Origin of the sequence: Bacillus sp. ISL-39 (assembly GCF_018613295.1) — a bacterium.
In the GTDB taxonomy this organism is placed as follows: Bacteria; Bacillota; Bacilli; order Bacillales; family Cytobacillaceae; genus Mesobacillus.
Genome location: NZ_JAGGQM010000005.1, coordinates 1 through 115,343 on the forward strand (window position 1 = coordinate 1; position 115,343 = coordinate 115,343).

The window sequence follows — 115,343 nt, forward strand, 5'->3', positions numbered from 1 at the left end:
CATAAGCCAGGATCAAACTCTCCAAAAAAGAGTTATGAGTTAGCTCATAAGTTAAAACGTTGGCTCATGTTCTTATAGAAGAAACATGATCATTTATTGTTTGTTGACGCTTGTTTGTTTAGTTTTCAAAGAGCAAGTTAGTTAGCATATCGCCTAGAAGCGACTTTACTAATATAACATCCGGCGTTTGTTCTGTCAATAACTTTTTAAAAAGAAATGTTATCGACCGAAAAGCACTTTAAGTTTTCAACCGTCTGCCGCGAAAATGTTTTTGCTGTGTTCCGCAGCGACGGTTATTAATATACCAAGTATTTTTTAAATGGTCAATAGGTTTTTTATTTTTTTAGGATAATTTTTCTGTAGATTGATAATATCTGTGGAAAATGCCTTGGCCTTTTGTTTCGACTTTGACTACATCAAGGATTTTCTTTTCTATTAAATATTCCACAAGAATACCAAGGTCTACAGAGTAGGGTGCCAACTCAGGATGTGACATCAATTCATTGAATGACCAATGTTCATTACTCTCCATCACCTCAAGCAAATGCTGGCACCCGACCTTCGTTCTTTTATGAATCAGGAATTCACTGGCCAGGAATAATAGCTCCAGCCGCTTTTCGATGGACTCCTCACTGCAAATCAACTCTTCATATAATTTGTATATTTCCGGTTCAATCTGTTTGACCTGATGCCACACAGTGACTTCTGGATGGAACCCGTTTTCGATGACCGCTAACCTTGCCAGGTGATGCAGCGAATGGACCACATGATTATAAGCATCCAGATAGTTGAAGTTGTCAAAGAGTACTTTCCCATCAGAATACCTTCTGATTAATTTCGCAAACTCGATCCCCATCTTAATCTTTCGGCCAAAGAAAGGAAACTCCCTGAGTTCGTGTTTTAGACTGGCAATCCGTTCATTCCGGTCAAAAACGATCTTCCCGTTGTACAGCCAATCAAATATTTTTTTGTTATTTCCTATTAACAGCCAATCATTGATTTGCTTTTCTGTCACTATATGCATCGCTGCTTTTTTATCTTCATAAGAATAATGTTTTACAAAGACGGGATCATTATTTTCTTTTACTATAATAAGCAGGATAACATCAAAAGTATCAGTGGCGGCGAGGGCTTTTTGCCTCTTCTCGACCACCACTACTCCTACAGTATTAGGATGGCTTGCACGTTCTTGATAAATCGAACGAAGGATATCCTCCATAATAAACTCCTCCATTTGTTTGTTAGCATATATGTTCGACAATTATATAAGATCTCCTGCATTTTCTCTAGACAATTTTCGACATGAGTTTAGACTTTTTTATGATTACCTTGGCGTATAAGATATGATATAGTTAGATTTTAGGGAGGGAAAATTCCATGGCTAAGTATTCTAATAAAATAAATAAAATCCGCACCTTTGCGCTGAGCCTGATTTTCATTGGCTTCATCGTAATGTACGCAGGCATTTTCTTTCGGAACTCCCCATTGGTCATGACCATTTTCATGATCCTTGGATTGCTTTTCATCATTGCTAGCACTGTTGTTTATTTTTGGATTGGAATGTTATCGACTAAAACAGTCCAAGTAGTCTGCCCTAACTGTGGCAAACAGACCAAAATGCTCGGCCGTGTAGATATATGCATGTACTGCAATGAACCGTTAACTCTAGACCCATCTCTTGAGGGCAAAGAGTTTGATGAACAATACAACCGAAAGCAAAAAAAATAGAACTCGGCGGAAGCCGAGTTCTATTTATATGGCTCTTTTCGCAACTTTGTTGCTTTCTCAATCAATAAATGCAATCTTTATTCAGAAATCCTTCGAAAAGAACCCTAGCCGGCCTGCTCAATGATCTAAAAAAAGAAACTGATAGCTTTTGCCATCAGTGTTAGTTTAATGAGCTTCCTTCGCGGAGCAATCCGGACAAGTGCCGTAAATCTCCATTCTATGGTTACCGACTTTAAAACCCGTTACATGGGAAGCCAGGTGTTCAACCTCGTCAAGTCCTGGGTAATGGAAGTCGACGATCTTCCCGCATTTGTCACAAATAACGTGATAATGATGGGAAGTCACAAAGTCAAAACGACTTGAAGCATCTCCATATGTCAGTTCCTTTACCAATCCAACTTCACGGAATACTCTCAAATTGTTATAAACTGTCGCTACGCTCATGTTCGGGAATTTTCCTTCAAGCGCTTTATATATCTCATCAGCTGTAGGGTGCGACATTGAGTTTATTAAAAATTCGAGTATCGCATGACGTTGCGGAGTAATACGGACTCCTGTATCCTTCAAGGTATCCAGGGCTTCTTTTAACTGACTCTGTACCACCGCCATGCACCTCACTTTACTTTAGATTATAATTCTTATTTTATAATATTTATAAATAGTGTACTAATTTCATTCCACTTTTGTCAATATTGCTACTTCACAAACATACACAAATGCTGCAGTTGTTTAATCCTGGTGCAAAGTTTGTTCCTTTGACCCCAGATGCATGTTCACATATCTCGCTGCAACAAACAGGAAGTCAGAGAGTCGATTTAAATAGGAGAGGACAAGCGGGTTAACCTCTTCGCCCAGTTCAACAGCCTGTCGTTCTGCCCTTCTTGCTACAGTCCTTGCTACATGCAAAGCCGCTCCGGCCTGATGTCCTCCAGGGAGAATAAAGTTCGACAATTGCGGAAGAGCTGCATCCCAGGCATCAATCTTCGCCTCTAGCTCTTTGATGTCTTTTTCCTCAAGAGTCCACTTTACATTTTTCCCTGAAGGTGTAGCAAGTTCAGCACCGACATGGAACAATGCTGTCTGGATTTTATGGAATATTTCCTGCATATCTTCTTTGCCGCTGAAATATTCACCGTTCAAATAACTTAAAGCCAGCCCAATCATTGAATTCGTTTCATCACATGTACCATAAGCTTCTACACGTTTATCATTCTTAGCTACCCTTGTTCCATAAATAAGGGACGTTGTTCCCTTGTCCCCAGTCTTCGTATAAATCTTCATCCCCTAGTACCCCCTGTCCATGTCAATTACATTGAAATAATCCGATCCATTTTTAATATATGTATGCAGATTATGTTTAAAAATTTCAAAAGAGCGTGGCAGATAATTTTTCGTAAGACTTGAAATATGCGGCGTTACCGTTACATTATCCATCGTCCAGAATGGGTGGCTTTCTTCCAGCGGTTCTTCATAAAATACATCCAAGTACGCGTGTGCTATCTTATTTTCCTGAAGCGAAGCAATTAAAACCTCATCCGTGACCAAATCACCGCGGCCAATATTGATGAACACCGCTGTTTCCTTCATCATGTCAAAATCGCTGAGATCCAGAAAATGCTTTGTTTCGCTTGTGCTTGGCAATACTGAGACAATGAAATCTGCTTGAGGCAAGGCCCCTCGATAGTTTTCCATCGTGAATATTTCGTCAGCCCATTCGGCTTCACGCCCACTCCGATTCACACCAATTGTTTTCATATTAAAAGCTTTCGCCAGTCTCGCCACTTCTCCGCCAATAGCACCTATACCTAGAATGAGCAATGTCTTGCCGTATAATTCTCCCATCGGCAATTTCCGCTCCCATGTCCTGGTCTGTTCATTTGCCAAAAGGGATTTCATTTGCTTTACATGCTGCAGCATCATGCCAATTGTAAATTCAGCCATCGGGATTTTATGGATCCCCCTGACATTAGTAACCAAAATCCCGCGCTTTTTGCAGGCCGCGAATGGCATCCGATCCAGTCCGGCTGACATGACCATGATCCATTTCAATTTGTCTGCCTTGTATATAAGTTCTTCAGTTAAATCCTCACCGTATGTAAGACAGATTTCAGCTTCCAAAAATAGATCTTCCTTTATCCCTTTCTGAAACTCAAAGCTGACTTGCGGAAATTCCTTTTTCACATCATCCTGCAAAGCCTCAGCAGGCAGAATAGAGGAGTAAATTTTCATATAGACCAAACCCTTCGTTCTATTGTCATATAAATAATTGTATAAATTTTCACTCTATTAAACAACTTACAAGCATTTAGTTACAATAAAAAAAAGGCGGGCTATTGTAGCCCGCTAAATCGTTTGAGGAGGTATGCCCTAATACAATGATATTCAGTTAGAGCTAAAATGAATGGACAGAAGCCTGTATTGATAAAAATAGGCGGTTAATTTTATCATTTCAGACCATAAAACTCTGCAATGGCCTCCCGGTAGGCATCCAGCGATTGTTCATCCTTGAAGTTTGATAACATCCCCTGGATCACTGGAATACGCGGCGATTCCCTTTCCACTTCACTTTCAAGCACTTCCAGTGAAACATTCAAATCTTCGGTATTTTCCAGATTGGAGATCGTATGTTTCATTTTTTTGAGGATCGTTTTAATACCCTGGGCATCCGCCAGGAAGAACGCCTTTGTTTTATTTATAAGTTCCTGGACTTTTTCTTCGGAGGCTACCGGTTCCTCTCCTTCCAGGCCATCCACTAATGAATCGACTCTTCTTAGTAAATATTCCACTAATTCATCAATCCTGAAGCCCTCAGGATTAAAAATCAGCAGCTTCACATATGAGTTAAAGAACCCTTCTAGCATGAGAGCCAAATCCCAAAGATGCGGTTCAGCTTTGGGTCCATATATAGCACGAAGGCTTCTTTGATAATACATTTGGGCTTCATAATACTTGCGGATCATCAAGTCCTTTACCTCTTCATTCAGCGGAATTGCCTGTTCCCTAGATTGCATGATGATGAACTCTTTATGCTCAAGCATTGTATTGAATAACGCAGCCAGCTGTAATGAAAACTTTTCCCTAGGAGGCAGCTGCTTTTGCTCATACGCTTCAAGCTTCCTTTGTATATAATCAAAATAATATTCAAGAATCGCGATCAACAAAGCATCCTTTGATTTAAAGTATAAATAGAATGCTCCCTTGGAGATCCCGCTTTCCGAAACAATTTCCTGGATCGAAGTGGATGCAAATCCTTTAGTCGCATAAAGCTTGATCGCTGCTTCGATGATTGCTTTTTCCTTTTCCTTCACTCTTAAAGCCTCCCCAACTTAAAAAAATAAGAATGACTGACTGGTCATAGTTTTTTATTATCATACCCTATTATAGCTTATAGATTTAGCCAAATCAGCAAAAAGACAGCCTTTCTCCCGGCTGTCCTTTGATTAAAGATTTTCTTTTATATATTCAAGGGCCTCCTCAACATGGCCTTTCACTTTTACTTTTCTCCATTCCTTTACGAGATTGCCATTCTTATCAATGATGAAGGTTGAACGCTCAATTCCCATGTATTCCTTGCCAAAGTTCTTCTTCAGCTTCCAAACTCCATAATCCTCGGCAGTTTTGTGGTCTTCATCAGCCAAAAGCAAGAATGGCAGACCGTGCTTTTCGATGAATTTTTCATGGCGGTTGATTGGGTCGGGACTCACTCCAAGAATAACTGCGTCCACTCCTTCAAAACTCTCATGGTGATCCCTGAAATCACATGCTTCCGTTGTGCAGCCAGGAGTCATATCCTTTGGGTAAAAATAAAGGACCACATTTTTTCCTGCATAATCAGATAGCTTGACGGTTTCCCCATTGCTGGCCGGCAGTTCAAATGCCGGTGCTTTTCCTCCAAGTTCTAGTGTCATAATGTATCCCTCCAAAATTAGTTCTATTTTTATTAGCGTAACTAATTTGAGCCCGGAATACAAATAAGACAGAATTTGATGACCCTTAAGATCTTTTCTGGTCAAACACCGCCCTTGTGACAAAGGCGGCTGGAATCGTGTAGCCAATGAGTGCTTCCAAAACAGCGATTCCCCTCCCTATTCCAACCGGTGCTATATCGCCATAGCCCACGGAAAATAACGTAATAGCACTGAAGTACATACTCGTTGACATCCTTTCATATGAAGAGGTGCTCGGGCGCATGCTCACATCGGACAGCACCCAAATCCCTTTCAGGTCCAGTAAATAATACAATAGCCCAAATGCCCCCATTACCGTAGCGTAAATCAGGGCAAGTGTAACGAAATTCTCGAACGAGACCTGTTTACCTTTTATCTTGTGAGGAATAAATAATGTTCTCAGACTCAAAAATATCGCTAAAATGATTAAAATGACCGAAATGTAAAATTGCATGCGCAAGCCTCATTTCCTGCTTCTCTCCCTTCACTATACGCTGGTGAAATATCGAGTATGCAAGCAAGTCCTTCAATAATGCCGAGGGATTGTTTGATCCAGCCTCGATCAAGCTTATGGATAGTGCTATTCCTTCGCGTGGCTCTTTTTCGTGTCTCCATCAAGCCTGTGGATAGCGCTTTTTCTACTGATTCCCTCTTTTCCTGTCTCCATCGGGCCCATGGATAACGTTTTTTCCTTCGAGTGGCCCCAAATGTGTCTCCATCAAGCCCATGGATAGCGCTTTCCCCACTACAAGCCCGTTTCACGTATCCATCAGCTAATAAATTCGGGTACTACCCACAAAACAAAAAACCACGGCCTACACTCGGCCGCAGCTTGATATCAAACTATTCAATTCCCGGCTCCCCGGTATCTTTTCACGCCTTCATTCCAGATGAAAACAGACAGGCTGAAAAACACAAGCCCGATCACTGGTGTCAAAAATGAGTAACCGTACCACTCATCGCGGCCCAGGAAGTAAGCTGCCGGATAGACGCCGACGAAAGCGAATGGCAAAATCCAGGTCAATACAAACCGGATTGCCTTGTTATAGATATCTACCGGGTAGCGTCCATAGTTGCCAATATTGTACATCATCGGCATGATCGAGGTCCGAGCATCTGCCCAGAAGCTGATGCAGGCAATCATCACGAATATGCCGGCGTATACAAGAACCCCGCCCAGGACGAATAAAATGAACAGGAAAGGATCTGACCAGCTCATCTCAAGACCAAGCCGGCTACCGGCATAAAACATGACAGCCAGTCCGGTTACGGCCCCGAACAATGACTCCAGCTCCATCCTTTCGAGAATGATCTGGAACAAGCTATGAATCGGTCTTGTCAGAATCCTGTCCAGCTCACCTTTTACAATATACCGTTCATTGAAATCCCAAATATTGAAAAAAGCGGAGAACAGGGCATAAGGCACAAGGAAAAAACCGTAAATAAAGATGATTTCATCCCTGCTCCAGCCGTTCAGGAATTCGGTATGATCGAATACCACCAGGATAAAAATCAGGTTGACAGCCTGGAACAATAAATCTGAAAAGATCTCAACAATCAAATCTGCCCGGTATTCGAGCCTAGTCTTCATATACTGGGCGACATATTGAAAAAACATGCTGATGTAAAACATTCGTCACCCTCCCTGTATGATCAGTTGTTTTTTAGCAACGGACCATAGAATCTGGATCGGGAGCACCAGTATTAAAACCCATGCAGTCTGGAGCAGAAGCCCTTCAACTGCCTGGCTTCCAGTAAATCCATTGGTAAAAATCATGCTTGGAATATAACTGATGCCCTGGAACGGAAGGAAGCGCATGATATCCTGTGCCCATCCAGGAAAAAAACTGATCGGCAGGAGCAATCCTGAAAACAAGTCAATCAGTACACGCTTGGCTCGGATCAGGCCTGTATTATTATATAGAAAGAAAGTGGTAATTCCCGTCAGCAGGTTCAATTGTGTGTTGATGAGAAAGCTGAGCACAATCGAAATCATGAAAAATCCCCAGGTCGCCGCATCTGCTGAAAACTCCATAGGGAAAATCAAGGAAACAATGACCATGCCTGGCACCGAGAAGAAGAACAGTCTGAATATGCCTTCGCCCAGTCCCTGCATCGTTTTCATTCCGAGATAGTTATATGGCCTGATCAACTCGACGGCAACCTTGCCTTCCTTGATTTCGGTCGCCATTTCCCGGTCGATATTGTTAAAATAAAACGCCCTTGCCATCCAGGCAACCGCCACATATGTCGTCATTTGGACCGCACTCAAGCCTTCGATTTCACTTTTCCCGCCGTAAATCGCATTCCAAAGAAAGTAGTAAGCTCCGATATTGATGCTGTAAATCAAGATCCCTGTATAATAATTGGTCCTGTACGCCAACATCATCAAAAATCGGATGCGAATCATTTCGATATATTTATCCATGCTTTGTCATCCCTTTATCATAGATATTGCGGATGATTTCTTCTGTGGAAGGCTCATTGATTTTTACATCCCTAACCTTATAGGCGGCAACTGTACGTGCGATTACCTGCGATACCGTTTCCTCATCGTCCCCTGTCACCGCAGTGAAAATCTGTTTTCTTTCATCCAGCTCCCACTTGATATCAAGGTCACCTGTCAAAGTCTCCAGACGGCTGACGTCGGCTTTTTCAAGGAACTCAAAGCTGATTTCCTTCCCTTCGCCCCACGTTTCCTTCAGGTTTTTCAACGCGCCATCATAGATGATGTTTCCTTCATCAAGCATGACGACCCGCTCACATAATGCTTCGATATCGGTAAGGTCATGAGTCGTGAGAAGGATCGTCGTATTGTACTTTTCATTGATTTCCTTCAAAAACTCTCTGATTTTTAATTTCACAAGCACATCCAAACCAATTGTCGGTTCATCAAGGAAAAGGAGCGGAGGGTTATGGATCAGCGCGGCAGCAAGCTCACAGCGCATTCTCTGGCCAAGCGACAGCTTTCTTACAGGCTTATCTAGCAACGGCTCCAGATCAAGTGTCTTGATTACATGATCCATATGCTCATTATATTGAGCGTCTGAGACTTTATAGACCTTCTTCAACAAACGGAACGATTCCTGGACAGCGATGTCCCACCAGAGCTGAGAACGCTGGCCGAATACGACCCCAATCGTCTGGACGAATCTTTCCCTTTCCTTGTGAGGATTCATGCCATTGACGATGACACTCCCTGAAGTCGGGGTCAGAATCCCGGTCAACATTTTGATGGTTGTCGATTTCCCGGCTCCATTTTCGCCGATGTAACCGACCATTTCTCCCTGTTTGACGTTAAAATTGATATCGTTCACTGCAGGAACGATTTTATAATTACGTGTAAAAAGATCACGGAAGGCTCCCGATAATCCGGAACGGCTTGAATAAGCCTTGAATTCCTTCCGCAACCCGTTCACTTCAATCGCGTTCATGAATATTTCCTCCTTTGGTCACTCAAACAGTTTAGCCAATCCTTCTGGCTAAAACAAATGCTATGCCTGATTACTCCTGGCTGTTGAAGGGTATTTTAACCACAAAAAGGAGGAGTATCAAATGGAAAAGGAATTGCTGGTCCAGAGCCACCGCCCCTATCCTTTGCCGGATATGAAATGGGTCATGACACAGGAATGGCATCACACCTTATTTGTTCACTGGCCAGTGCCTGCCGCTTCATTAAGGGAGCATGTTCCTCAAGAGCTTGAGATTGACACTTTTGACGGCAGCGCATGGATTGGAATTGTCCCTTTCCAGGTTAAGAATACCCGTGGAAGGTTTACTCCATCCATTCCGGGCGTTAGTTCTTACCTAGAGGTAAATGTGAGGACATATGTAAAATACGGCGGCAGGACTGGTGTCTATTTCTTTTTGCTGGATGCCAATCACTTACTTGCAGTTCTTGGAGCAAAGGCAGTTTTCGGCCTAAACTATAAACAAGCAAACATCAGCTTTCAGGAAAAGAACCAATTTGAGATGATTTCCAGACGTGTACAGGCTGATGGCGGAAACGCAAAAATGGAGCTGCGATATATACCAGAAACTCAGGTATTTTCCGCAAAACCAGGGACGTTGGAACATTGGCTAACAGAAAGATATTGTCTGTGGACAAAACGCAGCAGCAAACTGGTTCGTGGGGATATCCACCATACAAAATGGGAGCTTCAGCAGGCAAGTGCAGAGATCACCCAAGAGCTGCTCATTCCTTTTATCAATCAAGACCTGCTGGAACAACAACCGCTCGTTCACTATAACAAATACAAAAAGGCCTTTTTCTGGCCGCCTAAGCTCGAAAAGTAGTTCACTGCTTTCGGGCTTCTTTTTTCGCTGAAAATGAACGAAAAGTGAAACAATCTGTAAAAACGAGAAATAATGATAAAATAGAAAAGCAGTTATATAGTAGGAGGTTTTACGATGCAAAGAACGAATTCCGAGCGGATACATAGTGAAGCTCTTGAACTTATCGTAGGCGGTGTCAATAGCCCATCCCGTTCGTACAAGGCGGTGGGCGGCGGAGCCCCTATCGTGATGGAGCGTGCCCAGGGAGCTTACTTCTGGGATGTGGATGGCAATCAATATATCGATTATTTAGCGGCATATGGCCCGATCATTACCGGACATGCTCACCCGCATATTACAGAAGCGATCAAAAGGGCCGCAGAAACAGGTGTCCTATACGGCACGCCGACCCCACATGAAGTCAAATTCGCCAAAATGCTTAAGGAAGCTATGCCAGCGCTTGATAAAGTCCGCTTTGTCAACTCCGGTACAGAGGCGGTTATGACAACCATCCGTGTTGCTCGAGCATATACGGGCAGGGATAAAATCATCAAATTTGCAGGCTGTTACCATGGACACTCTGACCTGGTTCTGGTTGCTGCAGGCTCCGGACCATCCACTCTTGGGACTCCAGACTCGGCGGGAGTTCCAAAGAGCATTGCCCAGGAAGTCATCACGGTGCCATTCAATGATATTGGACCTTTCAAGGAAGCTCTTGAAAAATGGGGCGACCAGATTGCAGCGGTACTTGTGGAGCCGATTGTCGGCAACTTCGGAATTGTTGAGCCTAAACCTGGCTTTTTAGAAGAAGTGAAGGAGCTTACCCATCAGGCTGGCTCGCTGATCATTTTCGATGAGGTCATCACTGCTTTCCGTTTCATGTATGGCGGAGCACAGGACTTGCTGGGTATTACGCCAGACTTGACGGCTATGGGCAAAATCATTGGCGGCGGCCTGCCAATCGGCGCTTATGGAGGACGTGCAGAAATCATGGAACAGGTGGCACCGCTTGGTCCTGCTTATCAGGCTGGTACAATGGCTGGAAATCCGGCTTCCATCCTCTCAGGCATCGCATGCCTGGAAGTATTGAAACAGGACGGTGTCTATGAGTATCTGGACCAGCTCGGTACGATGCTCGAAGAAGGAATCACTGCTTCAGCAAGCAAGCATGGCATTCCTATCACGATTAACCGTCTGAAGGGTGCATTGACCATCTACTTTACAACTGAAAAAATCGAGAATTATGAGCAGGCAGAGAACACTGATGGCGAAATGTTTGCGCGCTTCTTCAACCTGATGCTTGAACAAGGAATCAACATTGCTCCTTCCAAATATGAGGCATGGTTCGTGACAATTGCCCATTCAAGGGAAGACATCGAGGCAACCCTTCATGCTGTTGACCAGACATTTTATTCAATGGCCAATGAATAAATATACAGTTTTTTATACATAACAGGCATCAGTTTGATGTCTGTTATTTTTATCATTCGAAATGAAAACGTTTACATTTAAAGGAGTGTTTTATTCCCATCTCCCCATTCGCGAGAATCCTTCATCCAAACTAATGTATAATTAATTGATTTCTGAAAATTCTTATGATATGATTGCTATTAATATTTTAAGATTGCCATTCAAGTGGCCGCTTTAAATCCCTGCTTTAAATTCCCGTCTAAGGTTATACCCTCATGTACCAAGCTATCAAACGACAAGTTATAGATTATTTTTTCAGGAGGTGAACCGGCTTAAAGGAACCCTTTATAAGCCGATTTTTATGACAACACAATGGAACCCTTCCCAATTTAAAGACTTTTCAAGATTCGAACATGATGCATGCGGAATCGTTGCCAGCATTGAAAAGAAGAAAACCCCTACGCGCGAGAATATTTTCCACTGTATCAACGGCCTGGTCACGATGAACCACCGTGCTGGTTTTATCAATGGCGAAGGTGATGGCGTTGGCGTGCACATTGACATTCCACGCACTCTCTGGAAGGAAAAGCTTGCAGCAGCAGGTGCAGAAGCTAATGCCGTCGACAAAGAAAACTTTGTGGTCGGACATGTTTTTATCACAAGGACGGAGCAGGCAAAGGCAATTCAGGATGAGCTTGAGGCAAAGCTAGCAGAACAGAATATGGAGCTGATTTTTTCATCAGTCGAAGTCACTGATTCTGGTGCGCTCGGACCGATTGCGATTCAGGAAAACCCTGTATTCTGGCAGTTCGCTTGCCTTGCAGACCAAGCAGGTCAGGAGCTTTCCGGCAAATTGTTTGATATGATCGTAGATTTTGAAAAAAACGATCAGGTTCATGTGGCCTCCCTTAGCCAATACCATGCTGTTTATAAGGTAATGGGCGCAGGAGACATTCTTCCTAAATACTATCATGACCTGGCCAGCCCGCTGGTGGCATCCACCATGACACTTGGACACAATCGCTATTCAACTAATACTCTATCAAGCTTTTTCCGTGTCCAGCCGTTCAGCGTCCTTGGCCATAACGGTGAAATCAATACAATCGCTAGACTTCGCGATGAAGCGCGCATGGTCAATGTGCCGCTTGTAAAAGACGGAAGTGACTCACAGGATCTCAGCCGGACAATTGAAACGTTTATTTGTCGTGATGGTTATTCTTTATTTGAGGCAATGGACATGATGTTCCCGCCAATCATCAATGAAATCAAAGCTTATCCGGAACATTTGCAAGATTTATATACTTATATACGCGAAGCATGGGGCCATTTCGCCCAGGGACCTGCTGGCATCATTTCACGCTTTGCTGATGAAGCGGTATTCAGTGTAGACGCACTGGGCCTCCGCCCGCTTTGGATGGTAGACACAGAAAGCTCATACCTATTTTCATCAGAGCCGGGAATCATCCCGTCAACCGAGTATACAGGTGAACCAAAACCTCTTGCACCAGGCGAGAAGGTCGGCCTGAAATGGAATGGTGACACAATTGAAGTATTTGAAATGGAACAATTCCAGGGTGAAGTATTCAAGCGTTTTTCAGAGCGCCTTGCTTTCCAGGAAGCCCGCCATCGCCTAGGGGGCCCACAGCTTGGCAAGACGGTTACAATGACATATCCGGATAAAATCCATAACGGACAATATAAAGCATTTGGCTGGGAGCGTGACCATGTTCAGCTTGTCGAACAGATGGCTGAAAAGGGCGCAGAGCCAATCCGCTCGCTCGGACACGACGCGCCGCTTGCTGCGATGAATCCAGAACGAAAGAATATCGCAGATTTCATCAAAGAAAGTGTTGCTGTCGTAACGAATCCCGCTATAGACCGCGACCGTGAAGCTGAACATTTCTCAACACGGACTGTTCTCGGCAAGCGTCCTACCCTTTTCGGCAAATCGGAGACAGGTAAAGTCGTAGAATTGATCACGCCTCTTTTGGTAGAAGGAAAGGCGGGCTACGAGGTTTCATTGGAAACTGGCCAGCCAAGCATGGACCAGGTCATTCAGTGCTACCAGGATGATAAACTTGCAGCGTATCTCGAAACGGTCTTCCACAATGATGAAACCGTTAAAGAAGCCCTTGAAAGGCTTGCTGTTGAGGCAATTGCTGCTGTTAGGGATGGCAAAACACTGCTTGTGCTTGACGACGCAATGTCCCATCAGGAAAATGCACTGTGGCTAGATCCGCACCTTGTCGTTTCGGCGATTGATCAGGCTCTTGTAAAAGAAGGGTTGCGCCGCGACTGCTCACTCCTGCTGCGTTCTGCTTCGTTAAGATCGCTGCATGATATCATTGTTGCCCTTGGCCTTGGTGCCGATGCAGTCAGCCCGTACTATATGTTCATGACAGTGCTTGATGAGTCCGTTAAGCCGCTCGTTAACCTATATAGTGCCTTGACAAAGGGTCTTGAGAAAGTAATTTCTACTATTGGTATCCATGAATTGCGGGGATACGGACGTTTGTTCTCGGCGATTGGCCTGAATGATGAAGTAGCAGATTATTTGGTGATCGTGAACTTCTTTGGTTCCAATGAACTTGCATACAGTTTCGAAGCAATGAAAGAAGATGCATTAAAAAGAGCAGAAGATTTCCAGAATGAAAAAGAACGAATCGGCAAAACCTTCCACCTCTTCCCTCGTATCTGGAAGGCGATTGGCGAGGTTGCTTCCACAGGAGATTACAGCGTTTACCGCGAGAAAATTTCCGAGCAGGAAGACAGCAACCCGACAACCATCCGTCATTTGACTGGATTGAAGAAGGGTGATTCAGGAGTTTCACCGGAGGAAGTTGAAATTGGTGTTGGCGACCACAGCCTGCCGTTCGTCATCGCATCGATGTCATTCGGTTCACAAAATGAAATTGCTTTCCGCGCTTATGCTGAAGGTGCCGACCGTCTTAACATGGTCAGCATGAACGGCGAGGGCGGCGAAATAAAGGATATGCTTGGCAAGTACCCGCGCACTCGCGGCCAACAGGTGGCTTCAGGACGTTTCGGTGTGAATGCTGAATTACTGAACTCCTCCAACCTTCTGGAAATCAAGATTGGCCAGGGCGCAAAGCCTGGTGAAGGCGGACACCTTCCTGGTTCGAAGGTTACGGCTAAAATCGCGGAAGCAAGGAATGCCACGATTGGGTCAGATTTGATTTCACCATCAAACAACCATGATATCTATTCAATCGAAGACCTTGCGCAAATGATCCATGAGTTGAAAACAGCCAATGACCAGGCACGCGTTGCCGTTAAGGTCCCTGTTGTTCCGAATATCGGTACGATCGCAGTCGGTATCGCAAAAGCTGGTGCGGATATCATCACATTGAGCGGCTTCGATGGCGGTACTGGTGCCGCCCGTATTCACGCCCTTCAATATGTTGGGCTACCGGCAGAAATCGGCATCAAAGCCGCACACAACGCCCTGCTTGAAGCCGGATTGCGCGACAATGTCGAGCTCTGGGCTGATGGTGGTGTGAAGAGTGCTCAGGATGTCATTAAATATATGCTTCTAGGTGCAAACCGCGTCGGCTTCGGTACGCTGTCAATGCTTGCCATCGGCTGTACAACTTGCCGCGGCTGCCATCTAGATACTTGCCATGTAGGAATCGCGACACAGATCGATTCCGAGGCACAGGCGAAGGAACATGGACTGCGCCGATTTGTACCGCGCCAGTTCGACCTTGCCGTCCAGGGCATCATGAACTTGTTCACTGCTTTTGGAAATGAGCTTAAGGCCCTCGCTGCATCTGCAGGAATCAAGAATTTGCAGGAAGCAGTCGGCCGTTCAGACTTGCTTGAACAAATTAAAGGTAAAGATCTGCTTGATTTAACATATTTACTGAAGCCGCTTGAAATTGGCCAAATCACGCATCAAAAAGAAGCTGCCGCCTCCCTTGCTTCTGCACAGCTTCAAGTTGCAGCAGGCGCTGAATACCTTGATGCTGTCGATGAGGAGCTTCATCAGTCACGTGAATTCCAGGCTGTTACTGCCGAGCAGCGAGTGCTTGCAAGCAGGGTTTCCTGTCACAGGGTCCGCGGACGTCTTGACGGCTCCTACAGAAAGCTGCAGCCAGTCTCACTCCGTTACAAAGGCTCCATCCTCGGTAATGGACTTGGCGCTTACAACACAGACGGCATCAGTATAGAAATTGATGGCGGCGGCCAGGACGGAGTAGGCAAAACGTCATTCGGAGGCGCAATTTTGATCGCAAAATCTCCTGGCAAGGACGGAGGTTTCTACAACGGTTCCGTCGGAAAAGGATTTGGGTACGGGGCGCAGAAAGGCTTGCTCGTAGCACAGGGCAATGCAGATGCTCGTGCAGGAATCCGTTTATCGGGAGCCGATATGATCATCGGCGGTCAGGTGAAAAAGCCTATTCCTAAAAAAGAATTCGGGAATCTTGGAACAAACGCCAATATCAAAGGCTTTGCTTTTGAATATATGACGAACGGACGCGGACTCGTTCTCGGAGATCCGGGACCATGGATTTGTGCAGGCATGACAGGCGGTGTCGTTTATCTGAGGCACCAGCCGGAGATGGGATTGACAAAAGAAGCCATCGCCCGCCGAATCGCCAAAGGCGCGAAGGTTTCCATTGAGACCCTCTCACCAAAAGGCATCAGCGATGTGAAAGAATTGCTGGTGAACTACATCGAAATGGTCAAAAACCATGGCCAGGAAAACGAAGCTGCTGACCTCGCCCTTCTGCTGGAACATCCGGAAGATCACTTTATCCAGGTCGTTCCTGTCAAAGAGCAGGCAGACCCAGCAGTATCAACTGAATGATTGATGAAAATGGCTCCGTCACTTGGACGGAGCCATTTATTTTGGTCAGGATTAGAATAATTCTGATTCAGGAATATACGATGAACTTTCAAGAATATCCTCTTGATTTTCAGGAATATAATTCGTTTTTAAGGAATATATCTACTTGTTAAAGAATATCCTTCACTATTTCAGGAATATCCCCTCATTATTGAGTATTATTTCAGGAAATTGTGATTTTGGGAAATCCTCTCTAATCGACTTGTAACCACTTACATTAAAAAAAGGCTTATTTTTCGTAAAATTGTCGCTTGAACTTCTTGGTAATCCGTTGTATAGTACATAATTGTTTAGTTTTGAACAAAATGGTTTAAAGTATAAATTAATGAATGAGATTTTCTGTCTCTGAATGAAAGGAATCCACTTCCCATGAAACTTGGTGCCCGCATACTGAAAACGGGAATTGCCATCACACTTGCATTATTTTTATCGCATATTTTCGATCTTCCATCTCCGGTGTTTGCCGGCATTGCGGCGATCTTTGCCCTGCAGCCAACTGTATACCGCTCTTATCAATCGATTATTGAACATATCCAGGGCAATCTGATTGGGGCCGCTACCGCCGTGTTATTCGTTATGGCATTTGGCAACAGTATCTTCATTATCGGACTTGCCGCAGTACTCGTGATCACATTAAACCTTAAGCTGAGACTGGAAAATACCATTTCGCTTTCCCTTGTTACTTTGATAGCGATCATGGAGACCCCTGGTGATGATTTTATCCAGTTCGCACTGATCCGATTCTCGACAATTATGCTTGGGGTTGTATCGGCATTCATTGTGAACCTTGTGTTCCTCCCGCCAAAATATGAGAATAAGCTGTATTACAAGAGTTCTATTTTATCAGAGGAAATTACGAAGTGGATCAGGCTGAGCACGCGTCACGCCTCCGAGCATCAGCTTTTGAAGGCAGATATTGAAAAACTCCGAGAGGGTATCATCAAGCTAGATCAGCTGTATATGATGTATAAGGAAGAACGGGATTATTTTAAAAATAACCCTCTTGCTAAATCACGCAAGCTTGTCATTTACAGACAGATGATCACCACGGTTAAAAAATCGCTTGAGACGCTAAAAAGGCTTCACCGCTATGAGAATGAATTCAACCAGCTTCCTGTTGAATTCCAGGAAGTCATCCAGCATCAGCTGGATTGCCTGATCAACCATCATGAGCAGGTGATGCTAAAGTACGTCGGCAAAGTAAGACCTGAAGCATCCTATATCGAGGGTGAGGTTTGCCTGAACAAAAAGCAGCTGTTTGAATTATTTTTAGCGCAGAGAAATGAACTGGCTCAAACGAACAGCCAGATGCTGTATCATGTCATGCAGCTCGTGTCGATCATCATGGAATATGGCGAGCAGGTGGAGCATCTGGATACTCTCGTCACCAGCTTCCAGTCCTACCATAAAGATGACAGCAATGTAACGATGGATCAAAATACAGAAATTTAAAAGCAGCTGGTTCATCAGCTGCTTTTTCCTGTTGCATATCATTGCACTAACTCTTCATTCTAGGATCCAATGCATCCCTGAGTCCGTCGCCCATCAGGTTAAATCCCAATACTGTCAGCATGATTGCCAGACCTGGGAAAATCATGGTCCATGGGGCTTGAATCATATAGTCTTTCGCATCTGCCAGCATCTTTCCCCATTCCGGATTTGGCGCGTCCGCACCCAATCCGAGGAATCCAAGCGCAGCCGCCTCAATGATTGCCGTGGCAATCGCCAGCGTGCCCTGGACGATGATTGGCGCCATACTGTTCGGAAGGATATGCTGGAACAAAATCCTGCTGTCCTTCATACCTACCGCCTTGGCTGCCATGATGTATTCCTCCTCTTTTACGCTGAGTACCCTGGAACGGATCAGCCTGCCGAAGTTTGGAATATTGATAATCGCAATCGCAATCAGCGCATTCCGCAGCGAAGGTCCAAGAACCGCTACAATTGCTATAGCCAATAAGATACTTGGGAATGCCAGCATAATATCAAATGTTCTTGAAATGATTGTATCGACCCATCTGCCGTAGTATCCTGCAAGGATTCCCAGCAAACAGCCTATAACAATGGATCCCATTACGGCAAATGTTCCTACCCATAAAGAAATCCTCGCTCCATAAATAACTCTTGATAAAATGTCTCGGCCAAAATCATCCGTACCAAACCAGTGATCTGCTGAAGGAGCCTGGAGACGAACCTCCATTTTTTGCTCATTGATTCCTTCTGGTGCTATTAAAGGAGCGAAGATCGCCAGCAAAATAAAAAACAATACGATTACTGTACCTACTAGAGCCAGCTTATTTTTTTTGAAGCTATACCATGCTTCTGCCCAGGGAGACGCCACTTTTTCCTCTACCTGCACGGTTGGCGGCTGTATTTGTTTTTGAGTTGAAATCTCCATCTGCTCTCTCCCCTTCCATCAACGGTATTTGATCCGAGGATCAATTGCTGCGTACAATAAGTCAACTACCAGGTTGATCATTACAAAAATCAAGGCAATGACAAGTATTCCAGACTGGATAACCGGATAATCACGATAATTGATCGCCTCGTAGATATAGCGGCCAATTCCCGGCCAGCTGAAGATAGTTTCTGTCAGGATAGCCCCTCCAAGCAGGAGGCCTGTCTGCAAACCAATGACAGTCAATACAGGGATGACAGCATTCTTCAATGAGTGTTTATAGACAACCCAGAACATGCTCAACCCCTTAGCCCTTGCCGTTCTGATGAAATCTGACCTCATCACCTCTAGCATCGTGGAACGAGTAATTCTCGCAATGATGGCCATTGGGATGGTTGCCAGCGCCATCGCAGGCAGCACTAGATGCTTCAGGACATCGACAAACTGGTCGGTACGCCCCTGGATCAGAGTATCAATGATATAAAAGTTGGTGATTGCATCGACCGGATTCCGCACTTCTTCACGCCCGGAAGTCGGCAGGATATCAAGATTGATGGCGAACAGCCACTGTTCCATTAAACCCAGCCAGAATATCGGCATCGATACACCGATAAGCGCAAAGATCATCGCCCCGTAATCAAACCAGGAATTTTGGAACCACGCACTGATGATTCCGGCATTTACTCCAATGACAATCGCAATTAACATTGCAACAAAAGACAATTCCATCGTTGCCGCCAGATAAGGTAAGATTTCACTGCTGATCGCTGATTTCGTCCTTAAAGACTCTCCTAAATCACCCGTCAGCAGCCCTCCAAGATAAGTCAAATACTGTACATACCATGGCTGGTCAAGCCCTAGCTCTCTTGTTAAATCTGCAATTGCTTCTTTAGTGGCCAGCTGCCCGAGAATGACTTGGGCGGGATCGCCAGGTATCGCTCTGATCATAAAAAATACAATAAGTGAAAGACCCAATAGTACAGGAATCAGTGAAAAAATCCTTCTGACAGAATAGGCAAACACCTTCCCACCTCTTTTCTTGTTGCATTATAAAATATACTTTTCTTATCAAGAGAAAAGGGAGAATGCATATGTTCTCCCTTTTCCTGATGCATTATTTTTTGAATTCAACCGTTGCAAGCAGGTCAGAACCTGTTGGATGTGCCTTGAAGCCAGTAACGTCTGCTCTTCCTGCAAGTGCAGGTTCAGAGTGGACAAGCGGAATCCAAGGAGCATCTTCCTTAATTAACAATTGAGCTTCTTTATACAGTTTTTCACGTTCAGCCTGGTCATTTGTAGACTGAGCCTTAATGAATAGGTCATGTACTTCCTGGTTAGCGTATCGTGCGTAGTTATTGCTGTCGATATTATCCTGGTCTAAAAGGACATACAGGAAGTTATCAGCATCACCATTATCACCAGTCCAGCCAAGCAAGAATGTATCTGCTTCACCCATACGTGCTTTTTCTAGATATGTTGCCCACTCATAAGAAACGATTTTTGCTTTTACGCCAACCTCAGCAAAATCTTTCTGAAGTGCTTCAGCAACTTTCTTTCCGTCTGGCATATAAGGTCTTGCAACTGGCATTGCCCATAGTTCCATTTCAAAACCATCTTCATATCCAGCTTCCTTAAGAAGTTCCTTTGCCTTCTCTGGGTCGTATTCATAAGCTTCTACATCATCGTTGTAGCCAGCTACCGATTTCGGCATTGGGTTTTTCGCAGGCTCAGCAGCACCAGCATAGAAAGCATCGATGAGCGCTTGCTTATTGACCGCATAGTTCAATGCCTGGCGAACCTTTTTGTCTTTCATAGGCCCGCGTTCGTTATTCAATCCCAGGTAAGCAACGTTCAGAGAAGGACGGTAGAAGGTTTGCAGGTCTGCATTTCCTTCAATCGCTTCGACATCACTGAAGTTCACTCCATCGATAATGTCCACTTCACCAGTATTCAATGCATTCAAACGTGCAGAGTTTTCAGGAATCACACGGAAGATAACTTCATCAAGCTTTGGAAGGCCCTCTTCCCAATATTCTTCGTTTTTCACAAGTGTTACTCTGTCATTTCGTTTCCACTCTTTAAACTTGAATGGTCCAGTTCCTACTGGATTTTCAATGAACTTATCACCATGCTTCTCGATTGCAGCAGGGCTTGCAATCCCGAATGGAGACATTGCAAGGTTTTTGTAGAATGGAGCAAGAATACGGTTCAATGTGAATTCAACTGTATGCTCATCCACTGCCTTAACTTCCTTGATTACGTCACCAAATTGTGAGTTATAGTAGTAGAATTGTTCTTTATTGCCGGCCTTCCAGCGCTCGAAGTTGAAGACTACAGCTTCAGCGTTGAAGTCAGTGCCGTCATGGAATTTAACACCTTTACGAAGTTTAAGTGTATGTTTCAAACCATCTTCAGACTCTTCCCAGCTTTCTGCAAGACCCGGGTGGATCTCTGTATCCTGCTCACCGAACTCGATGAGAGTTTCGTAGATGTTCTTTGTTACTTTGAAAGCTTCACCTTCAGTTGTTACAGCCGGATCAAGCGATGTGGAATCGCCGCCGCGGCCAAATACAAGAGTTCCACCGGATGATGATCCACCATCAGAACCAGACTCACCGCCAGTTTTCTTCCCGCCGGATTCATTATTACAGCCGGCAAGCCCTAAGCTAAGGATAAGGATAAAAGCAAAAAACATTAATCCAAAACGCCTTTTCATATTCTTCCCCCTTGTTTTTTCGGACTGGTTTTATATATCCAGTCCATAATATCTATCATCTATGCTGTTTTCCCTGCAGACATTCCTGTCTGGAATGAAAATCGATTCCAGATTTCCTGGAATGAAATAATTCCTGATTATCAGGAATATAGATGGCAGGCAGCAAAATGACCAGGTTCAATTTCCTTCAATACAGGTCTATCAGTCTTGCAGATTTCCATGCATTCCTTGCATCTTGTATGGAATGCACATCCTTGCGGTGGATTCGCCGGGCTGGGGAGATCCCCTGTCAGCAGCTCCTGTTCCCTTTTTACATCAGGATCCGGGATCGGTACCGCTGAAAGCAGGGCTCTCGTGTACGGATGGAGCGGCTTTTCGTACAGCTTCTCGGCTTCCGTGATCTCTACGAGTCTTCCTAAATACATGACCCCTACCCTGTCACTAATATGCCTTACCACTCCAAGGTCGTGGGCTATGAAAATATAAGTCAACTGGAATTCCTTTTGCAGGTCCTCCAGCAGATTCAGTACTTGTGATTGAATCGAAACATCGAGTGCGGACACAGGTTCATCGGCTATGATTAGCTTCGGCCTTGTCATCAGGGCCCTGGCAATCCCGATCCGCTGGCGCTGTCCGCCGCTGAACTGGTGTGGATACCTTTTGGCATGGTAGCTGCTGAGACCTACTACTTCAAGCATTTCCTTGACCATCTGCTTGCGTTCCTTCTTGGTTCCGATTCCATGGACAATCAAAGGTTCCTCGAGGATTTTCTCAACTGTATGCCTTGGATTCAGTGAGGCAAATGGATCCTGGAAGACCATCTGCATATCTTTGCGGGCCTTGCGCATATCGTTGTCCGAAAGGGTCACAAGATCTTTTCCTTCAAAAACGACCTGCCCTTCTGTCGGATCGATCAGACGCATCAACATTCTGCCAGTAGTTGATTTCCCGCAGCCTGACTCACCAACAAGACCAAGTGTTTCACCTTTATTCACCCAAAAGCTGATATCATCAACAGCTTTGACGCTTCCAGTCTGCTTGCCAAGGATTCCCCCGTTAATAGGGAAATATTTTTTTAATCCATCAACTTTTAACAGTACTTCGGCCATTGGCTACTCCCTCCTTCTCATGCAGCAGGCAACGAACAGTATGGCCTGGCCTGCCAGTTTCATAGAGTTCAGGATCTTCGCCCAGGCATCTTTCCATGACAAATTCGCATCTAGCCGCAAACCTGCAACCGACCTTAATTGACCCTGGCTTCGGAACGTTACCAGGAATGGAGTATAATCTTTCCTGCTTATCCCTGATATCCGGGATCGATTTTAGGAGGCCGAGCGTATAAGGATGCTTCGGATTTTTAAAAATATCCTGGACCAATCCTTCCTCCACGATTTTCCCGGCATACATGACAACGACACGCTGGCAAACCTCTGCGACAACACCGAGATCATGGGTGATCATGATAATCGCTGTATCGAGCTTTTCGTTCAGATCCTTCATCAGCGCCAGAATTTGCGCCTGGATGGTCACATCAAGCGCCGTTGTCGGTTCATCCGCAATGAGCAGCCGCGGGTGGCAGCTCAGTGCCATTGCAATCATGACCCTCTGTCTCATTCCTCCTGACAGCTGATGAGGATATTCCTTAATGATTTGTTCTGCCCTTGGCAGCCCGACAAGTTTAAGCATCTCCACAGCCTGCTGATAAGCAGCCTTTTTGCCGAGCTTTTTATGTATTTTGAGAGCCTCAACGAGCTGTTCACCAATTGTGAATAATGGATTCAGCGAAGTCATCGGTTCCTGGAAAATCATCGCGACCTCATTTCCGCGGATTTCACGCATTCTCCTTTCAGAAGCGTGAACAAGGTCTTCCCCATTCAGAAGGATTTCTCCTCCAGCAATTTTTCCTGGAGGCTGGGGAATCAGCTTCATGATTGATAAGGAAGTAACACTCTTTCCACTGCCCGATTCTCCGACTATGCCAAGGATTTCTCCTTTGTTAACTGAAAAGCTTACATCATCGACTGCAGGAATCTCTCCATCTTTAGTGATGAATGATGTCCTTAAGTTTTTTACATCTAAAACCGGAGCATGTACCACTTTTCTACTCCTTTCTATTACCGAAATATTATTGTTGAATAAAAATGACTTATGTCTGTGTTAAACATTTTATATTAAATGCACCAGGATAGTCTACTGATTTTTCTTAATTATTTAAATATAATAATAATTTAGAATAATTTTAGGCATTTGGTACTATTTGTATGTCAAAAGCTGATAAATTACGACACTATAGAAATGCGGAGGAAGTAATATTTTTTCCAGTGAATCTCTCTTAGAAGAACAAAAAGCGCAAGCGCCTCGTTGAGCCCCGACAAGCGCTGCCCGCCTATGACGCCACGTCCTCCCAAAAGCTACCGCTTTCGGTCGTGCGTTGATTCGCTTCGAAGCTTTCCTTATCCTGTGGCTGGCGGATCTAGCAGCCTGGGAGGGCCTGACATTGAAGTCGTTCTTTGACTTCATTGGCAGGACCGAACTCGAAAAGTATAGCCGACTGCTTAGAAACGCAGAAACTGGAGACTCCGACAAAGAAGCGCTTTTTGCTTCTGCCGGCGGAGTTGAAGTTTCGGAGTTTCTAGGAGGCGACACTAGACAAGCATCTCGAGGGGCTAAGCGCTGGAGTTGGATTAAGACACCCACATGTAGTTATTCACACAAAAATGCTTTTAAAATTTCCTATACAATAAAAAATTCCCCGAACAATGTCGGGGAATAGATGTAGTATAATAAGCAAAATAAAAACCGAAGCGAAAAGCTTCGGTTTTTGGTGGATAATTTAACTTTCAAGCTGTTGGACCTGGAAGAGTCTATGGTAGCCGCCCTGCTTTGCGATCAATTGATCATGGCTGCCGTCTTCGACGATTTCCCCGTGCTCGATCAGGACAATCCTGTCGGCATGTGTAATCGTGGACAAACGGTGGGCTACAACGAATGTTGTCCTGTCTTTTGCCAGCTTCTCGATTGCTTCCTGAATAAGATGTTCACTCTCAAGGTCAAGCGCTGATGTTGCTTCGTCAAGAATCAAGATTGGCGGGTTCTTCAGGAATACGCGCGCAATCGCGACTCGCTGCTTTTGGCCTCCGGAAAGTTTGACGCCCCTTTCCCCGACTTTCGTATCATAGCCTTCTGGCAGATTCATAATAAAATCGTGGGCATTTGCAGCTTTTGCAGCTTGAATTACTTCCTCGTCACTAGCTCCCGGCCTTCCTAAAAGGATATTCGATTTGACGGATTCACTGAATAAAATATTATCCTGCGCAACCATGCCAATTTTATCGCGCAGGGAACGGACCTTGAACGAACGGATGTCCTTACCATCGAGGAGAATCTCACCCTCGGTAACATCAAAGAATCTTGGAATCAGGCTGACAAACGAGGATTTTCCGCCGCCGCTCATGCCGACCAATGCAATTGTTTCTCCCTTCTTAACCTCTATATTCAATTTCTTTAGAACCGTCTCCCCGTTTTCCTCATAAGAGAAGCTTACATTTCTAAAAGAAATATCCCCATGCACTTGTTTCAGTTCAATGGCATCAGGAGAATCCTTGATATCATATTTTTCATCCATGAACTCAAAAACCCGGTCCATTGATGCGATCGCCTGTGTCAATGTAGTTGATGAATTCACAAGCCTGCGCAGAGGGTTATACAGTCTGTCGATATACGCGATGAAAGCCGCCATTTCCCCTATGGTCAGATTCTCTTGAAGGACCTGGTAACCGGAAAACCCAATAACCAGCAGTGGCGCTATATCTGTAATCGTATTGACTACCGCAAATGCTTTTGCGTTCCATCTCGTGTGGTCAAGCGCTTTTGTTAGAAAGTTTTTATTCTGCTGGTCAAACTGTGTCTGTTCATAATCCTCAATCGCAAAGCTTTTGATGACCGAGATACCAGCCACTCTTTCATGCAAATAGCTTTGTACCCCCGCGAGTGCCTGTGACCGTTCTCTCGTAAGCTTCCGAAGGTTCCCGAAAAAGAATTTTACCGAAAAAGCGTAAAAAGGGAACAGGATCAATGAAACAAATGTAAGCTGGACATCCATCGAGAACATGATAGCAGCTGCTATTAATATCGTAGCAACGTCAAGCCACAGATTCATCAGCCCAGTAACCACGAAGGTCTTTGTCTGCTCGACATCATTGATCATCCTTGAGATGACCTCTCCTGCTCTCGTATTGGAGTAATATTTGTAGCTGAGTCTCTGCATATGGGTAAACAGTCTGTCTCTTATATCATAAAGGATTTTGCTCGCTGTCCACTGGGCAAAATATTGACGATAGTACTCAATAGGCGGCCTGAGCACGACAAAAACAACGATCATGATGCCCATTATCCAAAGCAGTTTGTCTATTTTTTCATCCTTGGCCAGTGTTTCATTTCCGATCACATCATCAAGGACAAATTTAATTAAAAGCGGAATCAACAGCGGAATCGCGAATTTAAGGATGCCGATTATGATTGTTCCAATGATTTGCAGCCGATATGGTTTGACGAATTTTAAGTATCTGCGGATGCTGCCCATTTAAAAAGTTCCCCCTTATGGAGCCTTGCCTTGCTGTCTGCACGAAACAAAACCTGTTGAATCAATCAACAGGCTGATGCTTGTCTACCCTGTATGGTTAACGACGATAGGTTAAATACCGTTCATAATAAATGTCGATGAAATCTGGCGCAAAGGGACCCTTTCTTTGCCTGATCCAGCGTTTTAGCTTTTCAACATTATATTTTAATATCTTGTCGATTACCTCAGGGTATTGCATTTCTTTACGATGGCGCTCATATTCATCTTCATCGAGCAGGTTAAACGTCATATCAGGAAAAACTTTAATATCGAGATCATAGTCAATATATTTCAGCGCTTCTCCATCAAAAATAAATGGAGAACTGATATTGCAGTAATAATACACGCCGTCTTCCCGAATCATGCCTATAACGTTGAACCACAGCTGAGAGTGGAAGTAACAGATTGCAGGCTCTCTCGTAATCCAAGTTCTGCCGTCTGACTCAGTCACGACTGTCCGATCATTTCCGCCTATCACAAGATTTTGCGTTCCTTTTAAGACGGTAGTTTCTTCCCAGACTCGATGGATGTGCCCATTATGCTTATAACTATGGATTTGGATCGGTTCACCTTCTGTGGGTACGCCCATGTTCTTCTCCCCTACTTTCCTTTCCCGGAAACTTTGCAACCTATTAATGTATATGTATCTATTTCCTTCAAAACGACAAAAGGCAACAAAGAACGATTCCTATTTTTTATTATTATAACGGTTAACGAGAGAATTTAAAACAAAAGAGCCACCGATTTCCTCGATCGCCCAATAAACTTGCTTGAATTTTTATAAAAGTCCACTATTTTTTATTCCAATCAAATAAACAGAGAAGTCTTAACGAAAGGTAACGGCAAGCTCCTGATAAGTATGGATTACTTCCTCCGTCTGCTTTTCAAACATTTGGTGTATCTCCTTAAGATCCTGCTTTTTTCGGTCAATTTCCATCCGAAGATCCTCTAGTTCAGCGCTTTGCTTAAGGGTATCCAGCTGCTTTTCAATCTCCTGGCATCTTTCCAATTCAGACTGCAGATATAGAAGTTTTTCCATCGTTTGCATTTGTGTAGAAACCAAATCGTTAAATTTATCCATGCTTTTCCACCGCCTGTAAAATTTATCTTTTAAAAGTATTCTTGGGTGGCGATGAAAATCCTTTGACTAGTTATGTAGAGGAATTGGAACCTTTGTCGAATGGAGGATATTTGATTAATTGCGAATCTGTGGCAGTTAAACCATCCTTCTCATCTGTTTCGGATCCAGCAACAATAGAAAAAGGCACTCTGCGAATGAGAGTGCCTTTCATTAAGGTGATTAGCGCTGTTGGCCAGAGTTTTGGCCTTTGCGAGCTTCAGCTTGCTGGTTTTGCTGGCGTACTTCTTGAGCATTAGTTTCGCTCGCGAATTCAGTGCCGAATTGGCCCTGGCGACCAGCAGATTGAGCGTTTTGCTGGCGTACTTCTTGAATGTTAGTTCCAGCTTGAGATTGGTTAGGTTGTTTTGCCATTGTTTATCACCTCCACGAATAATAGATTAACCATCCGTTGAAGGTGCTATCCGACTTTTTTATACCAAATTCATCCAACAGCATTCTTCTTACACCAATAAAGAGATACCGCCATCGACGATGATTGTCTGCCCCCGGATCATGCTCGATTCATCCTTAAGCAGGAACATGATGGCATTGATCATATCTTCGATTTCGACCATCCTTCCGGCAGGTGTTTTCTCTTTAGCCTCGGCAAGGAGTTCCTCTCTATTCGGGAAGTGCGTCAGTGCTTCGGTATCCACCGCCCCGCCTGAAACAGCGTTGACAACGATATTTTTACGCGCCAGCTCTACGGCCAGATAGCGTGTCAATGCTTCCAGAGCCGCCTTTGAAACCCCCACTGTCGTATAATTTTCAAGGTATCGAATCGAGCCAAGAGAACTGATGCTGACAATTTTACCTCCGCCATTCCTCTCCATCAGCTTCGCCGCTTCCTGTGAACAGAACAACAAAGCCTTACTATTGATGTTCATCGTCCAGTCCCAATGTGATTCCTCAAGCTCCATTGCCGGCCGCAACACACCTGAAGCTGCATTGTTAACAAAGACATCGAGCCTTCCAAATTCCGCCTCAATTTGTTCGAACATTGCTTTTATCTTGCTGACATCCCCGACATTCGCCTTAACGACAAGGACTTTTCTGCCAAGTGCTTCGATCTCTTCTGCTGTTTCCTGGGCTGCCTTCTTGCTGCGGGCATAATTAACGACGATGTCATATCCCTCTTTTGCGAGTTTGAGGGCCGCCGCTTTTCCGATTCCCCGGCTGCTTCCGGTAATAAGTGCAACTTTTTGTGTCATTTAAAAAATCCCTTTCTATCCAGCTCCTGCAAAGAATAGCAGAATCTTAATTTTGTTTCATTTTAGCCTTTTCAGGTATATAAGACAATAAGGATTTATTTCTTGTCAATGAAACCTTTGATAAAGGCTCTTTTCTCAAACTTTGTTGCTATTGACTACAAAATAGGCTTGAATGACTCATGTTTCTTCATAAAATTAAAGCAAAATATGAGAAAAGAGCTTGCACACTTAATTCCGAACTACAAAATGGCTTTTTATCACGTTAAAATCGGCTTTAAGATTTTAACAATATTCTTTACGAAAACAGTCTTGATAAAAAACCACCGTACTGAAAACACTAATCTTTAGGTTAATAATCTTAGGAAAGGATGATTCCCGAATGTATGTAGGACGTGATATGACCGAATTATCGATGATTCCCAAAACCGATTGGAAGGATAGCGAGCTTGCTTTTTTCCATCACTCTCTCCAGCAAATGGTTCCTTACCTGAATGCTGAAGGCCAGACGATCCACAGGGAAATCGTTGAAGAAATTGAAAACCGGGGTGGTTTGAACCGCGGCGAAGCTGATTACACTCATGGAACGAAAGTGAGCTACGATTAAGATCGAAAAGCGCTTTGAGTATAAAATTCTTTCAAATAAATAAGGCTGCTAACCCGTTGGTTAGTCAGCCTTATTATATTCCAGATAGCGCTTCAGCATTTTTTGGTATGGTACTGGAAATGCAAATTCTTGGATTTCCTTCTCGGTAACCAATTTAAGCTGTGACGTCTCGTAGATTTCGCCCGTAAATTGTCCGCTGAATACCTGTATGTTCCATATCAAATGCGAAAACACGTGGTCGATTTCCCCTATGGATTCATGCATCTTTGGCGTTAACCCATAAGCCTCTTCAAAATGCTCTGACAACTGGTCTCTTTGTCTCTGGAAGTCGAGGCTCAGCTCAACAGTCGGGAACTCCCACAGGTTTGCCAGCAAGCCGGTTCCAGGTCTTTTTCTGATGAGGATTCTTCCTTCCTCGTCCTTAAAAATTCCGGCAGCAAGCTGAACATTTTTCTGCTTTTTCTTTTTAGTTTTAACGGGCAATTCACTCTGCACGCCTTCGTGAAAAGCTTCGCAGTGTTCCCTGACCGGGCAAAGCAGGCAGGAAGGGGAGGTCGGAGTGCAAATAAGGGCCCCAAGCTCCATCAGCGCCTGATTGAAATAGGAGGGATTTTCGTGGGAGATCAGCTCCCTTACTGCCGTTTCAAAAATTTTACGGGATGCAGGCCTGGCAATATCCTCCCAAATCAATAAGATACGTGATAATACCCTCATGACATTACCATCCACCGCTGGCTCAGGTTTTCCATAGGCGATACTGAGGATTGCTCCGGCAGTGTAGGGCCCTACACCTTTTAATGCAGAGATTTCTGCTGGTGAATCTGGAACTTTGCCGCCGTACCTTTCATTAACTTCTTTTACAGCGGATTGTAAATTACGGACACGGGAATAATAACCGAGACCTTCCCATGCTTTAAGGACTCTTTCTTCATCAGCGGCTGCAAGCGCCTCTATTGTTGGAAAATTTTCCAAAAATCGATTAAAATAAGGGATGACAGTATCTACTCTTGTTTGTTGGAGCATGATTTCTGATACCCACACTTTGTAAGGATCCTGGTCCTTTCTCCATGGCAGTTCTCGCTGCTCACTTACAAACCATCCTATCAAGTCATCCTGAAAGGCTTTTATATCCATTTTATCTATACATTTCTTGATGTCAGTTGCCACTTTTGTTCCTCCAGGTGTTAAACTTTCCGGTAATTTGGGAATATAATATTAACGCTTCTGCTTTATCGCCATGAAGCCTATTCGTTCCAATCCGCCAGGAACAAAGTCCTCAAGGATTCCGAAAACGGAATGGTTCCGGGATAGCCGCATTTTTTTCAACGCATGGTAATGGGCTTCAGTCGGGACATAGAATGATTCGATGAACATATTACGCTCATCCGACTGGCTGCATGAAAACATATCAGCTTCAAAATCAGGCAGCATGGTTGAGATCTTATCGATTATTTCACGGTATTGGCTAAGCAGATTTTGTTTTACTTCATATTGAACAATCATCTGGATCAATTTATTCAGCTCCTTTATGTGTTTCTTGAAGGGACTGATTGATACAGCCCTTTAAAAGTAAACTATTATTCATATTGTGACAAGGAATTTTACCTTCCAAGCGCTGGTTTTGCATAAAATAAATTTTATAAAAAGGAGGCTGTTCCCATGGATACTGGAACCCATGTTGTGATGGGATTCGCTCTAGGCGGGTTAGCTACGCTTGATCCTGCTGTTAGCGGAAGCACCGCCACTGCCTCAAGTGTTCTGATTGCTACACTTGTGGGATCGCAAATCCCTGATATCGATACTGTATTGAAATTGAGGAATAATGCTGTCTATATCCGGAACCACCGCGGCATTACCCATTCGATTCCAGCAGTCCTCCTGTGGCCGCTGCTTATTTCTGGGACAATCTACTTTTTCAACCCAGAAGCAAATTTGCTGCATTTATGGATTTGGACATTTATTGCCGTTTTCCTTCATGTTTTTGTCGACATTTTCAATGCCTATGGGACACAGGCTTTGCGTCCTTTCTCGTCGAAATGGGTCGCTCTGGGGGTAATCAATACATTCGACCCGATTATTTTTGCGCTTCATGTCGTCGGATTGTTCCTCTGGGCATTTGGATATCATCCTGGATATACCTTTTTAACGATCTATGCCATCCTGGTGTTCTACTATATTTACCGCTTTATCATGAAGTTTCGCATCAGAAGGGCAGTTGAAAATATTGTTCCAGATGCAACTGAGATCATCATCGCCCCGACCATGAGGTTTAATCATTGGCGGGTCGCAGTAATGAACAAGCACCAGTTCTTTGTCGGCCGCGGACACAAGCATCATGTGAGGATTCTCGATCAATTCAATCGTGTGCCTGTCCCGGAAACCGAGGTATTGGAAGCAGCAAAAAAAGACAAGAACCTGTCAGCGTTCCTGTCCTTCTCTCCAGTCTACCGCTGGGAATGCGATGAATATGATGACTATTACGAGGTCAGGTTCATTGACCTGCGCTATCGCAGTAACGGGCATTATCCATTCGTCGCTGTCGTGAATCTAAGCAAGGACCTGGAAATTCTCAGCTCCTACACAGGGTGGATCTATAGTGAGGAAAAACTAAGAAAGAAATTGGAATTCCTTCCTGGAGAAGGCTAAGACCGGGCGTATATTGCCCGGTTTTTTTGTGTGGATCTTCCGCAGAGAATATGGAGAGGGTTGGTATCTTTAAAAAGAATAGTTTATGTTACCGGTTTTCTGGGTTCCCCTTATAACCGGGCACATATCCACTGTTTTTGTTACCGGTTTTCTTGGATCTTCCTCTAACCGGGCACATATCCACTGTTTTTGTTGCCGGTTTTCTGGTTTCTTCCTCTAACCGGGCACATATCCACTGTTTTTGTTACCGGTTTTCTTGGTTCTCCCTCTAACCGGGCACATATCCACTGTTTTTGTTGCCGGTTTTCTTGGTTCTCCCTCTAACCGGGCACATATCCACTGTTTTTGTTGCCGGTTTTCTTGGTTCTCCCTCTAACTAGGCGCATTTCGGCTTTTTTATCCTCACCTTGGCAAAACAAAAATCCCCGTGAAAATGGGGATTCTCATTTACTCAGCATTCAATAAATGCTTATACTTCGGGTTCCTGGCGACAAATTCATGTAGCTGCCCCCCGTAATTTTCGATCCATTGACGGACCACTTTTTCAGTCATTTCGCTGCCCATATATTTATGTCCAGCTTTTGCGTAGGTTGACTCAAAGTCTCCCCATAAAAGCTCCACCCATGTCAATGCCTGCTCATAAGTGATCCCATTATTTTTTTCATGCAGCAGGCTTGCCAGCTTCTCAAGAGTTTCCTGCAATTGTGAACACCTCTTTGCCAATTTTTAATGTAGTTATGAATGATTGGTTTTATCCAATACTATAAATGCGTGCAGCTGTTTTGGCATACACGTAATTTTACCCGTCACGGAGGGCAATATGCGAAATAAAGTAACCAACTTCCCAAACCAGAACAACAATAAGCTTGAGGGCGAACCCCGGGCAAAAGCTGAATATGCTTCAAGAAGAGCTGATGGTACAATCAATACTCATCCGCAAGAGCGCATGTACGCCTCATCTCACCGTGAAGATGACACTTCAGCGGTTATAAAAGACCATTAAAAGCTCACGCTGAACAGCAGGATGCTATATAATCAGCAAAAACCCAAACCCAGGTGCAAAACCAGATACTTAATTCTGGTTTTGCTCCAATTTCAATAATAAGGAAATCGGCAGTGCTTCTTCTTTTCCATCTCCATTAACACGAGCACCCCAGGCAAAAATGCCATTCATATAATCAATTTTGAAATAGGAGCCCGGGTCCCCATCAATCCCATAGATTTCACCCGATTTAAAATCATCCGGGTTTAACATGTAAGATTTGGCCATAGCAATTTTACGTTCGTAAACGGCAAGCTCACTTACCATCCCCATCTGCTCTGCCTTTCTAGCTTTATCACGCAGACTGGCAATTTCCTGGTTCAATTCGTATGCAGATAACTCACTGTAACGCTTTTCCCTGCTCATTTATAATCACTCCTGGATTGTTCTCGCTTTTAACATTCAAGCATTTAAGATATAACTAAATTATAGCATGTTATATTAAGGAGGCTATCATGAAAGCAATCATTGTGACTGGTGCCGGTACAGGCCTAGGAAAAGAGCTGTCCTTGCTTTTGGCCAAACAAGGTTACCATTTGATCTTAACAGGAAGAACTGGAGAAAAGCTAAATGTAGTCAAAGAGCAAATCGAGAAGTCAGGAGGAAGTGCCACGGCAATCCAACTTGACCTTCGAAACCTTGAGGATATCAAGGAAAAAGCTCTGTTGATCAGTAAAAAGCATGAAATTTTCGGTCTCGTGAATAATGCAGGTCTTGGTTACTTCGGCCCGTTCTCCGAAGTCTCAGATACTGAAATCGAGGAGATGTTCCAGACGAATGTATTTGGCACCATTAATCTGACGAAGGCCATCCTCCCTTATCTGGAACAGAATCATGAAGGGCTGGTCTTAAACATTGTTTCTACTGCCGGGCTGCGCGGGAAAAAGAATGAAGCTGTTTATTGCTCCAGTAAATTCGCTGTCAGGGGTTTCACTGAAAGCCTGCAGAAGGAGTATGAAGGAACCGGAATCCGATTCGTTGCTGCTTATATGGGGGGAATGAATACTCCATTCTGGGATGATAGTGAACATGTGGCTGACCCAGCAAGACTTCGGTCAGCTGCCGAGGTAGCCGAAATCATAATCGAAAATCTGAACAAAGACGAAATTGTTATAGAATCTAAAAAATCATGACACATGTCATGATTTTTTTATTCCTCATTCTCTTTTTCAGAAATGAAATCATCAATCATTTCCATTGGGAACCCTTTGCGGTACAACGCCATCTTCAGCTTCTGTCTATATTCCCGTTCCGGCAGTTTACTGTATTTGTTGTGCAGCTTCTCCCCCTGGACCCTTAATGCATCCATTTCATCGTCTTCTTCCTTCACCACATTTGTTTCTTGCAGTGCAGCCCTGATAATCGTGAAGGAATACCCTTTACGCTGAAGCATCTGCTCTATTTTCTGTTTCAGGATTTTGGATGAATCCTTCTTATTTTTCTGTGCATATTTATCACTAAGCTTAATCGCTTTTTCTAATTGTTCATCAAATGAAACTTCTTCAATGATCTTTGAAATGAGATCACGTGATATTCCTTTATTCTTCAATTCCTGCTTAATCACCTCTGCTCCCTTGTCAGTCGTATTCAGCTGAGTACGGACAAAGGCATTGGCAAATTCCTCGTCATTCAGGAATTTGAATTCATATAATTTATGGATTGCTTCTTTTATAACTGGTTCAGCCATTTCTTTTTTTAACAGGTAATCACGTACTTCAGTTTCAGACCTCATGCGATGGGCTAAATAATTGATGGCTGCATTATAAGCTTTCCGGATGTCATCCTGGAAAAGCATCTCTGTTACTGAAAAATCATCGAGCTCCATCCCTTTTTTCAGGTTATGCTTAATCAACACATCTTCATCAACGCTGAAGGAATACTCTTCCCCTCTGCCGCTGTCGGTAAAAATGCTGTATCTTTCCTTATTATGTTTTTGAACAGAAATCTTTGTGATCACTGGCATGTGATTTTCACCTCTAATGAAACTTTAACACATTCAAAGGAGGATTATCATTTTAAAAGAAGTACTATATTAACAAGAGGCTTTATTGAGGAGGGGTTTGATGAAAGTAGCGATAACCGGAGGAACTGGACTTGTTGGCAAAGCTCTGAGCAGTTATTTGATACAAGAAGGCCATCAAGTCTATATATTAACTCGGAATCCAGAATCACAAAGCAGCAACCCTAAGTTTGTCCAATGGCTCAATCCTGGAGACGAACCTGAAAAGGAACTGGAAGGCATTGATACTATTGTCAATCTTGCTGGGGCCACAATCAATAGTAAATGGACGGATGAGTATAAACATAAAATTATTGCCAGCCGGCTGAAGGCAACTGATGAAGTCAAAAGGATTATTGAAATGATGCCGAAAAAACCTTCTGTTTTAATCAACGCAAGTGCTGTAGGCTATTATGGCACATCTGTAAACAAAGAATTTACGGAACAATCACATAAAGGCAGTGACTTCCTTGCCGAAACGGTCGATCAATGGGAAGCTTCAGCAGCCAAGGTTAATGTTATGGGTGTCCGGTCCGTTTTTTGCCGTTTTGGAGTCATCCTTGATAAAACTGCCGGAGCCCTGCCGCGAATGGTCCTCCCATATAAATTTTTTGCTGGAGGAAAAATCGGATCCGGAAAGCAATGGCTTTCATGGATTCATATAGAGGATGTGGTACGAGGTGTTATTTTCGCAATCGAAAATAATAAAGTAAGCGGCCCTGTTAATTTCACAGCCCCCTGCCCGGTAAAGATGGAGCAATTCGGTGAAACCTTATCCAGAGTCATAAAACGCCCCCACTGGATGCCTGTGCCTTCATTTGCTTTAAAAGTACTGCTGGGAGAAATGAGCATCCTTGTATTGGAAGGACAGCGTGCAATTCCTGAAAAACTCCTAAAAGAAGGATTTACATTCAGGTATCCCGAACTCCAAGATGCACTTATAGAAATTTTCGGCAAATAATGCTGTTTAATCCCTTTCAACAAGGAAATACTGGTAAAGTAAAACAATTTGAAAGGGTGGGTAACCAATGGATAAGAAAAAACGAGACAAGACTAAAAGCACTTTATCAAGCATGCAGGAAGTTACATACAACCATGAATTCAAGAAAGCCGACAGAGCTGGCGGCTATACAAATGGAAAGAGATAATAAGCATTAAGCACCCCTTTATTGCGGAATATAAAAGTACGGAAATGATCCTATTTCCGTACTTTTATCGTGAAAGGGGTTTTTTCGAATGGGTCGTGCTCATGGACATAAAACACGTGACCGAAACAAAGCTTCTCTTCCTCAGGTGCCTAAAAATATGAAATCTGATGGACTTGACGTAGAATTTGACAGGGACCTTGCCGATCATGAGGACCTTGAGGCAATGGCTCGATCTAAGGCTGCTGACGAACGCGCAAAAAAACACCGGAAATAACCCATAAAAAAAGAAAGCAGAATCCATCAAGGGTTCTGCTTTCTCTTTTAAGGGGAAGGGGAATATCAACAGTTAGCATGGGGATATATATTGTGAATGTTTTCACTAACTTTTGATATCTTCACTATACGCTCTCTCTCCAACTTATACAATGACTTTCACCAATTGTTCAAAAATAATATGATCCAGTTATTAACACAACTGTGGACAATGTTAATAACTCTTCCGACCGCTTACTATTATTAGATTTTTAATACGCTAACTTTTTTACATCATTTTTGTGGATAATGTGCATAAGTCTGTGGAGTACTCGAAAAATAGTGATTTTACCTGTTGATAAGTATGGTGATAAATAATCGCTATTAATATTACCCTTACTTCTAAAGCCGCAAACCATATTCATTAACGAAGGCGTAAATAATTTACATGAACAAATCAAATACTATTCCTAATTGGAGTGATATTTAACAACACGGAGGGATTCCTAATGGCAAGGAGGAATAAAATACTAGTACCTGAAGCTAGAAAGGCATTGGATGACTTGAAGGCTCAAGTAGCCGGAACAATGAAACCGGAGGATGCCAAATATGAGACGGCCAGGGAGATTGGAGTTCCCTTGAACAAGGGATATAACGGAAATCTTCCGACCCGGGAAGCAGGCAGGGTTGGCGGCAGACTGGGAGGAAATATGGTTCGCGAGCTCGTTAAAATGGCACAGGAAAACCTGCGTAAGAAGTAAGGATTTCAAAACTGTTCGCAAAAATGATTGACATCTGCTGGAAAATGAAATATACTAGTAAAGCTTCGCCAAAAAGAAGTAACTTGAATCACAATAAATTATTATGTAAACAATTAATGGCGTTCTGCTTTTATTTTTTCGGTAACAACTTATTCACACTGGATCGGCTTCGGAGCCGTAAGGATGCAAGAGAGGTAGGGCTTGTGTCGTTTAGGTTAAAAAATGGATCAAGTGGAATTATGTACCGCGGCAAAAGTTTATAATGGATGATTTTTTATACATCTTGTGGAGTAGCAAGTTACTTGAAAGCGAACCGGGTTCCGGTTCGCTTTTTCTATTGTGAAAAGCTAGATTTAGATTGCGTTATTCACCTTGTCATGTTCAGTGTTATCAGATGGTTCCTGCTTGTAGGTCGGCAGGATAATGGTAACCTCTGTCCCAACTCCTTTTTCACTCTTGAATGAAATCGTACCGCCCATAGCCTCAATGATTTTTATTGAAACGGAGGTTCCGAGCCCCGTACCTTTATCTTTAGTTGTATAAAATAATGTACCTAGTCTGGCAAGTTGGGCACTATCCATTCCTTTTCCCGTATCCGAAACTACTATATATGTTTCATTAACGCCCGACACCTGGCTGATGTTGACTTCCCCTCCATCATCCGTAGCTTCAATTGCGTTCTTTATAATATTCACTAGAGCTTGTTTCAGCTGGTTCCTGTCCGTCTTTACATATATCGCCCATTCAAACTGGACATTCACCTGCACACCTTCCTTTGCAGCAAATGCCTCTAAAAGCAATGTGACTTCAGCAATGATTTCTGCCAGTTCGGCATCTTCAAGTTTTTCAAATTGTGGCTTGGCGAAATTCAGATAGTCATTAATGATGGACTCCGCCCTGCCTAATTCTGTTAGGACGAGACTCAAATAATAATGATTATTTCCTTTTTCTTGTTTGTGCATCATTTGCAGGAATCCTTTTACAACTGTTAAAGGATTCCTGATTTCATGCGCAATTGATGCAGCTAATTCACCCAGTGTATTCAGTTTTTCAGCGCGAAGGATTTCTTTTCTCATTAAATCCTTCTCGATCAAGGACTCATGCAGAATCGCCGCAATCCATACCGCAAAAACCTGTATGGCACCGAAAATGGCTACATTCATCATAATTTGGTTCGTGTCTTCCGCTATGGCACCATTAATGATAATGCTGACCGCAAGAATCATCAGCATGGAAAACGAAGGCCATAAACCAACAAGGACCACTGTCCTTATTCTTTTCTTTGCTTCGAACGTCCAAAACTTTTTCATGAATATGAATGGAATCAGCGCTGCCAGAAAACCGCTCGCGTATCCGAGCAGAAGATCACCGCCCATTATTGTCCTTGTTCCAAGGTAGGTAACCCAAACCATAGCACCTGCAATAGGACCGCCATATAAAAAGGCCAGTACCATTGGGACGTAACGAAGATCCCAGAACAATCCGCCTTCCTCATACGAAAAAGCAAGGGAGAGAAACACAGCAGCACTTTGAAGCACTCCGCACAAATAAGGAGATTTCCCGATGCTTTTATTATCAAAAAGAACACTATGAATGAAGATTGGCAGCAGAATAATAAGGACGTTTAAAAGAAGTTTCTCAGCAAGCATTTCATCTTCTCCATTCGAAGTGGGTTGGTTACATAAGCCGGACGGACGGATGCTGTCATGCTAATTGAAGTCTCATATTAGGAATACGACAAACTTTTTACGAATCCTCTATTGCCCGGGAAATTTGTCATATTTTACAGGCGGATTTCCTCCATAAACCGATTCACTTTTTGTAGAAAAAAAGGAAGCCTAGTGGCTTCCTAATAGTTCATTAACATTTTCTTTTCCAGCTGACTCGTGTACAGACTATGGTAAAAACCTTTTTGAACAAGCAATTCGTCATGGCTGCCTTTTTCAATGATCTGCCCATCTTCTATGACGATAATCTGGTCAGCGCTTTTAATTGTATTCAAACGATGGGCGATGATGAAGCTTGTTCTGCCTTTCAGCAGATGCTGGAGTGCTTCCTGGATTTTAAGCTCTGTGATCGTATCAATACTGCTCGTTGCTTCATCAAGAATCAAAATCGATGGATCAGCGAGGATTGCTCTCGCTATGGACAGCAGCTGTTTTTGCCCCTGACTGATGCCGGCATCATCCTGGCTTAACGCAGTATCGTATCCTTCTGGAAGCCGCTGGATAAAGGAATGGGCATTTGCTGCCTTCGCAGCCTGCTCTACTTCCTTATCTGTTGCATCCAGTCTGCCGTAGCGGATATTTTCCCTAATGCTGCCCTGGAAAAGGAATGAATCCTGGAGGACAAATCCCATTTGTGTCCGCAAGCTTTCACGGATGATTTTTTTGCTGTCATATCCGTCAATTAAAATGAGTCCCTCATTTGGCTCATAAAAACGTGAAATCAAGTTGATGATTGTGGACTTACCAGCGCCTGTAGGTCCAACGAGGGCAATACTTTCGCCGGGTTCAGCTTTAAAGTTCAAATCAGATACTGTATCCCCGCCTTTTTCATATGAAAAAGATACATCCTTGAACTCGACCTTACCCTTGATGTGAAGTGAGGAAGCTTCTTTCTCATCGACTGCCTCTTCTTCGGTATCAATGATATCAAAAACCCTGTCAGCCCCTGCAACTGCAGAAAGTAAAGTATTGAACTGGTTCGACAGGTCATTCAGCGGTCTTGTGAACTGCCTGGAGTACTCCGTGAAAATAACGATTGTCCCAATCGATACGAAGCCTCTAAGCGCGAAGTAGCCGCCAACAGCCGCCACGATGGTGAAGCTCAGGTTATTGAGCATATTCATTAATTTCGGAATGAAGCCGGTAAAGGTCTGGGCCCAATACCCGGACTCCTTCAACTGTTTATTCTTAATACGGAACTCTTCAATAACTTTTGGTTCTTGGGAGAAGGATTTAATGATTTTCTGGCCAGAGATGGTTTCTTCAATATATCCATTCATTTCACCAAGCCGGCGCTGCTGTTCTTTATACAGCCTCCCTGTCCTGCTCGTAATCCACTTCATCCCCATGAACATCAGCGGCACAATGATCATCGTAACAAGAGTTAACAGCGGGCTAAGCCAAATCATGACGGCGAGAGTTCCCACAAGGGTAAGTACACTAGAAAAAATCTGGATGACAGAAGAATTCAGCGTTGCACTGACATTTTCAATATCATTGGTTACCCTGCTCATCAATTCACCATGCTGGCGCTTGTTGAAGAAATCAATCGAAAGTTTATGGAAGTGAGTAAATAACTGTTCCCTCATTGTATAGACTGTCTTCTGGGCAATCCCGATCATCCAATAGCTTTGGAGCCATAAGGATAAGGAGTGCAGCCCATACACAATGCCAAGACCGGCTAACAGCAAGATGAATCCGTCAGTGGACTCTGTCGCAAAATACTCATCAATTCCCCTTCCAATAAGGAATGGTCCCAATAAACCAAGTGCAGAACTTGCCACAACCATTAATAGAACCAGGATCAGCAGGCTCCTCTGTTCTGCGAGGTATGACCAAATCCTTTTAACCGTCGGCCCAATTCCCCTTACCGAATTACTGTTTTGCTCAGTCTTGCTCTGCCTTTTTAACATCCTGCCTTCACCTCCCCAAATTGGGATTCGTAAATAGCCTGATATAGAGCAGAATGGTTGAGGAGGTATTCATGGTCTCCATATCCAATTAAGGTGCCATCTTCAAGCAGCAGGATCTTATCCGCTTCCTTTGCGGTGCTTATCTTTTGGGTAATGATGACTGTTGTGCAATGGTATTTGGTGATTGAATCCAAAAGCTTTGCTTCGGTTTTTAAATCAAGCGCACTTGTGCTGTCATCGAGCAAAAGGATTCTTGGATTTTTAATCAGAGCCCGTGCAATTGACAGGCGCTGTTTTTGCCCGCCCGACAGATTGACTCCTTTTTGTCCCAGAAGTGTATTATATTGATCAGGAAGTTTTTCAATTGTTTCATGGATCTGGGCATCAGAAGCAGCCTTAACCATTTCCTCATCGGTGGCATTCTTTTTGCCCCATGCAAGATTTTCCTTGATAGATCCAGTGAACAGCAAAGCCTCCTGGGGAACGTAGCCAATTCCCTCTCTAAGACTTTTCAGTTTAAAGTCCTTGATTCTCCTGCCATCTATCCGGATTTCCCCACTCGTTACATCATATAACCGGGGTATAAGCTGGAACATCGATGTCTTCCCGGCACCAGTAGCACCCAGTACAGCCACGGTTTCACCAGGGTCAATCGAAAAGGATAGATTTTGAAGGATTGGAATATTGGTGTTCGGAAACTGGAATGAAACCTTGTCAAATTCAATTTTCCCTTTAGTAATCCCGTACTCCTTACTGCTTTCGATTGTATCTTCCAGGTCGATTTCCTCATTCAGCACATCTGTCACACGCTCAGCGGACGCTCTGGCACGGGAAAGGACCATGATAATCCACGAAAACATCGAAAAAGCATTGGTGATCCTAGCTGCATAATTGACAATTGCAACAACTTCACCCACTGAAACGTTACCAGTCTGTACTTGTATTTTTCCGAACCAAAGAACAGCAATGACACTCAGATTTATGAAAAGCAGCAGGACAGGGATCGTTACCTCTGTAACCCTTAGAGCAAATATGGTTTTATCCTTAAGATTATTGTTCGCATTTTCAAATCTTGTTCCTTCGTAACCACCTCTGGCAAATGCCTTGATCAGCCTCATTCCCACAAGGTTTTCCCTCATGACACCGTTCACTTTGTCCAGGCGCTTTTGAACACTCTTGAATAAACCTGCAGCCTTGGTCATGATCCATATCAGGAATATCAACAGAGGCGGGATAATGATGACAAATGCAAGCGACAGTTTCACATTGACGAGCATGGCCATAATGATTCCGCCGATGACCAACAGAGGAGCGCGCAATGCTATCCTCAAGCTCATAAAGAATGTATTTTGCAGCTGTGTCACATCATTAGTGATCCTTGTGATTAAAGATGATGATGGAAAGTTACTGAAGTTAGTAAAAGAAAAAGCCTGGACCTTGGCAAACAGCTTTTCCCGCAAATCATAGCCAAAGCTTTGGCCTGCATGGGCAGCTATAAACGAATTTGTGATACCGGATGCAAAAGCAAGGAATGAAATCCCGAGCATCACTGCACCTAATTTGATGACAGTATCCAGGTCCCTTGCGACAATTCCCTCATCGATGATCTTAGCCATCAGCAGCGGCTGCACAAGTTCAACCGCCAGTTCGACGAGCATCAAGCTTAACGCAGCCGCAATCGGGATTCGATATGGTTTTACAAATGAAAATATACTCATGAAGATAAGACCCCCGTTGAAACGATCTTGATTATTTCGGCTTACGAATTTTTATATCTCTATAATACCTCTTTTGATGAATTTTTTGAATTGAAAGAGAATAATTTATTTTGCTTTTAGGTGCTGAAATTTTTTATAGGCTTAATTATTTTATTTTACAACTAAAAAACAGCACCGTTTATTAAGACGTTGCTGCTTTTAATGTATTTCATATAATTTTTAAGAGCTCTGTACCAGATGATCTTTCAACTGGTCTCTTAGTGCGCGTTTCAGGAATTTGCCGACCGAGGTCTTTGGGATCTCCTCCATGAATACAACATCATCCGGCAGCCACCACTTGGCGAACTGCGGGGCGATGAATTCGAGAATCTCCTGCTTATCGACCTTGCCTCTATATTGTTCCTTCAGTACGACGCATGCAACCGGCCGTTCCTGCCATTGCTGGTGAGGAACGGCAACGACACTCGCTTCGAATACAGCCTCGTGAGCCATCAGGGCATTCTCAAGGTCGACCGATGAAATCCATTCGCCGCCGCTCTTGATCAGATCCTTCGTGCGGTCGACTAGCTTGATGACACCCTCTTCATCAACAGTGGCCACATCCCCGGTGTACAGCCAGCCATCGCGGAAGGCATCTGCCGAACGCTCATCCTTATAATATTCATCGGCAATCCATGGTCCACGCAGCAATAGTTCTCCCATTTCTTCTCCATCCCACTTCACTTCGCCATTTCCGCCGATGACTTTCATTTCAAGCCCAGGCACAAGGAGTCCTTGCTTTGAGCGGATATCTAAAATTTCATCTTCGTCCAAGCCGACCTGGTAGCTCTTCAGGCGTGATACTGTTGCCAGCGGAGTGGTCTCTGTCATACCGTATGCGTGCAGGAATGGAATTTTATATTTTGTTTCAAACGCTTTTATCATGCCACGCGGCGCTGCAGAACCGCCACAGACAATTGATCTGAGCGAAGAGGTATCATAGCTTCCATTTTCAAGCTCATTCAGCAGGCCGAGCCAAATCGTCGGCACTCCTGCGGTGAAGGTGACTTTTTCCTGTTCAATAAGATCAGCAAGCAGCTTAGGCGTGAACAATGGACCAGGCAGCACCTGAGTCGATCCGAACCAAGTCGCAGCGAATGGCATACCCCAGGCATTAGCATGGAACATCGGGACTACCGGCAATACGACATCAGTTTCAGAAAGTGCTGCCGTATCCGCCAACCCGAAAGCGTAACTATGGAGGACGATGCCTCTGTGGGAATAAACAACGCCTTTTGGATTGCCCGTTGTTGCAGAAGTGTAGCACATCCCTGCCGGATCATTTTCATCAATATCTTTCACGAATTCAAATTCAGGACTGGCATCGCGAAGAAGCTTCTCATAGGAATAGACTGGCTCCAAAGTTGTGTCGGGCAGTTCGTCTTTGTCGGTCATGATGATGTATGCCTCTACTGTTTTAAATTGGTCCTTGCTCCGCTCAATCAGCGGCACCAAATCCTCATCGACAAGCAGCACCTTGTCTTCTGCATGATTGATAATGTAAGAGACATGTTCTGGTGACAGGCGGATGTTGATGGTATGAAGAACTGCCCCCATACCCGGAGCGGCGAAGTAGACTTCAAGATGGCGATGGTGATTCCAGGCAAAAGTGCCAACTCTGTCGCCTTTTTCCACACCGAGCTTTTCAAGCGCACTGGCGAGTCTGCGTGTCCTCTTGCCAATCTCCTTGTAAGTGAACCGGTGAATACCTGATTGTGTACGAGATACCACCTGCTTTTTCGGGAAAAATTTTTCTGCTCTTTCCAATAGCGATCCTACTGTCAATGGAACATTCATCATAACCGACATTCCCCTTCCACTTATTAAATTAGATATTTCCCTCTATTAATTGCTGCTTTTTATACTGAGCCATTCTCTTAAAACCTCGTCTGTCTGTTCTCCTTTTTTCGGTGGAGCTGCATCCTCTTGTGCTGGCAAATCTCCATGTATTTTAACTTGGCCTTCTGGCATTACAAATTTCTTCTCATTCCAATATGGATACTGAGTAAGTTCTCCCGCCTCAAGTACAGGTGTAAGGCAACAGTCGACCTTCATGCCAAAATCCGCCCATTCAGAGAGCGACTTGCTTTTAAACAAATCAACAAGCTCAAGATAAACAGGATTTGTGTTTTCCGGGCTGGAATAATGGGCGGACAGCCAATCCTCCCGGCCGACAGCTCGACAAAAGTTGTACCAGAACTTTGGTTCCAGTGCGCCAAGGCTGACATAGCGGGAACCTTTTGTTTCGTACAGCCCATACCCAATGACAGTACCATTCAGCACAGAAACGCCATTTTGATAGCCAGTTTCTTTTTCAATCAGGACATGGTTTGCCATCAAGGCTGCCATGCTGTCAGCAATAGAAATGCAGTGATAGCTGCCTTCGCCAGTTTTCCCCCTGGCAACCAGTGCAGCAAGGATTCTCTCACTGGCCGCCATTCCCCCGATATAATCAGAAAAAGTATGGGTTGGATGAACCGGTCTTCCTTTATCGTTCTTCATCTGGGCCAAAGCGCCGCTCAAGCTCATATAATTCAGGTCATGGCTGCCCAGGCTGCTCATTTCCCCGTTCCTGCCGTAACCCGTCACCGAGCAATAGACGATTCCTGAGTTAACCTTTTTCACCGCTTCATACCCGAGTCCAAGCTTATCCATCACTCCAGGCCTGAAGCTCTCAACAACAACATCCGCCCTGGCGAGTAAGTCAAGGGCCAGCAGCTTTCCTTCTGCCTGCTTCAGGTTGATGACGATACTCTTCTTGCCGCGATTATGGGCGTTAAATACATAGCCTTCTCCTGTATTCCTTGCCGGGTCTCCCTCCGGTGCTTCGATTTTGACAACCTCAGCCCCAAGTTCAGCCAGTCTCAGCGTCGCAAAAGGTCCGGGGATATAATTGGTGAAGTCTACTATTTTAATTCCTTCCAACATAATAAAAAATCCTTTCCATTACGTCGGCTGCCCTTTTGAAAACAATTCTTCCATTTGCTTTCTGAGCATGAACTTCTGGATCTTTCCGCTCGCATTCCTAGGTAGTGCATCCACAAAGAAGTATTTCCGCGGACGTTTGTAATTTGCCAGGCTGTCACTGTTCTTGCACCACTCATCTAAATCTCCTTCGGTGACCTCGTGATCTTTTTTCACGACAAAAGCAGTTACTGATTCGCCCCAACGGTCATCCGGCTGGCCGACGATCGCAACGTCAAGCACACCTTCATGGGCATGGAGAACGTCTTCTACCTCACGCGGATAAATATTTTCTCCGCCGCTGATAATCATGTCATCCACCCTGTCCTTGACCCAGAGATATCCCTCTTCATCCAGGTAGCCGATATCCCCTGAATGATACCAACCCTTATGCATCGCTTTTTCGGAAGCCTCTGCACGGTTGAAGTAGCCTGACATCATGCATGGGCCCTGGACAATGATTTCACCGCTTTCTCCTGGCTGAAGGACATCTTCAGGGTCAGATGGGCCATCCTCGTTCGGCCGGACGATCCTGATCTCATGGTTAAGGCAAGCCTGGCCAGCAGCACCTGCTTTTGTCAGCTGGTCATCCTCAGATAAGAAGGTGATCGCAGGACCCATCTCCGTCATACCATACGCCTGGACCAGCTTGATGCCCAGCTTGTCATGGCAGGCATGGACAAGCGAAGGCGCCATAGGGGCTGCTCCATACAGACCCAGCTCCAGACTTTCGATATTATAGTCTTCCAGGTTCTCCTGCAAAAGCATATTCCACATTGTTGGCGCCGCGAAGAACTTCGTGATTTTTTCAGAATCAATCAGTTCAAGAACCTTCTTTGGGGCGAATTGATGGAGGATGACATTGCTGCCGCCCACATGGATTCTAGGCAGGAATGCGCAATGGAGCTCAGCACAGTGAAACATTGGCGCAGTCACCAACCCTTTATCTTTTGCACCTAGTTTGGTTGCACCTACAACGATGATACTCTGCTCGACCATGTTGCGGTGCTTGTGCATAACGCCTTTTGGCCTGCCGGTGGTCCCGCTTGTATACATGATCGCGTACAGATCGTTTTCATCTACCTCAATATCAACAGGCTTTGTTTCCGCTGCTTTCACTTTTTCATGATAGCTTTGGGCATACTCTGGTGTATCTTTGTCGATGTACCAGAAAGCGATATGCGGGAATCGCCTTTCAATAGCGGCGATGACTGGCTCAACCGCCTTTTCAAAAAGGATGACCTTTGGCTCTGCGTCACCCAGGATAAAGGCGACCTCTTCTCCCATCAGCCGGAAATTGATAGGATTGAAGACTGCGCCAATTTTCGCACAGGCGAAAAACGCAGTACCCAATTCCTCGGTATTAAATGTGAACGCAGAAACCCGGTCGCCTTTCTTCACTCCTTCAGCAAGGAGCGCATTGGCAAGCCTGTTCACTTCCTCATTCCATTCACTATAAGTAAAGCGGACATTTTTGCGGACATCATAGAGGGCTTCCTTGTTCGGGAATTTCATTACCGTCAGGTCAAAGATTTTGCCGACCGTTGTGCTCATTTGCATTCCTCCTAATAAAATGTCGATTTTATGCTTTACAGAGTAGCAGTTTATAGTAGTCTCATTGGTGACCTGTTTTTCTCACTTTTGCTGTTTTCAGGCGCCAATAAATGTTGGCATTCTTTTAATCCAGACGTTCAATAATGGTGGCGTTTGCCATGCCGTGCCCTTCGCACATTGTCTGAAGGCCGTAGCGTCCGCCGGTCCTTTCAAGTTCGGACATCATCGAAATCATCAGGCGGGCGCCGCTCGCTCCAAGAGGGTGGCCAAGCGCGATTGCTCCTCCATTCGGATTGAGTTTTGCAGGGTCCGCTCCCGTTTCCTTCAGCCATGCCATCGGTACAGGAGCGAATGCTTCGTTCACCTCGAAGACATCGATATCCTCCAGCTTCAGGCCGGCTTTTTTGAGGACTTTTTCCGTTGCCGGAATTGGTCCTGTCAGCATCAATGTCGGATCTGAACCTACCACAACCCTGGTGTGAACCTTGAACCGCGGCTTCAAGCCTAACTCTTCAGCTTTTTCACGGTCCATCAAAAGCAGGACACCTGCACCGTCACTGATCTGGCTCGAGTTCCCGGCATGGATGACACCATCCTCTTTAAAGACCGTTTTCAACCCGGCCATAACTTCAGGAGTCGTTCCTTCGCGAGGCCCTGAATCTTCCGTCACCAAAGTTGTTTCACCATTTTCGAGTGTGATCTCGAGGGGCATGATTTCTTTTTTAAAATACCCCTCTGCCTGCGCCTTCAAAGCCCGGCGATGGCTTTCTGCAGAGAACTCATCAAGTTCCCGCCGGGTAAAACCATATTTCTCCGCAATCCGTTCTGCGGATAATCCCTGATGGATCATCTCGTATTGTTCTCTTAATTTAGGGCTGAAAGGGTTGGCTTCCTGATAATTAGACCCCATTGGAACACGTGTCATATTCTCCACGCCGCCGGCAATGACGACATCCATGTCCCCTGCAAGGATCGCCTGGGCCGCAAAATGGACTGCCTGCTGACTCGATCCGCATTGGCGGTCAATCGTTGTTCCTGGTACTTCAATCGGGAAACCGGCTGTCAAAGCCGCTACCCTGGCAATATCTCCAGCCTGTTCGCCTGACTGTGTTACACAGCCGAGGATGACATCCTCTACAAGTCCTGCATTGATTCCGGCCCGCTTTACAACCTCTTTTAAAACTCCTGCAGCCAGCTCATCCGGCCTGATATCCTTCAATAAACCCTTCCTTCTGCCGACAGGCGTCCTTACGGCTTCAACGATTACAACCTCACGCATGTTTTCATCTTCCTTTCTGAAAATCTGATTTTCTACAAACCCAGATTTTTAGCAATGATGGTTTTCATGATTTCGTTCGTTCCTGCATAGATGCTGGCAACCGGGATATCACGAAACCTTCTCGCAATCTCGTATTCTTCCATGTATCCATATCCACCGTGGAGCTGCATGCATTCTGCGGCAATTTTCCTCGCGCTGTCTGTCAGCTTCCACTTTGCCATCGATACCTTTGTGACAACATCCTTGCCTTCGATATGCTCGGCAATCAGCTGGTCAAGGAAAGCTCTGCCCATTTCGATTTCTGTCGCCATCTCGACTATCTTGAATTGCGTATTCTGGAACTTGCTGACCGGCTTGCCAAATGCTTCCCGGCTTTTGACATACTCGATCGTCTGCTTCAGCATGACCTCAGATGCGGTCTGGGCTGCAATCGCAACAAGCAGTCGTTCCTGCTGGAGCTTTTCCATTAGATAAAGGAAGCCTTTCCCTTCCTCACCCAGCAGGTTTTCCTTTGGAACACGGCACTCTTCGAAGATAAGCTCTGACGTATCCTGACAGTGCAGTCCCACTTTATTCAGCTTCCTCCCTCGGGTAAAACCAGGTGTATCCCGCTCAACGACCAGCAAGCTGACACCTTTATGCTTGGGGTTCGCTTTTGGATCGGTTTTGCAGGCTACGACAATTAAATCAGACTGGATTCCATTGGTGATGAAAGTCTTTTGCCCATTTAAAATATAGTGGTCGCCATCAAGGATTGCTGTTGTCTGTATGTTCGCCAGATCCGACCCTGTCCCTGGCTCTGTCATTGCAATCGCGGTAATGGTTTTACCTGAGGTACAATTTGGCAGCCAGCGTTTTTTCTGCTCCTCTGTTCCATAGGAAGTGATATACGGAACTACAATGTCATTATGCAGCCCTACGCCAACCAGGCCTGAGCCCACCCGCTCAAGCTCTTCATTGATGACAACTGCGAATCCCCAGTCGACTTCACTGCCGCCGTATTCTTCATCGATATCAGGGCAAAGATAGCCCTGCTCGCCCATTTTCTCCCAGAAGGACCGCGGTATCAGTCGCTCTTCCTCCCACTGTTCGTAAAATGGATATGCCTCCTTCTCTAAAAATTTCCTCAGTGACCTGCGAAAAATTTCATGGTCATCCGTTAAATAAGGATGTTTCATAATTGACTCCCCTCTCACTCAAACTATTAAAGCTTCACTTCATTCAGTTTCTGGCGAAGCTGGTATTTTAGTATTTTTCCAGAAGCATTCCTTGGCAACGCCTCTTCGATGAAGATCTTTCTTGGAACTTTATAGCCTGCAAGTTTTTGGCGGCAAAAGCTCTTAAGCTCCTGCTCATCAACTATTGCATCCTGCTTTGGCACAATGACTGCGCAGACGGCTTCTCCCCAAACTTCATCCGGCAGACCGATGATTGCTGCCTCAAGAACAGCAGGATGTTCATAAAGGACTTCCTCTACTTCAATTGAATACACATTTTCCCCGCCGGAAATGATCATGTCTTTTTTCCGGTCAACGAGAGTGATATATCCGTTTTCATCGACCGTCGCCAGGTCCCCGGTATAAAGCCAGCCGTTTTTGATTGTCTTTGCCGTTTCTTCCGGCTTCTTATAATATTCCTTCATAATGGATTCACCTTTGATGATGAATTCACCGACTGCACCAGGCTTTATATCTTTCCCTTCTTCATTCACCACTTTAGCTTCAGTCAGGAATGCGGCTTTTCCTCCCTTGCCAAAATGGTGCTTATGCCCTTCCGGATCCAGCAATATGCCTCCAGGGCCAGCTTCAGTCAGACCGCATAGATTATAAAACTGGTCTGTCCTGAAAAGCTCCATGCTTTTGCGGACAAGTTCCGGAGCCATTGGTGCAGCACCATAGCCGCATCTTTTAATCGAAGATAGGTCATAATCAGAAGCATTCGGCACCTGCAGCATAAAGTTGTACATCGCCGGGACTCCAAAAAAGTGGGTGATTTTATGTTGCTGGATTGCTTCAAGCGTTGTAACCGGATGAAAATCCCGATGAATGATATGGGTTGCCCCAAGAACGACGCCTGATATCAGGAAAAGATTAAGCTGTGCCGAGTGGAACAGCGGAGCGATATGGAGGATTCTTTCCTCCTGGTTGATTCCCATGCTGATCATCATCGTCAGGCCGACATTGAAGACTCGTTTATGGTCAAACAAAGCACCCTTGGGCCTGCCGGTTGTCCCGGACGTATACAAGATTTCAAGGTCATCATCATTGCTGATTTCAATTTGTGGATCATCGGCATTTTCGGAAAGGACTTTATCGAATGAATAATGTCCAACTGTTCTAGGGGTGCCAGTCGAAATGACATGAGCTGTATTTGTCCCTTCACGTGCAGAAGTGATGATATCCTCGAACTCATCATCGCAAATAACCAGCACAGCGCCAGACTGTTCCAGTATGTAATGGACCTCGGATGCTGTCAGTCGGAAATTCACCGGCACGTTTACCGCACCAATTTTAGCTCCAGCAAAAAAAGCAAATACAAACTGATCAGAGTTTCTCATCATTAAAGCAATCCTGTCGCCTTTGTTAACCCCCAGGCTGAGCAGTCCGTGGGCAAACTTGTTCACTTCTTCATTAAACCGCTTGTATGTATAGCTCCTGCCTTCACATTGAATCGCGAGCTTCTCCGGTGTTTTCCTTGCATTTTGCGCTAAATATGATCCGATATCCATACCGAACTTCCCCCCTGGTTAAATTTGAAAACGCCTTCATCATTTTATATGCAATAATTATGCCAATTTTCCAAAAATGAAGATGACAGCAACAACCAAGCAGGAATTTGGATGTTTGTCCTGCAAAGTGTCCGAAAAATGGACACTGTGTTTGGACATTTAAATAGATGGTGGTTACTGAACGGGAAAAATCTCATCTTATTGCTCGTTTCAGCAGTTTACTGGGTAGTTCTTGTACTTAATTGATGATATTACTGGAGGCATTATAGATTTATTGGCGGTTTTCACACTTTTATTGGCGAAGTTCACAACTTTATTGGCGATATTATGATTTTATTGGCGAAGTTCACAACTTTATTGGCGATTTCCAAGATTTGTTGGCGAACTGGAAAAAACACGTGTTTTTTCCAGTTCGCTAAACATATGTGTAAATCTACTAGGCTAATCTTCATTTTTTCGACCGCGCTTACTCCAACCATAATATACCGCCCAGAAAATCAGGGGGACCAAAAATATAAATGGCCTTTTTTCCACAGGTAATAAGATGAGTAGCAGTATTCCAATTAATAAGAAAGGCGGCATCAATAGCCAGTATTTTTTAGAATACATAGAGCCTCCTATACGCTCAGCTGGTATTTCTTTATTTTTTCATAAAGGCCTGAGCGGCTGATGCCTAAGAGTCTTGCTGCCTTTGCTTTGTTTCCATTTGCCTGGGAGAGCGCTTTTCTGATGGCTCCGAGCTCGGCATCTTCTGCAAGGCTGATTTGTTCTCCGAGCGGGCTGGATAGTTGCGAGATTAGATAGTCCGGCAGGTCCTCAGCCTGAATTTTCCCATGCTCGGCAAAGGTCATCGCACGTTCAAGGACATTGCGCAGTTCCCTTACATTTCCCGGCCATTCATAGCGAAGCAGTGCGGTCTTTGCCGGGGAAGAGATACCGGTGATGCTCGTGCCCAGCATCGAATTCAATTCTTTCATTAAACCGCTGATCAAATACTCGACATCATGAACACGTTCCCTTAACGGAGGAATAGTCAACGATATGACGTTCAGGCGATAATAAAGGTCCTCCCTGAACTCCCCCTGCCTCACCATTTCTTCCAGGTTACGGTTAGTCGCCGCGATAATACGGACATCGACCTTCACCCTTATATTTCCGCCTACTCTGTAAAACTCCCGCTCCTGCAGGACCCTTAATAGTTTTGCCTGGAGGGAGAGTGACATATCGCCGATTTCATCGAGAAAAAGCGTCCCGCCATTCGCAAGGTCAAACTTCCCGATTTTACCGCGCTGCTTTGCCCCCGTAAAGGCCCCTTCTTCATATCCGAAAAACTCTGATTCGAGCAGGTCCTCCGGGATAGCGGCACAATTGACAACAACAAACTTACCTTCACTCCGGGCACTGCTGTTATGGATAGCATGCGCGAACAACTCTTTCCCTGTTCCGCTTTCACCCCTGACCAATACTGTGGATCGGCCTTTCGCTGCTTTGGCGGCACTTTTCTTTAATTTTTCCATATAAGGATCTTCGCTGAAAATATGATCCCAGGTGAATCTGGCCGACTCTGATTTCTGCAGCTGCTGATGGTAAAAGCTAGCCTTGTTCTCCGCTTTCTGAAGTCTCTTGAACAGCTCGCTGACTTCATTCAATTGGCGGAACATCACTTTGCCAATCGCGCCGATTACCTTGCCATCCTTCTTGATTGGGATTCGATGGACTATGTATCTGATTCCGTTCATCTCGTTAAAATCGCTGACCTCTGCCATTTCTGATCTGAATACACTCTCAAGTTTGAGTTGCGGAAGCACTTGCTCAACTGGTTTGTGTAAAACTTCTGTTTTTTCCAGGCTGAACAATTCGAGCAGCGGCGGGCTGACCATCGTGATCATGTTCTTTTCATCGGTCATCAAGATTCCATCATACGCATTCTCTAGCGTCGTCTCGATTGTCAGCTTCAGCTTTTTGACGGTCTCCAGCTCTTCTGCCATTTTTTCAAATTCGGAAATATCCTGGAATAACAGGATTTTCCCTTCTTCATGATTCACTGTTTCATAGGAAGAGATGTGAAGAATCGATTTGAATTTTTCGTAATGATGAGGTGAATTGTATTCATTCAACAAGCCGGGAAAAATCTCGCCGATTTCGCTGGACATGATCGAATCAACGGACCGGCCGCTGATTTTGGCGAAAGCTTCATTTGCATACACTACCTTCATCCGGCCGTCAGTCATGAGAACCCCGATATTGGAATGCTGCAGGATTGTTTCCAGCTGGTCCTTAAGTGTATTCGCAGATTTTAACAGAGCGACCACCATATCGGTCTTGGTCAGTAAACCGATGACCTTGTCCTGCTCATCAAGCACGACCCCGGTCCCAACCTTGCTTGTTTTAACAATTCTCTCGATTTCACGGTAAGGGGTGTCAATACGGATGGACCTTGCTTGCTTCTTTATGTATGGCTGGATTGGTGCCTCCAGCGGACTGCCATCCAGGATCATTTGATAAAGTCCGCTTCGGGTAAAAACACCCTGCAAATTCCGTTCGGCGTCTGTGACGGGCAGAAGATTCCATTTCATCTCTTTGAAAATTCCGAGTGCCTCTCTTAATGTTGTTTTTTCCGTGACCTTGCAGTCGACAGGTGTAACAATATCCTTGAATTCAATCATTCATTTCCCTCCTTATATGAGAGGTTTCTGAATATTATAACTTCAATTATATAGCACTGCTGCGGAAAGGTACACTTATTGACTGTAAAAAACCTGCTCCCCGAACAGGTGCAGGCTTTAAAAATGTATAACTTTAATCCTTATAAATGCGTTGCAATGATATTATTTAGGCTGCATGCGGATGGCACCGTCCAGGCGGATTGTTTCGCCATTCAGCATTGGATTTGTCAGGATGCTTTCAGCAAGCATCGCATATTCCTCGGGATAACCTAGACGCTGCGGAAATGGCACCATTTTTCCTAGAGAATCCCTTGCTTCCGCTGGGAGCGAATCGAACATCGGGGTATGGAAAAGCCCAGGGGCAATTGTCATCACCCTGATTCCATAGGCAGCAAGCTCCCTGGCAATTGGCAGCGTCATCCCGACAACGCCGCCTTTTGAAGCACTGTAGGCAGCCTGCCCGATCTGGCCATCAAACGCGGCAACTGATGCTGTATTAATGATGACACCCCGCTCACCATGTTCATTCGGCTCATTTTTAGACATCTGTTCTGAAGCAAGTCTGATGACATTAAAGGTTCCTATTAAGTTGATGGAGATTACTTTTGAGAACATGTCCAGAGGATGGACACCTTTCCGTGATAACAGCTTGCCTGCAACTCCAATTCCTGCACAGTTAACAACCGTGTTGATCGACTCCAATGATTTAATTGCTTTGTTGATGGCATTCATTACTTCTTCATCACTTGTTACATCCGTTTTAATGAATATTGCCTGTTCCCCAAGTTCTTTAACGAGAGCATCTCCGCGTTCCACTGACAAGTCAAGGATTGCCGCCTTTCCCCCTTTCTCTACAATTCTCCTGACAGTTGCTTCTCCCAAACCAGAAGCTCCGCCTGTAACTATCGCCCTTGTATCACTAATTTCCATTTTGTCTGACCTCCACTTTTACCAATTTGTTAGTTTTATATAAAGCAAGAATCGTGCCAAGTTCTTTATATGATAAATAAAGAGATCATTAGAGATAGGTGTGCAAAATCAGGACAGTTTTCTGGATAAATGGACACTTTGAGATATTGAATACAGCTTCCTGTAACTTGAGCTATTTTTTAATGATTGAATGCTTTATTCCTGTTGAATCTGATTTAAAATATGTCTGCTCCCTGTTGGTACATAAAATGGCTCTTAATACCAGTTGGGTTCAATTTAATTCCAGTTGAAGATGTTTTAACTCCAGTTGGGTTCAATTTAATTCCAGTGGCGGCAGTTTGAATATTAGTTGAGTTTCCTTTTTGCCAAAATAAAAATGCAGAGCCGAAGCCCTGCATTTAATTTCAATATTAAGCTGCGTTCCGTTTTATCCGGTTTCTCAGCAACAATTCCTCAAGTGCCCCTGATCCGAATATGACACCGGAAACGATGAAAATTAATCCCAGCAGGTGAGAAGAGGTAATATACTCCCCGAGGAAAATCGCTGCGAACATAATTGACAGGAATGTATTCAAGTTCAGGAAAATGGATGCTTCCGCTGGTCCGGCTTTGCCAATTGCGTAATTGTAGAGCATGTGCCCTACTGCAGTCGCGAAGATGGCTGAAGCAAAAAACACACTCCACACCCCAAGGGAACCACTGCCTAAGCTTGCTAATCCACTTGGCTCCTTCCATAGTCCGATAAAAAACATCAGGATTGAGCCAAAAATCAGCATATATCCCGTCAGCAGACGGGGATCCAGGGTTTTTGCGGCTTTTGAAATAATGATGAAGCTGATTGCCTGAGACAATATGGAGAGAAATACATAAAAATCACCAATCGACATGCCTGATAGTCCTCTACTCCCTGCCATCACTGTCAAAGAGACCCCGATTCCCCCAAAAATAAAACCGAGGATCCGTATAAATGTCAGCCGTTTACCAAGGAATAAAATCGCCATCAAAGCAGTCAGCAATGGGCCCATGCCGAGGATTAGTCCTCCGTTGACTGCCGAAGTCACTTTTAATCCAATGCCAAGAAATAAATGATGCCCAGTGACATTCAGGATTGCGCCGCCGAATATATATATCCACTCCTGCCTGGATGGCAGCCGGACTTTTTTTAAGAAAAATAGAATGATAAACACCGAGACCCCAGCCGTGAAGACGCGGAGCGAGGTGATGGTGATTGGCGGAAAATTCCCTACTATAATCTTTAGGGCCGTTACATTCAATCCCCACAAAAACATGACACCAGTAAGAATCAAATAGATTTTAAGGTTTTTCATGATGTTTCCTTCTTTCATTTAAACGATTAAAGCATAACTAACATTCTACTCCTTTTTTATAAAAGGGCAAGAATAATCCCATTAATTTTCCATCCCAATTAATAAGTGCCAATAAGAAAGGTAAATTGTATCAGGTCTTTATGCATCTTTTTGAATAACCTGGTAGGTTAAAAGAATGGTTTATTATAAAATCCTTCAAAAACCGACAAAAAGAGGTTTGAAAACCAGAATGCTATTTCGGAAAGTTAGAATACCTTTATGAAAGGAGGTGAAAAAGAATGCACTTCCGACAACTGATTATTACTGGCTTTATTGCGGGTGCAGCTATGTTGGTACCTGACATCGCTTTTGCTGAAAAAGGGCCAAATGCCGGAAAACTTCAAAAGCCTGTGGCGGCTGAACAAGTTACTCTGCCAGATAAGGCTGAGAATGCACAATCTCCTGAAAAAACTCCAGCCAAACCTGATGTCAAAAACCAGCCGGTGGAGAAGCCAGGCGTTCAAAAACAAGACCAGGCAATACCGAAAGAGAATTTTGCTGATGCAGTGAAATCCAATAGGAAAGCTCAATCATTCAAGAAAAATGAGAAAGCGGCCCTGCCTCAAAAGGCTAAGGCCTTGATCAACGAGAAGTTAAAACAGGAAAAACATAAAACAAAGCATAGCAATAAACAAAGCAATAAACATAGCAATAAAGATGCTTTAAAATCCATACATAATAAGGGTAATTACGCAAAAGAAACACAGCGCAGATCACCTGGGTTAAAGGAAAAGGTTGAGCCATCCAAGGAGTCAGCAGCGACCCCGTCAGTAGTTAAAGCTACAGCAAAGACGGCAAGCAAAGAAATGCCTTTAGTTAAAGATGATGAAAAGGATTCATCCAAAAACGAGAGGTATCCTAAGGGTGACAACATTCCAAACCCTCCTTCACGCACAAAGGCTTCAGGGGGGCCGTCAAGTGACAGGACAAGTTATGGAAACGCGAGCACTTTCATTAACGATAAGTGGTTTGTTTGGGATGAATCATATAATTTAAATCTCCTGCAGCCATATACATCGCGAGTTGCTGTTTTTCAAAGCCAGTGGGTCAATGCCCCGCCATCACCGCCACCGCTCAAAGCTCCTGCTTTTTTACCGTATACCGACGGAATAGCCACGGATAACGTTAATTAAAAGGGAGCGAATTATTAAAATGAATAACTATATGAATGGGACCAAAGTCGTGAAGTCTTTTATGTTAGCTGGAGTATTGTCAATCGGGGTACTGACTGGAGGGCAATTCACTCAAGCTGCAGGACCTGAAAAAGTTAAGGTTGAACAATCTCACGAAGTGAAACCAGCAAAGGTACAGTCTGCTAAAAAAGCGGAAAAAGCAAAGCCTGCTGTTTCAGCAAAGCCTGCTGCCAAACCTCAAGTAAAAGCACCAAAAGCGGAAGCTAAGGAAAAAGCAGCGAAGTCTCAGGCTAGCACTCATGCAAGTGAAACGGCTAAAAAGCATGCAGCACCAAACGCAGCAGTTCATTCAACTGTTCAGCAAGCACCTGCTGAGGAAGTTCCAACTGAAGAAGTTGTTACTCAGGAGCCAGTCGTTGAAGAGGTTGTTGAAGAAGTTGTTGAAGAAGTTGTTGAAGAAGTTGTTGAAGCAGACCCAGTTGTGACTGATGACACTGAAAAAGATGCTGAATCAGAAGAAACTGCTGAGCTTGAAGAAAATACAGCAACAAAACAAGAAGAAGATGAAGCTGAGCTTGACGCTGACACTGAAATGAAAAAGGAAGATGAAGAAGAATCTGATGAGGATTCTGAAGACATTGACCTTGATTCAGAAGCAACTGTAAAAACTGAAGAAGACGAAGAAAATGACTCTGATTCTGAAGACATCGATCTTGATACAGATGCAACAGTGAAAACTGAAGAAGAAGACGAAGACGAAGAGGAAGAGGATACAGAAGATAAGGAATCTCCTTCTATCGCTAACAAAATGAAGTCTAGTGCTTTCAATGCGAGCGATGTTGCTAAAGAGAAAGCTAACGAAAATTCTGCTGTTGCTTTGTCTGTTGAAGTCAGTGAAGAAGAAGTTGCTGAAGAAGACGTTACTGAAGAAGATGTCACTGAAGAAGACGTTACTGAAGAAGATGTCACTGAAGAAGATGTCACTGAAGAAGACGTCACTAAAGAAGACGTTACTGAAGAAGACGTCACTGAAGAAGATGTGACCGAAGAAGATGTCACTGAAGAAGACGTTACTGAAGAAGACGTCACTGAAGAAGATGTCACTGAAGAAGAAACAGTAGTATCTCCTTCTATCGCTAACAAAATGAAGTCTAGTGCTTTCAATGCAAGCGATGTTGCTAAAGAGAAAGCTAACGAAAACTCTGCTGTTGCTTTGTCTGTTGAAGTCAGTGAAGAAGAAGTTGCTGAAGAAGACGTCACTGAAGAAGACGTCACTGAAGAAGACGTTACTGAAGAAGATGTTACTGAAGAAGATGTTACTGAAGAAGATGTCACTGATGAAGACGTCACTGAAGAAGACGTCACTGAAGAAGATGTCACTGAAGAAGATGTCACTGAAGAAGACGTTACTGAAGAAGATGTAACCGAAGAAGATGTCACTGAAGAAGATGTCACTGAAGAAGTCGTTACTGAAGAAGACGTTACTGAAGAAGATGTCACTGAAGAAGAAACAGTAGTATCTCATTCTATCGCTAACAAAATGAAGTCTAGTGCTTTCAATGCAAGCGATGTTGCTAAAGAGAAAGCTAACGAAAACTCCGCTGTTGCTTTGTCTGTTGAAGTTACTGAAGAAGTTGTTGCTGACGAAACTGCTGCTGAAGAAGTGACTGAAGAAGTCGTCACTGATGAAATTGCTTCTGAAGAAGTAACTGAAGAAGTTGTTGTTGATGAAACTGCTGCTGAAGAAGTGACTGAAGAAGACGTCACTGATGAAATTGCTTCTGAAGAAGTAACTGAAGAAGTTGTTGCTGATGAAATTGCTGCTGAAGAAGTGACTGAAGAAGCTAAAGTTAACCCTTCTGCTGCTAATAAAGCTGCGTCTAAAGCGAGTGAATATGCAAGTGAAATGGCGAAGAAATTTGCTGCATTGATCTCTGCTGTCTTTGCAGTATTTGAAAAAGCACCTGAAGAAACTACTGAAGAAGTTATCGTCGAAGCAGAAAAAAAATAATAGGATATAGTATCCTGGAAAGGACTTCCGCACTTGCTGGAAGTCCTTTTTTATTCCTAATGAACCAGATTCCTTGTCGTCTGCGGACTGTCTATCAGCCAGTTATTTTCTTCGTTGGCAAAGATTTTGAGTGCTTCATCAATATCATCGCAATTCAGGATGACCATTGCTTGCTCGTTATTTTTAAACGGGCCGCCAACCATCAGTTTCCCTTCCTGGTTTAAATTCCTGAGGTGTTCAATATGCCTTGTCAACAGGCTTGGTTCCAGTTTGCCTTTCCTTTTATCTTTTAGGAACACGACAAATTTTTTCATAAACGGTACTCCAATCAAATATTTTCCATTTAATTATATCATTTCCAATTATCCCCGGCATGTATGGGCGAATTCCTTAATAAAAAAATGGACTTTTAAACAAAAAAAAGGGAAGTAATTGTACGCATTCGCGCTTTACCTCCCCTCCTCACGTATCGCTTCTTCAAGCAACCTGGCAAACCTTTCTTCTCGATAGGACTCCTTTAGGAAACTCTCGTCTGCTATGGTTCTCAGAAGCTTCCTTCTTACTGTTTCATCTTTGACAGCCGCCTTGATTTCTTTACGGCTGGATGCCAGGAACTCCAGGTAGCTCTCATATTGTTCATCAAACATCTGCTCCAGCTGGCGGCAAATCTTTTTTGCCAGTACCGGACTTGCTCCCGATGTAGAGACGGCAATGGTCAATTTGCCTCTTTTCATGACGGATGGGACCTGGAAGTCCGATTCTTCAGGATGATCTGCAAGATTAACCAATTGATATGGTGCTGCATCCCTTTTAACTGCCAGATTCGTCTCTCGGTCATTAGTGGCGGCAACGATGAGCAAAGCTCCTTCAAGATTTTCCTTTGCATAGGGCTCAGGCCGCCAGGAAATTTCGCCTGTTTCGGATAGCCGCAGCAATTCGCTTGTTAATTCCGGGCTCACCACCTTCACTTTCGCTCCAGCATCCAGTAATCCATAGACTTTACGTTGAGCGACTCTGCCCCCGCCAATCACAACGACATTCCGATCCCGTATCCGTACATTTATAGGGTATATCATGCTTTCACTCTCCATTTATTGACGTTGTTGCCTGCGAATTATATTTTATTAGCGGAGTTCACAACTTTATTGGCGAAAATATAATTTTATTGGCGGTTTTCACAACTTTATTGGCGAAAATAATAATTTATTTGTGATGTTCACAAATTTATTGGCGATGTTCACAATTCTATTGGCCAAAACCGTATTTCTAAGTTTACCTTACGCTTGCTTCATCAACTCTTTGCAGAAGCAGTTCACCCAGACGTTCATCAAAGCCTACTGGTTCGCACAGGACAATCTCTTTTTCCGAATATTGAACCAACACATTGTTTACTGTTTCCTCTATTTTAGCGGTAAAACCGCCTGTATACAGCAAAAATGGCAAAATATAAATCTTTGATGACGAGTCGCTTCCCAAGAGCTTTTCTCCATAAAATGGCTGTGATGTTATATAGCCAGTATCTACTCTGGCCGAGACTTTCTCCTGCACCCTGCCTGCCAGCTTCTCGAATTCCACCGCAGCCAGGGGATCCCTGCTGCCATGTCCGACGAGCAGGACGGTCTCTGAGTTCATACCTGAAAACCCTTGTTTATTTAAACGGTCCAGAACGATTTCCAGTAATGTTTCATTTACTCCAAGCGGCTCGCCATAGAATATCTTTATTTCTGGATACTGTTGTTTTACCCTATCCAATTCAGCCGGAATGTCTACATTTGCATGGATTCCCGGAAGCAGCAATACCGGAACGACGATTATTGATGATGCTCCCTTTAAAATACATGCTTCGACCGCTTCGAAAATGGTTGGCCGGGCATTTTCAAGGAATCCATAGGCTGTATTCGTACTCTTCCCTGTGGATATTACCTTCTCGATGAATGAAACAAACACCTTGTTTCCTTGCTCACTTCTGCTGCCATGGCTGATGTATACTGTTGCTTCCATATCTTTCTCTCCTTTAAAACAAATCCATTACACGAATGCCAGCTCAGATTCTTTATTGGCCAAACAATCGACCACAGCGGTTTTATCCGGCGCCTCCAACACATTACCAGCTGCAATGCCATATTCCCCTGCAGTCACTGCCGTCTTAACTCCCATGCAAACAATGTTTGCTGTTTTCAACAGCTGCTGCGGAATGAGCTCCTTGAGGACCCCTTCTTCAATCATTGTTTTGACAGACCTGCTGCTTGGCAAAATAACTGTGTTGACAGAAGCTTCATCAAACACTCTTTTAAAAATTGGCGTGAATTGCTCGTCAATGACCTTTTTGGATGTTACGAACCTTTCAGCATGAGGATACTTGTAGGCTGTATCACTGTCACCTACGATTAACAGCTTTCCATATTGAGACATCTTCACATCCACTTCTGCCAAAAAGCCCTTTTCATTCAATGCCTTGACAGACTTTGTTGAACAGCCGTAAAAGTCTGCTTTCACCCTTCTGATATCGATGCCTTCTGAAAATAAGATTTCGAAGAATTCTCCGACACTTTCAGGAGAGGTAAAAAGGATTTTTTCGTATTCTGGAATTCTGTCGATCACCGCCTGATCCGCTGGCAGTGAAATCTTTTTCCATTTCGGGAATTCAATCACATCTGCTCCCTGCTCCATCAATTCCTTCGCCAGTTCACTCTCATCCGTTCCTGTTCGGGCAAGTAATATTTGTTTACCAAACAAAGGTTTCTTTTCAAACCAGTTCAACTTCTTTCGAAGCGATACAATGTCACCAACAAGAGTGATGGCAGGGTTGGTAAAATTCACTTCCTTCGCTTTGGAGGCAATATTGGACAGAGTTCCCTCCAAAGTCTGCTGCCGGGAGAAGGTTCCCCATTGGATGAGGATCACCGGGGTGTCCTCCGCTTTTCCATGCTTGATCAAATTTTCACTGATATACGGAAGATTTGAAATCCCCATGTAAAAGGCAATGGTGTCAATGCCGGTTGCAAGCCCTTTCCAATCCAGTTTCGGCTGGCCATTTTCAGATTTATCATGGGCAGTCACCACCGCGAAGGATTCGCCAAATTCACGGTGTGTGACGGGAATTCCTGCATATAGCGGTGCAGATATTCCTGAAGTGATTCCCGGTACAATGTCAAAGGAAAGGCCATTTTCGGCCAAAGCAGCTGCTTCCTCGCCTACGCGCCCAAATACGCCAGGATCGCCGCCCTTGAGACGGACAACGATTTTTCCTTCAAGCACTTTTTCAACCAGAAGGTCGTTGATCATTTCCTGGCGAAGGACGTGCCGGTCCGGAAGCTTGCCGCAGTAAATCAGCTCGCAATCTGCAGGAGCATAATCCAGCAGTTTCGGATTGGCAAGGCGGTCATATAGAATGACCTGAGCCTTTTTGATGGCTTCCATCCCCTTAACTGTGATCAGCTGTACGTCTCCCGGCCCGGCTCCGACTAAAAATGCTCTTCCTTTTTCCATTGTGTTCCCGCCCTTTCAATGCTGTATAAAGTATAAACTTTTCACAATTAGATTAGTGTCCAGCTCCAGCGCCTAGCCCCTCAGGCGCTTCTGCCTTTCATTGAGAGGGAAGGTTCCCCCCTTTTAGGTCATACTGTTATATACACTTCATTTTCGATTACTACAACATGATACGTTTTTACTTCGCCTGTATCCGGAGCCTGAACTTTTCCGTCTTCCAGGGAAATCTTCAGGTCGTAGACTGGACAGTAGATATACTTCCCGCTTACGAGTGCATCGGCAAGGGTCCCGCCTTTTCTGTGGGGACTGCGGTTCTCAACCGCTTTGACATCTCCATTGGATATCCTGAACAAGACGATGTTCTCGCCATTTACTGTAACCGCCTGCCCTGCGCCTACAGGAAGGGAATCATAATCCGCCAGCTTGATTCTCAACATTGTTTCCTGCATCATCATCCATCCTCCTATTCAACCGTTACGTTGCGTACTTGATAGTACTTTTCTTTTATACCATTATCAGCGATGGCTTCTTGCCATGGCTCGTTATATCGCTCCAATGTCTTATCCAGTCTTTCATTCAACTGCTTTCTCATGTTCTCAACGGCGAGGACTTCCTTGATATGTTCAAATCCCATCCTTTCAAGCCAAGGTGCTGTCCTTTCAAGATATGCAGCTGTTTCACGGTAGTATTGGAGATATGCTCCTGTTGTTTTCAATGCCTCTTCTTTTGTCTTAACGGTATCAAGCAGATCCGCAGCACGAAGGTCTGTTCCGCCATTTCCGCCGATATATATTTCCCAGCCGCCATCGACTCCGACAAAGCCAATATCCTTGATTCCGGATTCCGCACAGTTCCTTGGGCAAGCTGAAACTCCCATCTTGACCTTATGCGGTGTATCAAGGCGCTCAAACTTTTTCTCGAGCTCAATTCCAAGTCCCATTGAATCCTGAGTTCCAAAACGGCAGAACTTTTCGCCAACACAGGTTTTTACGGTACGCAATGTTTTTCCGTACGCATAGCCTGATGGCATCCCCAGGTCTTCCCACATTGCAGGAAGATCCTCTTTGTTGACACCGAATAGGCCAATCCTCTGTCCGCCCGTCAGTTTTACCAAAGGTACGTCGTACTTCTCGGCAACTTCTGCAATTTTCTTCAGGTCTGCAGCAGTCGTCACACCGCCATACATTCTTGGAACAACTGAATATGTCCCATCCTTCTGGATGTTGGCATGCATTTTCTCATTAACCAGCCTTGAATCCCGTTCATCCTTATAGCCGTCAAAATTGACCATACCAAGGTAATAGTTGATCGCCGGACGGCATTTCGAACATCCTTCTTCCTGGGACCAGCCCAGAACATTCATGACTTCCCTGACATTCGTCAGGCCTTTTGCCCTGATTTCGGCGACTATTTCGTCTTTGCTTAAAGTTGTGCACCCGCAAATCCCTGCTTTTTTCACCGAAGTATCATATTGGTCGCCAAGCGTGTATGCGAGGATGTCAGATATGAGCGATTTACATCTTCCGCATGAACGGCCTGCATTTGTGCAGCCGCCCACTTCTTCAACAGTAGTCAACTCATTAGTACGGATTGCGTCGACAATCGTTCCTTTTGTGACACCATTACAGCCGCAGACAAGCTCGTCATCAGCCATCGCCGCTGCATCGCCTGCTTCTCCACCGCCACAGCAGCCGTTTGCTTCTAGAATTGAAACACTAGTCATTCCGCTGATGTCTTCTCTTTTCGTCAGCATCCTGAACAGTCGGTTGCTGTCCTTTGTGTCCCCATAAAGTACAATCCCGGCAATCCGGTTATCCCGAATGACAATTTTCTTATAGATTCCATCAAACTCATTGTGGACCTTGATTGATTTAGTTCCTTCGTCATCACCGATTTCACCTGCTGAGAACAAATCACAGCCAGATACCTTCAGCTGGGTGCCGCAAATCGTTCCTTCATAAGGGTTAGCCGGAATCCCCGCAAGGTTAGCTGCAAGTACTTTTCCCTGTTCATACAGCGGTGCCACAAGGCCATAAACGATTTCTCTATGTTCAGCACATTCCCCGACGGCATATATATTCGGCACATCTGTCTCCATATAATCATTGACGACAATCCCTCTGTTAACATAAATGCCGCTGTCTTTGGCCAGCTGGACATTAGGGCGGATGCCGACAGCCATGACGACAAGATCCGCCTGTATTTCGGAACCATCAGAGAATCTGAGTCCGGCTACTCTCTCGTCTCCTAGAATTTCCGCGGTCTGCTTTTCAAGCATGAAATTCATGCCCTGGTTTTCAAGTTCTTTTTTCAGCATTCCAGAAGCTGTTTCATCAAGCTGTCTTTCCATCAGATGCGGCATCAAATGGACAACATCGACTTCCATGCCCAAATTCAGCAACCCTCTAGCCGCTTCCAGGCCTAGCAGCCCGCCGCCAATTACAGCAGCCTTTTTATACTGTTTGGAATCTTTGATCATCATTTCACAATCATGGATGTCACGAAACCCGACTACTCCCTTTTTTTCAGATCCGGGCACAGGAAGAATAAACGAGCTGGAGCCTGTAGCGATGATCAACTCATCATAATCTACCAGGCGTCCCTGATCAGATAGGACCTGCTTCTTCCGCTTGTCTATCCCGACTACTGCTTCCCCTGTATGAAGCTGGATGCTGTTACTCTTGTACCAATTCCAGTCATTCATGATGATGTCCTCGATTGACTTATCTCCCTGAAGGACAGTGGACAACATAATTCTATTGTAGTTAGGATGTGGCTCATTCCCAAAGATAGTGATCTCATATCCATCTGGCTGAAGTTTAAGCAATTCTTCAATCGTCCTTACTCCTGCCATTCCGTTTCCTATCATGACTAGTTTCTTTTTCATCTCGTTTGTCCTCCCATAGTTAAAGCTTCTGTTCCGGAGTTTTCATTAATGATATTTCCTCTATGTATACATTGTATTGTGATTTGAGGTTCCTGTTTGTGAAGTTCGTCACACTTCAGATAATGCATGTTCACTATTTCACAAATACTTCAAAATTAACAATTTTAGGCTGTATGTAAAAATCAGTTATTCTTCGGCTGAAATAGGGTAATCAATATGTAAATGATATTTATTCGCAAGCTGGAAAGGAGGCTTATTTATGATCATTGTATATATAAGTATCGCTGTCATCGTGGCTGCCCTCGGTTACCTGGGATATGTTGCATATAAAACATTTAAAGACGCCAAGCCAACGATTGATAGTCTTCAGGAGACAGCCACACGGGTCCAAAATAAAACGAATGCAATCAAAGAAGAAACTGATTCACTAAAGTTTAAACAGCAAAAGCTGATGACTGATTTTGAAAAGAAAAAGAAAGCTGTCAAAACCGTTGTTTTTTCAGTAAAACAGACACCGGTAGAATTCAAGAACGCACTTGTTGCAAAACCTGTCGCTGAACTTGAACAGAAGTATAAAGCAAGACAGTGGAACCGCAAGCGTCGCAACCGAACAATGCAGCCACAATAAAACAGGGCAACTCGCCCTGTTTTTTATTTGTCTCTGCCTGGTGACTATCTTCCTACATCTCCCTTTCGATTTATTTCCCAATATCGCTGGACCCAAGGAGTATCAACATTTATATTCCCGAGAATAAAAATTAGGAAATTCGTACGATTGCCGAAATAATAATTAATATTTAATATGTATAAATATACAAAAAAACTACATTCGGAGGATACATAAATGAAGAATAAAAAAATTATTTCTGGTGTGGTAGCTGCAAGTTTGCTAGCATCCTCACCATGGACGCCGGCGCTTGCTGAGTCTTTAAGCTGGAGTTATGTAAATGCATACGAAGAAAAGGACGGCAGCCTATTCAACAGCGAAAACTATGATTTTATGAAATTCTCGGAAATCGGCGATAAGCTTGCCCAAATCGAGAAGCAATCCAACCGAGTGAAAGTCGAAGTAAAAGGTCAGTCATCAACAGGACAGCCTCTTTATGTCGTGACCATCGCTTCCCCGGACTCACAGGGCAAGTTCGGCAAGATCCAGGCTTTAAGAAAACAAATGTTCAAAAACCCTCAAAAAGCTCAGGACTGGATTGACAATAACCCAGACTTCAAAGTGCCCATCATGATCAATGGCTCCATCCATGGTACCGAGTTTATCGGCAGTGATGCGGTCATGCAGCTGATCGAGCGCTTTGCACTTGAGAATGACGACACCACGAAAGAAATCCTGGAAAATAACATCTTGATTTTCAATGTTGTCCAGAATCCTGATGGACGGATTGATGCTACACGTTTCAACGGAGAAGGTATCGATTTGAACCGTGACTTCATCACCCAGTCACAGCCGGAAACCCAGGAAACTGTAGCCCTGATCAAGGAATGGAATCCAATGGTCTTCCTAGATACTCACGGTTATGTTAAAAATTATGCACCGAACAAGCAGGGTCTTATTGAACCATGTACTGTTCCGCATAATCCTAATTATGAATATGATCTATATCAAAAATGGGCTATGGGTCTGGCTGAAGCAATGGAAACTGAAATCATGTCCGACAAGGAAAGCTTCTCAGGCAGTCTCTATCAGTCAATGGAAGGAACCTACATTCCTCAGCGTGACGACGCGGAAGGCTGGGATGATTATCCGCCAATCTTCACTCCGATGTACGCAATGTACCATGGTGCTTACGGCCACACACTTGAAGCGCCAACAAATGATGAAGATGGCGTTCGCTGGATGTATGACGCCATCATGGGTGCCCTGAAAAATGCTACGGATAACAAGCAGGAAATGATCAAGGACCAAATCGAAATGTTCGAGCGAGGCATCAACTTTGACCACCCATTCCATGAAGAAGGCTTCTTTCCGACAGCCTATGTACTCCCAGTTGATTCCGAAGATCCAACTGTAACTCAAAAAGCAGTCAATCACCTGTTGAAAAATGACATTGAAGTTGTCCAGGCGTCCAAAGCTTTTACAGCGGACGGACAGCTTTACCCAAAAGGGACATATATCGTTAAAATGGATCAGGCAAAAGCCGGCCTTGCCAATACGATGCTATGGGATGGCGAGGACATCACTGAAGATGTGGATGCCATGTACGATATTTCAGCATGGAGCCTGCCAGAGCTCTGGGGCTTCGACGCAATTGCGGTCCAAAGCGATTTTGATCTAACAGCGGCTAATGTGAACCATTTACAAGAACAGGGTTCTGTCAGCGGCAAAGGGCCATTCTTGATCCCGAACAGTTCAGTAAAAGCTGTTAACCTGGTGAATACGCTTCTTCAGCAAGGCGTTTCTGTAAAACGCGATTCTGAAGGCAATTTTTACACAGAAGCAGCGGCGAATGTGATTTCAACAGCCGTAAAAGAATCTGGTTTACACATTGAATCAGCAAAGGTTCCGGCTGATGTGGTTGAGGTCAACGACATGAAGGTTGCGATCTTGAAGGATGGCGGCATGAACAAGGCCCAGTCTCATTCGGGTACAAAACTCGCTCTGAAACGTCTTGGCTTCGCTGTTACTGAAGTAGCCCCTGCAGACGTTGCAGAAAAAGGTCTTTCCGGCTTTGATGTATTTGTTTACAGCGGGACTGAAGGTTTGATTGCCAAAACTCAATCACGACCAGGCAATAAAGAGTTCGGGTTCAAAAATCCAGCTCAGTTTGATAGTTTCAAAGCTAATGTAGAAGAATTTTTAAATAATGGCGGAAAATATATCGCTGTTGGGGCTGGTGCCTCCCTCGCGACAAAGACATTGGGACTTACTGATGATGATATTGTCGTGGCTGGCTACAGCAGCAATGGTATCGCAAAGGTTGATTACAGCGGCGAAGGTGTGAGTGGAGGATATGGCGAGGATGATCTCGGTTTTGTTTACCGTCCTGTCTGGTATGAAAACACCGATAATGATGAAGTATCCGCAACATTCGATGACAACGCCGACTTCTTTGTAGCTGGCCACTGGAAAAACAACAGTGAAGCACAGGGCAAGGCAGTCATCGTGAAAGAACAGGATAAGGATGTTACGATGATTGGCCTTGAAGCTGGTTTTCGTGACCATACCGATTATCTGTTCCGGCTTCTTTCCAACAGCATTTTTGAAAAATAAGCGATAAAGCATCGGGCCCTTGCCCGATGCTTTTGTTAGTTATTAGAATAGTATTTTTCCAGCAGCAGATAATCCTTCGTTTTTTGGATCTCAACATTCTTCGCTAAAGCAAATTCTTCAAGCTCAGCTTTCAGTTGTTCGCTGTTAAAATAGGCAACACTGAAGTTGAATCCTCCCCTTACCTTCACCACCGCATTCTTCATCGACCAGCCAATCCGGCAGAATTTTATTTTATTGATTTTCTCTGGCGTCAGAATCCTACGGTAAATCGTGAATTTAAAGAGTTTGATTTTATATTCAAGTTGCTCTGAGGTAATCGTTAATTGGACTTGATGCAAAGTAACTACTAGCCAGGCAAGAGTGATTGAAAACCGGAACATCCAGCTTAAATTGGGAAGGATGAACACGCTTATTAAAATGATTCCCCATAAAATATTTTTTGATATATTTCCTGAATAAGTCAACTAATCCACCCCTAACCTTTTTATTTTACCAGATACATCCAAATACTTGTATAGAAAAAGACCACCTTTTCAGGTGATCTGCTTTTTCATAGATAAAGTCCTGCAAGGAAGATTCCCAGGGCTTCTTCATATATCTCATCGAATTGGGACAGCGGCAGCGGATTTATGCCGAAACCAAGTTCCACAGTAAAACCTGGCCGGCGCCAATCCTGGATGAACCAGTCTTTATAGCCGGCATAACTCTCAATCGTTTTTACCGGCTGATAGCCGCTCACCCGGGCAAATTCATTGACCATTGTCTCTGATTCAGGCGGCTCAAGGTTTTCAAAGCCCCAGTAAATGACCTCTCCCTGGGTATGGAAAGCCAGAACCCGGGCAAAATCACGCCTTCTTGTCATCTCTGCCATCGCAATCGCTTCCGGCTCGGATAATGGATTTGGCCCAACATAGTCCCTTGGGCCCGGCTGACTTGGGTTGCGTTCTTTTTCAAGCTCCCATTTTGCCGGGAACTGGTCGTTGAGATCCACCCCTCTGATGTTCGCCTTCCATCCGCTGAAATCGAGGCTTCCTCGATTCAATTCTACTACTCTTTCATTCCATGGCTCTGCTTCAGGCGGCCCATTGAGCACAAGATCGACACCATCAGGATTCACCATCGGCACAATCGATAATGTTGTCTGTCCATAGAAGTTCTGCATGGACAGGCCGCGAATGGATGACTTATTTGTCAAAGCCAGCAGATAGTCGTTCAGGAAAGTCATGATGATGGGAGTGGTAATCCACTCATTCGCATGGAAAGACCCATTATAGTGAACCCGTTTATTTCCATTACCGATCAAGGTTTCCGGGATACTTTTACCTAAAACAGAGTTGCCAATCGATGGCACCCTCATGAACGGATAGACATTTTCCAAACGTCTTAAATCACTTATCAATGAGGCATAATCATAGTTCTTCTTACCCTGGACAATTCGCCAGGTGATTCTTAGCGGAACCTTGACCATCTGTCCGATGTACAGTCCATTCGGATTAATATTTCGGTTGGCCAGCAGCAGCGCATCCACCTGCAGGTTTCTGCTTTGGGCAATTTTCCAAAGGGTATCCCCTGCACGGATCCGATAATCCACCGCTGCAAAACCAGGAACCCTCACCGTCTGTCCCACATCCAGGGCATTTGGGTCGATATCACGGTTGGAATCTATAATCAACTGGAGAGGGATGTTGAAAATATTGCTGAAATACCAAAAGGAGTCTCCTCTTCTCACATATATATCCATAGTGTGCCTCCTGTTCTTTCAAAGTTGCATCTATAGATATGTATATGAGTAGCTTTGGAATCTATTTCAGAAGATGAAAATTCGCTTTATTTTTTCAAGCCCCTGATAAAAGCAGTGACTGCCAGCTGGTAACTTTCATCCAAATCAAGCGGCATCCCGAAACCACCTCTTTGCTCCAGCGATGCAAACCCATGCATCAGGCTTCTTAACCCGCGGACAGCATGGATCGCTTCTTCTTCTAAAAGTTCAAAAGGCTCGATAGCAGACACGACGAGTTCCACGATTTTTTTGCCGGCGTCTTGAACATGCTCATCCGCTGGATCAGGGGCTGATAAGGCGAACTCGTACAATCCTGGATTTCTCCTGGCGAAGGTTAAATAGGCCTGGCTTAATGCCATTACTGCTTCGTCCCCATGAGACTTGCCTTCCGCTTCTTCTGCCAGGCTGTTGAAGAGTTTTTCAAGAGAAAAAATAGTCAGTTCTTTTTTGATACCTGGCAGACCGTCAAAGTGATTGTATAGAGAAGGCGGTTTAATATTTAGCTTCTTGGCAAGCAGTGCAAGAGTGATATACTCACTTCCATGCTCATTCGCAAGCTCAGCAGCTGCAATCATAATTGTATTTTTATCAAGTGCAATTTTCGGTCTTGGTGACATGTTTTCGAACTCCTTTATTTTGTAAAAGCTGCTTCCGCTTTTTGAATGGCTTTTTCGATAGGTGCTGAAGGATTCCCAAGCAGGTCTCCGTGCCCAACCGCGAGAAGGGTTGGTCTTAGCTCCCTGATTTTCCGGGCACTTTGAAGGGCGGCTTCCTGGTTCCATGTCGCCATTGCCGGAAAAGGAAACCACGGGATTGTCACCCCTGAGACAGCAGTCCCGCCCCTGGTCTGGAAGGCGTCGCCCGCAATCAACAAATTGGTTCTCCGATCAAGGAATGACATCGATCCAGGTGTGTGTCCTGGAGTTGAGATCGCCAGCAAAGAACCAATTTCATTCCCTTCCTTCAGGAGCATATCCGGCGTTGTTTTAATGTTCTTTGGCACACCGCCGCGAATCTGTGTCTGAGGCTCATTTGAGTCAAGAGAGGTATCACCAGCTAATAGGCGCGAATCGCGGTTAGAAATATAAACCGGAACATCGAGTTTGGCTTTCAGTTCATCAAGCGCCCCAATGTGGTCGCCATGAGCATGGGTCAAAACAATCCGCTTGATTGGTTTTCCGATTTTTTCAGCAGCCTGCAAAATCGGCTTCACGCTATATGGAAGAGCAGCATCAATTAAAGTCAGCCCATCCTCCTCCTCGATAAAATAACAATTCACAGGAAAAAACCTTGGCATGAACGTCAGCTGATATAAATACTCCTCTTTGATCACTCTCATTTTATTCGACCTCCATAAAACTAATATCATTAGTTTTATTTTAACTAATGATATTAGTTTTAGCAATCGTAAATTGGATAAATTTATTTAAATGGCCAGGTTTCCTCACTAATAGTACTTTAATGGCGATATTAAACCGTTTTGATATCAGGTTTCCAGTTGATTGGCAGTGGACTTTTCAGTTTTACTGATGGTCATTTCGGGATGAATGAAATTTATTGAGGGTTGCAAGAGTTTTATTATCGGTTGCCATCAATTTATCGACGGTTTCACAACTTTTATTAACGGTTGTGGCCGATTTATTAACGGTTAACCGTAAAAAAGAAGCCGCGACTATAAAAATCGGGCTTCCTTTTTCAAATTACAATATCTTACTCAAAAACGCTTTCGTCCGCTCATGCTGCGGATTTTCAAAAATCTCATTCGGCTTGTTTTCTTCCACGATCAATCCCCCGTCCATGAAAATGACGCGGTCGCCGACTTCGCGGGCAAAGCCCATTTCATGGGTGACGACAACCATTGTCATTCCTTCACGGGCTAGCTGTTTGATGACCTCTAAAACCTCCCCGACCATTTCTGGATCAAGTGCTGAGGTTGGTTCGTCGAACAGCATGATTTTTGGCTCCATCGCCAGGGCGCGGGCGATGGCCACCCGCTGCTTTTGCCCGCCGGATAGTGAGTCTGGGTAGGTATCCGCTTTGTCCTCGAGTCCTACCTTTTTCAGCAGCTCCATTCCTTTCTCCCTTGCTTGCTGTTCAGGAATACCTCGTACCTTCAGCGGAGCCAGCATGATATTTTGAATCACTGTTTTATGAGGGAACAGGTTGAAGTGCTGGAAAACCATTCCGACCTCTTCACGCACTTTGTTGATATCCGAACCCTTATCAGTTATGTCGATATCTTCAATAAGCACATGTCCATCCGTAATCGTTTCCAGCAGGTTTATGCAGCGAAGAAAGGTGGATTTACCGGAACCTGATGGACCAATCACCACCACAACCTCCTGGGGCTGGACCTCAACATCTATTCCATTCAAAACCTTGTGGCTGCCAAATGACTTCTGCAGATTAGCGACTTTGATCATTCTGTTTTCAGCCTTCTTTCAAGGAGATTTAGTAAAAAGCTAAGCGAGAGTGTCAGGATGAGATATATGACTGCGGCGGTCAGGTACGGTTCCCAGACGCGGTAATACTGTCCTGCCATTGCCCGGCCCCAGTACATGATTTCAGGAGTCGCGACAATCGCCGCGAGGGATGATTCTTTTATAAGCACGATGAATTCGTTACCCAGAGGAGGAATCATCCGCTTGAAGGCCTGTGGCAAAATCACATACCTCATCGCCTGGACATGGGTCATTCCCAACGACCGGGCAGCCTCCATCTGGCCGCGGTCGATCGACTGGATTCCTGCCCTGAAAATCTCGGCAATATAGGCTGCCGCATTCAGGGACAGTGCGATGATTGTTGCCACAATTCCGTTCGTTTCCCCAATGAGCATTGGAACCACGCCAAAATGAATCAGCAATATTTGTACAAATAGCGGGGTCCCGCGAAAGAAAGTGATATACCAGACAAACGGCCATGTCAGCAGTTTTCGGCGCTGAATCTTGCCGAGCCCGATGAATAGGCCGAGGATTGTCCCAATTAAGATCCCTGCCAATGATAGCCCGATCGTCAGCAGCGTCCCTTTTATTAGATAAGGAGTATATTCAATGATAATATCAAAACGAAAATCCATAGCTTGCCCTCCAAAGCCCCCAGGCCTGGGACTAGATTTTGATGAAGTTTACAATTGCATTGACTGTTGCCTTTTGGACATATCTTGCATTTCTGAAAGGTATCGGGCTCTTTTCGATGTGACTTCTGAACCGGAACTTTATTTTTAATCACTTGGGCTGTAAAAGCAGCTAAGTTTGCGAAAAAAGCTCTACAAAAAAATGCGTAACGCTGTTTTCAAGAGTTACGCATCATCGAAGATTCATAGTTTATGAGAAATTACTCTGATGCTTCCTGTTCCGCTTTCAGCATTTCCAGGTTAGGCTCCTGGCCGAACCATTCTTGATAGATTTTTTCATATGTGCCATTCTCGACGATTGTCTTGATTGCTTTATCAAAGTCCGCCTTCAGATTTGTGCCTTTAGGGAACAGGATTCCATAATATTCAGCCTCGAAGCTGCCGCTGTCTTCAATCACCTTCAGCTTTTCATTCGGGTTATTTTTTGCATATACTTCGACTACGCCGTTATCGGCAACGACTGCATCTGCTCCTCCAGAGAGCATTTCCATGATTGCCAGGTTGTTGTTATCGAATTTCTTGATATCCTTGTTGTTCTTGCCAAGGAGCTTATCCATTGCTTCCTGTCCGGTTGTTCCGTTTTGAACAGCCACGACCTTGCCCTTCAGATCTGCAGCGCTTTTAATATCGCTGTCTTCGCGGACAAGGATTTTATTGGTGGATAAGAAATATGGCAATGAAAAGTCATATGTCTGTTTGCGCTCATCATTGATAGAGATCGAGGATACTGCCAGATCAGCTCGCTTGCTCTTGATCTCAACAAAAATCGGATCCCAGCCGACATTCTCAAATTTCAGTTCATACCCTGCTTCTTTTGCAGCAGCCTTCAGGAAATCAATGTCGAAACCAACAATCTTGTCACCTTCCATGTACTCAAATGGTGCATATGCTGCGTCCGTGACCACCCTTAACTCCTTCTTCTCAGCCTCGGATCCCCCTCCGCCTGAGCTTGTTCCGCATGCCGAAACTACAAGTGCCATGATTGCCATCATTACAATGGCAAGAAATCTTTTTTTCATTCTGATAGCCCCCTCTTTTAAAAAACGTACAGAACTTTAATAATTTATATGTAATCAGATAGGCCTGTATTACTTTTTATGGTGATAAGAAAAACTTATATTTATAGATTCATACCTTGTTATTTCCTTATGTTTCCTTTTGGATTAAGATTTTATCAGGGAGGGATCATTATGCCATTCAAATTCAAAACGATTGATCATGTACAGCTTGCAGCACCTAAGGGTTCAGAAGATCAGGCCCGGAAGTTTTTCGGGGAAATATTGGGGTTTGAGGAAATTGAAAAGCCGGCAGTGCTGAAAAAGCGTGGCGGCGCATGGTTTAAGTATGGCCATTGCCAAATACATGTAGGCATTGAGGAGCCATTTGTACCTGCACGCAAAGCACATCCAGCGTTTGAAATCGAAAATATCGAAGGATTGAAAGAACATTTGACTTCATCAGGAGTCGATTATATTAAAGACGAAAATCTGCCAGGTGCGAACAGGATTTATGTCCACGATCCATTTGGCAATCGAATTGAATTGCTCGAATGGATCTCGTACTAAGAAAATATGCGTAAAAAGCTTACTTAGCTCCGACCGGCGTCAGAGCTAGACAATTTTCGGAATCTGCGTATCCTAAAAAGGCGCTGCTTGCTCGATTGGTTTTCATTCGAGCAAAAATTTGGTATCATATTTAGAAAAGCGAAATATTCGTGCTGAGAAAGAAGTGTTGATGGAATGACCCAGCAGCAAAAGGCGAAACGCAACTTGATGATTATGTGGTTCGCGAATTTCTTTATCGCCGGCAGCATGACAATGGTAATGCCTTTTCTCTCTTTGTACATTGAGACGTTCGGTGATTTTTCAGAAAGGTATGTTCAGAACTGGTCGGGATTGACGTTCGGGATTACATTCGTTACTGCATTTCTATTCTCTCCGGCAATCGGAAGGCTGGGAGACCGGTTCGGCCGAAAAATGATCCTGATATTCATGGCTTTCGGGATGGGTTTTTCGGTTTTCCTGTTAGGATTAGCCAATTCTGTATGGGAATTATTTTTACTTAGGATGTTCATGGGATTATTCTCAGGCTTTATTCCTGTGTCACAGGCTCTAATTTCAACACAGACATCAAAGGAACAGGCCGGCAAGGTATTAGGCACTCTCCAGACAGGCAGTATAACCGGCGCCCTTCTAGGACCGATGATCGGCGGGGTCCTTGCCGATTCTCTAGGCTACGCGGTAACCTTCCAATCAACCTCGGCCTTTATCGTCCTTTCGGGTCTGCTCGTATTCTTTGTCATGGAATACAGAGTCGATATCACAAAAGGAACCAAAACAAATTACAGCCGCAAAGAAGTTCTTCAGCATATCTTCAAAAACCCAATCATGGTGAATGTCCTGCTCATGTCGATGCTTGTCCAGATTGCCCATTTCAGTATCCAGCCAATACTGTCGCTATATGTGGGTGAGCTGCACGGGCCTGAAAACCTCGCCTTCTTTTCTGGAATCGCCTTTTCAGCAGCAGGGCTCGGCAATTTGTTAATGGCACGGAAATGGGGGCAAATTGCCGACCGGGTTGGCTATATAAAAATACTTGTTGTGCTCCTGTTTTTATCAGCGATCATCTATCTGCCAGGGGGTTTTGTGGGTAACATCTGGCAGCTGGTCCTGATCCGGTTCCTGCTCGGAATCACCATCGGCGGAATCATCCCAGTCAGGGTTGCCTACATCCGACAGGAAGCACCGGTGGCCATGCAGGGAGAGGTACTCGGCTACAACACGAGTCTCCGTTTCTTCGGGAACATTGTAGGTCCAATACTTGGCGGTTTTCTTGCGGGTTACTTCGGCTTCACCTCGGTATTCGTCCTGACAAGCGGCCTGCTGCTCGTAAGCGGCATTGTCCTGTTTGCCTCCATGCAGCGCAATCCCCAGTTCGTTAGAGATACATTTTAGCAGGCAAAAAAGACTGGATCTTCACAAATTCAGTCTTTTTTCCATCTATTCAATTTAGATGGTCAGCCTGGGGAACAATTACATATGGCCAGAAGGTTTAGGATAGAATATGGTTCATATTAAAGACAGACGTGGTGATTTTAAAATGGAAGTACAAGCATTGGAGGAAGTTGAGAAACTCGCCTTAAAAAAGCAAAAGATTTTTAAGCAAAGCAAAATACGTTATCTTGCAAGGGCTGCCCTTGCTTCGATGTTCATAGGCTTAGGTGTGATTGTCGCATTCAAGACCGGGAACCCTTTTTATGTCGAGCATTCCCCCTTTGCCTACCCAATTGCGGCCATCACCTTTGGTGCCGCCATTATCCTGATTGCCTATGGCGGAGGAGACCTGTTCACAGGAAACACGTTTTACTATACATTTACAGCTTTGAGGAAGAAAATGGCCTGGCTGCAGGTGGCCAGGATGTGGATTTACAGCTATATCGGCAATATCATTGGCGCAGCTGCTTTTGCTTTTTTAATTTATACAACAGGATTGTTTGATGACCATTCGGTAAATGGTTTCTTGTTGAGTGTAGCTGAAAAAAAGACACTCGCGCCAGCTTCAGAGCTTTTTTTCAGGGGTTTTCTCTGTAACTGGCTCGTCTGCCTGGCGTTCTTCCTGCCTATGTCAATGAAGGGCGACGGAGCAAAAATGTTCGCAATGGTGTTTTTTGTCTACTGTTTTTTTATTTCCGGTTATGAGCACAGCATCGCCAATATGTGTACATTTGCCATCAGCATGGTTTTGGACGACCCTCAGTCTGTTACTTTTGAAGGCGTTATCCATAATTTGATTCCCGTGACGATCGGCAATCTTATCGGCGGTGGTATCATGATGGGCTGGATGTATTTTTACGCTAATCGGCCATTTTTTGAAGAATAGGGATATGACAAAAGAAACGCCGGATCTTGGTCGCTGCCAAATCCGGCTTTTATTTTCTCATCAATGTTTTTGCTTATAGTAAGTGATCCCCAGGGCAAAGGCCAGCACAGTCCCTTTCACGATATCCATCGCATAGTATGGGACCGACATCATGACGAGGCCATTTTGCAAAATGCCGATGAGCACGGCTCCGACAAAGGTTCCGAATGCGTTCGGCTTGCCCGCTCCAAGAACGGAAAAGCCAATGAAGGCAGCAGCAACCGAATCCATTAAATAGGGCGACCCGGCATTGATTTCGGCAGTCATAACACGTGAAGCAAGGACAATGCCGCCAATTGCGGCAAATAAAGCAGACAGCAGGTAGGCAGCTGTTTTATAGCGGTTGACCGGGATACCCGAAAGCCTGGCCGCCTCTTTATTCCCGCCAATCACATACATGTAGCGGCCGTGCTTTGTATACGTCAAGAATATATGGACAATGATGACAGCAATCGCCATGATCAAAATGATCCACGGAACCTGCCCTATTTTAGCGAAAAACGGGCTGATCGTTCCTGTTGAAAAACTTCCATCAGGCAGAATCATATTCTCTGAAACCGTAGCGCCTTTCGTATAAGTCAGCGCTGTTCCCTGGATGATGAACATCATTGCCAGTGTCATCAGCATATCCGGAATCTTCAGCTTCACAATCATCAATGAATTGAGTGCCCCTACAATCAAGGCGGCTGCGATCGCCGATAGTACGGCAATCAGAGTGTTCTGTGAGAACCAGACGAACATCGAGATGACAATGGCATTTGATAGGGATGCGACAGAGCCGACAGATAAATCAAAGCCATCAACTGTCAAGGAGATGGTGATGCCGATCGCGATGATGGTCACGATTGAAATCGAACGCAGGATATTGATGACATTATCGCCGTTGATAAAAGAAGGATTGACTGCCGCGAAGATTGCAACCAGGACAAAGATTGTCATAATCGTCCCATATTTATATAGGAACTGGAACAGTTCGAATGTCTTTTTCGGTGTTGGTTTTTGCTTCAATGGGAGTTTCGCTTCCATCCTATCTTCCTCCTGTTGAATAAAATAAAAGTTCCTCTTCTGTTGTTGCGGCTGTTTCAAGCTCCTTGACTGGTTCACCGTCATAGAGCACGTAAACCCGATTCGTGATGCCGACGATTTCTGACAGCTCGGAGGATGCATAAATGACACCCTTCCCTTGAGCTGCAAGCTGGGCAATCAATTCAAAAATATCCCGCTTCGCACCTACATCAACACCCTTGGTTGGCTCATCAAAGATATACACATCCGCATCGGCAATCAGCCACCTGCCAATCGCTACCTTCTGCTGGTTCCCGCCTGAGAGATTTTCAACTTTGGCATTTTCCGATGCAGTTTTGATGCCTAGAGCCTTTATGTATTCCTGAGCCGTTTTCTTTTCAGCCCGCCTGTCGATAAAACTAAAGATTCGGGAGAACTTTTTTAAGTTGACCGCTGTCAGGTTGGAGGCAACGGATTCTGCGACAAGGACACCTTCCTTGCGCCGCTCTTCAGGCACCAGTGCCAACCCGCTTTTTACAGCAGCATGAGGACTCGTAAGCTTTAGGGTTTTTCCTTTTAGTTTTACAGTTCCGCTCTTTATCGGTGCCGCGCTAAACAGCGCTTTGCACAGCTCTGTCTTTCCCGCTCCTACGAGGCCGGCCAGCCCGACAATCTCCCCTGCTTTAACATGGAGGGAAGTATTTTTCACCTTGTCCTCATCAGTTATACCTTCGACTTCCAGCAGGGTATCTCCAAACGTGCTGACCCTTGCGGGGAATTGGTCTTCCAGCTTCCGCCCAAGCATGTATTCAATCACCTTGTGAGTGTCGACTTCAGGAATACCTTTTTTCACAACCAGCTCGCCATTTCGCATAATGGTCAGCTCATCACACAACTCAAAGATCTCGGGCATTCGATGGGAGATGAAGATGATGCCCACATTCCTTTTAGCCAGGTTCCTGACAATCCGGAACAATTCTGATGTTTCGGTGTGGCTGAGCGGAGCGGTTGGTTCATCAAGGATCAAGAAGGAGCAATCACTTGAAATCGCACGCGCAATCAGGACCAGCTGTTTCTCCGCAAGCGTCAGCTCACCGGCAAGCTTTTTCACAGGAATCTGAAGGTTCATGCCTGATAGAATATCCTCTGCTTGTTTGAAAAGCTGCTTCCAATTCACCCAGTGCTTGTTTTTCATTGCCTGCACCGTGTGATTGAGCATGATATTTTCTCCAACAGTCAGCGACGGGATGATGGCAGTATCAACCTCCTGGTAGACCGTCTGAATCCCGAGTTTCTGCGCATGAGCCGGCGTTCTGATTTCCACACTCTCGCCACCTAGCAGGATTTCCCCTGTGTAATGATTGTGGGCACCGGAAAGCACCTTCATTAATGTCGATTTACCCGCGCCGTTCGCGCCAATCAACGCATGGATGCTGCCAGTTTCCGTGCTGAAATTAACATCGTTCAGCGCACGCACCCCCGGAAAATCAATACTGATGTTGTTCATTTGAAGTTTCATCCAGGTTCCTCCTCCCTATCAATCTGTAAAACAGACACTCTTTTTTTTGAGAGTGTCTGCTTTGTTCGCTGAACTGGAAAAAATCGCGTGAAATTTCCAATTCGCTATAAAAATGAGATTTCCGCTATAAAATCGGAAAAGTCGCTATAAAATGGGAAAAGTCGCTATATAATTGGGAAAGTCGCTATAAAATGGAAAAAGTCGCTATAAAATTCTAAACCAACCTTTTTACTGGTTATTTCTTATAGTGATCCTTCAATTTCTCCATCCAATCTTCCAAAAATGCGTCTGATTCGCCCCAGCCTTCGATGATTTCAGCAAGATTGACCATGTTCACCGGATTTTTTGACTGCTGCAGTTGTTTCTGTGAAATCAGTGATGCTTCAAGGTCATAGGTTGCTGGTGTTTCCTCGCCAGCCAGCTTCTTCGCCAGCAATCTCATATTCACTTCCCCGATCAGCTTCGGATCGACAGCTGCTGCATATTTCCATGGGCTGCCTTCTCCCTGGATTTCCTGCAGATCAGCATTGGAAACATCAATTCCGTAGATCTTGATTTCATCGCGGCCAGCTTCCTTAATGGCACGTGCTGCGCCGATCGCGAAAGCGTCCCACGTTGCGAAAATTGCGTCGATTTCTCCTTTTGGATGCTTATTGAGCATCGCGGCCACAGCATTCTGCGTTTGGACACTTGTATCAGCAGCGGCCACTCCGAATCTCTCAACCTCTTTAATTCCTGGATTTGCCTTCAAGGTTTCCTGGTAAACTTTATTTCTTCTGACCATTGGCGGGAAGCCATCAACCCAGAGGTAAACGATATTCGCTTCTCCATTTTGGTCCTTCACAAGCTGGTCTAGTGCCTGCGTGGCGAGAGCCTCATCATCCTGGGATGTAAGTGTGACTCCCTCTACCTGAGCCAAATCCGGATTTGAATCGAAAGTTACGACGCTTTTGCCTTTTTCAACTAATTTTTTTACATCATCTACAGTAGCTGCGTCATCTCCATGGGAAATGATGAATCCATCATAATCCTGCTGCAGCCCCTGGTTGATTGCATCATGGAATTTGGCTGTATCTCCATTCGCTGTGAAGACATCTACCTTGAAGCCGAGCGCTTCCCCTTCTGCTTTCGCTCCGGCTAAAAATTGCGCTGTATGGTCATCTCCGCCAATCTTGCGGATGACTTTGATTTTGACTTTCTCCCCTTTGGCAAATCGATCAGGAACACCTTCTACAGGTCCGCTGGCCGTCTTCGTCTCTCCGCCGCCGCAGCCTGTCAGCAGCAAAGCAGAAGCAACAACACCTAAAAATACTTTTTTAATTCCTTTTTTCATCTGATTCTCCCCCTTTGATTGATTTGCTTATTTAAAACAAATAAAAAAACCTCTCCAGAAAAGAGAGGTTTCAAACGCAATAAAATGCAAAGTCGGATTCCTCTCTTATCTTTCAAAACAAAAAATTGTTTTGCAGGATTTAGCACCAATTCCATCTGGAACGGTTGCTGGGCGTCACAGGGCCAGTCCCTCTGCCACTCTTGATAAGAGAATTTCTTTATTGAGTAAATGTTGCAAATCGATAAATTTTACTTTAAACTCCTATACTCATATTGTCAATATTATTATGAAAATTAAATTTTATTCTTTTTACTTCAAGCAGCAAAAAGGAAGACCCCAAATCGGAATCCTCCTTTTCCGCTTAACCTCTGCCTGCCGCGGTCATCCATTCAAACTGTCGGAGCTTTACTTCGTACAGTGTCAATGGGTCGCGGTACAGTTCCGGGTTGATCCTCATTTTTTCAAGTTCCGCCTTGCCATAATCGATTTCCGATTTGGCTTCTTCTACTGCTTCTTCCAGTACATTGAATGGGTTTTTGAAGAACAGATTCACATCGCGTTCAATCGATTTTTCAAAAATCTCGAATTGCTGCAGGAATCTTTTCGCGATGGTTACGCCGATATCATAATAGTCTTCTGACTCCAGATAGGTTTTGTAACGGTTATAAAGCATCGCATTATTTTGCGGCAGCACGCCAAGCAGCTTGCCGGCGCTTTTCAGGAAGAACTGCTGCGGCGTCGGGCGGTTCATGATGTTGACATTTTCATAGTGTACACCGTTCGTCATCCGGCTTGCATCGCGGCGCCAGTCATCAAGCACCCTGAAATCACAGTCAAGACTGATCCGTTCATCTCCATACATCGAGTTAAAGCCCTCGGCCATTTCATTCAAGTAGTTTTGGCTATGCTCGAATTCGTCTTTCGAATGCTGAATCCAGCCCTGCAAATCTTCATGGAATTTCGGCAAAACGGTTTCATCAAGATATTCCCTAATCTTCTTGTTCATTGCTTCATCCATTTCAGTATGGATTTTTCCGAAATCGGTATCCTCTGTCACCAATTCAGAACAACTGCGAAGGATCTCCGGGATTTTTTCAATGATTTCCGCACGGGTCTCATCCTTGATTTTACGGTATGACTTCTGAATGGATTTCGATTTCTCTTCTTCAATGTCTCCCAGCTGGTTGATGGCACCGTTCAGCTTGCTCACCATTTCTTCGTTCCAGTTAATTATTTCCATATGGTTGTTCTCAATTTCAATCCGTTTATCAAGCAAATACGTAATGGCCCTTCTGACAAAGAATTGCAGTTTTGCTGTGCGCTCCTGCTCGATGTCGAATGTCCTGTTGTTTGTTTTAATAAAATCAGAGAAATCTTTCAGCTGCTTGCCTAGATCATAGTTAGCTGAGAAAGCAAACATTTTTGCGTCAGGATAGTATTGGCTGATTTCAGCCCATGTTTGGTCAAAAACTTCTATTGCCTCCTGCTGACTGTATATTGAATCTATTTTGTTCAACAGGAAGTGTATTGGAAGCTGCGGGAAGTACTCTGAAATTTTCGAGAGGATTTCCCTTTCTTTTTCCGTAAAAGGATCATTGGCATTGAGCACAAAAAGTAAGCTATCTGCAAACCTCAGGTAATTGTACAACGGGTGATTGTCATAGTTATTGCGATTGACTCCAGGAGTATCAATCAGCGCCAGTCCATGGTCGCGCAGGAACGGAAACTCAGCTCTGAAATCAATGATCGTTTCATTTTTATGGTTCTGTCGGCGAACTCCTGCACTTTCCTTGAAGTCCTCGATATCCGTGATTTGGCGGACGTCCGTATCGGTGATTTCATAGATTTCCGGATTCTCCTCGTTCGTGAACCGGATGACCGCCGCAGTAGGAGATGTGATCAGTTCTTCCCCAATAATGGTATTGACGAAGGATGACTTTCCATTGCCAGATAAACCGGCGATCAGCAGATTATGGACATTGGATTCCTGCAGCTCCTGAACCAGCCACTTAATCCTGTTGCCTACCTCTATCTCATGATTCTCTGCCCATTTAATGATTGTTTCAAATAGCTGCATGCTATCCTCGTAGCCATCATGGTATTCGCGCGAATTCAGCACAAGATTCTCGGCATCGTGAATTGCCGACGCGGTAATGGTCCCTGGAAATACTTCATTCCACGCTATAATCGATGATGCCGACACAAGGCTGTTAACAGGACTTGTTATTTTGAGCCAGTTAGTCAGCAACTCCGGAATCAGCGGTGAAATTTCCTTAATCAACCGATCCCCATTAATCAACTCGAAATAGGTGTCCTGATAGGCAGCTGAAAGATGAGTCCACCCGTCTCTTCTATTGCCGTCCATCCCGCTGAACAATTGGTTAAATTCCCTCAGCCATGTCATGTATGAGCTTTGGTCTTTGTAGCTTTCCCACAATGAGACAGCGAGCTGTTCAAACCGGCTTCGGTCCACCTGGAATAGGACGGATAATGCTTCGCTAAAATAATCCGGTGAGAATTGGATGGTATGCCCCTGTTCTACATACTGATTCAAGACGTCGAACCATTTAGGCGAACCGGTTCGAACACCTTCATTGACCGCCAATTCGACAGCATTTTCCCAGTCCTGGTGTTCTTCAAAGAAAGCGCGGGCTATTTCCGTTACACCCGGATAATCCGGATCAAGCGCCACTGATTTCTTGGTAACAGCAACTGCTTTGTCAAGCTCTCCCTGCTCTATGTAAAGCGTCAATAGCTGCAGGCCGCTTTCAATCCTCAGAATATTGCTCTCCGTTTCGATCGACAGGTACAGGTCCTCTGCAGATGTGAGCAGACCAATCTCCAGAAAGGCATCCCCCATGTTCTTTTTCGCCCACGGCTCCAGCTCATTCGTAATATTCTCCCACTTAAAAATCGCCGCTTCGTAGTCCTTGTTATGAAAATAGACCTCCCCCTGAGCAAAACGGATGTATGACAAATCAGGCATATCATTCTTCTGCTCTTCAAGATAAAGCTCCCCGAGTACACGGACAGGGTGTGCCCTGTTCCCAGATTCCATAAAAGTTTCATAATACGACTTTTTGATTAATTGCTCTTCAAATGTCATGATTTTCCTCCGACCTCTTCAAAATATCAATCCAAAAAAAGCCTTCAGACTCCTTCAGACATAAAAATTTGTATTAGCTAACTGTTCTTTTTCCCTTTGCTGGCTTGCGCTCAAACCTTATCATTGTATTCTATCAAACTATTTTTCATTCAAGATTTCAGCCAGCTTTCAGTTTCGCTACAAGCATCGCAAAATTTGTAACCTTTTTAATAAAAAATCCAAATATTTGCCAGTTATTGTCGAATAATCCTGTTACCTATAGCTTTCGAACTATACCCGCAATTTATGGGTAAGAAATGAAGTTTGTCACACCGCAGAGAGGGCAAAATCATTATAATAAAGGTAACAAGACGATCGCAAAAAAGGAGATTATTATGCTTACATTGAAACTTATGGGCACTCCCCTCGAACATATTAAATCCGAACATATCAAAAACACATCAGTTATAAGAAATAATAAGACACTTGCTGCAATCAAAGAGACAGGAAATGAAGTCGAGTTCCAGATTGACCCCTATCTTGACCTCGATGAATTTCAATTTTTACGGGATTTGATCATGGAGCTCAGCTATGGAAACGAAGCCGCCATCGACGAAAGTGGCTGCCAGCTCGGCTATCTGGAGAATGGTGAGAAGGCGTTTTTGATCAAGAATTGGGAAGAGTGGAAGTTATTCCTGATGAAAGCCAAACTAAGGACACTTGAAGGCCAGAACGTGCAGGCAATGAATCCAGAGGGTGAAGAACTGGGATCCGGCCTGCTTGCTGAGTATGAAATCGCTGAAAGCCCGTTCCGAATCAAAAGCTGTACCTTGATTACCCTTTTTGGTGAAAGGAAGTTCGAAGGAGAAAATATTAAGATTATACCCACTAACCAGTTTAGCTAACAGAGCGAAAACATTATATAGAAAAGCAGCGGAAAATTCCGCTGCTTCTTTATTTGCCTTTTTTCAATTCATCAAGCAGTTGCTTTGTCCGTTTCGCATTTCCTTCCGCGAAGTTTTCAAGGCGTTCCTTCAGCACAGGATCGTCATGGACTCGTTCAGCCGTAATTAAGTAAGTACGCATCAAATCTTCTTCAATTTCGACGGAACTTTCAAGTACTTCCTCAATTGATTCTTTTTTGCTGTCGTGATGAAAAAAAGAATGGGAACCATGTTCAATCCTCCCTTTAAAACTCTTTTCGTAATGGTTATGCAACCAGTTCCAAATACTGCGGAACTTGTTCCAATCTCAAAAGAGCTCTCTTTTATCATCGCCACCAGCTTACTTTTTATACTCTGCCTTCCTCCAGATGAAGAAGGCTGTTGTTGCCAGGATAGTGGAAATCAGCGCAACAGCAACCGCGCCATATACACGCTCATCTTCGTGTCCATAATAGCCCTCGATTGCATTTGAAAGCGAGAATACATTGATGGCAAGGAACAGGAAAATCGAGAAAAACGCAATTCGTTTTTTATCCATGCCTTACTTCCCTCCCTACTGCGAACACCTTGCCATCTTTGATTTCAAGAAGGATTTTTGGAAGCTCGCGCTGTGGCGGACCTGCCATCGGATGTCCGCTGTCTACGTTAAAGTATCCTTTATGGCATGGGCAAAGAAGGACATTTTCCTTATGCTCGTAAAAGACCGGGCATTGAAGATGTGTGCATTTATTGTTATAGGCAACAAATTTGTCCTCCGGTGTCCTGACCAAAATTGCTGGTTCGTTCTTCGTTGGATAGTTAAAGTTTCTTGATTCCCCGACTGCCAGATCATCGATATCTGTGATTTCCACTCGCTTCACTTCACCATTTTCATCGCGCAGGAAGGTGAAAATACCGAATGGAGTCGTTGCCAGTCCGATCGCAACAGTTGCACCAAAGGATGCCTTCAGGAATGCCCTTCTATTCAAATGGACATCGTCTTTCCTGTTCAGGTTATCGATCAGCTTGATCATATCCTTATCATCTTCATGATGGGTCTTTTTTTTATCATCACTCATAGCCAAATCCTCCTGTTCCTAGAGCTGAAACTTTGCATCGATTTTTTCTGCCAGGTTTAGATATTCCTTAAATAGCACAGTATTCTCTGCAGCGATAGCAGGCGTTTCACTGTTCTCATCGGCTTCCTGGATCGGCAGCTGCCCGAGCAAATCCGTGCCAAGCTGTGAAGCCAGTTCCTCGCCGCCGCCTTTTCCGAAGATATAGTACCTCTGGTCACTGTCTTCAGGCTTGAAGTAGGACATATTTTCAACCACGCCGATCACTTCATGCTTGCTCTTGATCGCCATTGATCCGGCACGTTCCGCTACGTATGAAGCAGCCTTATGCGGTGTCGTCACGACGATTTCCTTGCTCTGCGGAATCATCAGGTGCATGTCAAGGGCGACATCGCCCGTCCCAGGAGGCATATCAAGGATGAAATAATCCATTTCTCCCCACAGCACATCCTCTGTAAAGTGCTGAATCATTTTTCCAAGCATCGGGCCGCGCCAGACAATCGGTTCATTGTCCTTCACAAGGAAGCCCATGGACATTACTTTAATGCCGTGCGCCTCAACCGGAATGATTTTTCCGTTGAACGTTTTTGGTTTTGCATCTATATTAAGTATTTTCGGTACACTGAATCCGTATATATCAAGGTCGATGATCGCGACTGACTTGCCAAGCTTTTGCAGCGCAAGCGCAAGATTCACTGATAATGAAGACTTGCCAACTCCGCCCTTGCCGCTTGTCACTGCCAGCACATTTCCTTTTAACATTTGAAAGCACCTCTTTTTTGGATGGGTTATAATTCCCTACCTTATCTAAAATTGGTTGAAACCTTTGCTGGAAAAAACCGCTGAAAATTTCCAGTTCGCCAATATTTTTTTATTTTCGCCAATAAACTTGTGAAAACCGCCAATAAAATCAAATTTTCGCCAATATCGTGAAAATCAGTCCAAAAATAGAGCCGGCCCTAATGAACTTAGCGCTCTTTTCCGGCCGGCTCCATTAAATTATGACTGTGAATCCGTATAAACTCCGAAGAATTCAGGTACGTAATCCCATTTATTGCCCTCTTGCGGCTTTTTCCCTTCAACCAGGTTCATTTGGGTACGTCTTCTGCGCAGCTGCTGCATTTCATCAAAGTCGATGAAGCGGATCGCATCACTCGGGCAGACAGATGCACACATTGGCGCAATATCATGACGCGTTCTGTCATAGCACATATCGCATTTGTACATTTTGTTCGTTTCGAAATCGAACTTAGGAATGCCGAATGGGCAGCCGAATGTACAGTTGCGGCATCCGATACATTTTTCCTCCATTGCTGAAAGCACGACGCCCTCATCCGTGATCTGAATCGCATTTGCCGGGCAGACACGCGCACATGCAGGGTCTTTACATTGCATGCACAGCATCGGGAATGTCTGGCGAGATTCAGTGAAGTCAACATATTCTACATAGTTCCGTTCCTTGGCATCATGGTCCCCACATTCACGGCAGGCTGCCTGGCAGGCACGGCATCCTATACAGCGCTCAAATTCTAGATACATTATTTTATTCATAGTGGCCGTTCCTCCTATTTAGTCAGTTTTTCAAGCTTTACAGCACAGACTTTAAATTCAGGCATCCTAGAGAATGGATCCAGTGCCGGGCTGGTCAATTGGTTGACTGCCAGCTTCTTGCCCCAGTGATAAGGGACGAACATTGTGTCTTTGCGGATTGCTTTTGTTATTTTAACCGGTGTGATCATCTCGCCACGCGGTGTGGAAAGCTTCACTCTTTCACCGTTTTCAATCTGGTACTTGCTGGCCAGTTCTGGGTGCATTTCAACGAATGGCTCAGGGCATTGCTCCATGAGGAAGTCAACGCGTCGTGTCTGGTTGCCTGACAAGTAGTGGAAGACAACGCGGCCTGTAGTCAGCCATAAAGGATACTCGTTTGATTGAACTTCAGAAGGTCCTCTGAAATCGCAGACTGCGAGATTCGCTTTTCCATCTTCCGTAGCAAAACGCTCCTGGAATATGGATGGAGTTCCTTTGTGGTCTTCTGCTGGAGCTGGCCAGAAAACGCCGTCCTGTTCGTCGATTTTCTCGTAAGTTACACCGTAGTAATCAGCCTTGCCGCCCTTTGAAGCGTGGCGAAGCTCGTCAAAAATCTCTCTCGGTTCGCTGTAATCGAAGTATTTACCTTTTCCAAGACGGTCAGCAATCAGCTGCATAATCTCCCAGTCAGGCTTCGATTCCCCAATTGGCTCGACTACCTTACGGATTCGGATGACACGACCTTCGATATTAGTAGTCGTTCCTTCGTCTTCAGCCCAAGTCGTTGCCGGAAGAACGACATCCGCAAGCTCAGCTGTTTCTGACATGAAGAAGTCATTTACGACAAGGAAATCTAGCTTCTCTAGTGAATCCTGGACATAATTGATATTTGGTGAAGAAACAACCGGATTCGAGCAGATGACATGCAATGCGCGGATTGTCTTGTTCTGCATCAGGTGGAACATTTCGTATGCAGAAACACCTTCCTTAGGCATTTCTTCTGGCTTGATGCCCCAGACTCCAGCGACATGCTCAACATCTTTAGGGTTTGCGATTTTACGGTAGCCTGGAAGAGCATCTGCTTTCTGCCCGTGTTCGCGTCCGCCCTGGCCATTGCCCTGACCTGTAAAAGTAGCAACGCCTGATGCGAATTTGCCGATTTGGCCTCTTAACAAGGCCATTGATGTATAAAGACTTACATTATCAACGCCTGATGTCTGTTGTTCCGCACCGCGTGCGAACATCACGACTGAGCGTGGTGATTTTCCGAAAATGTGCGCTGCCTTGATGATTTTCTCAGCCGCAACACCTGTAAGCTTGGATGTATATTCTGGCGTGAATTTCGCCGTCATTTCCTTCAATTCTTCAAAGTTATTGCAGCGTTCCTGTACATATTCATTGTCAACGTAATCATATTTGATCAAAAGATGCATGATGCCGTTCGCTAAAGCAGCGTCTGTTCCTGGAAGCAAGTCTAGGTGTACGTCAGCCACACGTGCAGTAGCGGTTTCACGCGGATCTGCAACGATAAGCTTTGCGCCTTTGTCCTTTGCCTTCCAGAACCACTGGATGCTTGTCGGGTGGCATTCCGCTGTATTCGAACCTGCCATGAAAAATGTATCAGTATGCTCAAGTTCAGTCCAAGGAAGCGTCGAGCCTCGGTCCATTCCAAGCGTCTTGTTGAATCCGCCGGCAGCGGAGCTCATGCAGTAACGTCCGTTATAGTCGATATAGCGAGTTCCCAGTCCTACGCGGGCATACTTGCCGACAAGGTAACATTTTTCATTTGTCATCGACACACCGCCGTATACTCCGATTGCATCTTTTCCGTAGTTTTCCTGGATCCCTTTATATTTGCTTTCTATCAAATCCAATGCTTCATCCCATGTTGCTTCGACGAACTTGCCGTTCTTTTTGATCAAAGGAGTCTTGATGCGGTCCGGATGATCGATCGTCTGGTAGGCAGTAACCCCTTTAGGGCACATTTTTCCTTTTGTTAAAACCCAGTCATACCGCGGTTCGACACCGACAACCTTGTTATTCTTTTCATCGACGCGAATGTGCATCCCGCACTGCATCCCGCAGTAGCAGCAATGGGTTGTGACTAGCTTTTCACCTTTTCGGATTTGGTTTTTTACGCCTTCTTTAACGAGAAATTGGCTCATCGATTTTTTCCTCCTTTGAATCCTGGTCAAGTCCGTAAAACTCTTCTGAACGCTTCTTGCTGAAGCCTGATAAGTGAATTCCGTTGTTTGTGCTTACTGGTCCGTATGGATTGCCTTGTGGCGCTTCAAGATTCATTTGCTTCAATGCTCTCATCCTGCGGCGGCAGCCTGTGCAATAATCTGAAAGGTATGAGCCGTCCGCGAGCTGCAGGTCGAAATTCTGGCTTTTTAGAATTGCCTGGACATCCGCAATCTGGTCATCATTGCTGTAAGGCTGTCCGCAGCTTTTACATGATTTCGTATCCACTTTGACCACCTCTTGATAACTCATTGGTACAGCTGTAGCCAGCGGCCTGATCGGCACGTGGAACAGTTTTCCGAATGGGAAGTACATTAGCATGATAATGACTGTTACCTGGTGGATGAGTGACATATAATGATGCATCCAGCCATCAAGGAATGTGTATTGGATAGTCAGGATCAAGCCTGTAACAGTTACTGCCAGAAGAATGATCAATGGCAGAATATCGAACTCGAATCGCTGGGTTACTTTTACATCGTAGTCAGTGATGCGTCGGTAAAGGGCCATCCCCGCTCCGATCAGCACCATGATTGCGCCGATATTCAAGCCGTTATAGACGATCTCGGCGAAAATCCCGTGAGCTGCCATCGTGATGGTTGGCATATCGAACACGATAATCTGGTATGTTTCCGGATCGATCAGATCAAAACGCATCCATCCGAATGTAAGCCCGAATGTGATAGCGAATGAGATGATGCAGCCCCATGAAATCATGAAGTGCTGAATTCCGCGGTAGATCCCGCGCTGGAAAATGAATTTTTGCAAAATGATATTATCGATTAAGGTTTTAACTAGCGCTCTTGAATTTCTTTTCAATCTTTCTTTATTAAAAAGGTTATCAACACTCCGCTTCGCCACCCTGTTAGTGGCTTTGCGCCACATCCAGAAGCTCATCCGGATTGTCAGGCCAATCGCAAAGACCGCTGAAGATATTGCATATCCCAGAAGCGCCATATCGATATGGACAAACTTCGATGTTGAATACCACATTGAGAAGAACAGTATCATCACAACGACAAAGGAATACATGCTTGTTTTGGAGTAAAAAGATTTCTCGAATTTGTACAACTTTGCTACCTCCCTGTGAATCGTTTCCGATTTCAAAAATCATCTTATCATGGAAAAACAGTCGAATTAGGGTGAAATTGTAAACACTTTGTGAATAGTGAAAAATTGATTTAACAATGTTTAGAAGCACTAACCTCCACTGTGTTCCTTACTTATCTAAATCTTAAGGGAGGCAGAATAAAAGATATGTGAAGTCCGTCACACCATAAGGAGTGGACACAAAATCGTAATAAATTCGTGATGACCTTAACAAACTAGCAGCCTCTTTCTCGTTTATGGACACATTGTTGCCTTTTATGTGACGATAATTAATGGACGCCTTGATTCATCCGCACATTATCTCCTTTTATGTGACGATAATTGATGGACACCTTGATTCATCCGAACATTATCCCCTTTTATGTGACGATAATTGATGGATGCCTTGTTTTATCCGCACATTATCTCCTTTTATGTAACGATAATTGATGGACGACTTGATTTATCCGCACATTATCTCCTTTTATGTGACGATAATTGATGGATGCCTTGTTTTATCCGCACATTATCTCCTTTTATGTAACGATAATTGATGGAGGCCCTGTTTCATCCGCACATTATCTCCTCTTATGTGACGATAATTGATGGACGCCTTGATTTATCCGCACATTATCCCTATGGATGTATCACCGCACCGTGATTCTTCAATCGTAGGTGATATCCGACCTCGTATTTTGTCAGCAACAAAAGTCATACCCGAGCTTTTTAATAGTTGTTAAAATGGTTTGCCCTCATTAAGTTAAGTTATTAGAAGTCTGGCATGCTTATGGCCTATACTAAAACTATCAAGCTAGGAAAGGTTGGGGAGTTATGGACAATTTCAAAGCTTTTATCGTGAACAAGACAGATGATGATTTTTCAGCAGAAGTAAAAACGATCGGATTGGAAGATTTGCCTGCTGGTGAAGTAGTAATCAAGGTGGCCTACTCGAGCGTCAACTTTAAAGACGGGCTTGCAAGCATCCCGAATGGCAAGATTGTCAGGTCCTATCCATTCATCCCGGGAATTGACCTTGCCGGCACCGTGGTCCGTTCGGATGACAGCCGCTATAAGGAAGGCGATGAAGTCATAGCCACAAGCTATGAAATAGGGGTTTCCCACTATGGCGGATACAGCGAGTATGCGAGGATTCCAGGAGATTGGATTGTCCCATTGCCAGAAGGTCTTACATTGAAGGAAGCGATGGTTTTCGGGACTGCCGGGTTCACCGCTGCTCTGTCCGTACATCGGCTGGAGGAAAACGGTTTGAAACCGGAGAAAGGCAAAGTCCTGGTGACCGGAGCAACTGGCGGAGTCGGCAGCGTGTCAGTGGCGATGCTTGCTAAGCGGGGATATCATGTTGTAGCTAGCACAGGAAAAGAATCAGAACATAACTACCTTCGCGAAATTGGCGCAGCCGAAATCATCAGCCGCGAAGAGCTTGCCGGTGAAAAAATAAAACCATTGGATAAGCAACTTTGGGCGGCAGCCGTTGACCCGGTTGGCGGCAAGTCATTAACTGCGATTCTTAGCAAGCTTGAGTATAACGGTTCCGTTGCCGTCAGCGGCCTGACCGGCGGAACAGATGTACCTGCGACAGTCTTCCCGTTCATTCTCAGAGGCATCAACCTTCTAGGCATCGACTCAGTATATTGCCCGATGGAAACAAGAAAGCTCCTCTGGCAGCGGATGGCATCTGATTTGAAGCCGGATGGTTTACTCGAAACAATTCAAAATGAAACAACATTAGGCGAACTGCCTGGTACACTTGCCAGTATTTTAAAAGGCGAGAACCGCGGCAGGACCATCGTAAAGATGTAAAAGACAAACAGCCCGGTTTCTCACTTAGGAGACGGGCTGTTTTTATGTAAAATCAATCTAGGAACCCTGCATGACTGGTTGCTCTGAATCTATTTTTTCCAGATGCCCGCAGTCATTCATGAACATCACGACCTTCTGGCTGCCATTCAGTTTAAGCAAATGGATTCCGGTATCTCCAGTAGGGAAATACGTATCCGATAAAACGGGCAGGTTCAAAAACGCCCTTAGCAGGTTGGAGATCATCCCGCCGTGTGAGACAATCACAATTCTCTTCCTTCCTGCGCTTTCTGTTAGAATCTTGGAAAATACCGTTTGAGCGCGGAATCGAAAATCCAGTTCAGATTCTCCTTCCTCAATGGGTACATGAGGCTTCCTTCCGCCCTCTGGCTCGGGATAGCGCAGCTTGGCCTCCGCATAGGGCAGCCCTGCCAAAACTCCATTATTGAATTCTCTTAATCCATCATCTTCAATCACGGCAATACCCGTTTCGCCGCTGAGGATTTCCGCCGTCTCACGCGCCCTTTTCAATGTACTTGCCCAAATGACCTCCGGCATGAATTTCTCCTTTACCACTTTCGCCATTTCCCTTGCCTGCCTGCGGCCATGATCCGTCAAAAGCAAATCCGCCCGGCCTTCATGGACCTGGAGGATATCCCCCTCCGACTCTCCATGTCTGATCAATAAGATCTCCATTAAATCCCATCCCCTTTTATATAAATCTACCTAGATTAATTCTCTATATTTAAGTAAAAACCCTTTGCCGTAAAAGTAAAAAGGCTCCCATTCAAACGGAATTTAAAAACAAGATAAACGAAAATAGGAAATATATGCTAGAATATTCTAGATGTGGATGCTTAATGAATTAGGGGAAGCTGGATTTTCAGGGGGAGTCTATAATGAAAAAATTGATTTTCATAACACCATTTTTATTTATCATCATTTTTATAGTTTTTATAGGCGGCTATAGGTATACAGCGTTAAGTGCGGCAAAAAGTCATTCATTCCTTTCAAAAGACGCAGAATTGATGGAACAATATGAGACGGATTCATCTGTTATCTCTTTATTTAGGAACAATGAAGAACAGATCTACCAAACGGTACTATCTGAAAAGTCAGGTGTGTTCTTCCGCGGCAGTGTATCAACCAATATTCCATATAGCTCGGATAAGGTTCAAACAGTTGGAGGTATTAGCGCCACCACAGAAAATGATGCAGTCACTTTATTGAGCGTAATTTCGTATGATGAAGATGTTGCATATATAGAGGCTGGTGTGGAGCCTAATGTAGAAAGAAAAGCAATAAGCAAGGGAGAGCGAATTTCATTCTTGTTCCCTTTTAGTGAACAATTAGATTTCCTTTACCCAACAGCATTTAATAAAGATGGAAAAAAACTTTATTATTACGGATATCCACAAGATACAAATGTATTTAAGAGCGAAGATTATAAGTGGCATAAAATTGATGAAAAATAAAAAATATCATTTCCTGGATCATCATCATACTAAAAAGCTCAGAGTCATAATACTCTGAGCTTCTGTTTATTTGTGTTACTAATCTGTTTAAATGAACTTGCCTTCCAATTCACATATTCTTCAGTCTGTTACATTATGAACCGCTTGTAAGCTTCTCCCTATTTTACCGGCCCAAGGCTTGACCTTCGGATCACCTGGTTGATCACTTCGGAAAACACAAGCCCGACGGCTATTGCTCCCGAAATCATCGATGCTTTTGCTGCCAGAGAAAGAGCTACACTGTAATCATTCTCCACTAAGTTCCTCATTGCATCATACGCCAGTCCTCCGGGGACAAGAGGAATAATCCCGGCGACACTAAAAATGATGATTGGCGTCCGATACGCCTTCGCGAACACCTGGCTGACAACGGCAATTAAGAACGATGCCATCAATGTCGCAAAAATCGTGCCGAACCCATTGGTATCAAGTGTAAAATAGACGATCCAGCCAGCCATCCCGGAAATGCCGCATTTGATGAGGGATTCCCTCGGTGCGTTAAAAATGATTCCGAACGCAGCCGAAGCAATAAAACTTGTAATAAGGTGTTCTATATAAATCATCGCCACTTCTCCTGACTACAAGAAAGATAAAATTGCCGCTATGCCTGAGCCAATCGCAAACGCCGTCAACAGCGCTTCCGCTCCTTTGGACAACCCTGAAACCAGATGGCCTGCCATCAGGTCCCTGACTGCATTTGTGATCAGCAATCCTGGTACAAGCGGCATGACCGAGCCGATGATGATTTTATCTAGCTCCTGGCCAAGCCCAAATTTTACAAAGAAAAACGAAATCATCCCAATAAAGAAGGAAGACAAAAATTCCGCGAAAAATTTTACCGGAACAATCCTATGAAAATAAACGACAAGGAAGAAGCCTATTCCACCCGCCACCATCGAAGGCAGGAAGTCTAGCCAGCTTCCCATGAACATGATGGTAAAACAGCCGCTCGCAATCGCTGCCGCCAGGATTTGTATCATAAAAGAGTACGTCAGGTTAGCCTCCTGAATCTCTCCCAAGAGCTCGCAAGCTTCCTTCAATCCAACTTCGCCGCTGCTGATTCTGCGCGAAACGCTGTTGACCATTGCCACCTTCCTTAAATCAGTTGTCCGGTCAGAAATCCTTACAAGCTTCGTCCGTTCTGGTCCTACCCCTTCTACTGAAAAAATAATGCCGGTCGGTGTCACATAGCTATGCGTCTGATCAATGCCGAACGCCGAGGCCATCCGAGACATCGTATCCTCCACTCGATATGTCTCAGCCCCGCTTTGGAGCATAATTTTACCAGCCAGCAGGCAGGCACGCATCACTTCAATTGTTTGATCCTGATTCTCCATAATGATCCTCACATACCAATCCGTACTAGTAAATTTCTTTATCAGTTTAAATCATAAGAGAGGATATTAGCAACAAGATAAAAGCCAGCACCTTTTAAGGGGGACTGGCATTCTGATATCCTAACTATGAGATTGCTTCTTTTGGCTGGCGTACTTCTTTGGACTTGCGCCCCTCCATAATAGTCATTATTAAAGCTATGACCAAAAAGAGACTTGAAAACTGAAATAAAGCTCCGATTGAAACGTATTGTGCCATCACTCCGAAAACAAAACCACTGATCCCTATGCCAAGGTCAATCGAAGAAAAGTACATACCGTTCGCGACTCCGCGGCGATTTGACGGCGTCATTGATAATGTCCAAGACTGGAGTGTCGGAATCAATGAGCCAAACCCAATACCGAACAATACTCCAGCAATGGCTATCGCGAAATTGGAATGGGCAAAGGATAGTACCCACATCCCGGTAAATGTGATGGCTATCGTTACAATCACAAGTCCTCTTGGCCCTTTCCTGTCAAACCACTTTCCGGCAACCGGTCGTGAAAAGGACGCAAGAATTGCATTAAACAGGTAAAAAAGGAAAATTTGATCGATTTGCCGCTCCTCAGCAAAGATGACAATGAAGGTGACAATAGCTCCATATCCCAAACAAACCATCAGGGTAACAAATGCCGGGAACCAACCTGATTTTTCAACCAGGGAACCTAAATAGGTGAATTTTAAATCCTCTTTCTTCGTATCGATTACTTCCTGAGGAGTTTGATATCTTATTGTTCCAAGGAGTACAAGCGCTATTACACCCAGCGCTCCCGATATATAGACTAGATTTTCAAAAGACGTAACCTGGAATAAGAAGATACCCAGGCTTGGAGCGATGATCATCCCGATCGTTATGGAAAGACCATAATACCCCATCCCCTCGCCAAGTCTGGAGTTAGGGACTACATCAACTGCCGCGGTTCCATTCACCGTAGTTGACCAGCCCCATGCAAGACCATGAAGCAGTCGGAACGCCAGAAAAATTATAACTACTTGAGACAGCGGATAAAGGAATGTAATCAATAAGAGCATAAGCGCCCCTATTAAGACAAGTGGTTTTCTCGCTCTGTACTCCAGCATAAAGCCAATGAAAGGTCTGCTCAAAACAGCCCCGATTGAAAAAAGTGCCGTAACCAGCCCAATTTCAGTCCCGCTCGCACCAATTGATTTGATATAAGGAGGCAGTGTTGGAATCAGCATCTGGAAGGACATGAATATGAATAGGTTTCCTACCATTAATTTTATGAATGACGAGGTCCATAGAGGCTCTTTTGTTTGTGGCAAATTGTTTCTCCCCTTTAATTTATGCAGTTGATTAAAAAAAGAAAAAATCTTCTGCACCAGAAGATTTTATCATTATATTTCGCATTTCTAAATAATAGCACAGCAGGGCAAAGAAATAAAAGGGAAAAACTGTTCATTGTAAGTAATTGGGATTATGTTGCTTTTTGGATTTGTTTAGCTCCTCGAATATATTGGGCTTACTGCCTTCGGTCTTTTCTTCCATACTCATGAGCATTGCTGGGAGGTAATCATTTAAAGCTTTCTTGAACTCACCTACCGTCAACGGCTTGGCCTCATCCTTCAGCTCATAACCAAGCTGCCCATTAGGCTCGATTGTTGCTGTTTTAACATCCTCAATCCTGGAAATCCCCTTATCTCTCAAACGCATCTCCAATTGGTCTACCGTAAGCCGAAGTTTCTTAAGCATCTTGGTCTCTAACTGACCATTTTGGATTACAATCTTAGATTTGCCAGTGATAAACTTTTCAAATAAATTGATTTTCATTTGTAAAAATTCAATTAGAACTATTGCTACCACGAAGATACCAGCACCAGCGATGGCCTTCCACACACTTTTTTCCACTATTGGCTGGACGATAATCGTACCAATCGAGATCATAACAATAGTCTGACCAAGGGTCATTTGTGAAATTGACTTTCTCCCCGCTATTCTAAGCAGCAAAACCCCGGATACAATCAGAACAAACGCTTTCCAAATAAAATCAAATTCCATTTTTTCATCCTCCTCTGGAAATACTTTTTATACTTTCTCCAAAAAAAAGGGTTTATATGAGGATGGAATTACTAAAATTGACCACGCAAAATGTCAGCCAAAGTTGATTTACTACAGTTATTCACCGATAAAATGGGTTTAATCTTTATTTTATTTTATTATTACAAATGCTTATATGTGTAAAAACGGCACCCCACCAGGGAAATGCCGTTATAAATATGTTTATCTATTTCTGAACATAAACTGAAACTGAACCGCCATTTACATAAAACTGGCCCCATCCGTCACTGTTTATCGTAACGGTATTCGTCCGGTTGCCTGTTATGTCATACCAAACCTCGCCGGCATTCTGTTTCCCTACATTCATCCACTTTGATCCTCCGGGACCATCGGTAATCAATGTTGCCAGGCCTGACTTAACCCGCGTTCCATCCCCTTCTCTTGTCCAGCCAATGATATCCCAGTGGTCAAAATAATCATGCTGTACTCCATAAGCATAATTTTTGCGTGCGGTTAAAATCGGATCGATTTTTGACTTTAATGAAGGAATTTCGTAGCCGCTATTCCCTTTGGTTCCATAATAATCACCATAGAAAACAGAAGGATAGCCTTGTTCCCTCGTTAAAATAAGGGCATAAGCGAGCGGCTTGAACCATGTGCTGACCACGGATTCAAGGGACTGCCCTGGCTGTGAATCGTGGTTTTCTACAAGTGTTACTGCAAGCGACGGGTGTTGTGCAACAACTGTGCCGTTCAAAATATTTCTCATATCATAATTACCATTACTATTTGAAGCATAATGGAAATTATAATGGAGTGGAGCATCAAACACAGAATGATTATAATTAGTTTTTGCCAGGTAATTATTCAACGAGTTGAGATCATTTTGCCAGTATTCAGCAACAGTGAACATTTGTTTTCCGGTCTGATACCTAACATGGTTTACCCAGTCTCTTAGATAATCATGCTTTATATGTTTAACAGCATCCAGACGGAAACCATCAAGATTCAGCTCTCTTGCGTACCATGTCCCCCAATTTTTCATTTCGTTAGCGACATCCGGGTGGCTGAAATCCAAGTCTGCGTACATCAGGTAATCATAATTCCCTCGCTCGCCAGACACTTCCCAATCCCATGCCTTCCCGGTTCCTCTGAATTTATAGACACGGTTTAAATCTCTTCTTTCGTCCCAGTCCGTTCCGTCGAAATGGTACCAATGCCATTTAAAACTGGAATATGTATTACCTCTTCCTGGAAAATTGAATCCGGTCCAGGCATCAATCTGATATTCACCTGAAACCTCATTATTACGATTATTTGGATCCACCTCAACAGCAGTGACTGCTTGAGTATAATCCGCTCCCCCTTTATGGTTCATTACAACATCACCGTAAACATTAATATTCTGACTATGCAAGGCGGAAATGGCTGACTTCAGCTGTGCCTTCGTTCCGTACTTAGTCCTGACCGTTCCCTTTTGGTTAAACTCACCCAAATCATATAAATCATAGGCGCCGTAACCCACATCGTTTTGTGAAGTTCCCTTGTATGCCGGTGGAATCCATACAGCCGTTATACCTTTACTTGCTAAGTTTGCCGCATCATTTTGCAGGCGATTCCAATGGGCCCCGTCATTGGGCAGATACCATTCGAAATACTGCATTAATGTACCATTGTTTGGTGTTGCAGCTCCTGCTCTTTCAATAGTTCCAATAGATGACAGCAAAAGAATAATTGATAAACTTAAAACAAGAGTAAACTTTGCCTTTTTCACCTTCAGCACACACCCTTTAAATTAATTTAATGAAAACGCTTGCACAATTCTATTATACTTTCAGTCTTAAGATTATTAAATTAAAAAATTGCTCGTTAATTAAAACTAGTCTTTAGTACTATACCTTCAGGCCAATTTAAAATTAAACATTTTCGTTATCAATGAAAGTATGTAGATTCTTGTCATGGAACTCCATGGCCGGATTCAAAGAGCCGGTGCAAACCCCAACTCCGTAACTTTGTAAAGAAACGGACATTCGGGTAGCTAACAAAAATTGAATTCCCAAACCTGGTTAGAGGGAGTTCTTTTTCTGCAAAAACAGTTAGAGACCGCACCCACTTTTTACTATTGTATTTCACACTGATATGCGTTAGCTTGATATTAAAAGCTGAATTTTCTGAAAGGGGATGCTTTGGATGCTTGATTGCAGGGATGAAGTTTTATTCTATACGAAGCAGCTTGTGAACATCGGGAGCATTGTCAACACCAATGGAGAGAACGAGATTGCCCAGGCACTTTATACGATGATTTCATCGTTTCCTTATTTTATAGAAAATCCGGGACATGTTATCAGACCGCACACCCATAGTGATGTCCTCGAACGCTATAATGTCATGGCTTTTGTAAAAGGTACAAAAGGGAATAGCAATCGTACTGTCATTTTGATGGGCCACCTTGATACAGTAGGGATTGACGATTTTACACAGCTGGCTGATGTGGCGTTTGATCCGGACCAGCTGATTGTTGAGCTAAAAAAAGAGAAGCTGCCACAACTTGTCAACGAGCATGCGCACTCAGGTGAGTGGATGTTCGGCCGCGGAGTGCTCGATATGAAGAGCGGTGTCGCTTCCAATCTATATCTTCTGAAATACTTTTCTGAACACCCAGAGGAGCTCGTTGGCAACCTTGTTTTTTTAGCGGAATGTGATGAAGAGGACAGCTCTTATGGAATCCTCTCCGCAGTCAAGGACCTTAAGAGCTGGAAAGATGAGCATGGTTTTGAATATGTCGCTGCAGTCAACAGTGACTTTGTCTCACCCCGGTTTTCGGGAGATAAGAACCGCTACATCTATAAAGGAACTGTCGGAAAGCTGCTCCCTTCTTTTTACATTACGGGGTCTGAAACCCATGTCGGTTCAGCTTTCGAAGGCCTTGATCCGAACTTGGTCGCTGCTGAACTGACCAGACAGATCGACTATAACCCTGACCTGTGCAATGAGGCATTCGGCGAGACGACGATGCCGCCTGTTTCTCTGAAGCAAATGGACCTAAAGCCAAACTATACCGTTCAAACCGCACTCGCTGCTTATGTATATTATAATTTTTTCATACACTCCTGGACACCAAAGGATGTGCTATGGAAGTTGAAAGAGCAGGCCCATATTGCTTTTGTAAAAGCATTGAAGCTGTACGAGGAACGCTATCAGCAATTTTGTAAAATTAGCGGTGAACCATGCAGGGAGCTTCAATGGCAGCCGAGGGTGATGACCTATGAAGAAATGGAAACCGAACTCATTAATGCCCATGGATCTGAATACACAGCCCATATGGTGGATTTCAAGGATACTCTTCTTCTCGATGCCAGCCTGGACTTAAGGATGTATGCAGCCAGAGTCGTCGAGGAAGCCTGGAAGTGGATGCCCGACCAGAGTCCGGCCATCATCGTCTTCTATTCCTCCCTCTACTCACCAAGGATTGAAGTGGCTGGCGAAACTGAGGATGAGCGAAATCTGATTGAAGCTTTGGACGCTGCGGTTAAAGTGGTTCAGCCTGAATATGAGGAACCAATTGTTGTCCGCAATTTCTTTCCTTATATATCTGATATGAGCTTTGTCGCTTTGAGTGATGACGACGAAGCGCTGGACTTCGCATCCCGGAACAATCCAAGCTGGGGAACGAAATTTTTCGTGGATTACCAGGAAATCCGCGAGTTGAACGTACCAGTCATCAACATCGGTCCGTACGGGCTTGACGCCCATAAACGGTACGAACGGATGGAAATAGACTACTCTGTTAAAATAGTCCCGAATCTGACTTACGAAGTCATCCGGAATCTTTTAGCGGTATAATCAGCAGGTGCCTTAATTTTAAGGCACCTTTTTGATATTTCACTACTTGTTTTTCCGCTTTTTTCTTATTACTATATAGTTCAGTGGAAATATATTATAGTAATCATTAAAATAAAGATAATGAGACTGATCAAAGGAAAGGCTGATTTAATTGGAAGAAAACTCTAATTTTATAAAAACAATCATTAAGGAAGATCTGGAAAGCGGCAAGCGCGATACAGTCGTGACCCGATTCCCGCCAGAACCAAATGGATACCTACATATCGGTCACGCAAAATCCATCGTCATCAACTTCGGACTTGCTGATGAATTCGGCGGCAAAACAAACCTCCGATTCGATGACACAAACCCGCTGAAGGAAGACCAGGAATTCGTGGATGCCATCAAGGAAGATGTCGAATGGCTGGGCTATGAATGGGAAGACCTGTTCTTTGCATCCGACTACTTCGATGAAATGTACGACCGAGCCGTCCTGTTGATTAAAAAGGGATTGGCATATGTCGATGATTTGTCGGCCGATGAAATCCGTGAGTACCGCGGGACACTTTCCGAGCCAGGCAAGGATAGTCCGTACCGTGATCGTTCAGTGGAAGAAAACCTTGCTTTATTCGAGCGAATGAAGAACGGAGAATTCGGTAATGGTGAAAAGGTATTGCGTGCGAAGATTGACATGTCTTCACCAAACATCAATCTTCGTGACCCGGTCATTTATCGAATTTCTCATGCAACACACCATAATACCGGCGACAAGTGGTGCATCTACCCAATGTACGCCTTTGCCCATCCGATTGAGGATGCGCTTGAAGGTGTTACTCACAGCTTGTGCACGACTGAATTTGAAGACCAGCGCCCGCTGTACGACTGGGTTGTCCATGAGTGTGAAATGAAAGCAACACCTCAGCAAATCGAATTCGGCCGCCTGAACCTGACAAACACGGTCATGAGCAAGCGTAAACTCAAGCAGCTTGTCGAAGAAGGATATGTCGATGGCTGGGATGACCCCCGCCTGCCGACGATTTCCGGCTTGAGAAGACGCGGCTTCACGCCAGAAGCTATTCGTGAATTTGTAAAAGCAGCTGGAGTTTCCAAAGGTTACTCCACGGTTGACGCGCAGATGCTCGAGCACTTTGTACGTGAAGACCTTAAGCTGAAGGCTCCGCGTACGATGGGCGTTCTTCGTCCATTGAAAGTCGTCATCACCAACTATCCGGAAGGCGAAGTTGAATGGCTTGATGCCGATATCAATCCGGAAAATCCGGAAATGGGCAAACGCAAAATCCCATTCTCACGTGAGATTTATGTCGAGCAGGACGACTTCATGGAGAATCCGCCAGCGAAGTACTTCCGCCTCTTCCCTGGAAATGAAGTGCGTCTGAAGCATGCATACTTCATTAAATGTAATGATGTCGTTAAGGATGAAAATGGCGAAGTGTCTGAGCTGCATTGCACATACGACCCTGAAACAAAGAGCGGTACTGGCTTTACTGGCCGCAAGGTAAAAGGAACTCTTCACTGGGTAGATGCAACACATGCACTTCCGGCAGAATTCCGCCTGTATGAGCCATTGATTTTGGATGATGAGGAAGAGACCGAAAAGGAAGCTGAGAACAAATCATTCCTGGATCAGGTAAATGAAAAATCCCTTGAAATCGTGAACGGCTATATCGAACCAAACATGAAGGACGCCAAGCCGCAGGACAAATTCCAGTTCTTCCGCCACGGCTACTTCAACGTCGATCCGAAGCACACAACAGAAGACAAGAAAGTCTTCAATCGGATTGTATCGCTAAAGAGCTCGTTCAAGCTTTAATTATTGGATACCTTTGACCTCCCCGGGTGTGAGTATTTCGGGGAGGTTTTTATTTGTTGCTGAATCGAGTTGAGTGTTGGCTTTTGAACATGTACAATCATTCACATCTGCTTTTACACCTCCTCTTGCTTCCGAACCTGGCCGAACTTCCTTTTTCTTCTTCTGACAGCTTTTCTCTATTTGCTCCCAAACCTGTCTGAAGTTTGCTCATCTTTTGACAACTTTTCGCATTTTGACGCCGAACCTGTCTGTAGTTTGCTCATCTTTTGACAGCTTTTCGCATTTTGACGCCGAACCTGTCTGAAGTTTGCTCATCTTTTGACAGCTTTTCTCCTTTTGATGCCGAACCTGTCTGTAGTTTGCTCATCTTTTGACAGCTTTTCGCATTTTGACGCCGAACCTGTCTGAAGTTTGCTCATCTTTTGACAGCTTTTCTCCTTTTGATGCTGAACCTGTCTGAAGTCTGCTCATCTTTTGACAGCTTTTCTCTATTTGCTCCCAAACCTGTCTGAAGTTTGCTCATCTTTTGACAGCTTTTCTCCTTTTGATGCCGAACCTGTCTGAAGTTCGCTCATCTTTTGACAGCTTTTCTCCTTTTGATGCCGAACCTGTCTGAAGTTCGCTCATCTTGTGACAGCTTTGCCCTCTTTCTCTCCTAACCTGTCATAATAACCATGGTTTCTTGACAGCTTTGCCTTGCTTCCCTCCAAACCTGTCATAATAATCACGGATTCTTGACAGCTTTGCCCTCTTTCTCTCCTAACCTGTCACAATAATCACGGATTCTTGACAGCTTTGCCTTGCTTCCCTCCTAACCTGTCATAATAATCACGGATTCTTGACAGCTTTGCCCTCTTTCACTCTTAACCTGTCACAATAATCACGGATTCTTGACAGCTTTGCCTTGCTTCCCTCCTAACCTGTCATAATAATCACGGATTCTTGACAGCTTTGCCCTCTTTCACTCTTAACCTGTCACAATAACGGCAGGAGATTGATCACCAAACCTATCATCAATAACTCCTTGCTGAAAGCTTTTGCGCTCTTCTCTTCAGATCTGCCCGAAACAGATACTCTTTTTCAAAGGAAATCTGCTTATTAATCTCGAATTCTATACAGCAACGATTTTTACAGAGGTGAGCATATTGGAAATTCGACGATTAAACGGCGGGGATGCTGAGAGCTATCGGCTTCTCCGCCATGAAGCCTTACTTAAGAATCCTGAGGCGTTCAGCTCCAGCTATGAGGATGAGAAGAATTATAAGACCTCAGATTACAGCCAGAGAATAGATAGTAAGTCCACCTATACATTCGGCGCTTTTGACGGCGTTCAATTGGCAGGTGTGGTCACACTTGTTCCAGAAGGAAAAGTTAAATTAAAGCACCGGGCAAACATATTTGCCATGTACGTGACTCCTGCACAACGAGGCCAGAGCATCGGAAGGTTAATAATGAAGAAAGCCATTCAACAGGCTGAGGAATTAAAGAGCGTTAAGCAAATCTATCTGACAGTGAACGCCAGCAATGAACCAGCCAGGAAGCTGTATGCTTCTCTTGGCTTTGAAACATATGGCGTGGATAGGAAAGCTATGCTGATTGATGGAACCTATCATGATGAAGATTTGATGGTGTTATTTTTAGAGAAGGCCTGAATTGGCCTTTTTTTCATGTTTATTTTTTGCTGAAAAAGGAAGTAGGTAAAGGGATGAGTCTTTTTAGGAAAGGAGATTACTCATGTTTTTAGACGCTTATGTTAACCAAAAGGTACAAATTAAACTGAAAAATTTCCCCGAAAGCATGATTGGCGATATCACAGGAATCTACCAGCCCGATGAGTGGTATCTTGTAAAAATTGTACATGCTGAGAATATGGGGATTTGGGTTGAAAACCCTTGCTATAAGCGTACTCCCGTACAGAAGGCAGATGGAACCGCCATTCCGGCCGAAAATCAGGTGGAGGAAACCTGTATCACTCACATGTTCCTGCGCTGGGATTATATCGCCTCTGTGATTACCTTCCCGGATGCAGACCCAACTGCTGATAAAAAAGCGAAGTTGATTGGGTTCCAGCCGGATGTTGATTAAATAGCAAGTAAAAACGCTGCCGGAAAACCGGCAGCGTTTCTTTATTCTTACTTAGAAATTAACACCTTGCCAACAGTTCCATCGCTGCTTTGCCCGAGTACACGGAACTTCAGGCCGTAGTTAGGTACGTTGCGGCCGGCATCCGGCAATACTGGCGAGATATAATTTGCACTGTCGTCAAAAATTGGTGTTCTTTGAGTAGCGTTATCCTTCATAGTGATTCCTAAGATACTAGAATAATCAAGGAACATGCCCTCAGTCTTACCTTGATTAAATGCTGCATCGTGAATCTGGTAGCGAGTTGAGCCAAGTGCTCCATCACTCCATCTGTTGATAGTCTGGTCTGCATCGACAACTCCCAGATAACCGTCACCTGGGTGTACTCCTGTCCAGTTGTTGTCATAACCGTTGTCAACATACCATACAACAAGCCCGGAATCATAAGTCATCAAGCTTGCACCGCGGCGGATATTCTTAAGGCCTTCATCCACCCCGTTATGTGATCTCCACTCTAACAGATAGTAATGTTTTGTAGCCGTTTTACCTTCGTGCTTTTCAAAACCGTGAAATTCAAAAGCTGATTCTCCTTCAGCACCGTCGTTCAATAACTCAGCACCGTCAGCAGTCACCTTTACATTGTCTACGAAGAATCCGTTCAGTGCAGTTCCCCAGTCAGTCATATAACGGAATTGAAGCTGGATGCTTTGTCCGGCATATTCACTTAAATCAATAGACTCATGAATCCAGCCATTGCTTGATCCTGTGTAACCAGGAAGGTTTTCTTTAATAGCAGGGTAACCGTCTGATACAAGATCTGAGTTTGTATTCGCCGTCGATAATGACTTCCAGCTAGTACCCCCATCTGTTGACACCTGTACCATCGCATAATCCCAGTTAGATTCGATATCATACCATGCATCATATTCTAAAGTTGCACTTGATGCATTTGTTAAATCCACTTTAGCAACCATGCTGTGGTCAGCTTCATCGCCTTTTCCGCCATAAAATTCCCAAGAGCCTGCGGCTGGTGTGTTAATCACGTTAACTTTGTCTGGCAGGTCAACCTTTACAGCATCGTTATTCGTCCCTTTAGAGTTTGCCTGGTCTAATAAAACCTCCACACCCATACTCTTCACATTATTAGCATGGATAGTGGAACCCGTCAGCCAGTTGCTTCCTGGCATTGTTGCTTGCAGGAATTCTCTTGCATATGGGCTGAATCCCGTTGGCTCAGTACCTGGAACTTTACCTGCCCAGCTGCCGCTCGACATGATTGACCAGTATGCAACCGCCTCTCCTGCTCCGCTATAGATTGTATCGTATTCATCAGGAAGGCCCAGGTCATGTCCATATTCATGTGCGAATACGCCTGCAGCACCATCAGCAGGTTCGATTGTATAGTCGTAGGCAGCCATCATTCCACCCCAATAAGGAACCTCTGCTTCAGTACCTGGAAGCTCAGCAACGCCGCCAAGATTCCAACGGTGTGACCAGATGGCATCTCCGCCCAATTGCCCGCCGCCCGCTTCTTCACCGACTGAAGAATGAACAACCATCAGGTGATCGATAAGGCCATCCGGCTCGCGGTAGTTTCCGTCGCCATCAAGGTCATAACGGTCTTCCTGGTCAAACTGATTCAAATCTACTGATGTGTCCGCAGCTGCAGCAATCAACGCCTCTTTTACAAGTCCTCGTGCATTACTGTCGTTGTCACTTGCGTTATTTCCTCCATAGTATGCTGCTGGCTGAGAAGCTTTGTACCATCCTGCTACCTGTCCGTTAATCGTATAGCTTCCACCAGATTGCTGTTCATAGTATTGCTTTACAGAGACAAGATTTTCTCCGTTAGGGCCAGCATAGCCCTTTTCACCAAAAATCATATCTGTGTAATGCTGTTTAAGGTATTCATCATAGTACATATCTGTATCTTCTGCTTTAATTTGAGCAGCTGGATGGTCAGGGTATTCAATTAGTAATACAAGGACATTATCCTGTCTCTGTCCTCCGTTCCAAGCTTCTTCCTTTACTGGTTCAACTGTTGTGCCCTTCGTTTGTCCTGCCTTATTTCCCTTGCCATTAACCAGTCCGGTTCCAGCGAGCTTTTCATTCAGCGTGCTGCTCAATTCCTTTTCATGTTTATGTAACTCCCCAGGCTCTTTGGAAGCCCCAGCTGCCTTATTTTGCAAATACTTTTGTAGTGCTTTCTCCGCTTCTCCTGGTGTGGCATCCCTGGCAATCTTCCCAGATTTCTTCAGCATTTCTATTAATCTTTCATCGTTCGCGATGCCTAAATCAATTGGTGCTCCCCCCTGTGACGCGAAGCTTGTTTTTTCTACCGCATCGACCTTGGCTGGTCCAGCAGACGCAAATGATAGCGTGCTTGCAAGCATTGCGGTCATCGTCAGGCTGGATAGGACTTTAAGACCCAATTTCTTTTTCAATGTTTTACCCCTTCCTGTCATTTAGTCTATTACACTATAATTTTACTCAGTATACATGGATATTTCAATATTCTAAAATATCTAAAAATTTAAATATCCATAGTCCAAAAGACTCGTTTTATATTAATTTATTTCGGAATACTAAACTATTTTATTATTAAAATTACCTGTATAATAGTGAATAAAAGAATTACTGGAGGTCTCCCTATGTTAAAAGTTGGAGTGATTGGCCTGGGCGCGATTGGCCAGCGTTTGATAAAAGGATTTCAAACACACCCGGAGATGGAAATTGCGGCCATATGTGACGCGATGAAAGAAAGAGCGATGGAAACAGCAGCTGAGCTTGGTGGTGTTCCAGCATATCTTGACCATCAGGAAATGCTTGAGAATACGGAGTTAGACCTGGTTTATGTCGCTGTTCCCCCTAAATTCCACCATACAGTAGCAGCTGATGTTCTTGCAAAAGGGATACATATTTTATGTGAAAAACCGCTGGCTAACTCAGTTGAGGAAGCTGAAAGTCTGTTAAAACTGGCGCAGGATGCAAGTGTCGTGCATGCAATGAATTTTCCGCTGAACTATAGCGCTGGCAGCAAGACATTTGAACGGTTGATTAGGAATAACTATGTTGGCAAGCTAAGAAGAGTCTATTTGAAGATGCACTTTCCCCAATGGCCGCGACAGTGGCAGCAGAATGCATGGGTTGCGAGCAAGGAACAGGGCGGTTATGTCCTGGAGGTTGGCGTCCATTTCATCCAGCAGCTACAAAAGATTTTTGGATCATTAGAGGTAAAGGATGTCCAGATTCAATTCCCTGAAGACCCGCACGCCAGCGAAAATGCAATCCTAGCAATCTTGAAGCTAAAGGATGGTACACCAGTACTGATTGACGGCATGAGCCAGATTGCCGGCAAGGAAGAAATCGAGTTCACAGCCTTTGGAGAAGAAGGTACATTATCACTCTTGAACTGGGGCCAGCTGGCAGGAGGCAAACTTGGCGAGGATATCCTGCCATTGGAAGCTGATAACACTCTCGAAGATTCACTGGTTGATCATCTTGTAAAAGCGATCAAAGGTGAAGAAGCGACGATTATCGACTTCGCCGCCGGTTATGAAGCACAGGTTGTATTGGAACAACTAAGGAAAGGTTGAGAGCGCGGATTTGCGCTCTCTTTTTTAATGGCTGCTTGTCAGCCAATCCTCAAATATAGCCTGGACAAGTTCACGCTTCTCAACATGCAGCATATGGCCTGCACGATCCAGTACAGCCATTGCAGAATTCGGGAACTTATCCAGCAAAGGAAAATGATCCTTATAACCACAAATATAATCCTGCTTCCCAAGAATCAACAGTGCCGGATTCGGCAGAGTCTGCACATTGTGAAATGGTTCATCAGTCAGGTAATAGCGTTTGGCCTTCCAATCCGAAGCAAGGAATTCACGATTGGCCAATAATCTGCCGGGCTGGATTTCTTTCATAAAAGCTGCTAATGACGCTTCAGTTTGATAGATGAAGAGAGTTTCAAATGCGGCCCGGATATCAGGCTCAAGACTTGAAAGCAGCTCTTCATCTTTCTCTAAAACAAGTCTTTCAGGTACATTCCTCTCATTCAAATGCAATGCTGGGGCCAAAAGGCAAATACCTTTTACATGGCTTCTCCTATTATGAAAAATCCCTTGTGCCAAATATCCGCCAAAGGAAGCGCCAATCAGCGAAAATTCTTTTCCCTCAAAATTATCATCAATAAAGTCTAGCAGATTTCCGAGCAAGTCATCCGTTGATTCCACACTATCGTCAATGGTACTCCGCCCATGGGCAGGTAAATCAATGTATATTCTTTGAAAACCTTCAACTTTATTTAAAACAGGTTCAAGCCAGCCTTTCATCGAACGATGGTCTGTACCCATAGCATGAAGGATCAGCAGAGGAAACCCTTCCCCATTGACTTCATAATGAATATTGCCCTTTCTTACTTTGCAATCCACAGCTTCATCTCCTCTTTCCCACCCATTCATCATCCCACTGGAACTCAGCCTTTTCACCATCCGTTTTGATAAAAATGCTTTCAGGATAAGGCAGTGCCAATTCCGGCTTGCTTTCAGGACTGAAGTAACGGAGTTCTGCAGTTTCACAGTCGATTGGATTATGCTCTCCCCCGACAGGTCTACAATCAAAAACAAACACTACATACTCAACCTTGTGACCGTTTGGATATTCATACCGGAACTCTTTCCCGCCAAATACACCCAGTAATTTTTCCGGTACAACTTGAAGCCCTGTTTCTTCCCACACCTCGCGGACAACGGCTTCCGCCGGTGCTTCGCCTAATTCGACCGCTCCTGCCGGCAGGCTCCACTTCTCTCCATTTCCTTTGTTCTGGAATAAGATTTCTCCAGATTCATTCCTTACTATTCCTGCCACGCTGGGCATAAAAATCAGGCCGCTTCCCACTTTATCCCGAAGATCCTGATAGTAATTCGACATTCCCATAATGCCCTCACCCCCTGTTTACCTTTTCGCCGGACCGCCAGTATTTTCCTTCTTCAGGCAAATGCTAATCCTCTCTGCGTAAAACCTCCCTACCTTATATAGATTTATTCTTTTCCGGACCGAATCCAATCCGGTTCTTTGCATAATTTCCCAAATAGAAGAGAAGATATATTAAAATAATCCTAATTTTTAATGACAAAATTGTGCTACTATAGAACAGTAACACTCATTTTAAATTGCGTGAGCTAATGCTTACTTTAGGAGTCAAAAGATGAAAAAAAAGCAATATGTCCTGATCTTTTTCATACTGAGCATTGCCTGGATATTCGGAACAAATTATCTGCTGAATTTATATGCTCCTTCCGAATTTGTTGCCATTATCGAACATACGAAGGAAGTCCTTTATGTATTGCTGGCAGGATGGTTTTTCTATTTTTTCATCTCGAAGATGGAGGAATTGAGTGCCACAAAAGAAGAAGAAGAACGTCTATCCACACTCATCAATTCAATGGTCGATTTCGTAAACTTCAAGGACGGAGAGGGCCGATGGATTCAGGTCAATGATTTTGGTTTGAAACTATTTGATATCGAAAATGTTGACTATAGAGGCAAGAAAGATTCGGAGCTTGCGGAGTACAGCAATTATTTCAGTGATGCATTGAGATATTGTGAGATTTCCGATGAAGAAGCATGGAAAGCAGGCGGAATCATCAGAGTCGAGGAGGTACTTCCGCAGCCTGATGGGACAACAAAGACGTTTGATACGATAAAAGTGCCGCTTTTCAATGATGATGGAAGCCGGCAAGGCCTAGTCATAATGGGCCGGGATATTACCGAACGAAAACACGTTGAAACTCTTCTTGAAGAGAGCAGGCAGCAATATCGGTCATTGTTTGAGTACAGTCCTGATATTGTTTCGATGCTTGACTTGAATGGGACCATCACAAACCTTAATCCACAGTTTGAAAAAATCACTGGTTTTACCAGGGAAGAGTATATCGGTAAAAACCTGTCAGACTTGATTCCAGATTCCCACAGGCAAATTGTTTTGGATAAGGTGGCCAACGTGGTGGAAAATCTCCGTCCACAAATGTTTGAATTAGAATTAATGCATAAGAGCGGTAAGACAATCATTTTCCAGAGCACTTCCCTTCCGATCATTGTGAATGACAAAATCGCCGGGATCATCTGCAATTCAAGGGATGTTACCGAGCTGCGCCAAACAGAAGAGCGTCTGCGGAGGACGGACAAGCTCTCGGTAGTCGGCGAGTTATCCGCGAGCGTTGCCCATGAAATCCGCAATCCGCTTACTTCGTTAAAGGGACTTGTCCAGCTGCTGCAGATGGAGGATGAAAAACATCAACTATACTACCAGATCATGATCGATGAGCTGAACAGGATCAATCATATTGTCAGCGAATTGCTATTACTGGCCAAGCCGCAGCAAATTAAATACACGGAAGCAGATTTGCAGAGTATTTTACATGATGTCATCTCACTTTTAAAAACAGAAGCGAGCCTGCATAATATCCAGATCGAATTCCAGGTTTTAAGCCATCCTGTCATGATCGAATGTGAACCAAATCAGCTTAAGCAGTTGTTCATCAACATTGTGAAGAATGCTATTGAAGCATCTTCTGCTGGGGATGTCGTCAACATCACTCTGCAGAGTGCGGATAACAATATAACAGTATTAGTCAAGGACCAGGGAGTGGGCATATCAAAAGAGCTGCTCGAAAGAATCGGTGAACCTTTTTATTCTTCCAAGGAAAAAGGCACCGGACTCGGAATGACGGTCAGCTTCAAAATTGTCCAATCCCATAATGGAACAATCAAGTTTAAAAGCGAGCCTGATAAAGGAACAGAAGTGATCGTTCAGTTGCCGATCAAGCATGCGGACAAAGTGAAAGGGCCCGAAGCCAGAAAAAGCGAAAGCGTATTGGCCATCCCGGACAACACTGGAGTTAAACAATAGTATAGAGAAACAAAAACGCGAAAGGAACCGTCCCTTCGCGTTTTTTTAATCTTCATCTTTAATGTCGATATCCTCAGGCACCGGCTCATTCATTATTTCCTCTACAAGTTTTTTATATTTCTCAACCTGTTTCATATGCGTGTTGAATTGATCCTTGTAAATCAAATAATGCTCGCCATCATGAATAGCTCTGATTTTTCTTTGAAAAATCATGTTCTCCACCTGTTTTTCCGGAATTGATAAGTATTCCGCTGCTTCTTTTACTGTCAAATACACCCTGGTTCAGTCCTTTTCCTTTTTTTCGCCTGCAAGCCTGTCAACCAGCTTTTCCGCTGTTCTTCTGTAAGAATTGCTAATATTAATGAGAGATGCGATCAAAAGGATTGTTTCAAGCTCCTCTGGTTCATCTGCCCCAAGCCTCTCCACTTCCCGTTTCACTTCTTGCTCAGTTTTGTGAACATCCTCATTAAAAATCTCGATGTTTTTATTATGAAGATTCAAGAAACTTTGATAAAACTGGCCAAGTGGAATTTCCCCTGCTTCAGTCTTCTCGTTGATCCCTTTGAGAGTCTGCTTGATATCCTGAATGGATAAACCGCCCTTCAACTGATAAATCAGGCTGATCAGGATCAGGTGTTCTTTCGAATACTTTTTATTCTTAATAGGAAAGAACAGCTTTCCCTTAGCGTAATTATTGATCATTGTTTTCGTGAGGACCTTTTCATCCTCATTCCTTGTTGAACTGCCGAATTTTTTTTCAAACAGCTGGATTACCTGGTCCATGTACAGGTCGATTTCCGGGATCTCTTCCAGTGCGATATTATTTTCAAGTTTGAGCTCATCCAGCAGTTGTTCTAAATTATCCACGTTAAACTCCTCATGTTTTTATTTTATTATAATGCAAAAAATCGAGGTCGTAAACATTGACTACATATCATTATGCATATATTATTATAAGTAGTTATTAATACTACATAAAGTGATATGGAGGTTTAAAAATGAATACCTACATCCGCGAACCAATCAATGGCCTGACCCATTTGGCCGGTGCATTACTATCGTTTGCAGGACTGCTTGCACTCGTCATCAAAGCTTCGATTACTACCGGTTCTGCACTCGCGATTACTTCTGTTGCAATTTTTGGTATCAGCATGATCCTGCTGTATACGGCATCCGCTACCTATCATATGGTCATCAGCAAAGATAGCGTGATCGCCTTCCTTAGGAAAATTGACCATTCGATGATTTTTGTTCTGATTGCCGGCACCTATACGCCGTTTTGCCTGATCAGTCTCAATGGAGTGACAGGCTGGACATTATTCGGCATCATTACATTCGCTGCATTGTGCGGAATCCTTTTTAAGATGATTTGGTTCAAGAGTCCAAGATGGCTGTCGACCTCTATCTATATTGTCATGGGCTGGATGGTTATTTTCGTTGTGCCTCCCCTCTCCTCCGTCCTGAGTCCTGCTGGGATCTACTGGCTTGTAGCCGGGGGAATCATGTACACGATCGGCGGCGTCATTTATGCATTGAAGCCTGATTTCCTTCGTTCCAAGCACCTTGGATTCCATGAAATCTTCCATATCTTCATCATGCTCGGAAGCACTGCCCATTTCCTGAGCGTTTATCTATATGTCTTGTAAAAATACAAAAGGTGCCTGCAATCAGGCACCTTAACTATCGTAATGATTGTTGTTAAAATCCTAAAGCCGAATTTAACGTGATAATATCTATTTTGTATGTTGGTACAAGTTTGCAAGCTCTTTTCTCGTAATAAGCGTTAATTTTGTGAAGAAACTTAGGTAATGCAATCCTATTTTGCAGGCAATAGCAACAAAGTTCGAGAAAAGAGCCTTACTAATAGAACATCCTTCTTCTTTGCTTCTGGGCAGGCTGGTATTTGCGCATCGGGCCATAGTCCAGTACTTCTTTTAAATAATAATCGCCGTTTGGGTTTTGCTGCTTCAAGAGTTCCGTCAAATATGTAATATCATCCATCGCTCTGTGGGTCTGGAATTTCGAAATGTTATGCGCCTGCAATAACGTGAGCAGCTTGCTGTTCGGGAAGCCATGGTTCTTCCATTGGACATTCTTCATCGTGCAATACCATTTCATCTCATTGACTTCCGGATACATCCTGAATAAAAAGCTTCTGTCAAAGGAAGCATTATGGGCAAAAACCGCGTCAGTGCGGTTGAAGTATTCGATAACTTTCTCATCGTAAAATGTTTTTCCCCGCACCATATCATAATGGATCCCATGAATCCGGTAGGCCCTGTCATAGTTTCTTTGTGCCGTTGTCGACAGCGGCTCCCTTAAATAGGAATCTTCATCTAGAATATCGATAATTTCTCCTGATTCCTCGTCAAAGGAAAATAGCTTCACAGCCAATTCTATTATTTCATCTGAATCCGGTCCCAATCCAGTTGTCTCGACGTCCACTACCAATCCAAGCTTGTTCTCTTTGTTCAAAAATGTCACCCTTTTCAGCTGGTATATATGAATCTATTTATAATCATATAGCAGGACTTCTCCCTTTTCCAGCTAAAGGCAATAGGATGAAATCTTTTCCAGACTACAGCCTGTTGGACATCTCCAATCTAACTCCCGCATTCTTCATGAAGATCTTCAGAAGCACGAAGCCGATTGCAGCACCAGCAAACGAACTGGCCAAAAATGCCGGTACCATTCCAAACAACGCCGCTTCTTTGCCAAGGAACAATGCAGCAATCGGATAGCTCGCAATCGCTCCGATGATTCCGGTGCCAACTACTTCCCCCGCAAAAGCTAACTCCATTCTCTTCGTCTTTTTATACAAATAGGCAGCCAGAAGAGCTCCGATCATGCTTCCAGGAAAAGCGAAAACTGAACCGGTCCCCATAATATTCCTCAGCAAAGAAATGCCAAATGCCTGGGCAACAGCGTAATAGGGACCAAGCAGCACCGCTGACAAAACAT

104 protein-coding genes and 1 riboswitch (1 of these 105 running past the window's edge) are annotated in these 115,343 nt (G+C 44.3%); of the genes, 30 read left to right on the forward strand and 74 right to left on the reverse strand.

The window, feature by feature from the left end:
• Positions 1–343 precede the first annotated feature (343 nt).
• Positions 344–1,219 (reverse strand): nucleotidyltransferase-like protein, encoded by an 876-nt coding sequence (locus J7E37_RS06130; protein ID WP_214783925.1) that lies wholly within the window; start codon positions 1,217–1,219, stop codon positions 344–346.
• Between the two features lie 158 nt (positions 1,220–1,377).
• Here J7E37_RS06130 and J7E37_RS06135 point away from each other — a divergent pair, with 158 nt between their 5' ends.
• Positions 1,378–1,728 (forward strand): YgzB family protein, encoded by a 351-nt coding sequence (locus J7E37_RS06135; RefSeq protein ID WP_214783922.1) that lies wholly within the window; start codon positions 1,378–1,380, stop codon positions 1,726–1,728.
• 165 nt (positions 1,729–1,893) lie between these two features.
• Here the strand turns inward: J7E37_RS06135 and perR are convergent, their stop codons facing one another.
• The 9 genes from perR to J7E37_RS06180 form a co-directional block, all read right to left on the reverse strand.
• Positions 1,894–2,337: a peroxide-responsive transcriptional repressor PerR gene (gene perR / locus J7E37_RS06140; protein WP_225650525.1), complete on the reverse strand. Its 444-nt coding sequence runs from the start codon at positions 2,335–2,337 to the stop codon at positions 1,894–1,896.
• 120 nt (positions 2,338–2,457) lie between these two features.
• Positions 2,458–3,009 carry a cob(I)yrinic acid a,c-diamide adenosyltransferase gene (locus tag J7E37_RS06145; RefSeq protein WP_214783919.1) on the reverse strand — a complete coding sequence of 184 codons (552 nt, stop codon included), beginning with the start codon at positions 3,007–3,009 and terminating at the stop codon, positions 2,458–2,460.
• A 3-nt stretch (positions 3,010–3,012) separates the two neighbouring features.
• Entirely contained in the window at positions 3,013–3,957 is a 945-nt protein-coding gene (locus J7E37_RS06150; protein ID WP_214783916.1) for a D-2-hydroxyacid dehydrogenase, read from the reverse strand.
• A gap of 215 nt (positions 3,958–4,172) precedes the next feature.
• Positions 4,173–5,036: a TetR/AcrR family transcriptional regulator gene (locus J7E37_RS06155; protein ID WP_214783913.1), complete on the reverse strand. Its 864-nt coding sequence runs from the start codon at positions 5,034–5,036 to the stop codon at positions 4,173–4,175.
• Between the two features lie 132 nt (positions 5,037–5,168).
• Positions 5,169–5,636: a thioredoxin-dependent thiol peroxidase gene (gene bcp, locus J7E37_RS06160; protein ID WP_215023029.1), complete on the reverse strand. Its 468-nt coding sequence runs from the start codon at positions 5,634–5,636 to the stop codon at positions 5,169–5,171.
• An 85-nt stretch (positions 5,637–5,721) separates the two neighbouring features.
• Positions 5,722–6,129, reverse strand: a complete 408-nt coding sequence (locus J7E37_RS06165; RefSeq protein WP_214783907.1) for a potassium channel family protein — start codon at positions 6,127–6,129, stop codon at positions 5,722–5,724.
• 393 nt (positions 6,130–6,522) lie between these two features.
• Complete coding sequence (locus J7E37_RS06170; RefSeq protein WP_214783904.1) at positions 6,523–7,308, reverse strand: ABC transporter permease; 786 nt, start codon at positions 7,306–7,308, stop codon at positions 6,523–6,525.
• A gap of 3 nt (positions 7,309–7,311) precedes the next feature.
• On the reverse strand, positions 7,312–8,103 hold the full coding sequence (locus tag J7E37_RS06175) for an ABC transporter permease (RefSeq protein ID WP_214783901.1): 792 nt from the start codon (positions 8,101–8,103) through the stop codon (positions 7,312–7,314).
• Complete coding sequence (locus tag J7E37_RS06180; protein WP_214783898.1) at positions 8,096–9,109, reverse strand: ABC transporter ATP-binding protein; 1,014 nt, start codon at positions 9,107–9,109, stop codon at positions 8,096–8,098. Before J7E37_RS06180 ends, J7E37_RS06175 begins: the two co-directional genes overlap by 8 nt.
• A gap of 121 nt (positions 9,110–9,230) precedes the next feature.
• On the opposite strand from J7E37_RS06180, the gene J7E37_RS06185 reads away from it, so the two are divergent.
• The 4 genes from J7E37_RS06185 to J7E37_RS06200 all read left to right on the forward strand — a co-directional run bounded on the left by J7E37_RS06185 (position 9,231) and on the right by J7E37_RS06200 (position 17,682).
• Entirely contained in the window at positions 9,231–9,971 is a 741-nt protein-coding gene (locus tag J7E37_RS06185; RefSeq protein WP_215023031.1) for a YqjF family protein, read from the forward strand.
• Positions 9,972–10,085: 114 nt separating this feature from the next.
• Positions 10,086–11,381: a glutamate-1-semialdehyde 2,1-aminomutase gene (locus J7E37_RS06190; RefSeq protein WP_215023033.1), complete on the forward strand. Its 1,296-nt coding sequence runs from the start codon at positions 10,086–10,088 to the stop codon at positions 11,379–11,381.
• A gap of 340 nt (positions 11,382–11,721) precedes the next feature.
• Positions 11,722–16,191 carry a glutamate synthase-related protein gene (locus J7E37_RS06195; protein WP_214783931.1) on the forward strand — a complete coding sequence of 1,490 codons (4,470 nt, stop codon included), beginning with the start codon at positions 11,722–11,724 and terminating at the stop codon, positions 16,189–16,191.
• Between the two features lie 408 nt (positions 16,192–16,599).
• On the forward strand, positions 16,600–17,682 hold the full coding sequence (locus tag J7E37_RS06200) for an FUSC family protein (protein ID WP_214783888.1): 1,083 nt from the start codon (positions 16,600–16,602) through the stop codon (positions 17,680–17,682).
• Between the two features lie 46 nt (positions 17,683–17,728).
• Here J7E37_RS06200 and J7E37_RS06205 read toward each other — a convergent pair whose 3' ends face one another.
• The 10 genes from J7E37_RS06205 to fabL form a co-directional block, all read right to left on the reverse strand.
• Positions 17,729–18,628 (reverse strand): ABC transporter permease, encoded by a 900-nt coding sequence (locus J7E37_RS06205; RefSeq protein ID WP_214783885.1) that lies wholly within the window; start codon positions 18,626–18,628, stop codon positions 17,729–17,731.
• 18 nt (positions 18,629–18,646) lie between these two features.
• Positions 18,647–19,651, reverse strand: a complete 1,005-nt coding sequence (locus J7E37_RS06210; protein ID WP_215023035.1) for an ABC transporter permease — start codon at positions 19,649–19,651, stop codon at positions 18,647–18,649.
• 91 nt (positions 19,652–19,742) lie between these two features.
• Positions 19,743–21,344, reverse strand: a complete 1,602-nt coding sequence (locus J7E37_RS06215) for an ABC transporter substrate-binding protein (RefSeq protein ID WP_214783879.1) — start codon at positions 21,342–21,344, stop codon at positions 19,743–19,745.
• Between the two features lie 140 nt (positions 21,345–21,484).
• Entirely contained in the window at positions 21,485–22,453 is a 969-nt protein-coding gene (locus J7E37_RS06220) for an ABC transporter ATP-binding protein (RefSeq protein ID WP_214783875.1), read from the reverse strand.
• On the reverse strand, positions 22,428–23,441 hold the full coding sequence (locus tag J7E37_RS06225) for an ABC transporter ATP-binding protein (protein WP_214783872.1): 1,014 nt from the start codon (positions 23,439–23,441) through the stop codon (positions 22,428–22,430). Before J7E37_RS06225 ends, J7E37_RS06220 begins: the two co-directional genes overlap by 26 nt.
• A 736-nt stretch (positions 23,442–24,177) precedes the next feature.
• Positions 24,178–25,926, reverse strand: a complete 1,749-nt coding sequence (locus tag J7E37_RS06230) for an ABC transporter ATP-binding protein (protein WP_215023037.1) — start codon at positions 25,924–25,926, stop codon at positions 24,178–24,180.
• Positions 25,927–26,023: 97 nt separating this feature from the next.
• On the reverse strand, positions 26,024–26,554 hold the full coding sequence (ntdP, locus tag J7E37_RS06235; protein ID WP_214783863.1) for a nucleoside tri-diphosphate phosphatase: 531 nt from the start codon (positions 26,552–26,554) through the stop codon (positions 26,024–26,026).
• A 237-nt stretch (positions 26,555–26,791) separates the two neighbouring features.
• Positions 26,792–27,046, reverse strand: coding sequence for a YgaB family protein (locus tag J7E37_RS06240; RefSeq protein ID WP_214783860.1), 255 nt, complete (start codon positions 27,044–27,046; stop codon positions 26,792–26,794).
• A 219-nt stretch (positions 27,047–27,265) separates the two neighbouring features.
• On the reverse strand, positions 27,266–27,457 hold the full coding sequence (locus tag J7E37_RS06245; RefSeq protein ID WP_192469469.1) for a gamma-type small acid-soluble spore protein: 192 nt from the start codon (positions 27,455–27,457) through the stop codon (positions 27,266–27,268).
• Positions 27,458–27,546: 89 nt separating this feature from the next.
• Positions 27,547–28,296, reverse strand: coding sequence for an enoyl-[acyl-carrier-protein] reductase FabL (fabL, locus tag J7E37_RS06250; protein WP_214783857.1), 750 nt, complete (start codon positions 28,294–28,296; stop codon positions 27,547–27,549).
• A gap of 379 nt (positions 28,297–28,675) precedes the next feature.
• On the opposite strand from fabL, the gene J7E37_RS06255 reads away from it, so the two are divergent.
• Positions 28,676–28,900, forward strand: a complete 225-nt coding sequence (locus tag J7E37_RS06255; RefSeq protein ID WP_214783854.1) for a hypothetical protein — start codon at positions 28,676–28,678, stop codon at positions 28,898–28,900.
• A gap of 60 nt (positions 28,901–28,960) precedes the next feature.
• Here the strand turns inward: J7E37_RS06255 and mutY are convergent, their stop codons facing one another.
• Both mutY and J7E37_RS06265 read right to left on the reverse strand, forming a co-directional pair.
• Positions 28,961–30,034, reverse strand: coding sequence for an A/G-specific adenine glycosylase (gene mutY / locus J7E37_RS06260; RefSeq protein WP_215023356.1), 1,074 nt, complete (start codon positions 30,032–30,034; stop codon positions 28,961–28,963).
• Positions 30,035–30,115: 81 nt separating this feature from the next.
• Positions 30,116–30,412 (reverse strand): hypothetical protein, encoded by a 297-nt coding sequence (locus J7E37_RS06265; protein WP_214783851.1) that lies wholly within the window; start codon positions 30,410–30,412, stop codon positions 30,116–30,118.
• A gap of 147 nt (positions 30,413–30,559) precedes the next feature.
• Here J7E37_RS06265 and J7E37_RS06270 point away from each other — a divergent pair, with 147 nt between their 5' ends.
• Positions 30,560–31,546, forward strand: coding sequence for a metal-dependent hydrolase (locus J7E37_RS06270; RefSeq protein ID WP_214783848.1), 987 nt, complete (start codon positions 30,560–30,562; stop codon positions 31,544–31,546).
• Positions 31,547–31,993: 447 nt separating this feature from the next.
• On the opposite strand, the gene J7E37_RS06275 is transcribed toward J7E37_RS06270, so the two are convergent.
• Positions 31,994–32,248 carry a YfhJ family protein gene (locus J7E37_RS06275; protein WP_215023039.1) on the reverse strand — a complete coding sequence of 85 codons (255 nt, stop codon included), beginning with the start codon at positions 32,246–32,248 and terminating at the stop codon, positions 31,994–31,996.
• A 118-nt stretch (positions 32,249–32,366) separates the two neighbouring features.
• Here J7E37_RS06275 and J7E37_RS06280 point away from each other — a divergent pair, with 118 nt between their 5' ends.
• Positions 32,367–32,549, forward strand: coding sequence for a small, acid-soluble spore protein K (locus J7E37_RS06280; RefSeq protein ID WP_023625563.1), 183 nt, complete (start codon positions 32,367–32,369; stop codon positions 32,547–32,549).
• Between the two features lie 69 nt (positions 32,550–32,618).
• Here the strand turns inward: J7E37_RS06280 and J7E37_RS06285 are convergent, their stop codons facing one another.
• A complete protein-coding gene (locus J7E37_RS06285; protein ID WP_215023041.1) occupies positions 32,619–32,954 on the reverse strand; it encodes a YfhH family protein in 336 nt (111 codons plus the stop codon).
• Positions 32,955–33,043: 89 nt separating this feature from the next.
• Here J7E37_RS06285 and J7E37_RS06290 point away from each other — a divergent pair, with 89 nt between their 5' ends.
• Entirely contained in the window at positions 33,044–33,721 is a 678-nt protein-coding gene (locus J7E37_RS06290) for an SDR family NAD(P)-dependent oxidoreductase (protein ID WP_215023043.1), read from the forward strand.
• 17 nt (positions 33,722–33,738) lie between these two features.
• Here J7E37_RS06290 and recX read toward each other — a convergent pair whose 3' ends face one another.
• The gene (gene recX, locus J7E37_RS06295) at positions 33,739–34,551 is read right to left on the reverse strand and encodes a recombination regulator RecX (RefSeq protein WP_214735525.1); all 813 of its coding nucleotides are present in this window, start codon (positions 34,549–34,551) and stop codon (positions 33,739–33,741) included.
• 100 nt (positions 34,552–34,651) lie between these two features.
• On the opposite strand from recX, the gene J7E37_RS06300 reads away from it, so the two are divergent.
• The 4 genes from J7E37_RS06300 to J7E37_RS06315 all read left to right on the forward strand — a co-directional run bounded on the left by J7E37_RS06300 (position 34,652) and on the right by J7E37_RS06315 (position 36,748).
• Positions 34,652–35,548 carry a TIGR01777 family oxidoreductase gene (locus J7E37_RS06300; protein WP_214735526.1) on the forward strand — a complete coding sequence of 299 codons (897 nt, stop codon included), beginning with the start codon at positions 34,652–34,654 and terminating at the stop codon, positions 35,546–35,548.
• A gap of 67 nt (positions 35,549–35,615) precedes the next feature.
• Entirely contained in the window at positions 35,616–35,735 is a 120-nt protein-coding gene (locus tag J7E37_RS06305) for a YfhE family protein (RefSeq protein WP_215023045.1), read from the forward strand.
• An 88-nt stretch (positions 35,736–35,823) separates the two neighbouring features.
• A complete protein-coding gene (locus tag J7E37_RS06310; protein ID WP_214735528.1) occupies positions 35,824–36,009 on the forward strand; it encodes a YfhD family protein in 186 nt (61 codons plus the stop codon).
• Positions 36,010–36,496: 487 nt separating this feature from the next.
• Entirely contained in the window at positions 36,497–36,748 is a 252-nt protein-coding gene (locus tag J7E37_RS06315) for an alpha/beta-type small acid-soluble spore protein (protein WP_214735529.1), read from the forward strand.
• A 353-nt stretch (positions 36,749–37,101) separates the two neighbouring features.
• On the opposite strand, the gene J7E37_RS06320 is transcribed toward J7E37_RS06315, so the two are convergent.
• The 12 genes from J7E37_RS06320 to J7E37_RS06375 form a co-directional block, all read right to left on the reverse strand.
• A complete protein-coding gene (locus tag J7E37_RS06320; RefSeq protein WP_215023047.1) occupies positions 37,102–38,397 on the reverse strand; it encodes an ATP-binding protein in 1,296 nt (431 codons plus the stop codon).
• Between the two features lie 200 nt (positions 38,398–38,597).
• A complete protein-coding gene (locus tag J7E37_RS06325) occupies positions 38,598–40,388 on the reverse strand; it encodes an ABC transporter ATP-binding protein (RefSeq protein WP_215023048.1) in 1,791 nt (596 codons plus the stop codon).
• Positions 40,382–42,106 (reverse strand): ABC transporter ATP-binding protein, encoded by a 1,725-nt coding sequence (locus J7E37_RS06330; RefSeq protein WP_215023049.1) that lies wholly within the window; start codon positions 42,104–42,106, stop codon positions 40,382–40,384. Before J7E37_RS06330 ends, J7E37_RS06325 begins: the two co-directional genes overlap by 7 nt.
• Positions 42,107–42,325: 219 nt before the next feature.
• Positions 42,326–43,945: a long-chain fatty acid--CoA ligase gene (locus tag J7E37_RS06335; protein ID WP_215023050.1), complete on the reverse strand. Its 1,620-nt coding sequence runs from the start codon at positions 43,943–43,945 to the stop codon at positions 42,326–42,328.
• Between the two features lie 45 nt (positions 43,946–43,990).
• A complete protein-coding gene (locus tag J7E37_RS06340; protein WP_215023051.1) occupies positions 43,991–45,073 on the reverse strand; it encodes a CaiB/BaiF CoA transferase family protein in 1,083 nt (360 codons plus the stop codon).
• Positions 45,074–45,091: 18 nt separating this feature from the next.
• Entirely contained in the window at positions 45,092–46,663 is a 1,572-nt protein-coding gene (locus tag J7E37_RS06345; RefSeq protein ID WP_215023052.1) for a fatty acid--CoA ligase, read from the reverse strand.
• Positions 46,664–46,787: 124 nt separating this feature from the next.
• Positions 46,788–47,942, reverse strand: a complete 1,155-nt coding sequence (locus tag J7E37_RS06350; RefSeq protein ID WP_215023053.1) for a thiolase family protein — start codon at positions 47,940–47,942, stop codon at positions 46,788–46,790.
• Between the two features lie 32 nt (positions 47,943–47,974).
• On the reverse strand, positions 47,975–49,120 hold the full coding sequence (locus J7E37_RS06355; RefSeq protein WP_215023055.1) for an acyl-CoA dehydrogenase family protein: 1,146 nt from the start codon (positions 49,118–49,120) through the stop codon (positions 47,975–47,977).
• Between the two features lie 26 nt (positions 49,121–49,146).
• Complete coding sequence (locus tag J7E37_RS06360) at positions 49,147–50,670, reverse strand: class I adenylate-forming enzyme family protein (protein ID WP_214783805.1); 1,524 nt, start codon at positions 50,668–50,670, stop codon at positions 49,147–49,149.
• Positions 50,671–51,287: 617 nt separating this feature from the next.
• Positions 51,288–53,336 (reverse strand): sigma-54-dependent Fis family transcriptional regulator, encoded by a 2,049-nt coding sequence (locus tag J7E37_RS06365; protein WP_215023057.1) that lies wholly within the window; start codon positions 53,334–53,336, stop codon positions 51,288–51,290.
• A gap of 162 nt (positions 53,337–53,498) precedes the next feature.
• The gene (locus J7E37_RS06370) at positions 53,499–54,266 is read right to left on the reverse strand and encodes a 3-hydroxyacyl-CoA dehydrogenase (protein ID WP_215023059.1); all 768 of its coding nucleotides are present in this window, start codon (positions 54,264–54,266) and stop codon (positions 53,499–53,501) included.
• A 410-nt stretch (positions 54,267–54,676) separates the two neighbouring features.
• Positions 54,677–55,594, reverse strand: coding sequence for a DMT family transporter (locus J7E37_RS06375; RefSeq protein ID WP_215023061.1), 918 nt, complete (start codon positions 55,592–55,594; stop codon positions 54,677–54,679).
• A gap of 278 nt (positions 55,595–55,872) precedes the next feature.
• Between J7E37_RS06375 and J7E37_RS06380 the strand changes: the two genes are divergently transcribed.
• Positions 55,873–56,766, forward strand: coding sequence for a hypothetical protein (locus J7E37_RS06380; RefSeq protein WP_215023063.1), 894 nt, complete (start codon positions 55,873–55,875; stop codon positions 56,764–56,766).
• A 19-nt stretch (positions 56,767–56,785) separates the two neighbouring features.
• Positions 56,786–58,777, forward strand: a complete 1,992-nt coding sequence (locus J7E37_RS06385; RefSeq protein WP_215023065.1) for a hypothetical protein — start codon at positions 56,786–56,788, stop codon at positions 58,775–58,777.
• 56 nt (positions 58,778–58,833) lie between these two features.
• On the opposite strand, the gene J7E37_RS06390 is transcribed toward J7E37_RS06385, so the two are convergent.
• The 6 genes from J7E37_RS06390 to nirB form a co-directional block, all read right to left on the reverse strand.
• Positions 58,834–59,091, reverse strand: coding sequence for a YciI family protein (locus J7E37_RS06390; RefSeq protein ID WP_215023068.1), 258 nt, complete (start codon positions 59,089–59,091; stop codon positions 58,834–58,836).
• 135 nt (positions 59,092–59,226) lie between these two features.
• On the reverse strand, positions 59,227–59,853 hold the full coding sequence (locus J7E37_RS06395; RefSeq protein ID WP_215023070.1) for a precorrin-2 dehydrogenase/sirohydrochlorin ferrochelatase family protein: 627 nt from the start codon (positions 59,851–59,853) through the stop codon (positions 59,227–59,229).
• 196 nt (positions 59,854–60,049) lie between these two features.
• The gene (locus J7E37_RS06400; RefSeq protein ID WP_215023072.1) at positions 60,050–60,778 is read right to left on the reverse strand and encodes a sirohydrochlorin chelatase; all 729 of its coding nucleotides are present in this window, start codon (positions 60,776–60,778) and stop codon (positions 60,050–60,052) included.
• Positions 60,779–60,805: 27 nt separating this feature from the next.
• Entirely contained in the window at positions 60,806–62,266 is a 1,461-nt protein-coding gene (cobA, locus tag J7E37_RS06405) for a uroporphyrinogen-III C-methyltransferase (protein ID WP_215023074.1), read from the reverse strand.
• 128 nt (positions 62,267–62,394) lie between these two features.
• Positions 62,395–62,715, reverse strand: a complete 321-nt coding sequence (locus tag J7E37_RS06410) for a nitrite reductase (NAD(P)H) small subunit (protein WP_215023358.1) — start codon at positions 62,713–62,715, stop codon at positions 62,395–62,397.
• Between the two features lie 14 nt (positions 62,716–62,729).
• Positions 62,730–65,153, reverse strand: coding sequence for a nitrite reductase large subunit NirB (gene nirB, locus J7E37_RS06415; protein ID WP_215023076.1), 2,424 nt, complete (start codon positions 65,151–65,153; stop codon positions 62,730–62,732).
• Positions 65,154–65,412: 259 nt separating this feature from the next.
• Here nirB and J7E37_RS06420 point away from each other — a divergent pair, with 259 nt between their 5' ends.
• Both J7E37_RS06420 and J7E37_RS06425 read left to right on the forward strand, forming a co-directional pair.
• Positions 65,413–65,781, forward strand: a complete 369-nt coding sequence (locus J7E37_RS06420; RefSeq protein WP_214780605.1) for a DUF948 domain-containing protein — start codon at positions 65,413–65,415, stop codon at positions 65,779–65,781.
• Positions 65,782–65,997: 216 nt separating this feature from the next.
• Positions 65,998–68,376 (forward strand): M14 family zinc carboxypeptidase, encoded by a 2,379-nt coding sequence (locus tag J7E37_RS06425; protein ID WP_214780603.1) that lies wholly within the window; start codon positions 65,998–66,000, stop codon positions 68,374–68,376.
• A 35-nt stretch (positions 68,377–68,411) separates the two neighbouring features.
• On the opposite strand, the gene J7E37_RS06430 is transcribed toward J7E37_RS06425, so the two are convergent.
• From J7E37_RS06430 to J7E37_RS06460, 7 genes are all read right to left on the reverse strand, one after another.
• The gene (locus J7E37_RS06430; RefSeq protein ID WP_214780601.1) at positions 68,412–68,840 is read right to left on the reverse strand and encodes a hypothetical protein; all 429 of its coding nucleotides are present in this window, start codon (positions 68,838–68,840) and stop codon (positions 68,412–68,414) included.
• Between the two features lie 86 nt (positions 68,841–68,926).
• Entirely contained in the window at positions 68,927–70,117 is a 1,191-nt protein-coding gene (locus J7E37_RS06435; RefSeq protein WP_214780600.1) for a M14 family metallopeptidase, read from the reverse strand.
• 86 nt (positions 70,118–70,203) lie between these two features.
• A complete protein-coding gene (locus J7E37_RS06440) occupies positions 70,204–70,773 on the reverse strand; it encodes a TetR/AcrR family transcriptional regulator (RefSeq protein WP_215023078.1) in 570 nt (189 codons plus the stop codon).
• A 14-nt stretch (positions 70,774–70,787) separates the two neighbouring features.
• The gene (locus J7E37_RS06445) at positions 70,788–71,495 is read right to left on the reverse strand and encodes an MBL fold metallo-hydrolase (RefSeq protein ID WP_215023080.1); all 708 of its coding nucleotides are present in this window, start codon (positions 71,493–71,495) and stop codon (positions 70,788–70,790) included.
• A 361-nt stretch (positions 71,496–71,856) separates the two neighbouring features.
• On the reverse strand, positions 71,857–72,579 hold the full coding sequence (locus tag J7E37_RS06450) for an amino acid ABC transporter ATP-binding protein (protein ID WP_215023082.1): 723 nt from the start codon (positions 72,577–72,579) through the stop codon (positions 71,857–71,859).
• Positions 72,576–73,232, reverse strand: coding sequence for an amino acid ABC transporter permease (locus J7E37_RS06455; protein ID WP_214780596.1), 657 nt, complete (start codon positions 73,230–73,232; stop codon positions 72,576–72,578). Before J7E37_RS06455 ends, J7E37_RS06450 begins: the two co-directional genes overlap by 4 nt.
• 257 nt (positions 73,233–73,489) lie before the next feature.
• Positions 73,490–74,308, reverse strand: coding sequence for a basic amino acid ABC transporter substrate-binding protein (locus J7E37_RS06460; protein ID WP_215023084.1), 819 nt, complete (start codon positions 74,306–74,308; stop codon positions 73,490–73,492).
• Between the two features lie 171 nt (positions 74,309–74,479).
• Between J7E37_RS06460 and J7E37_RS06465 the strand changes: the two genes are divergently transcribed.
• The 3 genes from J7E37_RS06465 to J7E37_RS06475 all read left to right on the forward strand — a co-directional run bounded on the left by J7E37_RS06465 (position 74,480) and on the right by J7E37_RS06475 (position 77,168).
• Complete coding sequence (locus tag J7E37_RS06465; protein WP_215023086.1) at positions 74,480–74,854, forward strand: VOC family protein; 375 nt, start codon at positions 74,480–74,482, stop codon at positions 74,852–74,854.
• Between the two features lie 174 nt (positions 74,855–75,028).
• On the forward strand, positions 75,029–76,243 hold the full coding sequence (locus J7E37_RS06470) for an MFS transporter (RefSeq protein WP_214780589.1): 1,215 nt from the start codon (positions 75,029–75,031) through the stop codon (positions 76,241–76,243).
• A 145-nt stretch (positions 76,244–76,388) separates the two neighbouring features.
• Entirely contained in the window at positions 76,389–77,168 is a 780-nt protein-coding gene (locus J7E37_RS06475; protein WP_215023089.1) for a formate/nitrite transporter family protein, read from the forward strand.
• 60 nt (positions 77,169–77,228) lie between these two features.
• Here J7E37_RS06475 and J7E37_RS06480 read toward each other — a convergent pair whose 3' ends face one another.
• From J7E37_RS06480 to J7E37_RS06495, 4 genes are all read right to left on the reverse strand, one after another.
• Positions 77,229–78,233, reverse strand: coding sequence for an ABC transporter permease (locus tag J7E37_RS06480; protein ID WP_215023091.1), 1,005 nt, complete (start codon positions 78,231–78,233; stop codon positions 77,229–77,231).
• Between the two features lies 1 nt (position 78,234).
• On the reverse strand, positions 78,235–79,731 hold the full coding sequence (locus J7E37_RS06485) for a sugar ABC transporter ATP-binding protein (protein ID WP_251009519.1): 1,497 nt from the start codon (positions 79,729–79,731) through the stop codon (positions 78,235–78,237).
• Positions 79,732–79,966: 235 nt separating this feature from the next.
• Complete coding sequence (locus J7E37_RS06490) at positions 79,967–81,064, reverse strand: sugar ABC transporter substrate-binding protein (RefSeq protein ID WP_215023093.1); 1,098 nt, start codon at positions 81,062–81,064, stop codon at positions 79,967–79,969.
• Between the two features lie 102 nt (positions 81,065–81,166).
• A riboswitch (SAM riboswitch) is annotated at positions 81,167–81,274 on the reverse strand.
• A 151-nt stretch (positions 81,275–81,425) separates the two neighbouring features.
• Positions 81,426–84,170, reverse strand: coding sequence for a dynamin family protein (locus J7E37_RS06495; RefSeq protein ID WP_215023095.1), 2,745 nt, complete (start codon positions 84,168–84,170; stop codon positions 81,426–81,428).
• Between the two features lie 374 nt (positions 84,171–84,544).
• On the opposite strand from J7E37_RS06495, the gene J7E37_RS06500 reads away from it, so the two are divergent.
• Positions 84,545–85,054: a hypothetical protein gene (locus J7E37_RS06500; protein WP_215023097.1), complete on the forward strand. Its 510-nt coding sequence runs from the start codon at positions 84,545–84,547 to the stop codon at positions 85,052–85,054.
• Positions 85,055–85,103: 49 nt separating this feature from the next.
• On the opposite strand, the gene J7E37_RS06505 is transcribed toward J7E37_RS06500, so the two are convergent.
• The 7 genes from J7E37_RS06505 to J7E37_RS06535 all read right to left on the reverse strand — a co-directional run bounded on the left by J7E37_RS06505 (position 85,104) and on the right by J7E37_RS06535 (position 90,993).
• Positions 85,104–85,367 (reverse strand): hypothetical protein, encoded by a 264-nt coding sequence (locus J7E37_RS06505; protein ID WP_251009520.1) that lies wholly within the window; start codon positions 85,365–85,367, stop codon positions 85,104–85,106.
• 66 nt (positions 85,368–85,433) lie between these two features.
• Positions 85,434–85,631 (reverse strand): hypothetical protein, encoded by a 198-nt coding sequence (locus J7E37_RS06510; RefSeq protein ID WP_214780577.1) that lies wholly within the window; start codon positions 85,629–85,631, stop codon positions 85,434–85,436.
• Positions 85,624–86,151, reverse strand: coding sequence for a QcrA and Rieske domain-containing protein (locus J7E37_RS06515; protein ID WP_214735569.1), 528 nt, complete (start codon positions 86,149–86,151; stop codon positions 85,624–85,626). Before J7E37_RS06515 ends, J7E37_RS06510 begins: the two co-directional genes overlap by 8 nt.
• 18 nt (positions 86,152–86,169) lie before the next feature.
• A complete protein-coding gene (locus J7E37_RS06520; RefSeq protein ID WP_215023100.1) occupies positions 86,170–86,910 on the reverse strand; it encodes an Mrp/NBP35 family ATP-binding protein in 741 nt (246 codons plus the stop codon).
• Between the two features lie 237 nt (positions 86,911–87,147).
• Positions 87,148–87,699 (reverse strand): 4Fe-4S dicluster domain-containing protein, encoded by a 552-nt coding sequence (locus J7E37_RS06525; RefSeq protein WP_192469519.1) that lies wholly within the window; start codon positions 87,697–87,699, stop codon positions 87,148–87,150.
• A 14-nt stretch (positions 87,700–87,713) separates the two neighbouring features.
• Complete coding sequence (fdhF, locus tag J7E37_RS06530; RefSeq protein WP_215023102.1) at positions 87,714–89,843, reverse strand: formate dehydrogenase subunit alpha; 2,130 nt, start codon at positions 89,841–89,843, stop codon at positions 87,714–87,716.
• A complete protein-coding gene (locus tag J7E37_RS06535) occupies positions 89,824–90,993 on the reverse strand; it encodes an MFS transporter (RefSeq protein WP_251009521.1) in 1,170 nt (389 codons plus the stop codon). Before J7E37_RS06535 ends, fdhF begins: the two co-directional genes overlap by 20 nt.
• A gap of 849 nt (positions 90,994–91,842) precedes the next feature.
• On the opposite strand from J7E37_RS06535, the gene J7E37_RS06540 reads away from it, so the two are divergent.
• Positions 91,843–92,832, forward strand: a complete 990-nt coding sequence (locus tag J7E37_RS06540) for an NADPH:quinone oxidoreductase family protein (protein WP_215023104.1) — start codon at positions 91,843–91,845, stop codon at positions 92,830–92,832.
• Positions 92,833–92,889: 57 nt separating this feature from the next.
• Here J7E37_RS06540 and J7E37_RS06545 read toward each other — a convergent pair whose 3' ends face one another.
• Complete coding sequence (locus tag J7E37_RS06545; protein ID WP_215023106.1) at positions 92,890–93,525, reverse strand: histidine phosphatase family protein; 636 nt, start codon at positions 93,523–93,525, stop codon at positions 92,890–92,892.
• A gap of 203 nt (positions 93,526–93,728) precedes the next feature.
• Between J7E37_RS06545 and J7E37_RS06550 the strand changes: the two genes are divergently transcribed.
• Positions 93,729–94,304: a hypothetical protein gene (locus J7E37_RS06550; RefSeq protein ID WP_215023109.1), complete on the forward strand. Its 576-nt coding sequence runs from the start codon at positions 93,729–93,731 to the stop codon at positions 94,302–94,304.
• Positions 94,305–94,462: 158 nt separating this feature from the next.
• Here J7E37_RS06550 and J7E37_RS06555 read toward each other — a convergent pair whose 3' ends face one another.
• The 5 genes from J7E37_RS06555 to amyS form a co-directional block, all read right to left on the reverse strand.
• Positions 94,463–94,906, reverse strand: a complete 444-nt coding sequence (locus J7E37_RS06555) for a threonine/serine exporter family protein (protein ID WP_214780566.1) — start codon at positions 94,904–94,906, stop codon at positions 94,463–94,465.
• 15 nt (positions 94,907–94,921) lie between these two features.
• A complete protein-coding gene (locus J7E37_RS06560) occupies positions 94,922–95,680 on the reverse strand; it encodes a threonine/serine exporter family protein (RefSeq protein WP_214780564.1) in 759 nt (252 codons plus the stop codon).
• 124 nt (positions 95,681–95,804) lie between these two features.
• Positions 95,805–96,956: an MFS transporter gene (locus tag J7E37_RS06565; RefSeq protein WP_215023366.1), complete on the reverse strand. Its 1,152-nt coding sequence runs from the start codon at positions 96,954–96,956 to the stop codon at positions 95,805–95,807.
• 181 nt (positions 96,957–97,137) lie between these two features.
• Positions 97,138–97,737: a DUF421 domain-containing protein gene (locus tag J7E37_RS06570; RefSeq protein WP_215023111.1), complete on the reverse strand. Its 600-nt coding sequence runs from the start codon at positions 97,735–97,737 to the stop codon at positions 97,138–97,140.
• Between the two features lie 226 nt (positions 97,738–97,963).
• Positions 97,964–99,511: an alpha-amylase gene (amyS, locus tag J7E37_RS06575; protein WP_215023113.1), complete on the reverse strand. Its 1,548-nt coding sequence runs from the start codon at positions 99,509–99,511 to the stop codon at positions 97,964–97,966.
• Positions 99,512–99,927: 416 nt separating this feature from the next.
• Here amyS and J7E37_RS06580 point away from each other — a divergent pair, with 416 nt between their 5' ends.
• The 4 genes from J7E37_RS06580 (at position 99,928) to J7E37_RS06595 (ending at position 105,475) form a co-directional block, all read left to right on the forward strand.
• Positions 99,928–101,580, forward strand: a complete 1,653-nt coding sequence (locus J7E37_RS06580) for a M20/M25/M40 family metallo-hydrolase (protein WP_215023115.1) — start codon at positions 99,928–99,930, stop codon at positions 101,578–101,580.
• A 151-nt stretch (positions 101,581–101,731) separates the two neighbouring features.
• Positions 101,732–103,390 carry a glutamine--tRNA ligase/YqeY domain fusion protein gene (locus J7E37_RS06585; protein WP_215023117.1) on the forward strand — a complete coding sequence of 553 codons (1,659 nt, stop codon included), beginning with the start codon at positions 101,732–101,734 and terminating at the stop codon, positions 103,388–103,390.
• 1,145 nt (positions 103,391–104,535) lie between these two features.
• Positions 104,536–105,042, forward strand: a complete 507-nt coding sequence (locus J7E37_RS06590) for a GNAT family N-acetyltransferase (RefSeq protein WP_215023119.1) — start codon at positions 104,536–104,538, stop codon at positions 105,040–105,042.
• Positions 105,043–105,124: 82 nt separating this feature from the next.
• Positions 105,125–105,475 carry a hypothetical protein gene (locus J7E37_RS06595; RefSeq protein ID WP_214780552.1) on the forward strand — a complete coding sequence of 117 codons (351 nt, stop codon included), beginning with the start codon at positions 105,125–105,127 and terminating at the stop codon, positions 105,473–105,475.
• Between the two features lie 47 nt (positions 105,476–105,522).
• On the opposite strand, the gene J7E37_RS06600 is transcribed toward J7E37_RS06595, so the two are convergent.
• A complete protein-coding gene (locus J7E37_RS06600) occupies positions 105,523–107,874 on the reverse strand; it encodes an immune inhibitor A domain-containing protein (protein WP_215023369.1) in 2,352 nt (783 codons plus the stop codon).
• Positions 107,875–108,123: 249 nt separating this feature from the next.
• Here J7E37_RS06600 and J7E37_RS06605 point away from each other — a divergent pair, with 249 nt between their 5' ends.
• Positions 108,124–109,068: a Gfo/Idh/MocA family protein gene (locus tag J7E37_RS06605; RefSeq protein ID WP_215023122.1), complete on the forward strand. Its 945-nt coding sequence runs from the start codon at positions 108,124–108,126 to the stop codon at positions 109,066–109,068.
• A gap of 24 nt (positions 109,069–109,092) precedes the next feature.
• Here the strand turns inward: J7E37_RS06605 and J7E37_RS06610 are convergent, their stop codons facing one another.
• Together J7E37_RS06610 and J7E37_RS06615 are read right to left on the reverse strand one after the other, a co-directional pair.
• Entirely contained in the window at positions 109,093–109,902 is an 810-nt protein-coding gene (locus J7E37_RS06610; RefSeq protein WP_215023124.1) for an alpha/beta fold hydrolase, read from the reverse strand.
• Positions 109,903–109,906: 4 nt separating this feature from the next.
• A complete protein-coding gene (locus tag J7E37_RS06615; protein WP_215023126.1) occupies positions 109,907–110,407 on the reverse strand; it encodes an NUDIX hydrolase in 501 nt (166 codons plus the stop codon).
• A gap of 271 nt (positions 110,408–110,678) precedes the next feature.
• On the opposite strand from J7E37_RS06615, the gene J7E37_RS06620 reads away from it, so the two are divergent.
• Entirely contained in the window at positions 110,679–112,382 is a 1,704-nt protein-coding gene (locus J7E37_RS06620; RefSeq protein WP_215023129.1) for a PAS domain-containing sensor histidine kinase, read from the forward strand.
• 45 nt (positions 112,383–112,427) lie between these two features.
• Here the strand turns inward: J7E37_RS06620 and J7E37_RS06625 are convergent, their stop codons facing one another.
• Together J7E37_RS06625 and J7E37_RS06630 are read right to left on the reverse strand one after the other, a co-directional pair.
• The gene (locus tag J7E37_RS06625) at positions 112,428–112,658 is read right to left on the reverse strand and encodes an excisionase family DNA-binding protein (RefSeq protein ID WP_214780541.1); all 231 of its coding nucleotides are present in this window, start codon (positions 112,656–112,658) and stop codon (positions 112,428–112,430) included.
• Positions 112,659–112,664: 6 nt separating this feature from the next.
• Entirely contained in the window at positions 112,665–113,249 is a 585-nt protein-coding gene (locus tag J7E37_RS06630) for a DUF1836 domain-containing protein (protein WP_215023131.1), read from the reverse strand.
• A 131-nt stretch (positions 113,250–113,380) separates the two neighbouring features.
• Between J7E37_RS06630 and trhA the strand changes: the two genes are divergently transcribed.
• Positions 113,381–114,028 carry a PAQR family membrane homeostasis protein TrhA gene (gene trhA / locus J7E37_RS06635; RefSeq protein ID WP_214780537.1) on the forward strand — a complete coding sequence of 216 codons (648 nt, stop codon included), beginning with the start codon at positions 113,381–113,383 and terminating at the stop codon, positions 114,026–114,028.
• A 214-nt stretch (positions 114,029–114,242) separates the two neighbouring features.
• Here trhA and J7E37_RS06640 read toward each other — a convergent pair whose 3' ends face one another.
• Together J7E37_RS06640 and thiW are read right to left on the reverse strand one after the other, a co-directional pair.
• Positions 114,243–114,857 (reverse strand): exonuclease domain-containing protein, encoded by a 615-nt coding sequence (locus J7E37_RS06640; RefSeq protein WP_214780535.1) that lies wholly within the window; start codon positions 114,855–114,857, stop codon positions 114,243–114,245.
• A 103-nt stretch (positions 114,858–114,960) separates the two neighbouring features.
• Positions 114,961–115,343 carry the 3' portion of an energy coupling factor transporter S component ThiW gene (gene thiW, locus J7E37_RS06645; RefSeq protein WP_214780533.1) on the reverse strand. It continues 121 nt past the right edge of the window, so the window shows 383 of its 504 coding nt (coding positions 122–504); its start codon lies beyond the right edge, outside the window — the gene reads right to left on this strand; it ends in the stop codon at positions 114,961–114,963.

Coding starts and splice junctions, on each gene's coding strand:
- fabL (WP_214783857.1), bottom strand. CDS start 28,296: ATGACACAAAAAGTTGCACTTATTACCGGAAGCAGCCGGGGAATCGGA.
- J7E37_RS06385 (WP_215023065.1), top strand. CDS start 56,786: ATGAATAACTATATGAATGGGACCAAAGTCGTGAAGTCTTTTATGTTA.
- J7E37_RS06480 (WP_215023091.1), bottom strand. CDS start 78,233: ATGGAAGCGAAACTCCCATTGAAGCAAAAACCAACACCGAAAAAGACA.
- J7E37_RS06215 (WP_214783879.1), bottom strand. CDS start 21,344: ATGAAAAGGCGTTTTGGATTAATGTTTTTTGCTTTTATCCTTATCCTT.
- perR (WP_225650525.1), bottom strand. CDS start 2,337: ATGGCGGTGGTACAGAGTCAGTTAAAAGAAGCCCTGGATACCTTGAAG.
- J7E37_RS06485 (WP_251009519.1), bottom strand. CDS start 79,731: ATGAAACTTCAAATGAACAACATCAGTATTGATTTTCCGGGGGTGCGT.
- J7E37_RS06150 (WP_214783916.1), bottom strand. CDS start 3,957: ATGAAAATTTACTCCTCTATTCTGCCTGCTGAGGCTTTGCAGGATGAT.
- J7E37_RS06280 (WP_023625563.1), top strand. CDS start 32,367: ATGCGAAATAAAGTAACCAACTTCCCAAACCAGAACAACAATAAGCTT.
- J7E37_RS06180 (WP_214783898.1), bottom strand. CDS start 9,109: ATGAACGCGATTGAAGTGAACGGGTTGCGGAAGGAATTCAAGGCTTAT.
- J7E37_RS06365 (WP_215023057.1), bottom strand. CDS start 53,336: ATGATTGAATTCAAGGATATTGTTACACCTGTCGACTGCAAGGTCACG.
- J7E37_RS06600 (WP_215023369.1), bottom strand. CDS start 107,874: ATGACCGCAATGCTTGCAAGCACGCTATCATTTGCGTCTGCTGGACCA.
- J7E37_RS06220 (WP_214783875.1), bottom strand. CDS start 22,453: ATGGCCGAAGTACTGTTAAAAGTTGATGGATTAAAAAAATATTTCCCT.
- J7E37_RS06390 (WP_215023068.1), bottom strand. CDS start 59,091: ATGAAAAAATTTGTCGTGTTCCTAAAAGATAAAAGGAAAGGCAAACTG.
- mutY (WP_215023356.1), bottom strand. CDS start 30,034: ATGGATATAAAAGCCTTTCAGGATGACTTGATAGGATGGTTTGTAAGT.
- J7E37_RS06200 (WP_214783888.1), top strand. CDS start 16,600: ATGAAACTTGGTGCCCGCATACTGAAAACGGGAATTGCCATCACACTT.
- J7E37_RS06370 (WP_215023059.1), bottom strand. CDS start 54,266: ATGGAAATTAGTGATACAAGGGCGATAGTTACAGGCGGAGCTTCTGGT.
- J7E37_RS06560 (WP_214780564.1), bottom strand. CDS start 95,680: ATGGAGAATCAGGATCAAACAATTGAAGTGATGCGTGCCTGCCTGCTG.
- J7E37_RS06185 (WP_215023031.1), top strand. CDS start 9,231: ATGGAAAAGGAATTGCTGGTCCAGAGCCACCGCCCCTATCCTTTGCCG.
- J7E37_RS06425 (WP_214780603.1), top strand. CDS start 65,998: ATGAAGAATAAAAAAATTATTTCTGGTGTGGTAGCTGCAAGTTTGCTA.
- J7E37_RS06195 (WP_214783931.1), top strand. CDS start 11,722: ATGACAACACAATGGAACCCTTCCCAATTTAAAGACTTTTCAAGATTC.
- J7E37_RS06350 (WP_215023053.1), bottom strand. CDS start 47,942: ATGCGTGAGGTTGTAATCGTTGAAGCCGTAAGGACGCCTGTCGGCAGA.
- J7E37_RS06420 (WP_214780605.1), top strand. CDS start 65,413: ATGATCATTGTATATATAAGTATCGCTGTCATCGTGGCTGCCCTCGGT.
- J7E37_RS06170 (WP_214783904.1), bottom strand. CDS start 7,308: ATGTTTTACATCAGCATGTTTTTTCAATATGTCGCCCAGTATATGAAG.
- J7E37_RS06310 (WP_214735528.1), top strand. CDS start 35,824: ATGGGTCGTGCTCATGGACATAAAACACGTGACCGAAACAAAGCTTCT.
- J7E37_RS06355 (WP_215023055.1), bottom strand. CDS start 49,120: ATGAAACATCCTTATTTAACGGATGACCATGAAATTTTTCGCAGGTCA.
- J7E37_RS06500 (WP_215023097.1), top strand. CDS start 84,545: ATGCTTACATTGAAACTTATGGGCACTCCCCTCGAACATATTAAATCC.
- J7E37_RS06565 (WP_215023366.1), bottom strand. CDS start 96,956: ATGGTAGGAAACCTATTCATATTCATGTCCTTCCAGATGCTGATTCCA.
- J7E37_RS06595 (WP_214780552.1), top strand. CDS start 105,125: ATGTTTTTAGACGCTTATGTTAACCAAAAGGTACAAATTAAACTGAAA.
- ntdP (WP_214783863.1), bottom strand. CDS start 26,554: ATGGGCGTACCCACAGAAGGTGAACCGATCCAAATCCATAGTTATAAG.
- J7E37_RS06445 (WP_215023080.1), bottom strand. CDS start 71,495: ATGAGAGTGATCAAAGAGGAGTATTTATATCAGCTGACGTTCATGCCA.
- J7E37_RS06540 (WP_215023104.1), top strand. CDS start 91,843: ATGGACAATTTCAAAGCTTTTATCGTGAACAAGACAGATGATGATTTT.
- fdhF (WP_215023102.1), bottom strand. CDS start 89,843: ATGAGCCAATTTCTCGTTAAAGAAGGCGTAAAAAACCAAATCCGAAAA.
- cobA (WP_215023074.1), bottom strand. CDS start 62,266: ATGGAAAAAGGAAGAGCATTTTTAGTCGGAGCCGGGCCGGGAGACGTA.
- J7E37_RS06465 (WP_215023086.1), top strand. CDS start 74,480: ATGCCATTCAAATTCAAAACGATTGATCATGTACAGCTTGCAGCACCT.
- J7E37_RS06580 (WP_215023115.1), top strand. CDS start 99,928: ATGCTTGATTGCAGGGATGAAGTTTTATTCTATACGAAGCAGCTTGTG.
- J7E37_RS06550 (WP_215023109.1), top strand. CDS start 93,729: ATGAAAAAATTGATTTTCATAACACCATTTTTATTTATCATCATTTTT.
- J7E37_RS06510 (WP_214780577.1), bottom strand. CDS start 85,631: ATGGATAAAAAACGAATTGCGTTTTTCTCGATTTTCCTGTTCCTTGCC.
- J7E37_RS06520 (WP_215023100.1), bottom strand. CDS start 86,910: ATGTTAAAAGGAAATGTGCTGGCAGTGACAAGCGGCAAGGGCGGAGTT.
- J7E37_RS06450 (WP_215023082.1), bottom strand. CDS start 72,579: ATGATCAAAGTCGCTAATCTGCAGAAGTCATTTGGCAGCCACAAGGTT.
- recX (WP_214735525.1), bottom strand. CDS start 34,551: ATGCCAGTGATCACAAAGATTTCTGTTCAAAAACATAATAAGGAAAGA.
- J7E37_RS06340 (WP_215023051.1), bottom strand. CDS start 45,073: ATGTTGGAAGGAATTAAAATAGTAGACTTCACCAATTATATCCCCGGA.
- J7E37_RS06270 (WP_214783848.1), top strand. CDS start 30,560: ATGGATACTGGAACCCATGTTGTGATGGGATTCGCTCTAGGCGGGTTA.
- J7E37_RS06345 (WP_215023052.1), bottom strand. CDS start 46,663: ATGAGCACAACGGTCGGCAAAATCTTTGACCTGACGGTAATGAAATTC.
- J7E37_RS06320 (WP_215023047.1), bottom strand. CDS start 38,397: ATGCTTGCTGAGAAACTTCTTTTAAACGTCCTTATTATTCTGCTGCCA.
- J7E37_RS06315 (WP_214735529.1), top strand. CDS start 36,497: ATGGCAAGGAGGAATAAAATACTAGTACCTGAAGCTAGAAAGGCATTG.
- J7E37_RS06620 (WP_215023129.1), top strand. CDS start 110,679: ATGAAAAAAAAGCAATATGTCCTGATCTTTTTCATACTGAGCATTGCC.
- J7E37_RS06205 (WP_214783885.1), bottom strand. CDS start 18,628: ATGGAGATTTCAACTCAAAAACAAATACAGCCGCCAACCGTGCAGGTA.
- J7E37_RS06360 (WP_214783805.1), bottom strand. CDS start 50,670: ATGGATATCGGATCATATTTAGCGCAAAATGCAAGGAAAACACCGGAG.
- J7E37_RS06460 (WP_215023084.1), bottom strand. CDS start 74,308: ATGAAAAAAAGATTTCTTGCCATTGTAATGATGGCAATCATGGCACTT.
- J7E37_RS06515 (WP_214735569.1), bottom strand. CDS start 86,151: ATGAGTGATGATAAAAAAAAGACCCATCATGAAGATGATAAGGATATG.
- J7E37_RS06305 (WP_215023045.1), top strand. CDS start 35,616: ATGGATAAGAAAAAACGAGACAAGACTAAAAGCACTTTATCAAGCATG.
- J7E37_RS06475 (WP_215023089.1), top strand. CDS start 76,389: ATGGAAGTACAAGCATTGGAGGAAGTTGAGAAACTCGCCTTAAAAAAG.
- J7E37_RS06325 (WP_215023048.1), bottom strand. CDS start 40,388: ATGTTAAAAAGGCAGAGCAAGACTGAGCAAAACAGTAATTCGGTAAGG.
- J7E37_RS06190 (WP_215023033.1), top strand. CDS start 10,086: ATGCAAAGAACGAATTCCGAGCGGATACATAGTGAAGCTCTTGAACTT.
- J7E37_RS06240 (WP_214783860.1), bottom strand. CDS start 27,046: ATGGATAAATTTAACGATTTGGTTTCTACACAAATGCAAACGATGGAA.
- J7E37_RS06605 (WP_215023122.1), top strand. CDS start 108,124: ATGTTAAAAGTTGGAGTGATTGGCCTGGGCGCGATTGGCCAGCGTTTG.
- J7E37_RS06335 (WP_215023050.1), bottom strand. CDS start 43,945: ATGATGAATGTTCCATTGACAGTAGGATCGCTATTGGAAAGAGCAGAA.
- J7E37_RS06330 (WP_215023049.1), bottom strand. CDS start 42,106: ATGAGTATATTTTCATTTGTAAAACCATATCGAATCCCGATTGCGGCT.
- J7E37_RS06285 (WP_215023041.1), bottom strand. CDS start 32,954: ATGAGCAGGGAAAAGCGTTACAGTGAGTTATCTGCATACGAATTGAAC.
- J7E37_RS06470 (WP_214780589.1), top strand. CDS start 75,029: ATGACCCAGCAGCAAAAGGCGAAACGCAACTTGATGATTATGTGGTTC.
- J7E37_RS06175 (WP_214783901.1), bottom strand. CDS start 8,103: ATGGATAAATATATCGAAATGATTCGCATCCGATTTTTGATGATGTTG.
- J7E37_RS06545 (WP_215023106.1), bottom strand. CDS start 93,525: ATGGAGATCTTATTGATCAGACATGGAGAGTCGGAGGGGGATATCCTC.
- J7E37_RS06490 (WP_215023093.1), bottom strand. CDS start 81,064: ATGAAAAAAGGAATTAAAAAAGTATTTTTAGGTGTTGTTGCTTCTGCT.
- J7E37_RS06375 (WP_215023061.1), bottom strand. CDS start 55,594: ATGAAAAACCTTAAAATCTATTTGATTCTTACTGGTGTCATGTTTTTG.
- J7E37_RS06135 (WP_214783922.1), top strand. CDS start 1,378: ATGGCTAAGTATTCTAATAAAATAAATAAAATCCGCACCTTTGCGCTG.
- bcp (WP_215023029.1), bottom strand. CDS start 5,636: ATGACACTAGAACTTGGAGGAAAAGCACCGGCATTTGAACTGCCGGCC.
- trhA (WP_214780537.1), top strand. CDS start 113,381: ATGAATACCTACATCCGCGAACCAATCAATGGCCTGACCCATTTGGCC.
- J7E37_RS06495 (WP_215023095.1), bottom strand. CDS start 84,170: ATGACATTTGAAGAGCAATTAATCAAAAAGTCGTATTATGAAACTTTT.
- J7E37_RS06400 (WP_215023072.1), bottom strand. CDS start 60,778: ATGGAAGCAACAGTATACATCAGCCATGGCAGCAGAAGTGAGCAAGGA.
- J7E37_RS06525 (WP_192469519.1), bottom strand. CDS start 87,699: ATGAATAAAATAATGTATCTAGAATTTGAGCGCTGTATAGGATGCCGT.
- J7E37_RS06395 (WP_215023070.1), bottom strand. CDS start 59,853: ATGATATACCCTATAAATGTACGGATACGGGATCGGAATGTCGTTGTG.
- J7E37_RS06440 (WP_215023078.1), bottom strand. CDS start 70,773: ATGTCACCAAGACCGAAAATTGCACTTGATAAAAATACAATTATGATT.
- J7E37_RS06410 (WP_215023358.1), bottom strand. CDS start 62,715: ATGCAGGAAACAATGTTGAGAATCAAGCTGGCGGATTATGATTCCCTT.
- J7E37_RS06300 (WP_214735526.1), top strand. CDS start 34,652: ATGAAAGTAGCGATAACCGGAGGAACTGGACTTGTTGGCAAAGCTCTG.
- J7E37_RS06130 (WP_214783925.1), bottom strand. CDS start 1,219: ATGGAGGATATCCTTCGTTCGATTTATCAAGAACGTGCAAGCCATCCT.
- J7E37_RS06435 (WP_214780600.1), bottom strand. CDS start 70,117: ATGGATATATATGTGAGAAGAGGAGACTCCTTTTGGTATTTCAGCAAT.
- J7E37_RS06290 (WP_215023043.1), top strand. CDS start 33,044: ATGAAAGCAATCATTGTGACTGGTGCCGGTACAGGCCTAGGAAAAGAG.
- J7E37_RS06555 (WP_214780566.1), bottom strand. CDS start 94,906: ATGATTTATATAGAACACCTTATTACAAGTTTTATTGCTTCGGCTGCG.
- J7E37_RS06380 (WP_215023063.1), top strand. CDS start 55,873: ATGCACTTCCGACAACTGATTATTACTGGCTTTATTGCGGGTGCAGCT.
- J7E37_RS06255 (WP_214783854.1), top strand. CDS start 28,676: ATGTATGTAGGACGTGATATGACCGAATTATCGATGATTCCCAAAACC.
- nirB (WP_215023076.1), bottom strand. CDS start 65,153: ATGAAAAAGAAACTAGTCATGATAGGAAACGGAATGGCAGGAGTAAGG.
- J7E37_RS06455 (WP_214780596.1), bottom strand. CDS start 73,232: ATGGATTTTCGTTTTGATATTATCATTGAATATACTCCTTATCTAATA.
- J7E37_RS06230 (WP_215023037.1), bottom strand. CDS start 25,926: ATGGGCAGCATCCGCAGATACTTAAAATTCGTCAAACCATATCGGCTG.
- J7E37_RS06245 (WP_192469469.1), bottom strand. CDS start 27,457: ATGGCAAAACAACCTAACCAATCTCAAGCTGGAACTAACATTCAAGAA.
- J7E37_RS06615 (WP_215023126.1), bottom strand. CDS start 110,407: ATGGGAATGTCGAATTACTATCAGGATCTTCGGGATAAAGTGGGAAGC.
- J7E37_RS06145 (WP_214783919.1), bottom strand. CDS start 3,009: ATGAAGATTTATACGAAGACTGGGGACAAGGGAACAACGTCCCTTATT.
- J7E37_RS06165 (WP_214783907.1), bottom strand. CDS start 6,129: ATGCAATTTTACATTTCGGTCATTTTAATCATTTTAGCGATATTTTTG.
- J7E37_RS06570 (WP_215023111.1), bottom strand. CDS start 97,737: ATGGAATTTGATTTTATTTGGAAAGCGTTTGTTCTGATTGTATCCGGG.